This is a genomic window from Spirosoma daeguense (genome assembly GCF_054776875.1).
Map to the genome: position 1 here is coordinate 1 of NZ_BAAHBF010000003.1, position 115343 is coordinate 115343.

Annotated in this window: 74 protein-coding genes and 1 pseudogene (1 of these 75 running past the window's edge); 22 read left to right on the plus strand and 53 right to left on the minus strand. The window is 48.0% G+C overall.

Going from position 1 to position 115343, the window contains the following annotated elements:
• Both ACYVD4_RS09350 and ACYVD4_RS09355 read right to left on the minus strand, forming a co-directional pair.
• Nucleotides 1-521: pseudogene (locus tag ACYVD4_RS09350) on the minus strand (gliding motility-associated C-terminal domain-containing protein); the annotation flags it as partial.
• Nucleotides 522-680: 159 nt separating this feature from the next.
• On the minus strand, nt 681-2186 hold the full coding sequence (locus tag ACYVD4_RS09355) for a circularly permuted type 2 ATP-grasp protein (RefSeq protein WP_460944782.1): 1506 nt from the start codon (nt 2184-2186) through the stop codon (nt 681-683).
• A gap of 262 nt (nt 2187-2448) precedes the next feature.
• Between ACYVD4_RS09355 and ACYVD4_RS09360 the strand changes: the two genes are divergently transcribed.
• On the plus strand, nt 2449-3111 hold the full coding sequence (locus tag ACYVD4_RS09360) for a PepSY-like domain-containing protein (protein WP_460944784.1): 663 nt from the start codon (nt 2449-2451) through the stop codon (nt 3109-3111).
• Between the two features lie 157 nt (nt 3112-3268).
• Here the strand turns inward: ACYVD4_RS09360 and ACYVD4_RS09365 are convergent, their stop codons facing one another.
• Complete coding sequence (locus ACYVD4_RS09365) at nt 3269-4336, minus strand: Ldh family oxidoreductase (RefSeq protein ID WP_460944786.1); 1068 nt, start codon at nt 4334-4336, stop codon at nt 3269-3271.
• Between the two features lie 102 nt (nt 4337-4438).
• Here ACYVD4_RS09365 and ACYVD4_RS09370 point away from each other — a divergent pair, with 102 nt between their 5' ends.
• The gene (locus tag ACYVD4_RS09370) at nt 4439-6079 is read left to right on the plus strand and encodes a DUF4139 domain-containing protein (protein ID WP_460944788.1); all 1641 of its coding nucleotides are present in this window, start codon (nt 4439-4441) and stop codon (nt 6077-6079) included.
• Between the two features lie 200 nt (nt 6080-6279).
• The gene (locus ACYVD4_RS09375) at nt 6280-12480 is read left to right on the plus strand and encodes a putative Ig domain-containing protein (protein ID WP_460944790.1); all 6201 of its coding nucleotides are present in this window, start codon (nt 6280-6282) and stop codon (nt 12478-12480) included.
• Between the two features lie 79 nt (nt 12481-12559).
• On the opposite strand, the gene ACYVD4_RS09380 is transcribed toward ACYVD4_RS09375, so the two are convergent.
• The 3 genes from ACYVD4_RS09380 to ACYVD4_RS09390 all read right to left on the minus strand — a co-directional run bounded on the left by ACYVD4_RS09380 (nt 12560) and on the right by ACYVD4_RS09390 (nt 18726).
• Nucleotides 12560-13837, minus strand: coding sequence for an efflux RND transporter periplasmic adaptor subunit (locus ACYVD4_RS09380; RefSeq protein WP_460944792.1), 1278 nt, complete (start codon nt 13835-13837; stop codon nt 12560-12562).
• A 12-nt stretch (nt 13838-13849) separates the two neighbouring features.
• Nucleotides 13850-18286 (minus strand): CusA/CzcA family heavy metal efflux RND transporter, encoded by a 4437-nt coding sequence (locus tag ACYVD4_RS09385; protein WP_460944794.1) that lies wholly within the window; start codon nt 18284-18286, stop codon nt 13850-13852.
• 104 nt (nt 18287-18390) lie between these two features.
• On the minus strand, nt 18391-18726 hold the full coding sequence (locus tag ACYVD4_RS09390) for a hypothetical protein (protein ID WP_460944796.1): 336 nt from the start codon (nt 18724-18726) through the stop codon (nt 18391-18393).
• A gap of 179 nt (nt 18727-18905) precedes the next feature.
• On the opposite strand from ACYVD4_RS09390, the gene ACYVD4_RS09395 reads away from it, so the two are divergent.
• Nucleotides 18906-19445 carry a hypothetical protein gene (locus tag ACYVD4_RS09395; RefSeq protein WP_460944798.1) on the plus strand — a complete coding sequence of 180 codons (540 nt, stop codon included), beginning with the start codon at nt 18906-18908 and terminating at the stop codon, nt 19443-19445.
• 13 nt (nt 19446-19458) lie between these two features.
• On the opposite strand, the gene ACYVD4_RS09400 is transcribed toward ACYVD4_RS09395, so the two are convergent.
• Nucleotides 19459-20541 carry an acyltransferase family protein gene (locus ACYVD4_RS09400; RefSeq protein ID WP_460944800.1) on the minus strand — a complete coding sequence of 361 codons (1083 nt, stop codon included), beginning with the start codon at nt 20539-20541 and terminating at the stop codon, nt 19459-19461.
• Nucleotides 20542-20697: 156 nt separating this feature from the next.
• Between ACYVD4_RS09400 and ACYVD4_RS09405 the strand changes: the two genes are divergently transcribed.
• Nucleotides 20698-21456 carry a DoxX family protein gene (locus ACYVD4_RS09405; protein ID WP_460944801.1) on the plus strand — a complete coding sequence of 253 codons (759 nt, stop codon included), beginning with the start codon at nt 20698-20700 and terminating at the stop codon, nt 21454-21456.
• Between the two features lie 16 nt (nt 21457-21472).
• On the opposite strand, the gene ACYVD4_RS09410 is transcribed toward ACYVD4_RS09405, so the two are convergent.
• Complete coding sequence (locus tag ACYVD4_RS09410) at nt 21473-21859, minus strand: DUF1801 domain-containing protein (protein ID WP_460944803.1); 387 nt, start codon at nt 21857-21859, stop codon at nt 21473-21475.
• Between the two features lie 111 nt (nt 21860-21970).
• On the opposite strand from ACYVD4_RS09410, the gene ACYVD4_RS09415 reads away from it, so the two are divergent.
• Nucleotides 21971-23545 carry an FG-GAP repeat domain-containing protein gene (locus ACYVD4_RS09415; RefSeq protein WP_460944806.1) on the plus strand — a complete coding sequence of 525 codons (1575 nt, stop codon included), beginning with the start codon at nt 21971-21973 and terminating at the stop codon, nt 23543-23545.
• Between the two features lie 667 nt (nt 23546-24212).
• Here ACYVD4_RS09415 and ACYVD4_RS09420 read toward each other — a convergent pair.
• The gene (locus tag ACYVD4_RS09420) at nt 24213-24656 is read right to left on the minus strand and encodes a DMT family transporter (RefSeq protein ID WP_460944808.1); all 444 of its coding nucleotides are present in this window, start codon (nt 24654-24656) and stop codon (nt 24213-24215) included.
• A gap of 84 nt (nt 24657-24740) precedes the next feature.
• Here ACYVD4_RS09420 and rbsK point away from each other — a divergent pair, with 84 nt between their 5' ends.
• Both rbsK and ACYVD4_RS09430 read left to right on the plus strand, forming a co-directional pair.
• Nucleotides 24741-25643, plus strand: a complete 903-nt coding sequence (gene rbsK, locus ACYVD4_RS09425) for a ribokinase (RefSeq protein ID WP_460944810.1) — start codon at nt 24741-24743, stop codon at nt 25641-25643.
• An 11-nt stretch (nt 25644-25654) separates the two neighbouring features.
• Nucleotides 25655-26839, plus strand: a complete 1185-nt coding sequence (locus tag ACYVD4_RS09430) for a hypothetical protein (RefSeq protein WP_460944812.1) — start codon at nt 25655-25657, stop codon at nt 26837-26839.
• Nucleotides 26840-26920: 81 nt separating this feature from the next.
• Here ACYVD4_RS09430 and ACYVD4_RS09435 read toward each other — a convergent pair whose 3' ends face one another.
• Both ACYVD4_RS09435 and ACYVD4_RS09440 read right to left on the minus strand, forming a co-directional pair.
• The gene (locus tag ACYVD4_RS09435) at nt 26921-27448 is read right to left on the minus strand and encodes a DUF4352 domain-containing protein (protein WP_460944814.1); all 528 of its coding nucleotides are present in this window, start codon (nt 27446-27448) and stop codon (nt 26921-26923) included.
• Nucleotides 27449-27674: 226 nt separating this feature from the next.
• Nucleotides 27675-29105, minus strand: coding sequence for a glycoside hydrolase family 125 protein (locus ACYVD4_RS09440; protein WP_460944816.1), 1431 nt, complete (start codon nt 29103-29105; stop codon nt 27675-27677).
• Between the two features lie 300 nt (nt 29106-29405).
• Between ACYVD4_RS09440 and ACYVD4_RS09445 the strand changes: the two genes are divergently transcribed.
• Nucleotides 29406-32939, plus strand: coding sequence for a ThuA domain-containing protein (locus tag ACYVD4_RS09445; protein ID WP_460944818.1), 3534 nt, complete (start codon nt 29406-29408; stop codon nt 32937-32939).
• 136 nt (nt 32940-33075) lie between these two features.
• Here the strand turns inward: ACYVD4_RS09445 and ACYVD4_RS09450 are convergent, their stop codons facing one another.
• The 4 genes from ACYVD4_RS09450 to ACYVD4_RS09465 all read right to left on the minus strand — a co-directional run bounded on the left by ACYVD4_RS09450 (nt 33076) and on the right by ACYVD4_RS09465 (nt 37598).
• Nucleotides 33076-33984 carry a Nif3-like dinuclear metal center hexameric protein gene (locus tag ACYVD4_RS09450; RefSeq protein WP_460944820.1) on the minus strand — a complete coding sequence of 303 codons (909 nt, stop codon included), beginning with the start codon at nt 33982-33984 and terminating at the stop codon, nt 33076-33078.
• A 69-nt stretch (nt 33985-34053) separates the two neighbouring features.
• Nucleotides 34054-35205, minus strand: coding sequence for an AAA family ATPase (locus ACYVD4_RS09455; RefSeq protein WP_460944822.1), 1152 nt, complete (start codon nt 35203-35205; stop codon nt 34054-34056).
• A complete protein-coding gene (locus ACYVD4_RS09460; protein ID WP_460944824.1) occupies nt 35163-35861 on the minus strand; it encodes an RNA ligase family protein in 699 nt (232 codons plus the stop codon). The genes ACYVD4_RS09455 and ACYVD4_RS09460 overlap by 43 nt, the downstream gene beginning before the upstream one ends.
• A 195-nt stretch (nt 35862-36056) precedes the next feature.
• Complete coding sequence (locus ACYVD4_RS09465; protein ID WP_460944826.1) at nt 36057-37598, minus strand: YifB family Mg chelatase-like AAA ATPase; 1542 nt, start codon at nt 37596-37598, stop codon at nt 36057-36059.
• 224 nt (nt 37599-37822) lie between these two features.
• Here ACYVD4_RS09465 and ACYVD4_RS09470 point away from each other — a divergent pair, with 224 nt between their 5' ends.
• On the plus strand, nt 37823-39175 hold the full coding sequence (locus tag ACYVD4_RS09470; RefSeq protein WP_460944828.1) for a PrsW family glutamic-type intramembrane protease: 1353 nt from the start codon (nt 37823-37825) through the stop codon (nt 39173-39175).
• A gap of 153 nt (nt 39176-39328) precedes the next feature.
• Here the strand turns inward: ACYVD4_RS09470 and rsmH are convergent, their stop codons facing one another.
• Complete coding sequence (gene rsmH / locus ACYVD4_RS09475) at nt 39329-40234, minus strand: 16S rRNA (cytosine(1402)-N(4))-methyltransferase RsmH (RefSeq protein ID WP_460944830.1); 906 nt, start codon at nt 40232-40234, stop codon at nt 39329-39331.
• A 163-nt stretch (nt 40235-40397) separates the two neighbouring features.
• Between rsmH and ACYVD4_RS09480 the strand changes: the two genes are divergently transcribed.
• Nucleotides 40398-41654: a peroxiredoxin family protein gene (locus tag ACYVD4_RS09480; RefSeq protein ID WP_460944832.1), complete on the plus strand. Its 1257-nt coding sequence runs from the start codon at nt 40398-40400 to the stop codon at nt 41652-41654.
• An 84-nt stretch (nt 41655-41738) separates the two neighbouring features.
• Here the strand turns inward: ACYVD4_RS09480 and ACYVD4_RS09485 are convergent, their stop codons facing one another.
• The 3 genes from ACYVD4_RS09485 to ACYVD4_RS09495 form a co-directional block, all read right to left on the minus strand.
• Nucleotides 41739-42086 (minus strand): hypothetical protein, encoded by a 348-nt coding sequence (locus tag ACYVD4_RS09485; protein ID WP_460944834.1) that lies wholly within the window; start codon nt 42084-42086, stop codon nt 41739-41741.
• A gap of 88 nt (nt 42087-42174) precedes the next feature.
• On the minus strand, nt 42175-42972 hold the full coding sequence (locus ACYVD4_RS09490) for a PD-(D/E)XK nuclease-like domain-containing protein (protein ID WP_460944836.1): 798 nt from the start codon (nt 42970-42972) through the stop codon (nt 42175-42177).
• 85 nt (nt 42973-43057) lie between these two features.
• On the minus strand, nt 43058-43696 hold the full coding sequence (locus tag ACYVD4_RS09495; protein WP_460944838.1) for a hypothetical protein: 639 nt from the start codon (nt 43694-43696) through the stop codon (nt 43058-43060).
• 281 nt (nt 43697-43977) lie between these two features.
• On the opposite strand from ACYVD4_RS09495, the gene ACYVD4_RS09500 reads away from it, so the two are divergent.
• The 4 genes from ACYVD4_RS09500 to galU all read left to right on the plus strand — a co-directional run bounded on the left by ACYVD4_RS09500 (nt 43978) and on the right by galU (nt 47082).
• Nucleotides 43978-44364: a helix-turn-helix domain-containing protein gene (locus ACYVD4_RS09500; protein WP_460944841.1), complete on the plus strand. Its 387-nt coding sequence runs from the start codon at nt 43978-43980 to the stop codon at nt 44362-44364.
• A 116-nt stretch (nt 44365-44480) separates the two neighbouring features.
• Nucleotides 44481-44951 carry a hypothetical protein gene (locus ACYVD4_RS09505; protein WP_460944843.1) on the plus strand — a complete coding sequence of 157 codons (471 nt, stop codon included), beginning with the start codon at nt 44481-44483 and terminating at the stop codon, nt 44949-44951.
• Between the two features lie 160 nt (nt 44952-45111).
• Nucleotides 45112-46107, plus strand: coding sequence for a mevalonate kinase family protein (locus tag ACYVD4_RS09510; protein WP_460946198.1), 996 nt, complete (start codon nt 45112-45114; stop codon nt 46105-46107).
• Between the two features lie 105 nt (nt 46108-46212).
• A complete protein-coding gene (gene galU / locus ACYVD4_RS09515; RefSeq protein WP_460944845.1) occupies nt 46213-47082 on the plus strand; it encodes a UTP--glucose-1-phosphate uridylyltransferase GalU in 870 nt (289 codons plus the stop codon).
• Between the two features lie 86 nt (nt 47083-47168).
• On the opposite strand, the gene ACYVD4_RS09520 is transcribed toward galU, so the two are convergent.
• The 4 genes from ACYVD4_RS09520 to ACYVD4_RS09535 all read right to left on the minus strand — a co-directional run bounded on the left by ACYVD4_RS09520 (nt 47169) and on the right by ACYVD4_RS09535 (nt 59152).
• Complete coding sequence (locus ACYVD4_RS09520; RefSeq protein ID WP_460944847.1) at nt 47169-52355, minus strand: hypothetical protein; 5187 nt, start codon at nt 52353-52355, stop codon at nt 47169-47171.
• Nucleotides 52356-52448: 93 nt separating this feature from the next.
• Nucleotides 52449-55427 carry a sialate O-acetylesterase gene (locus ACYVD4_RS09525; protein ID WP_460944849.1) on the minus strand — a complete coding sequence of 993 codons (2979 nt, stop codon included), beginning with the start codon at nt 55425-55427 and terminating at the stop codon, nt 52449-52451.
• 313 nt (nt 55428-55740) lie between these two features.
• Nucleotides 55741-57516 carry an aspartate--tRNA ligase gene (aspS, locus tag ACYVD4_RS09530; protein ID WP_460944851.1) on the minus strand — a complete coding sequence of 592 codons (1776 nt, stop codon included), beginning with the start codon at nt 57514-57516 and terminating at the stop codon, nt 55741-55743.
• 166 nt (nt 57517-57682) lie between these two features.
• Nucleotides 57683-59152: an amidohydrolase gene (locus ACYVD4_RS09535; RefSeq protein WP_460944853.1), complete on the minus strand. Its 1470-nt coding sequence runs from the start codon at nt 59150-59152 to the stop codon at nt 57683-57685.
• Nucleotides 59153-59278: 126 nt separating this feature from the next.
• Between ACYVD4_RS09535 and ACYVD4_RS09540 the strand changes: the two genes are divergently transcribed.
• Nucleotides 59279-60241, plus strand: a complete 963-nt coding sequence (locus tag ACYVD4_RS09540; RefSeq protein WP_460944855.1) for an HNH endonuclease — start codon at nt 59279-59281, stop codon at nt 60239-60241.
• Between the two features lie 37 nt (nt 60242-60278).
• Here the strand turns inward: ACYVD4_RS09540 and ACYVD4_RS09545 are convergent, their stop codons facing one another.
• The 4 genes from ACYVD4_RS09545 to ACYVD4_RS09560 all read right to left on the minus strand — a co-directional run bounded on the left by ACYVD4_RS09545 (nt 60279) and on the right by ACYVD4_RS09560 (nt 64726).
• Nucleotides 60279-61373 (minus strand): hypothetical protein, encoded by a 1095-nt coding sequence (locus tag ACYVD4_RS09545; protein ID WP_460944857.1) that lies wholly within the window; start codon nt 61371-61373, stop codon nt 60279-60281.
• Nucleotides 61374-61385: 12 nt separating this feature from the next.
• Nucleotides 61386-61982, minus strand: coding sequence for a hypothetical protein (locus ACYVD4_RS09550; RefSeq protein ID WP_460944859.1), 597 nt, complete (start codon nt 61980-61982; stop codon nt 61386-61388).
• An 80-nt stretch (nt 61983-62062) separates the two neighbouring features.
• On the minus strand, nt 62063-62917 hold the full coding sequence (locus ACYVD4_RS09555; RefSeq protein WP_460944860.1) for a class I SAM-dependent methyltransferase: 855 nt from the start codon (nt 62915-62917) through the stop codon (nt 62063-62065).
• Between the two features lie 69 nt (nt 62918-62986).
• Nucleotides 62987-64726 (minus strand): FAD-binding protein, encoded by a 1740-nt coding sequence (locus tag ACYVD4_RS09560; protein WP_460944862.1) that lies wholly within the window; start codon nt 64724-64726, stop codon nt 62987-62989.
• 195 nt (nt 64727-64921) lie between these two features.
• Here ACYVD4_RS09560 and ACYVD4_RS09565 point away from each other — a divergent pair, with 195 nt between their 5' ends.
• Nucleotides 64922-65395, plus strand: coding sequence for a biopolymer transporter ExbD (locus tag ACYVD4_RS09565; protein ID WP_460944864.1), 474 nt, complete (start codon nt 64922-64924; stop codon nt 65393-65395).
• A gap of 46 nt (nt 65396-65441) precedes the next feature.
• Here ACYVD4_RS09565 and ACYVD4_RS09570 read toward each other — a convergent pair whose 3' ends face one another.
• Together ACYVD4_RS09570 and ACYVD4_RS09575 are read right to left on the minus strand one after the other, a co-directional pair.
• Nucleotides 65442-65789: a hypothetical protein gene (locus ACYVD4_RS09570; protein ID WP_460944866.1), complete on the minus strand. Its 348-nt coding sequence runs from the start codon at nt 65787-65789 to the stop codon at nt 65442-65444.
• Nucleotides 65790-65888: 99 nt separating this feature from the next.
• Nucleotides 65889-66938: a DUF4097 family beta strand repeat-containing protein gene (locus ACYVD4_RS09575; protein WP_460944868.1), complete on the minus strand. Its 1050-nt coding sequence runs from the start codon at nt 66936-66938 to the stop codon at nt 65889-65891.
• Between the two features lie 375 nt (nt 66939-67313).
• Here ACYVD4_RS09575 and ACYVD4_RS09580 point away from each other — a divergent pair, with 375 nt between their 5' ends.
• On the plus strand, nt 67314-69056 hold the full coding sequence (locus ACYVD4_RS09580) for a hypothetical protein (protein WP_460944870.1): 1743 nt from the start codon (nt 67314-67316) through the stop codon (nt 69054-69056).
• 293 nt (nt 69057-69349) lie between these two features.
• Here the strand turns inward: ACYVD4_RS09580 and ACYVD4_RS09585 are convergent, their stop codons facing one another.
• The 3 genes from ACYVD4_RS09585 to ACYVD4_RS09595 form a co-directional block, all read right to left on the minus strand.
• Nucleotides 69350-71755 carry an ABC transporter permease gene (locus ACYVD4_RS09585; protein WP_460944872.1) on the minus strand — a complete coding sequence of 802 codons (2406 nt, stop codon included), beginning with the start codon at nt 71753-71755 and terminating at the stop codon, nt 69350-69352.
• Nucleotides 71756-72092: 337 nt separating this feature from the next.
• Entirely contained in the window at nt 72093-72386 is a 294-nt protein-coding gene (locus ACYVD4_RS09590; RefSeq protein WP_460944874.1) for a hypothetical protein, read from the minus strand.
• A 140-nt stretch (nt 72387-72526) separates the two neighbouring features.
• The gene (locus ACYVD4_RS09595; RefSeq protein ID WP_460944876.1) at nt 72527-74905 is read right to left on the minus strand and encodes an ABC transporter permease; all 2379 of its coding nucleotides are present in this window, start codon (nt 74903-74905) and stop codon (nt 72527-72529) included.
• A gap of 272 nt (nt 74906-75177) precedes the next feature.
• Here ACYVD4_RS09595 and ACYVD4_RS09600 point away from each other — a divergent pair, with 272 nt between their 5' ends.
• The 3 genes from ACYVD4_RS09600 (at nt 75178) to ACYVD4_RS09610 (ending at nt 77240) form a co-directional block, all read left to right on the plus strand.
• Entirely contained in the window at nt 75178-75387 is a 210-nt protein-coding gene (locus ACYVD4_RS09600) for a hypothetical protein (protein ID WP_460944878.1), read from the plus strand.
• A gap of 313 nt (nt 75388-75700) precedes the next feature.
• A complete protein-coding gene (gene lgt / locus ACYVD4_RS09605) occupies nt 75701-76711 on the plus strand; it encodes a prolipoprotein diacylglyceryl transferase (protein ID WP_460944880.1) in 1011 nt (336 codons plus the stop codon).
• A 103-nt stretch (nt 76712-76814) separates the two neighbouring features.
• A complete protein-coding gene (locus ACYVD4_RS09610) occupies nt 76815-77240 on the plus strand; it encodes a toxin-antitoxin system YwqK family antitoxin (RefSeq protein ID WP_460944882.1) in 426 nt (141 codons plus the stop codon).
• Nucleotides 77241-77348: 108 nt separating this feature from the next.
• Here the strand turns inward: ACYVD4_RS09610 and ACYVD4_RS09615 are convergent, their stop codons facing one another.
• From ACYVD4_RS09615 to ACYVD4_RS09640, 6 genes are all read right to left on the minus strand, one after another.
• A complete protein-coding gene (locus ACYVD4_RS09615) occupies nt 77349-78527 on the minus strand; it encodes a serine hydrolase domain-containing protein (RefSeq protein WP_460944884.1) in 1179 nt (392 codons plus the stop codon).
• A gap of 173 nt (nt 78528-78700) precedes the next feature.
• Nucleotides 78701-79540: a DUF4097 family beta strand repeat-containing protein gene (locus tag ACYVD4_RS09620; protein ID WP_460944886.1), complete on the minus strand. Its 840-nt coding sequence runs from the start codon at nt 79538-79540 to the stop codon at nt 78701-78703.
• On the minus strand, nt 79540-80409 hold the full coding sequence (locus tag ACYVD4_RS09625; RefSeq protein ID WP_460944888.1) for a DUF4097 family beta strand repeat-containing protein: 870 nt from the start codon (nt 80407-80409) through the stop codon (nt 79540-79542). Before ACYVD4_RS09625 ends, ACYVD4_RS09620 begins: the two co-directional genes overlap by 1 nt.
• 35 nt (nt 80410-80444) lie before the next feature.
• Nucleotides 80445-81284 carry a HEAT repeat domain-containing protein gene (locus ACYVD4_RS09630; protein ID WP_460944890.1) on the minus strand — a complete coding sequence of 280 codons (840 nt, stop codon included), beginning with the start codon at nt 81282-81284 and terminating at the stop codon, nt 80445-80447.
• The gene (locus tag ACYVD4_RS09635) at nt 81259-81804 is read right to left on the minus strand and encodes an RNA polymerase sigma factor (RefSeq protein ID WP_460946200.1); all 546 of its coding nucleotides are present in this window, start codon (nt 81802-81804) and stop codon (nt 81259-81261) included. Before ACYVD4_RS09635 ends, ACYVD4_RS09630 begins: the two co-directional genes overlap by 26 nt.
• Before the next feature lie 238 nt (nt 81805-82042).
• The gene (locus ACYVD4_RS09640; RefSeq protein WP_460944892.1) at nt 82043-82615 is read right to left on the minus strand and encodes a hypothetical protein; all 573 of its coding nucleotides are present in this window, start codon (nt 82613-82615) and stop codon (nt 82043-82045) included.
• A 422-nt stretch (nt 82616-83037) separates the two neighbouring features.
• Between ACYVD4_RS09640 and ACYVD4_RS09645 the strand changes: the two genes are divergently transcribed.
• Nucleotides 83038-84630, plus strand: coding sequence for a hydrolase (locus ACYVD4_RS09645; RefSeq protein ID WP_460944894.1), 1593 nt, complete (start codon nt 83038-83040; stop codon nt 84628-84630).
• 64 nt (nt 84631-84694) lie between these two features.
• Here ACYVD4_RS09645 and ACYVD4_RS09650 read toward each other — a convergent pair whose 3' ends face one another.
• From ACYVD4_RS09650 to ACYVD4_RS09720, 15 genes are all read right to left on the minus strand, one after another.
• The gene (locus tag ACYVD4_RS09650; RefSeq protein WP_460944896.1) at nt 84695-87079 is read right to left on the minus strand and encodes an ABC transporter permease; all 2385 of its coding nucleotides are present in this window, start codon (nt 87077-87079) and stop codon (nt 84695-84697) included.
• A gap of 97 nt (nt 87080-87176) precedes the next feature.
• Nucleotides 87177-89528 (minus strand): ABC transporter permease, encoded by a 2352-nt coding sequence (locus ACYVD4_RS09655; protein WP_460944898.1) that lies wholly within the window; start codon nt 89526-89528, stop codon nt 87177-87179.
• Nucleotides 89529-89619: 91 nt separating this feature from the next.
• Nucleotides 89620-92091, minus strand: a complete 2472-nt coding sequence (locus ACYVD4_RS09660; RefSeq protein WP_460944900.1) for an ABC transporter permease — start codon at nt 92089-92091, stop codon at nt 89620-89622.
• A 74-nt stretch (nt 92092-92165) separates the two neighbouring features.
• Complete coding sequence (locus tag ACYVD4_RS09665) at nt 92166-94550, minus strand: ABC transporter permease (protein ID WP_460944901.1); 2385 nt, start codon at nt 94548-94550, stop codon at nt 92166-92168.
• A gap of 219 nt (nt 94551-94769) precedes the next feature.
• The gene (locus ACYVD4_RS09670) at nt 94770-97154 is read right to left on the minus strand and encodes an ABC transporter permease (RefSeq protein WP_460944904.1); all 2385 of its coding nucleotides are present in this window, start codon (nt 97152-97154) and stop codon (nt 94770-94772) included.
• 107 nt (nt 97155-97261) lie between these two features.
• Nucleotides 97262-97837, minus strand: coding sequence for a hypothetical protein (locus ACYVD4_RS09675; RefSeq protein WP_460944906.1), 576 nt, complete (start codon nt 97835-97837; stop codon nt 97262-97264).
• Between the two features lie 272 nt (nt 97838-98109).
• Nucleotides 98110-99300 (minus strand): formaldehyde dehydrogenase, glutathione-independent, encoded by a 1191-nt coding sequence (fdhA, locus tag ACYVD4_RS09680; RefSeq protein ID WP_460944908.1) that lies wholly within the window; start codon nt 99298-99300, stop codon nt 98110-98112.
• A 44-nt stretch (nt 99301-99344) separates the two neighbouring features.
• A complete protein-coding gene (locus tag ACYVD4_RS09685) occupies nt 99345-99746 on the minus strand; it encodes a GlcG/HbpS family heme-binding protein (RefSeq protein WP_460944910.1) in 402 nt (133 codons plus the stop codon).
• A 233-nt stretch (nt 99747-99979) separates the two neighbouring features.
• Nucleotides 99980-102346 carry an ABC transporter permease gene (locus tag ACYVD4_RS09690; protein ID WP_460944912.1) on the minus strand — a complete coding sequence of 789 codons (2367 nt, stop codon included), beginning with the start codon at nt 102344-102346 and terminating at the stop codon, nt 99980-99982.
• Nucleotides 102347-102429: 83 nt separating this feature from the next.
• Complete coding sequence (locus ACYVD4_RS09695) at nt 102430-102690, minus strand: hypothetical protein (RefSeq protein WP_460944914.1); 261 nt, start codon at nt 102688-102690, stop codon at nt 102430-102432.
• Between the two features lie 98 nt (nt 102691-102788).
• Nucleotides 102789-105212: an ABC transporter permease gene (locus ACYVD4_RS09700; protein ID WP_460944916.1), complete on the minus strand. Its 2424-nt coding sequence runs from the start codon at nt 105210-105212 to the stop codon at nt 102789-102791.
• A gap of 269 nt (nt 105213-105481) precedes the next feature.
• The gene (locus tag ACYVD4_RS09705) at nt 105482-107872 is read right to left on the minus strand and encodes an ABC transporter permease (protein WP_460944918.1); all 2391 of its coding nucleotides are present in this window, start codon (nt 107870-107872) and stop codon (nt 105482-105484) included.
• 60 nt (nt 107873-107932) lie between these two features.
• The gene (locus ACYVD4_RS09710; protein ID WP_460944920.1) at nt 107933-110383 is read right to left on the minus strand and encodes an ABC transporter permease; all 2451 of its coding nucleotides are present in this window, start codon (nt 110381-110383) and stop codon (nt 107933-107935) included.
• Between the two features lie 53 nt (nt 110384-110436).
• Complete coding sequence (locus tag ACYVD4_RS09715; RefSeq protein ID WP_460944922.1) at nt 110437-112860, minus strand: ABC transporter permease; 2424 nt, start codon at nt 112858-112860, stop codon at nt 110437-110439.
• 78 nt (nt 112861-112938) lie between these two features.
• On the minus strand, nt 112939-115343 hold the 3' portion of the coding sequence (locus tag ACYVD4_RS09720) for an ABC transporter permease (RefSeq protein ID WP_460944924.1). Its footprint extends 19 nt past the window's final position; the window shows 2405 of its 2424 coding nt (coding positions 20-2424); its start codon lies off the right edge, out of view; it ends in the stop codon at nt 112939-112941.

The window sequence follows — 115343 nt, forward strand, 5'->3', positions numbered from 1 at the left end:
TGGCAGAACTTCTGCCCCACCCGTCCCGAATCCAGTGGCGGGTTGAGCATCACGGGCGTCGAGTTGGTCAGCAGTGCCGGATTGATCAGGATCGTGGTCGAGACGTAGAACTGTATAAACTGTGAAGCATTAGGCGGTGGCAGGTTAATAGTCCCTTCGTTTCTGTTAGCAACCGATACCCCAATGGTATATACGCCCCCTCCGGGATAGGTGTGGATCACCCGGTAGACGTTGATGGAGGAGGTTCGGTTGTTGATATACGTTCGGGGCAACCGCCTGACTTCCTGCTGAGTGCCATCCCCAAAACAGATCGTGTAGGCTTCGGCCGCATCGGCGGCAGGCCTACCCCTTGGTGTTTCGTCGTAATAAGCCGTGAAGGTGATTTCGTAAGCCAGAGACGTGGTGGAAAGCCGTCGGGTGGTGATTTCACCCGCCCGTACGTGGGTGGCCTGGCTGACGGTGGGCCACAAGGCAGCCCCAAAAAACAGGCTCAAAAGCCCAATCGTGTACATGAACCGCATAAACGTATCGGATTTATTCTACAACGCTTTTGAGTGTAAAAGGTGTATAGAAAATAAGCCAATAAACGTTGTTTTGGGGTTTTTACTGTCAGATTCAATGGTTTTCCCCCATAAGCGTGGGTCATTGAACCTGACAGTCGAATTAGTAAATCGCGACGACTAATACAATACCCAGGTATCCTTACCGCCACCACCCTGTGAGGAGTTCACTACCAGCGAGCCTTTACGTAGTGCTACACGCGTGAGACCTCCCGGAATGACGTTGACACCATCGCCATAGAGAATGTACGGCCGGAGATCTACGTGACGCCCTTCGGCATGATCGCCAACCAGACAAGGTACCCGCGACAGGGAGATAGTTGGCTGAGCAATGTAGTTTCGTGGATTCTCCTGAATTTTCTGACGGAATAGTTCGTGTTCTTCCGGCGTAGCTTTCGGGCCAATTAACATGCCGTAGCCACCAGCTTCATTGGCTTCTTTTACAACCAGTTGCTCAATGTTTTCCAGTACGTAGCGGCAGTCTTCCTCTTCGCGGCAGATATACGTCCGTACATTCGGAATGATGGGCTCTTCATTCAGGTAATACTGAATGATACGTGGTACGTAGGCGTAAATAACTTTGTCATCGGCAACTCCTGTTCCCGGCGCATTTGCCAGTGCAACACGACCGCGTTTATAGACATCGAAAATGCCCGGAATGCCAATCATGGAATCTGGATTAAACGCGTGAGGGTCAAGGAACGTATCGTCGATACGTCGGTAAATCACATCGACAATCTGGAAGCCTTTGGTTGTTCGCATTTTCACGTAACCACCAGATACCACCAGATCACGAGCTTCAACCAGTTCAACACCCATCTGCTGAGCCAGATACGAATGTTCGAAATAAGCCGAATTGTAAATGCCGGGTGTCAGCACCACCACCGTTGGGTTAGGCCGGTCGGCAATGTATTCCAGCATCTGAAGCAGTCGGGTGGCGTAGTCCGATACAGGACGAACGCCTGTCTGAGCCAGTACTTCCGGAAATGTTTGCTTGATAAGTTCCCGGTTTTCGAGCATATACGATACCCCTGATGGACAACGGAGGTTATCTTCCAGCACCATAAACTGCCCATCGTCGCCCCGGATCAGGTCAGTACCTGTAATATGACACCAGATTCCTTTCGGCGGTCTGACGCCCAGACAAGGTGGTAAAAATGATTTACTGGATTCGATTAAATCGCGGGGTACTACGCCATCATTAAGAATGTTCTGCTCATTATAAACATCGTCCAGAAACATATTCAACGCTTTAATACGTTGGATAAGCCCTTCTTCAAGTCGATTCCATTCGGCAGATTCAATCACGCGTGGAATAATGTCGATGGGCATAATTCGCTCAGTACCTTCACCTTCCGAATATACGTTGAAGGTAATTCCCATACTCATCAGCGCCCGTTCGGCCGAATGTTGCCGACCAATAAGATCTTCGTGAGTGAGCTGTTCTACGCGTTCCTGAAAAGCGGCATAACCAGCCCTAACCTGTTTTTCTTCGGAGAACATCTCATCGAAAAAATTCTCCGTCTGATAGTCTTTAAACGAAAACTTAGGCAGAGACTGGCCCTGCGATTGGGTCATTCCATTAAGCGTTTGCGACTGTGATTGGCGGCTGTTTTGTTTTTTCATAAAATAATGTCTCGTAATATGAGAAAAGTGCCAAATAGAATCGCGCTAAAGATACCATCAAGCGAATAAAACATGGCAAAAATAACAATTTATACATACGACCCATGCTTTCGTTTCACATCGGTCGATACTTTTTTACATCATTTTGCGACAAACTGCAACGGTCTGCAATTCCTGTACGTAAGGTCAATATCGTCGGTAAACAGAGCCGATGGAAGTATACACCTTTTCCAATTTATTCAAAAATTGATCTATTAATCGTATGAAAACAGTGTTTTGGTTCAGTTGCATGATTGCATTGGTGGTGGGGTTGAATGCCTGTAACAAAACGGCGGTTGACCCGGATGACGATAGTGACGGAGCACGTGTGGCCAGCGTATCAGGCGATTCAACAAAAAAACCACGTAGCCTGACGGTTGTAGACGTAGCAAGTCTGCCTGCTACAGTTACGACGTACATCAGTACAAACTATGCTGGTGCAACCATAAAAGAAGCAGGCAAGGATAAAAATGGCGATTTTGTGGTATCGATTACGGTTGATGGTGGGGTTAAGCTACTACTCTTTAAAGCAGATGGTACGTTCGTAAAAGAAGCGGGTCGCAAATCGCGTCATGCGCCCGGTGATACAACAGGGCGGGGGAAACACGTAAAGGGCGATACGACAAAGACGCGGGGTGATTCAACCCGACATAACCGCCCCGGAACAGGTCGTGGCCCATCATCGACTACGGTAGCCACCACGAGCCTGCCTGCCGCCATTACTACGTATATTAATACAAATTATGCCGGAGCAACGATTGATAAAGCGGCTCAGGAAAAGAAAGATAGTGATTATATCGTGCTGATAATGACCGCCGATAAGAAGCGAGCCATTCTTGAATTCGCATCCGATGGTACGTTCAAACGAGCACGCACAGGAAAGTAAAAAGTAGCGATTGTTTATGGAGTAATGCAGAAAAAGACCCGTTTATGATGGGTCTTTTTTTTGATGGATAGTGAATAGTGAAAAAATAGTTTGTAAAACATTATCCATTATCCATTATCCATTATCCATTATCCATTATCCATTATCCATTATCTTACTAAAGCTTTACGCCAAAACGTTCGCCCAATTCTTCCAGACTTTTTATGACAGGCTCAACTACAGGAATGCCATTGGCGAGCCGTTCGGCTTCCATTGTTCGTTCTGGATCGCCGGGAATAAGCACTTGTTGTCCTTCAATGGCTTTTGCCTGCCGGAAACGCTGAATCCAATTGTCCATATGCGATTTGAATTCATCGGCTGGTCGGAAAGCGTCGATGCGCATAGCTCCGAAAAAGTGGCCGGTTCCAGCACCGACGCCTTCGTTGGCCTGCATAAATCCTGCCGTAGCGAATGGCGGAACCCAAGGCCCATAATTAGCTCCAGACAAAACTCCCGAAAAAATATCGACAATGGCTCCCAGTCCGTACCCTTTGTGCGAACCGTGCTCCCGGTCGGTGCCTAGTGGTACTAACGCACCGCCGTTACGTATCGCGTTGGCATCAACAGTTGGCTGGCCTTCGGAATCCTGTGCCCAACCGAGTGGAATATCCTGACCTTTCCGTTGGAGAATTTCGAGCTTACCGTAGGCCACGGCCGTTGATGCAAAATCGGCGAGAAACGTTGGCTCGGTTGCTGCCGGAATAGCTACGGCAATTGGATTGGTTCCCAGAAGTTTGTCGAGCGAAAAGGTAGGTGCAACCAGTGGAGCTGCATGGGTCATGGCCTGTCCGATCATATCGTGGTCGGCAGCCAACAACGCATGGTATCCAGCAATGCCGAAGTGATTGGAGTTACGAACGGCAACCCAGCCGGTTCCGGCAATACGTGCTTTTTCGATGGCAACCTGCATGGCCCAAGGTCCTACCACCAAACCCAAACCCCGGTCGCCATCGACAACGGCTGTTGACGGTGTTTCGTGGACAATACGCATCTGCGGTTTTGGGTTGATACGGCCGTTATCATACAGGCGAACGTAGCCTGGTAGTCGGGCAACACCATGTGAATCGACACCGCGTAAGTCGGCACTAACCAGTACGTCGGCGGCTAGGTGAGCATCGGCATCCGAACAGCCGATGGCACTAAAAATCTGCTCGGTAAACGAGCGAAGCTGGCTGGCATTAATCATAGCGCAAAGTTCAGCAAGCCGACGAATTATTCCTTGTTTTCCCGAAATAATTAAACGTTGGCGATACGTATGGAATCTATATCGCCAAATCATCCTGTTTCTATGAAAAAATTCCTGCTTATCACTTCACTATGGTTTTGGGCTCAACCTGCTTTTGCTCAGGTGATTATGCCTAATACTAGCGACGAACAACGTACTCAGGCTACGCTTCGGCAGGCTACGGTATTTCTATCCCGAGCCCAATTACTGGCTCATGCTACGGCTACGCTTGACGCTGGCACAACCCGGCTGATTATCGACAATGCTCCGGCTCAAACTGACCCGCAAAGCATTCAGATTACCGGAAAAGGAGATGCCATTATTCAGGGTGTTCAGTTTCGCACGAATTTTCTGACTAAGGCTCCAAAACCCGCTTCACTCCAGCGATTGGAAGATTCACTACGTATCAATCGGGAAACGTATGAAGGACTGATGTTACAGGAGGACGTATTGCAACAGGAAAAAAAGTTGATTCTGGCGAATCAGCAGATTGGCGGAAAAACCACCGGCACTACCGTGAAAGAAGTGGCTGAGATGGCTGCTTTCTATCGTGAACGACTCACGAAAATTGGGCAGGAGTTGCTTATTCTGAATCGGCGACTGGTAGAACAAAAAAAACGCGTAGAGCGGCTCGACGCACAGGTACAGGAGCAAAATGCAAAACGAGATCGGCCCGTGGGCGAAATTGAGGTGACCTTAACTACTAAAACAAAAACTACCGTTGAGCTGGATCTGAGCTACGTAGTGAGCAATGCAGGCTGGTCGCCTGTGTATGACGTGCGGGTGAGCAACACGAAAAATCCGGCATCGCTGGCGTGTAAAGCGCAAGTATATCAGAATACAGGTTTCGACTGGAAGAATATACACCTGACGCTCTCAACTGCTAATCCGGCATTACCCGGTTCCCAGCCACAACTGACCACCGATTATGTTGGATTTTACGAACCTCGGCCAATGCCGCGTGTCTCGTATGGGAAAAAAGTAATGGCTGAATCCACGGCCGTTCTGGAAGAAAAAATAATCACAAAAGCAGCTCCTACAGGTGGACGAGACGCTGATTTAGCGAACACAGCCAGCGTGACTGAAATCACCGAGCAGCCAACCAATATTAATTTTGAAATTGCGATCCCGTATACAATTCTGACGAATGGACGCCCGCATCTGGTAGATGTGCAAGTGGCAAGCGTGCCTGCTACGTATCGGTATGAACTGACGCCAAAGCTTGACAACGATGCGTTTCTGGTGGCGCAACTGACTGGCTGGGATAAACTGAATATGCTCAATGGCCCCGCCCGAATTTATTTCGAAGGTACGTTTGTGGGCGAATCGCAGGTGAATCTGACTGAGGTAAAAGACACGCTGATACTGTCGCTTGGCCGCGACAAACGTATCATTGCCAAACGCGAGCAGATTGAAGATCTTAACAGCCGGAAAACCATTGGCAGCAACCAGCGCGAAAATCATGCATATCGAATCAGCCTACGTAACACTCGTCAGGAGCCTGCTGAGCTGACCGTTTACGACCAGATTCCGGTCTCGACCGACAGTCGTATCGAAGTTGTTTTAACCGATGCCGGTGGCGCTGAATTAAATTCCGAAACTGGCAAACTAACGTATCGGCTAACACTCCAGCCCAACGAAAGTCGCACATTAACCTTTCGTTACGAACTCAAGTATCCTAAGGGTAAGACAATTGTGCAATAAGGTAACGTAGCGAATTTATCCCAGACAGCACGATGCTGTTTGGGATAAATTTATCCACTTTTGGTTTTCTTGTATCTGATATTTGTAACTGATTTATTGGATTTTCTTATTAATAATAAAATTTTTACAATCTATAATAATTTGTAAACCATTGTATTGTCTAAATTTAAACGCGATCTTAACTGTTAACCCCATAATTTATGAATAAACCGCTACAGAGTTCATTCGAGATAGTTTTTGTGCTACTTCTAGCCCTGTTTTCGGGTATAGTCAGGGGGCAAGCTGTATCTTTGACAACCTTGGGTAGTGCTTATACCCAGAATTTCGACACAATGTCGAATACGGATGGAAGTACCACCAATAACCTGACCATAACGGGTTGGTTCATGACTGAATCAGGCGGTGGGGCCAGAGATAATGAGCAATATGCAGTAGGTACAGGCAGTAGTAACTTTGGTGATACGTATAGCTTTGGTGCGAGTGGCAGCACAGAACGGGCGCTGGGTGGGTTACGTTCGGGTACCTTAATCCCCATATTTGGAGCGGCTTTTACGAATAACACAGGTGCTACAATCAATAGTCTACAAATTGCTTACAACGGGGAGCAGTGGCGATTAGGTACAGAAACAGCTGGCCGAATCGACCGCTTAAATTTTGAGTATAGTACAAATGCCACAGATCTAAACACAGGCACCTGGGCACCTATTGCGGATCTTGATTTTGTAGCCTCAGTAACGGCGGGAGTTGGGGCGAAAAATGGAAATGATGCTGCCAACAGAATAGCATTATCGACCACGATCAATAACCAGTCTATTGCTAACGGTGCTACGTTCTGGATTCGCTGGACTGATGTAGATGCATCAGGGGCCGATGATGGGCTAGCGGTAGATGATTTTAGCTTAACTCCTCAGGGTATTGTTTCTCCCAATCTGAGTATCAACGACGTATCGCTAAATGAAGGCAATGCGGGGACTACCAGTTTTAATTTTACCGTCAGCTTATCGGCCCCTGCCCCAGCGGGTGGTGTTACGTTCGATATTGCCACTGCTAATGGCACCGCAATAGCCCCCGGCGATTATACGGCCAAATCCTTAACCAGTCAGACCATTCCGGCTGGTTCATCTACCTATACATTTACGGTGCTTGTCAATGGTGAAACGTCTGTTGAGCCAAACGAAACATTCTTTGTAAACGTAACCAACGTAACAAATGCAGTTGTTACAGATGGGCAGGGGCAGGGTACTATTGTAAATGATGACGCAGCTCCTAATCTGACAATTAACGACGTAACGCTCATTGAAGGGAATGCAGGGACTACCAATTTTAATTTTACGGTGAGTTTATCGGCCCCCGCCCCGGCAGGTGGCGTTACATTTGATATTGCCACTGCAAATGGCACTGCAACAGCACCCGGTGATTATATAGCCAATTCGCTTACTAGTCAGACTATTCCGGCGGGAAGCTCGGTATATACTTTTTCGGTGCTTGTCAACGGCGATACGTCTGTTGAACCAGACGAGACTTTCTTTGTGAACGTAACCAACGTAACAAATGCAGTTGTTACGGATGGGCAGGGGCAGGGCACCATTTTAAATGATGACGCAGCTCCTAATCTGACGATTAATGACGTATCGCTCAATGAAGGTAATTCCGGTACTACTACGTTCAACTTTACCGCGAGTTTATCAGCACCAGCCCCGGCGGGCGGTGTTACGTTTAATATTCTTACAGCCGATGGAACGGCCATAGCACCCGGTGATTATACGTCTGCAGCGGGCACTGTGACTATCCCACAGGGTGTTTCAACTGGTAATTTTGCCGTGCTTGTCAACGGCGATACGTCTGTTGAACCAGACGAGACTTTCTTTGTGAACGTAACCAACGTAACAAATGCAGTTGTTACGGATGGGCAGGGGCAGGGTACCATTGTAAATGATGACGTTGCTCCTGTAATGTCTGCTACGTTGGCCGGAAGCAGTACCATTTGTGCAGGGCAATCGGCAACCCTGACCGCCACAATAACAAACGGGGCTAGTCCTTATGAGGTAACAATCAGTGATGGTACGTCAACGTCGGTTATTTCTGGATACGTTAGCGGAGCGGCTATTGTTGTGAGTCCCGGTGCAACCACTACGTATACCATCAGTGCGCTCATGGATGCCAATGGCAGATCGGCTAGTTCCGGCAATCTATCTGGAAATGCCGTGGTTACAATCGATGCGGTAACGGCCTCACTTAGCCCATCCGGATCAACAATCACCTGTAGTAATCCTTCGGTTTCATTAACCGCAACGGGCGGTACTAGTTATACGCTAAGCAATGGAGAAAGTAATAATACGGGTCTGTTTACGGTTAATAGCCCCGGAACATATACCGTAGTGGTTACCAATGCCAGTGGCTGTACGGCTAGCGCAACGGCATTTGTTGGCAGTAATAACTCGCCATTGCAAGCAACTCTTGAGGCTGATGGTTCACTAAGCTGTGCAAGTTCATCTGTAACCTTGTTTGCGATGCCTGCCGAGCAGTATCGTTATGAGTTTAGTGCTGGAGTTATACAGATGGGGAACGGCAACATGGCTGCGGTTACTGAAGCCGGTACTTACTCCGTAATAATTACCGCTTCCAATGGTTGTACGGCCACCGCGTCGGTAACGGTAGCGTATGAAGACTACACACCCATGATAAGCGTTACTCCGCAAAGTGCTACGTTGACTTGTAGTGAGCCCACGGTTACACTGGAAGCACTGGTTGAAGGACCAATTGTTTGGAGTACTGGCGAAACCACCCAAATGATCAGTGTTACGGCCGCAGGTGTTTACTCCGTAACTATATCGGATGGGGGCAGTTGCACAGCTAGCGCTTCAGCCGAAGTGTTTCAGGACAACTCCATTGCCACCGTTTCAATCAACCCAACCAGTGCTACGTTGAATTGTGGGAATCCATCCACTACCTTAACAGCCGTTGGTATGGGAACGTATCGGTGGAGTACGGGCGAAACCACGCAAGCCATCAGTGCTACGTCGGCGGGTACCTATTCCGTTACCTTAACTACAGGCAATGCCTGTACCGCTGTGGCATCAGCAGAGGTATTCCAGGATAATACGCCACCAGCCCTTTCGATCAATCCGCAAAGTGCTACGTTGACCTGCACGAATCCGAGTGCTACGTTAACGGCTAATGGAAATGGTACCTACGTATGGAGTACAGGGGCAATCAGCCAGACAATTAGCGTTACGTCGGCTACTATTTATTCGGTTACCTTAACCGCTGCTAATGGTTGCACGGCGACGGCAACGACAGAGATATTCCAGAATAATACGCCACCATCCATTTCAATCAATCCACAAAGTGCTACATTAAACTGCACTACAGCTTCGGTGAGTTTGAGTGCAATAGGTGCTGGAACATACTTGTGGAGTACGGGCGAAAAAACACAAACGATCAATGTTGCGTCGGGGGGGACGTATTCAGTTACGTTAACCACAGGGAATGGCTGTACGGCGGTGGCATCGGCAGGCGTGGTTCAGGATAACAGTGCGGCTACGGTGAGTATTAATCCAACCAACACTACGTTGACCTGTTCTAACCCATCTGCGACTTTAGCTGCCGTCGGTTCGGGAGCGTATCGGTGGAGTACGGGCGAAACCACGCAAACTATTTCGGTGAGTTCGGGCGGAACGTATTCGGTAACACTAACCGCTGGAAATGGCTGTACGGGTACAGCCTCGGTTACTATAACACAGAACAATTCGGCACCGTCGGTGAGCATCAGCCCATCAATCGGAACGCCGACTGGCGCTACGTTGAATTGTGGGAACTCCTCCATTACGTTAACAGCCGTCGGCACCGGAACGTATTTGTGGAATACGGGCGCCATCAGCCAAACGATTAATGTCACATCGGCCGGAACGTATTCAGTGGTTCTGACCGGAACGAACGGCTGCACAGCAACAGCTTCGTTGCAGGTCGTTCAGGACAACAGTGGCGCTACGGTCAGTATCAATCCGACCAGTGCTACGTTGAGTTGTAGTAATCCATCGGTGGTTTTATCGGCGGTTGGGCAGGGGTCGTATCTGTGGAACACCGGCGTTACGTCGTCTTCGATTTCGGTGAGTTCGGGCGGAACATATTCGGTAACGCTGACCGCAGGGAATGGCTGTAAAGCAACGGCATCCGTAGAAATAAGTCAGGATAATTCGGTACCTTCTGTCAATATTAGCGCTACGCCTTCTCTGACAATTGGCTCTGGAGAGAGCACTACTCTTACCGCATCGGGAGCTACTACGTATCTCTGGTCGACGGGAGTTACGTCTTCCTTTATTGTGGTAAATGCTGCTGGAATTTATTCAGTTACCGGCACTACAGGTAATTGTAAAGCACAGGCTTCGGCAACGGTTATTCAGGCCAATGTGCCGAGCGGTCCGTTTGCAATTACGGCGGTTACAACCAATGCCTGTACGCAGATTTCCAACAACCGCTACGTGATTAGTTTTACGCCCCAATATGGCGGACTCAATGGGCAACCCGTGAGTTTATCGGTCGTTAATGAGATGTTCCCGACTACGGCGCCGGGACCTCATACGTTGCAACTGTATAACGATAATCCGATCATTGTTCTCAAAGCGCAACAGGGCGGATCTTCACAAGAAGCTTCCTATACGTATAACTGGCTGGCCAACTGTCGGAGTCCGCAACCTAACACGCCACCGCGCGTTAATCAGCCGCTAACCGATCAGGTAGCCAAAGTGGGGCAGGAATTTGGTTACACGATTCCGCAGACAACTTTCACCGACAATGAGTCTCCACATACACTGGTGTTGAGTGTGGCGGGGCTGCCAGCCGGTTTGAGTTTCAGCCCACCAACGCAGATTGGGGGTGTGCCGAGCATGACGGGCGTGAGTACCGTGACGGTAACGGCGACTGATCCGCAGGGTTTGAGCGTGAGTGCCAGCTTTGTGCTGACTGTGGTAGAACCTTCGGCAACCAATACGCCCCCTGTTCTGGTAAACCCGATTGCGAATCAGGTAGCTATTCAGGAACAACCATTTGGACTGAACGTAGCGAATACGTTTACCGATGCTCAGACACCCAATGCACTGACTTTGACGGCTAGTGGCTTACCGACGGGGTTGAATCTGGTTGGTACGACCATAACCGGAACGCCTGCGTTGAGTGGTACATCGACCGTTACGTTAATGGCGACCGATCCGGGCGGGCTGACGGCCAGCACCCAGTTTGGACTTACGGTGCAACCGGCTTCGTCAACAATTGTTACGTCTTTCGCTATTACGGGAGTAAGCCCAGTGGCCTGTACGCAGATTTCTCACAATCGTTATGAAATCGGTTTTCAGTTGCAGTATAGTGGGCTCAACGGACAGCCCGTGAGTGTATCAGTCGTAAATGAGATGTTCCCGACTACGGCGCCGGGGCCATATTCATTGCAGCTTTATAACGATAACCCGACCATCATTGTCAAAGCCACGCAACAGGGAAGTGCAGGGGAGTCTTCATTTACCTACAACTGGCTAGCCAACTGTCAGAGTCCGCAAACCAACACGCCACCTCGTGTTAATCAGCCGCTAACCGATCAGGTAGCCAAAGTGGGGCAGGAATTTGGTTACACGATTCCGCAGACGACTTTCACCGACAATGAGTCTCCACATACACTGGTGTTAAGTGTGGCGGGTTTACCGGCTGGCTTAAGTTTCAGCCCACCAACGCAGATTGGGGGTGTGCCGAGCATGACGGGCGTGAGTACCGTAACAGTTACAGCGACTGATCCACAGGGGTTGAGTGTGAGTGCCAGTTTTGTACTCACGGTGAATCCTGCAAATGCGCCAAATCCCGGTCAGTTTAGCATAACTGGCGTGCAAACGATTAGTTGTGAGATAATTAACGCTGGCCTGAAGTTGGTTCGTTTCCAGCCTCAATACAGCAATGTGAATGGTCAGCCAATTCGTTTCTCGGTTGTAAATGAGCTTCTGCCGACTACTGCTTCCGGGCCTTACACGCTTCAGCTCTATACCGACAATCCGGTTATTACGGTAAAAGCTACGCAGGAAGGTACGCCAGGTGAGGCTAGTTTTAGTTATAACTGGCTGGCCGGTTGCAGCAATCCGGCGGGGCGTGAAGGGCTCAGCGATCAGCCTACATTAGAGGTTGTCGTACTTGGAAATCCGGTTATCGATGAGTATCTGGATCTGGAACTACGTAACGGGCAAGGGCAATCTGTGAATCTGACCGTAGTTAATGAGCAGGGACGTTCGGTTAGTCAGCTTAGCAAATTGTTACCGACCAATACCGAGCGATTACGTCTGCCACTTGGTAAGCATGTTGGGGTTTATTTATTGCAGATTACCAGTCCGGGCCATCGGCAAACGATCAAACTTCTGAAACAGTAGTGCCATAGTGTCCTACTAAAAATAAAGCCCTCCCTTAGTTCTTAGGGGAGGGCTTTATAGTGAAAAGACCAATACCGCCTTAGTGCGAATGGCCTTCTTCTTCACCGCCAGCCGCTTTCAATTGCGACAGTAGTGCGTAGGCACCTTTCACAACAACCTGCGTTTTTTTCCAGTCGATACGTTCAGGAAGGATAACCTGCGAATACCCGTTTTCGGTTATGCCCCGACGTACCGGAATCTGTTTGAACACCGTTCCATGCGTTTCAGCTTCACCGGCTTTATGATCGTGTTCGTCCTTCTCATGTCCAGCTTCCCCTTCTTCGTGTTCATGATGATCGGGCGCTTTTTCGGACGTAACAATAAAAATGTATTCTTTGCCTTCGTCCGATACAATTGCCTGTTCAGGTAAGGCCGTTACTCGACTGTCGCCCAAATCAAGACTGGCTTTCAGAAACGTATTGGGCGTCAGGCGCGCATCAGATTGATCAATCTTAGCCACTACCCGCACTGATCGGTCGGCGTCGATGGCGCGATTGATGAAACTGATACGTCCACTACGTTCCCGACCACTTTCGTTGTTGAGCAATAAACTCACGCGCTGCCCTTCTCGAAGCTTCGGTAAATCTTTCTCGAAAACAGTCAGTTCGGCGTATAATCCCTGACTGCTGGTGAGCCGAGCAATCACATCGGCAGGTTGCACGAACTGGCCAGCCGTAGCCGCTACGTCGGTAACTACACCCGATACGGGAGCCGTTACTACGTAGTGCGCGCTGTATTTCCCATCCAGCGCGGCCTGTGGCGACAATCCTACTAATTTGATACGTTGGCCCAGACCTGTTACGCGAGCCTGGATGGCCCGTAACTCAGCCGTTGTTTGCTGAAGTACTTTCAGTGCGCTAACGTTTTCGCGGCTTAGCTCCTGCTGACGTGCCAGTTCGGCCTGTAAGTATGTTAAACGGCTGTGACTTTCGGCATATTCCTGCTGCATCTGCAACAGTTCGGGGTTTTCGATACGAGCCAGTATCTGCCCTTTCTGCACCGGCTGGCCGGGCAGCAGCGGAATTGTGCGCACAAAACCGCCCTGCAAGGCCGTAATAACCACCTGACTCTGAGCCGGTACTGCCAATCGCCCGTTAACCTGCAAGACCTGACTTAAATTTCGGGATGCTACGTTACCCAGCTCTACGTCGGCAATTCGAAGCTGATCTTCAGATAGTTCAATCAGGTCAGTAGCTTCGTGCTCGTGCTCGTGTTCTGTTTCGGCTTTCTGCGCTGTCTCTTCCTTTTTACAGGCCGAGATAGCGCAGAATAATCCGAGAATGATAACCAATCGATATAAATTAAGCGTAGTAAACATCGGTTGTGCAGATTAAGGCAGACCAAGTAGTTGCTCCAGCGCAACCACCGCCTGATTGTATTGATTGATAGTGTCCAGATAATTGGTGCGGGTTTGATTGGCACGTGTCAATGCCTGACTGTATTCCAGATAATTGGCTTCGCCTGCCCGAAATGCTTTTTCGGCTCCGTCGGCCAGTCGCTGCGCTGTTGGTAAACCCGTTTGCTCGTAATACGTCAGGCTGGCCTGTTGCTTTCGAATGAGCTGAACAGCCGCCAAAAGTTCGCCCTGTAGATTTCGTTGGTTATAGGTCAGTGTTGCTTCGGCCAACTGCTGATTCATTCGCGCCGACTCGATGCGGGCGCGCTGTGCTTTCTGAAACACCGGAATACCAATGCCAAGCTGCACGCCCTGAAACCGTTTTCCGCCATTGAAATAGCGATCCTGTCCATCGATGTTTTGCGTTCCGATCAGCGACTGGTTGAAATAACCGACCGAATAATCGGGTCGAAGTTTTGCCTGTTCAACCGCAATCTGGCCTTCGGCGATGGTAATCTGTTGACGTAGTAAGGCCAGTATCGGATTCTGCGCCAAGGCCGAATCGGACAGAATCGGCAATTCCCGACGTGGCAACGTAGCGGTTGGTAAAGTAAACATAGCAGTAGTGTTCAGCAGGGTTTGTAGATTACTGACCGCAATTTCCCGATCGGCTCTCGTCTGAGCCAACTGATTTCGAACTTCTCCCAGCAGGTTATCGGCAGTAGCCACTTCCAGTGAGGTTCCTTCACCCGTACGTAATCGCACATCTGTTGCGCGTCGGAATGCACCCAAGAGACTATCCTGCGATGTTAGCAATTTCAGTCGCTCATTCAGGTAGGCCAGTTCCAGATATGCTCCTTTTACACGAGCGCGTAAGTCGTTCTGAATCAGTCGGGCTTGCAGTTCGCTTCCCTGAATATTGGCATCGGCCAGCCGTTCCAGACCACGAATCAACTTGCCGTTCGGAATACTTTGGGAGATGGTCAGGTTATTGTCCCAATTGAGGGAGTTATACTGGCCACTAATCAACGACACGTCGGTTCTGCCGATTTCGCGGGCGGTACGTCGGTTGGTCTGCTGAATGGCGATGTTCAGGCTATTGACCCGATTCGAGCCATTATTTGCCTGCGCCTGTGTCAGTGCCGATTCCAGCGTCAATGGTGTTTGCGCCGTTGCCGTCGACTTAGCAGCGATGAATAAACCAATTGGCAACAGCCAGCTTGCCAGATTACTCGTTATCGTTGGAGTGCGGCTTTCTTTTGATCGACCAAAATACGTTTCTTCCCACCAATATAGACAAGGTAAAACCAGCAACGTGAGCAACGTAGCAGAAACTAGTCCGCCAATCACAACGGTAGCCAGCGGACGCTGTACCTCGGCCCCTGCGGTTTGCGCTAATGCCATCGGCAGAAAACCCAATGAAGCCACTAACGCCGTCATCATTACCGGACGAAGGCGGGTGGCTGTACCTTCCAGAATAATTGTTCGTAAGTCCGTCTGACCGCTGGCTTTCAGGTGATTGAATTCGCCGATGAGCACAATGCCGTTGAGCACCGCTACGCCAAACAAGGCAATAAAACCAACCCCTGCCGAAATACTAAATGGCATATCGCGCAGCCAGAGCGCAAAAACGCCACCTATAGCCGCCAATGGGATAGCCGAAAAAATGAGCAGGCTTTGTCGTATCGACCCAAACGTAAAAAACAGCAGGGCAAAAATGAGCGCCAGTGCTACGGGAACTGCAATTGCCAGTCGATTCTTGGCTTCTTCCAGATTCTGGAACTGGCCGCCATACGTAACGTAGTAGCCCGGCGGTAACTTTATCTGCTCATCAAGCTTTTGCTGAAGCTCGTTCACTACGCTCTCTACGTCCCGCTCGCGCACGTTGAATGCTACGGTGATACGTCGCTGGGCATTTTCGCGCTGTATCTGATTCACACTGTTCTGAAATGAAACCTCGGCCAGTTGACTTAGCGGAATTGTTTGCCGCTCCGACGTAGTAATCAACAGATTCTGAACATCTTCGAGCCGTTGACGGCTTTGCGATTGGAGCCGCACGACCAGCTCATACCGCCGTTCGCCTTCGTAGACCATTCCCGCCGATGCGCCCGCAAACGCCGATTGCAAATAGCGATTGGCTTCTTCGACCGACAAACCAAAACGAGCCAGCGCATCGCGGTCGAACCGGACAACGATCTGTGGCAACCCTTTCACCTTCTCCACGTATAAATCCTGCGCTCCTTTTACGGAACTGACAACTTTGCCGATACGTGGTGCGTAAGTGGCCAATACGTTCAAATCTTCGCCGTAAAGCTTCACCGCTACGTCCTGTTTCACGCCGGTCATCAACTCACTGAACCGCATTTGAATGGGTTGTAGAAAACCGAACTCCACACCCGGAATCTGACTCAGTTTCGCCTGCATTTTCTCGATAAGTTCTTCCTGACTATCGGCCGATGTCCATTCGGCGCGGTCTTTCAGAATCACCATCATGTCGGTGGCTTCCAGCGGCATCGGGTCGGTCGGAATTTCACCGGCTCCGGTTTTGCTCACCACTTCGATTACTTCGGGGAAATTTTCCTTGAGCATTCGTCCGCCCTGTAAAGCCGCTTCAATCGATTCCGACAACGACGAACCGGTCATTACGCGCGTTTCAACGGCAAAATCACCTTCGTCGAGTTGCGGAATAAATTCACCACCCAATCGACTAAATACAAAAAGTGCCACGGCAAAAAGACCGACCGATACCCCAACGACTAAGCCTTTTCTAGTCAACGTCCAGCGAATAGTGGGGTCGTAGATTCGGTGGAAAAAGGCCATAATTTTATCCGAAATGGTTGGCTTGTTCACTACGTCGATTTTTTTGCTCAGAATCAATGCGGAGAGCATCGGCACATAAGTTAGCGACAGAATAAAGGCTCCGGCGATAGCAAAAACGACCGTTTGTGCCATTGGGCGAAACATCTTTCCTTCGATGCCCACCAGTGCCAGAATCGGCAGATACACAATCAGGATAATGATTTCGCCAAATGCCGCCGACGACCGAATGCGACTCGCCGATTGGTAAACCTCTTCGTCCATTTCGGACTGGGTGAATGATTGAATTGTTTTTTCATTCACTTTTTCAGCATCCACTGCGGCACTCTTTCGCTTTTGCAAATGGTGTAGTGTGGCTTCGACGATGATGACGGCTCCATCGACAATAAGGCCGAAATCAATGGCACCGAGGCTCATCAGATTGCCCGATACGCCAAACAGATTCATCATCGAAACGGCAAATAGCATCGATAGCGGAATCACCGACGCAACTACCAGCCCGGCCCGCCAGTTGCCCAGCAAAAGCACCAGCACAAAAACCACAATCAAAGCACCTTCGATCAGGTTTCGTTCAACGGTTCCGATGGCTCGGTTCACCAGTTTGGTACGGTCGAGAAAGGCGTGAATTTCGACACCTTCGGGCAGCGATTTTTTGATCTGTTCGATACGTTGCTTTACGTTACCAATCACTTCCGACGAATTGGCTCCTTTGAGCATCATCACAATAGCTCCTACTACTTCGCCTTCACCGTTCCGTGAACCTCCGTTCCGGGTCATTGCACCGTAGCGGACGGCATTTCCAAAACCAACCTCTGCTACGTCGCGAATCTGAACGGGAATACCTTCGTCGGTTTTACGAACAACAATTTTACCGATGTCGGCCAGTGAGCTTATCAGCCCTTCGGAACGGATAAAATACGCGTTTGGCCGACGGTCGATGTAGGCACCGCCCGCGTTTTGGTTGTTACGTTGGAGGGCCGTAAATAGATCGTCCATCGTTACGTTGGCGGCTCGAAGTCGCTGAGGATCAACGGCTACTTCGTATTGTTTCAGGTATCCGCCGAAACTGCTGACATCGGCCACGCCTTTCGTGCCCAGCAATTGTCTGCGTACAATCCAGTCCTGAATCGAACGTAGCTCGGTAGCCGAGTATCGTTTTTCGTAACCCGGTTTTGCCCGGATTAAATATTGATAGATCTCGCCCAGCCCCGTTGTTACCGGAGCTAGTTCGGGGTTCCCCGCTTCGGATGGAATCTGCGAGCGAACCTGTTGTAAACGTTCGAAAACCTGCTGACGAGCCACCAGCCCATCGACATCATCGTCGAACACAATGGTAATTACTGAGAGGCCAAAGCGCGAAATGGAACGAACTTCTTCCAGATCGGGCAGCGTTGCCATGGTTTGTTCAATCGGAAAACTAATCAGACGCTCTACGTCTGCTGCCGACAGAGCCGGACTTTGGGTGATAACCTGAACCTGGTTATTAGTAATATCGGGCAGGGCGTCGATGGGAAGGCGGGTCAGTGAGTAACCGCCCCAAATGATCAACGCAAGCGTAAACAACCCGATAACCAGCTTATTCTGAATAGAAAAATGGATAATGCGATCCAGCATAATCGAATCTGAACAAGTGAATGATAAATGGATGCTGCGCACGACCGAATAGCACACGCTTGTTTGAAAAAGCGCGTTGCTTCAATCATGAACATCAGAATTGTTCAGGCCCGAAGTTGGGGAGGCTGCCAGATGCCCAGCATTACGTCGAACTGGTTTGGCGAGCGATACGTAAAGATTTGCCGCTCAGGGGCTGATTCAGACGAATCGGCTGGCAGTAAATAGTTGAATGGTTGCGGAGTTGAAAAGCCCAGACACGTAGCGCAGTGGCAAAAGGGACTACAGGGGGCTTTATGACCTTGCTCATGGTCATGCTCGGCAGGCGGAGACGTTGATTCGGTGGTTGCGCTGTTTTCGTGAATATGGCAATCGGCATCCGGGCAGGGTAAGCCCGTCAGCAGCAACAGCCAAAGCGAAAACAGATAAATAAACAGTCTCATGGTTTAAAAATACAGGTAGGCCGAATGCAACAGGTAGTCAAAAAGTAAATAAGTTATCAGACGGCGTGATTTTCAGTGATTTATCCAAATTTTTACAAATAAAAGCTTGTCGTAGTTTCTTAATTTAGAGTCGCCTTTACTCATCTATTAATTGTATCACGTACCTGCTTCCTCAAACGATGAAAATACGTATCATTACTTTTCTCTTCTTGCTTTCCGCTACGTTCGCCCATGCGCAGGCTCCTGATTTTTCTGCCGAATGCAAAGCCCAGATGCAGAAACTGGCTTATCTGGCGGGTAATTGGAAAGGCGATGCTACGTATACGCGAGGGCCCGGAAAAACAGAAACGCTTGCGCAAACCGAACGTATCGAATGGCGGCTCAACGGGGTTGTTCTGGAAATTGAAGGTACAGGCCGAAATCAACAAACCAACGACGTAGCGTTCAATGCCTTTGCAATCGTGAACTATGACCCCATAGCGAAGAAGTTCAAGTTCAAATCGTACGTAAAAGAAGGGTTTACAACCGACGCTTATTTCGAGGTTTTAGCCGAAAATAAATTTGAGTGGGGTTTCGACGTACCGAACAATGGCGGCAAAACCAAGTATATCATCACGCTCGATCCAACCCAGAAAACCTGGTATGAAACCGGTGAATTCAGCCGCGATGGCAGCAAGTGGTTTAAGTTTATCGAGCTGAATCTGAAAAAACTCGATTAGTGCTACGTAGCAGTCAGGACCGTAACCGCTTTGTTAAATAGTTACGAATGGGTTTATCTAAAAGTATCAAAACCAGATAGGCGAATCCTATCAGCAGACAAACGCCTACGATTGTGATAATGGTCAGTTGGTGCGTTGTCGGTTTTTTTACTTCGATATAACTCAGCAACAGCCATAAAAACGGGTAATGCACCATATAAAGCGGATACGAAATCTCGCCAGAAAAATGGCAAATTCTCCGCAGTGCTGCTTCAGGACGAGCACCTGCTCCCACAGCAATCAGAAAAGGGAAATAGAAAATGACGACCAGCGAATCCACAAACCAGTTAACTGGTTTCGAGAATGGAATCAGGAAAGCGCCAAGCAATAATAGGCTGATTACCAGAAAGCCAAGGCGAGATTTAATGATCCACTTCGAGCGAAAAACGAGTATACCAGCCAGAAACGAATAAAAAGCCCGCAGACCACCCGCCGTCACATTATCGCCACCAAAGCCAACGCCCAGAAACGTAGATTGGCGGGCTTCGTTGACCAAAAGAATGGCAGCCAGAATGGTTAAAAGCCATACCCATTTCGTTGGTAATTTAATCAGAACGAATGCGTACAGAAGATTCGCGATATATTCCCAAAACAACGACCAGGTGGGCGGATTTAGATGAAACAGATTAAAATACCGCTCCCGCACCAAGGGGTAGGGAATCATCAGACAGGACGTAACGAACAGGAGTATAGTCTTGTCGGCATATTTTTGATGAAGCACACTGTATGGGTCAAAAATAAACGTTAACAAGCCAATCAGGGAGCCAACAATGACCAGCGGATGCAAGCGAATCAGCCTACGTTTTAAGAAACGGGCAATCCCGATTTTCTGAACTTTCTGATCATAGGCGTACGCGATGACAAATCCTGATAAACAGAAGAAAAAATCAACGGCCAGATAAGCGTGCGCAATGAAATTGTTGTGATAGTCGGGCGTAATGAACTCCATAAAATGGAAGATGACCACCGCTATGGCGGCAATTCCCCGAAGCCCGTCTAAAATTTCGAAATGGTGGTTGGTTGTCAGCGAAATCGTTACTGGTTTTACCTGACTCATTAGTATTTACCGAAACCGCAATATTACTACTTTACCGGGTGGAACGTAGCGGTATAAGCTCCGATTGACACACAAAATGAAGAACAGGAATCGGTCTGACAATTCGGGAAGAAATAAATACGGCCATTTACTTTTAAATACAAAGTACTTTTTATTATGTTTGTGTTTATTTGGACACTTATGCCACTATCGTCTACCCTCAACCGAATTCATGCTGAAGCAAAGCAGAATAAATGGCTTCGTTATTTTGCCGTTTTTAATCGGATAGCCCTAGCCGCTGGTTTTTTGCCATCGGGATACGTAAAAATTGCGGGGGAACGCTTCACCGCGTTATCGAACAATCATCCACTAGGGCATTATCTGGAAGCCCTCCACCACACCGGCTATTATTACACTTTCATTGGCGTAGCGCAGGTAACGGCGGCTATTTTGTTGTTGATACCCCAAACGGCAACGCTCGGCGCTTTACTTTACTTTCCGATTATCCTGAATATTAGCGTTCTAGTGCAGGCGACGCGCTTTGATGGCGGGATTATGGCTCCCCTGATGACACTCGCGAGTCTGTATCTTCTCTGCTGGAATTACGACCGGATCAAGTATATTTTCCCATTCAACCAGCCTCCGCTTCCTGATAATTTATACACTCAGAAAGCGTTGAACACTACGTTCCCGACGAAGTTTTTCGTGGGCGTACTGGCCACAGTCGTTACGGTAATCTTGCTGCTCCTGAATGTCTACCGAAACAGCATCATGCCCCGTAACATTTTGCCCGATTGCGAACTACAATGCCGAAACAGTCCGAACCCGGAAGCCTGCCATGAGTTCTGCGATTGTATTCACGTAAAGGGCCAGCCGCTCGACAGTTGCCTAAGTCAATATGATAAAGCGATGAAGAGTACGATTCACATAAAGTAATCTCTGCTACGTCCGTTCATAACGTAGCGCCAAGCCAATCCTGAACCAGTTTCGTTAATTTGTCTTTAGCCGTAACAATCGAATCCATATCTCTGAACGTAGCAACGGCCCGGTCGTTTGTTTTCCAGACCAGCAACCCATAATCTTCGGTCAATAGTTTTTCGTTACGTGGTTCCTGCACCTTTACGCCTTGATGAAAAATAAGCTGAATCTGTTTCGGCGGATGGATTTTCATCGTTATCCGATCGTCTGTACCTGCCGAATAGTTAGGGCCGTTCCACTTAATATTCTCGGTCAGTAAGTCATTCGCTTCGAGAATAATCAGCCGGAGTGCATCAATTTCCTTTCTGAACGGATGATTTAGTGGATCTAAAAACTGGGTAACCTGTTCGTTTTGTTTCATTTTTTGGTTTGCTTGTTCGTAAACGTAAAATCGTTGGCTGGGTAATCGATGCAAACAGGTACATTTTACGAAATTTTCGTATTATGATCGGGTCGACCTGTTTTTCTGTTTATGAAGCAACTTTTTCTCTTCTGTCTTTTTGTATATCTCTTCAGTTCATGTACGACAAAACAGCAGAAAGAGTCTACCGAATTTAAAGATATACCTGCTACGGGGCTTTCCGGGAAAGAGTTGGCGTTGGCGCATTGTAGCCGGTGCCATGCGTATGTTGCTCCCGAATTGATAGCCAAATCGAACTGGCGCGATGTGCTTCCGGCAATGGGACATCGGATGGGGATATACAGTAGCGGTTTCAGACCCGACAGTTTGTTCGATGCCGGACCAAGTGGCGCTATTGTCCGCGAAGCCAATATTTTCCCGGAAAACCCTGTGCTGGCAAAAGAAGACTGGCGTAAACTGGAACGCTTTTACCTTGAGAATGCGCCCGATACCATTTTACCTCCCATTCGCAAACGTAGCATTCCGCTTGGCCTGAAGCATTTCAAGTACAAAGAAGCATCGGTTGTGAACCGCCCGGCGTTGACGACTATGGTCAAAATTCTGCCCGATAATCAAGGTATCGTATTTGGCGATGGCAAGGCCAGACGTAATATGCTCACCTTTCTTACGCCCACACTTCAGGAGAAATACAGTATGCAACTGGCGTCGACACCGGTTCAGTTTTACGAAAAAGCGAATGAGCTATTTCTGACGACAATTGGACAAGGTGTTTTTCCGACCGATGCGCCAAACGGGAATCTGATACGTTTATCGAAAACCAACGTAGTACCTGGCTACAAACCCGAAAATATCGCTATTCCTGATTTACAAAGACCTGTTTTCATGGCTTACGGCGATTTAAATGCAGACGGTTTGGAAGACGTAGTAGCCTGTGAATTTGGCAATCAGACTGGTCAATTAGCCTGGTATGAAAACAACGGGAAAGGCGGTTATGCGAAACGGATTTTGCGGGCGAAACCGGGGGCCAGCACGGCCATTATTAAAGATGCCAACAACGATGGCTTACCCGATATTTACGTGCTCATGGCGCAGGGTGACGAAGGTGTTTTTCTCTACGAAAACAAGGGGAACGGCAAATTTCAGGAAAAACGATTACTCACTTTTCTACCCCTCAACGGCTCGCAATACATCGAACTGGCCGATTTTAACAAAGATGGTTTTGACGATATCGTCTATGTCTGTGGCGACAATGCCGACAAGACACCGATCTTAAAGAAATACCACGGTATTTATATTTTTCTGAATGATGGCAAATCCAACTTCAGACAAGCGTATTTCTATCAATTGAATGGCGCTTATAAAGCGATGATACGCGATTACGATCTGGATGGCGATCTGGATATAGCAGCTATTTCGTTTTTCCCCGATTATCTCCGCTATCCACACGAGAGCTTTATCTATCTGGAAAATAAAGGAAAATTAGAATTCGATGACTATTCATTTCCAGAAGCCGCCCGAGGAAGATGGATAGTCATGGACGCCAACGACATGGACGCCGACGGTGATATTGATCTCGTTTTAGGTTCGTTTGTTTATTTTCTACCGCAGGGCGATACGACGGGACTGGGCAAAAAGTGGCTGGAGAGCGGCCCTTCTGTCATTGTTCTGGAAAACACGATCCGCTAACTATCTAAAAATAAGGCATTATCTGGCTGGGGTTCTGAACTCGTTTAGTAGGAAACCAAAAAATCATTTTTACTACAACCGACTTTTTGGTTATAAAGGAATAGATTACTTCATAACCTCCTTTCTTAATGGGAATTATTTTTGAGGGAGTAGGGAGATAGGGCTTGTACTCTTCAACATTTCCAAGGCTCAACGTATCGGATAAAGGTTTTCCACTCAGTACAAACTTGGATGATGGGTACAAGGTAACGGTATATCGGTTCCGGGATGAGTCGACCAGTAAGGTTAATTGCTCTTCTTGAAAATGGATGAGCTTTCCAGATCTTGTAAAGGTGGGAAAGCTGGTCATAAGAGTTTGAGAAATTTTATTAATATTTTTTAGTGCATATAAACTATCCAGATTAACCGGTTGAGAGAAAAGCGAAGTAGAGCTTGTAAGAATAAAAAAGGCTCCAATAATCAGGCTAAAACGAAGCATGAAAGGATAGTACAAAATAGAAGTAAACGGCAAATACGGAATAAAATCCTGTCAAAATGGCTTACTTCAGATAGTTAGGTGGTCAGCCGTAACTTGCCAAAGGAACAACAAGCCTAACCACTGAGATGCGTAGCTTATTGATAGAAAGCTGGACTTTGAAGCTCATTTTAGGCTGTCCACTCAACAATATTAATTCCGTACAACAAAAAGTACCCCGGCAATAATTAGCATAATGCCCAATAATCGCCAGCCGTTGGCAGGGTGTAGGGTAAAACCCATCAACCCATAATGGTCGAGTATGAGGGCGGCAATTAACTGACCGGCAACACTTAAGCTGACCATATTAGCCGTACCAATTCGCTGTACACTCACAATAACCGTAATCATGTAAATCGCTCCCATCAGACCTCCCATCCACTTCCACCAGCTTACCTGCCGAATACTATCGACGGGTGGATTTGTTCCACCTGAAACCAGAAACAGAAATACCAGCACAATGAAGCCTGACCCGAACGAAATAGCCGCTGCCAGAATCGGATTTCCCATGGCCTGACGCAGATTAGCGTTTACTCCAGCCTGTACCGTAATGGCCAGACCAACCAGAAATGCAAGCAGCACATAGAGATAATTCATGGCTACAAAGGTAGACAGGGTACTCGGCTTGTCTTATACGATAAGCCGGATAAATTTGTATCCAATCTTAAAATCGTTCTGTTTATGGCAAGCCAGATTCTGGTTGTTGGAAGTTCGAATACCGATATGGTGGTGAAAGCCACCAAATTACCCGCTCCCGGCGAAACCGTATTAGGCGGTACATTTCTGATGAATCCGGGTGGAAAAGGTGCTAATCAGGCCGTAGGGGCCGCCCGATTGGGAGGTCGTGTTACGTTCGTTGCCAAGGTGGGCAATGATATTTTCGGGCAACAGGCCGTTGCTGGCTTTCGGGAAGAAGGTATCTTTACCGACTACGTAGTGGTCGACACAGAGAACCCATCGGGCGTTGCGTTGATTAACGTCGATGAAGCAGGCGAAAACAGTATTACGGTTGCCCCCGGTGCCAATGCAAATTTGCAACCTTCTGAAACAGAAGTAGCTTTATTGGCGGCTAAACCCGATACGTTGGCGTTGATTCAGCTCGAAATCCCCTTGCCAACCGTTGAATACGTAGTGAAACAAGCAGCCGAACGGGGCCTACGGGTTATTCTGAATCCGGCCCCGGCGCAGGCCCTTCCTGCCGATTTGTTGCCTCATTTATTTTTGATTACGCCGAACGAAACCGAAGCTGAATTACTCACCGGAATCCGTGTAACCGACGTAGCAACCGCCGAACAGGCCGCCAAGAAACTACAGGAATTAGGCGTTACCAACGTAGTGATTACGTTAGGGTCAAAAGGCGCTTACGTATACACCGATACGCAGCGCGAACTCGTTTCTGTTCCCCGCGTAACGGCTGTCGATTCGACGGCAGCGGGCGATTGTTTCAACGGGGCATTAGCCGTAGCACTGGCCGAAGAGAAATCGTTGGCTGAAGCCGTTTCCTTTGCCTGTAAAGCCGCTTCTATTTCCGTAACCCGTATGGGCGCACAATCATCAATGCCAAAACGGAATGAAATTCTATAATTGATTTCTTCATGACTTTCCGCTGGTTTTTATTTCTGTCTTTTATAACGCTGACGGCATCGGCGCAAAAACTTATTCCGCCCTTGATGCTACCCGACCCAGACGAAGCTCTGCAAACGTACCGGGCCAGTCTGGCGCAAATCCGGCAGGAACATACAAATCAGCACGAATTGCCTAACCTGAAATTTTTTACGTTCGGCATGGGTAATCGCCTGAAGCTCATTTACCGAAATGGTCGACTGCTCAATGCGCTGACGGGTAATATTGAAGAGCAATGGCGGGTAAAACATGAGGTTATTGTGCCTTCCGAATATGCTGTGCATTTGGAACTGGCTGATGGACAGATTATTCAGATTCGGGAAGATGAAACTGGCGTTTGGCTCTTACAACCTGATAAAAAACCGAAACTGATTCCCGGTACGCGAAGCCGGGTAGAGTTACCGCGTTTCGACGATAAACCATTTGGTCCGGTGCTACGTGTACTGCATCAGGAAATCCTGATTAACGTAGCAAATGGCCGTCCGATGCCAAATTTTCTGGTCTATTATAAACCGCATTACCGCGATGCCGCCATGATGACGATGGTACTTCGCGAAACGAATAATCTTCCACTGATTCGAGACTGGATTATGGCCATTCGCGACCCATTCGATCGGGCAAATCGCGGAGTAGCGGAAGCCGATAATCTGGGCCAGGTTTTGTTTTTAGTCGCACAAGTGTCCGATAAATCGCATCCGGCGGTGGCAATGGTACTGGATTCGGTGAAGCGCTTTCAGAAAGAGAACTATATCATTGGCAAAACCAATCAGGGAGAACATCCTGTTTTTCAGACGAAATGGTTGAAGTACGGCCTGAAACTGCTGGACATCGATGAGTCTTATGCGATTCCGAAACAATACGACAGTTATTCTTCGCTATTCTGGTGGGGATACAAAGATGAGTACGTAACCGGGAAGCCCATAGAGTCTGCCTTAATGACCAATCATCCATATTTAGCTTGGGCCGAAGACCATTTTTTCGGTCAGAAACGAGCACCATTTTCTAATCTCGATTACCCACTTAGTTGGGAACAGCAAGCCACCAATGCTCATTATCCGGGTATGACCGTGCTTGAACCTGCTCTGGTTAAAAAGAAAATCGCTCCATTGCATGCATGGCAGGCCGCCGAAATGTTTCTGCTGCTGAAAACAAAGTAATAAACAGTAGCATACAAAACTCCTACTATTTTACCTAAATCAGGAGGACTTAGAAGGGTATAAAGCCCATTATTCACACGTTTACAGTTCCGGGATCTCTCGTATCCGAACTTTCATAAGCGGTTTTTCACCTTCGGGTACAATAGCAACAAATGTATTACTGACGGTTTCGCCATTTCGAAGCATGTGCCCCGCCTGAATATAGGTAGTTGTGTTTACTTCTTTACCTTCCGAATTCTTGATACGTTGCTGATACGGCACCGTAAACGGACGCGCCATAATTTTGGCACTTTTTGAGGTTAGTCGTTTGCCCGTAGCGTTAACGCAGTCGAACGTAGCCAACTGGTTTAGATCTTCCTGACCTAATAAGGTTTGTTTGGGTAGAAATAACTTGGTGCAGTTACTCTTGTTGCTGACATAAATCGACAACTCATAACGCATAAACGTTTCGCCACTCATGTCGATACGTCGTTCATTGTTGATCTCGAAACCATAATCGAGGCCATTGAGTTGAACGGGTTGCCCTGCCTGAACATCGTGAGCCTGTTGAGCGAAAAGACGAAAAGGGATTATTGCCAGCAACAGGAAACTGGCTAACAATTGCTTCATACGAATCGATCGGTGGTTAAAACGGTAAAAATACAAATTACACCTAATGCCTAAACGGTTGCATCCAGTTTACGGTCGAAATTGTTGCTAGTAAACGATTCGTTTAAGGGTTTCGGTACGTTGGTAGGGTATTAAATGAATTTAACGACAGTTCCGAAATCAGTCGATTTCCGGAGTCAGAAGTTTACCACCCCCAACCGAGCGTCGGCCAGCCTCGATAAATGTCCTACACCACTTTCCCGAGCAAATGCGGCCGTTCGGCGGCTACTTTCAGCATCAGTTCACCGAATAACGTATTGGCCCAGGCAAACCACTTGCGCGTAAATTTCGTCGGATCATCCTTATCGAACGACTCGTGCATGAAACCGGTATCGGCATGGGTTTTCTTCAATTGACGCAACTGGGCCAGAATTTCATCGTCGCTGGTCGATGTGAGTGCCCGCATAATCAGGCTCATTGGCCAAATGTTGTTCACGAGCGTATGCGGACTGCCAATACCTTCGGCGGCTTTCCCTTTGAAAAAATACGGGTTATCGGCACTGAGGATAAATTTGCGGGTATTCCGATAAATTGGGTCGGTGAGAGAACAAGCTCCTAAATAAGGGAGAGCCAGCAAATTTGGTACGTTGGCGTCGTCCTGAAGCAGGTGATTACCGTATCCATCCACTTCCAGCGCATACATTTTTCCATGGGTCGGGTGCGTGTATACCGCGTATTTTTTCAGTGCATTTTCTACCTCATCCGACAGTGCCCGACAGTCTTTTGCAAAAGCGGTTTCCTTCGGATAGAATTGCTCGACCATAGTAGCCAGTTGCCGGAACGACACAACCGCAAACCAGTTCGACGGTACGTAGAACGGAAATATCGTAGCATCATCCGAGGGTCGAAACGTACTGACAATTAGCCCGATTGGTTTTACCGGATTGCTGTACCCATCTCCCGGAACCGTATCGGTCGACCACGACGTACTACGGCTGAATCGGTATGGCCCCCGGTTCGTTTTCCGTTGTTGTTCCCGGCAGGTTTTCAGCGACAGTTTCATGGCTTCGAGCCAATCGGCGTCGAATGGAGCTTTGTCGCCGGTCGTTTTCCAGTAATGATACGCCAGCCGGATTGGGTAGCAAACCGAATCCAGTTCCCATTTCCGCTCGTGCAGGCCGGGTTTCATATCGGTTACGTCTTTTTTCCATTCACCCTCTTTCGTGGCATCGGCGTAGAAAGCGTTGGCATAAGGATCGCGACGAATACAAAGCGCCTGCCTGCGAATGACACCTTCAATGAGCTGTCGGAGTTTCTGATCCTGCTTAATGAGTGGCAAATACGGCCAAACCTGCGCCGTGCTATCCCGAAGCCACATGGCATCGATATCACCGGTAATCACAAACGTATCGGGTTTGCCGCCGTCGGTGAACTGAACCGTAGTGTCGAGGGTATTCGGGAAACAGTTTTCGAAGAGCCATGCCAGTTCGGGATCACGAATGGTTTTGTGCATTCGTTCGATGGTCTGGTCAACGGCTGCACTAACAAAGTTACGTTTGCCAACGGGTGTACGAACAACTGGAAAACTGGAAGATGCTATCGCCCAGGAAGGCGTATTGGCGAGTAAAAGACCTGCACTGGCAGCAGTAGACTGGCGGATAAAATAACGGCGATTCATAGAGAGTCGGGTAGAACCCAGAACAACGGTGTCATGCTGGGATTCATTTTCTAATTCCTGACAGTGTTTGGTAGCGAGCGTGTTACGTTGCTAACCGCTGTCATACTGGTTAAAAATAGGTCGGAAGTACGTGAAAAAGCCCTGATTTTGCAACCACGTAACGGTCTTAGGTTATCGTTCCTGCGAAGATGTAGCGGGTAGTTTACGGCTGAAATGCGCTTATTAACTCACGGCTGAAATGCACGTAACGTAGTGCATGTGTGGGCGCTTTCTACTGACCGACAACCTCTTTATTTACGCATGTTTGACTTACCAAACTCTTTTAAGATAAACCTTCGTTCGTTGCTTGCCGTTGGGTTTGTGGCAGGTTTGTACGCCTGTGCAAGTTCGCCGAAAACCGTCACGCAGACGTCGATGGCATCAACAACCGATTTGGCTTCTACTACGTCGGTAGCAGCAACTGCTCCGTCAAAACCCGCAATGCCCGCCCGCATTCTCGTTTTTTCGAAAACGAAAGGATGGAAACACACGTCGATTCCGGCCGGGATTGCGGCCCTTCAAAAAATTGGACAGGAAAATAGCATCCGTGTCGATACGTCCAAAAATGCCGATTATTTCAACGATGATAGTTTGAAACATTATCAGGCTGTTGTGTTTTTGAGTACCACAGGCAACGTATTGAATCAGACGCAACAGGCTGCTTTTGAGCGATATATTCAGGCGGGTGGCGGTTATATGGGCATTCATGCGGCTGCCGATACCGAATACGACTGGCCCTGGTATAACAAACTTGTCGGCGGTTATTTCTCCAGTCACCCCAGCCAGCCCAACGTGCGCAAAGCAATGGTCGATGTAACAAACAAAAAACACATCTCAACCGAACACTTGCCCGACCATTGGGAACGTACCGACGAATGGTACAATTACCGCTCACTCTATTCGGGCCTGACGGTACTGGCTAATCTGGACGAGAATACATACGATGGCGGCACCAACGGCAGCAATCACCCGATTGCTTGGTATCATGAGTTCGATGGCGGTCGTTCGTTTTATACGGGTGGCGGTCATACCGACGAAAGTTTCACCGAACCGCTGTTTGTGAAGCATATGCTGGGTGGCCTGAAATGGGTGATGGGCGATGGTAAAGCGCTGGATTATACCAAATCGTATGCGGTAGTAATGCCCGAAGAAAATCGCTTTGTGAAAACGGTGCTGGTCAACGATCTGAACGAACCCATGGAGGTAGCCGTCGCCAACGATGGTCGTGTTTTCTTCACCGAACGTAGCGGTAACTTATCGGTCTACGACACACGTAGCAATAAAACCAGTCTCGTGCATCGGTTCGACGTACCGACCAAAGTAGGGCATGGCGTTCAGGGGATTACACTCGATCCCAACTTTGCTACCAACCACTGGCTCTATATTTATTACTCCCCTCAGTTCGAAAAAGACCCTTTCTATAACCTGTCGCGCTTCGTTATAAAAGACGATAACACGCTCGACGTAGCGTCTGAAAAAATCATTCTAAAAGTACCAAGTATCGACGCGCCCGGTTCGCACCACGGCGGTTCATTAGCGTTCGATAAAGAAGGAAATCTGTATCTCTCGACCGGCGATCATACGAACCCGTTTCCCTCGAACGGTTATGCGCCCATCGATGCACGTTCGGATCAATTAGCGGCCGATGCGCGCGCTACAGCCGCCAATACGAACGATTTGCGGGGGAAAATACTACGTATCCGCCCTCAGGCTGATGGTACGTATACTATTCCTGATGGTAATCTTTTCCCGAAAGGCACGGCGCAGACGCTTCCCGAAATTTACACGATGGGCTTGCGGAATCCGTATCGTATTGCGCTTAATTCGAAATCGTCGGTGTTGTATTGGGGTGAAATTGGCCCTGATGCGGGGAAAGACAGTACGTTGGGGCCGCGTGGTTATGATGAGTTTAATCAGGCGAAGAAAGCCGGAAATTTCGGCTGGCCGCTTTTCATTGGCAACAGTCAGCCGTATGCCGCTAACGACTTCGCTACCAAAGTAATTGGACAACGTTTCGATCCGAAAGATCCGGTCAATGATTCACCCAAAAGCAGTGGGCTTCAGCATTTGCCGCCAACTAATTCGGCGATGATCTGGTATCCGTATGCGGCTTCGAAAGAATTTATGGAGTTAGGTCAGGGCGGACGTAGCGCGATGGCTGGCGAATTTTACAGCTTTGACAAAAACTCCCCTTCGAAAACCAAATTTCCGGAATACTTCGACGGCGCACTGTTCATCTTCGACTGGATGCGTAACTGGGTCATGGCGGTTCGGGTCGACAAAAACGACAATTACATACGTAATGAGCCATTTATGGCCGCCAATGGCGATTTCCGGCGACCTATCGATCTGGCCTTTAGCAAAGATGGCGTGATGTATATGCTCGAATACGGTTCCGTGTATGGTGCCGATAACGACGACGCTCGGCTGGTGAAAATTGAATATAATACGGGCAATCGCGCTCCGGTGGCACGGGCGCAGGTTATCGATTCGGCAGCAACGGCGCTACGTAATTCCCGCGCTTATCTGACTTCCGACGGACGTAACGCACCCGTTATTCACGAAGCTGTTGGTCAGGCTCCGCTACGGGTTCAGTTCGGCGGTCGCGGTACGGATTTAGACGATGACGAGATAACGTATCAGTGGCTGTTCGATGGCAAAACGGTTGGTTCAACAAAACCCAATGCTACGTATACCTACACACAACCGGGTGTTTATAACGCCATTCTGAAAGTGACCGACAAAACCGGGCTGGTTGGCATGGATACCATTCAGGTGAAAGTAGGAAACGCCAAACCCGACGTAGCGATCACCTCAACAGGTAATAAATCGTTTTACTGGCCCAATAAACAATTTACGTATGCGGTAAAAGTGACCGATAAGGAAGATAAAAAAATTGACCCAAAACGGATTAAAGTCGTTTATGAATACAGCGCACAGCCGGGTGCAACGCCCACTACGTCTCCCCAGCAGGGGCACCAGGACGTAGCGATGATTGGGAATGGCTCACTGGGTAAAAATCTGATTGCCAGCAGCGACTGTAAAGCCTGTCACACCATCGACAAGCCATCTGTAGGGCCAACGTTTCTGGCCGTAGCGAATCGGTATAAAGGTCAGCCCGGCACGGTGGAGCGCCTGGCCCGGAAGATCATCGAAGGCGGGGGTGGTGTCTGGAGTAAAGACCATTTGATGAGTGCGCACCCGCAAATTCCAGTGCCAGACGCGCAGGAAATGGTGAAATACATCTTCTCGCTGACCGATGCGCGCAAGCAGAAATCGGTGCCGCTGCAAGGTTCACTGGCTCTGAACGAACACAAAGCTGAAGAAGCGCGTGGCCAGTATACACTCGTGGCATCTTATACCGATAATGGTGCTAAAAATGCGGGGCCATTGACAGGAATGGACGTAGTAACACTACGTAACGCTACAATAAAAACCATCAATGCCGACGCCTACGTAGGTTTTCCCCGTTTCGGCCCTCGCCTGAACGCGGGTAGTCACAAAGCCTACGTATTGATTAAAGACGTTGACCTAACTAACATCAAATCGCTGACGTATGACTATTCATCGATGAGCAAAGACGGCGAAATTGAAGTCCGGCTTGATTCCTATGCCGCTCCCGTTGTCAGCCGAATAGCCTATAAAGCCACTGGTGACTGGAAAACGACGAACGAAGTAACGGGCCAGTTCGACAAACCCATTACCGGCAAGCACGATGTATACGTAGTGGTTATCAAACGCAATAAACCCAACGACGGCATCATCCAGTTGAATAGTATCCGGTTTAATGAATAAGGAAGGCTCCGACAGGCTCCGGCTGTCGGATATGTTTCTCAAAACCGAATGAAGACCATTCGGTTTTGAGAAACCTCATTACGTCAGATGAAAGCATCTGACGCCACAGGGACAAAATAGATAGTAGACGAGAGCTTTACTCATACTGAAACGGATTGCCCGACGGAATATACGCTACGTTGATGCCCGGCAATTGAGGTTTCAGCCACGAAACCAGCCACTCCATTCCACCGGCTTCGCTCATAATGTGCCCCAACACCACCAGCGATAACTTCTGACCCTGCTTACGCGCATCACGAACGTATTCGGGGGTTTCCCATTCGCTGATTTCACCACACAAAACCACATCGGGTTTAATACGCTCGATAGCCATAATCTGATTTCGCCCGCCCGGTGCACCCGGCAATAGTAATACTCGTTGACAGCTCTGTTTCATATCGCCAACGATACGTACCTGTGTGATACCCAGTTTGGCTTTGAGGTGTGAAACAAGCTGCGCCAACGTAGTGGTAGGCACGGTGAGGATATGTGCATCCTTCTCATCCGCATATTTTTCCCAGCCCAACGTTGTTAGCATTCCTTTCTGAATCCCATCGGGTCGGTGGGAGTGCCAGTAATCATGAAAGCGCCAGACCGCAATGTTGTGTTTCGCCAGTAATTCCTGCTTTTTCTGGAAAACTGAATCTTTGGCCAGCCACTCCGTTTCGTCGAGGTGATTGTAGAACGTTGGCTCATGAACAATAATAAAGTTTGCTCCGGCAGCAATGGTTTTTTCGATCACTTCCACTGTGGCAAACATACTCGATACGATACCCGTAACCTGCTGCGACTCCGTTCCCGATTTCAACGTATCGACCGTTTTCGGAAAAGGCGCATTTGGTATCGATTTCAGAATCAGACCCATTACCTGCCCGACAGTCATAGGTGGTTGACTGGCTGCAAATAAGGTTGCCTGATTCAGAAACGGAACATTGAGAAGCATCGACGTACCAACCGCCTTTGTAGCGGTGGTTAAGAACTTTCGTCTTCCGGGGAGGGTAGTCATGGTTATTTTGGGATTTACCGGACTATACTACGTAAATTTTACGAGTTACTATAGTCCGGTAAACAAACGTTATTGATCGACGGCGAACACTACTTCATGGGCTTCCCAAAGGGCTGGTACATCCAGTTTTTCGAGCATTCGACTAACAGCCGGTTCGGGAACGGGGTATTTCCGGTTGGCATTCCGTTCGGCGCGAATACCGTTTGGAACCTCCACATAAACCACCTTTACCCACGCCCGATACGTCACGAATAAGTCGATCAGTTGAGCGCGCAGATTTTGCGTGATGTTGGTCGCATTCCAGACAAACGGCTGCTGACTGCGCAAATACGACCGTGCCTGTTCTTTCGCCATCTGCACCACCCGACTGGTACCTCTTCTGTCTGTTGGGTCAATACCGAGTTGGCGCCGGAAGCCGTCCAGACTGACAACCGGCCAGTCGCGGTAGTTCGCCAGAATATGAAAATCCTTGCCTACACCCGGTAAACCACTCAGCAAGACTACGGTTGTTTTCGTGTCATCGAATAAGGGGAAATCGGGTGCTACGTCGTCGCGCCGGAAATACTGAAAACGGGTCAGATTCGATGCACATGGATACGGTTTGCCGAAACAGTCCTGCTCGCGACACAACTCCTCGAACAAATCGATCCGGTATAGTAACTCAGCCTGATCGGCGCAGATACGGCCCAAAACGTCGGCGCGGGCCAACAACGCCAGCCAGGCCGTATTTACGTCGAGACTGGTCTTCAGCAAGGTTTGACGAGGATTTTCTTTTTCAAAAATCCAAAGCGGCAACCCGTGGTGACGCACGAGTTTAGCCACCGCTTCACGCTCGAAAAACGGTGTCGGTATGGTGTCGTATAACAGCAGCCGGGCGGTACGTTCTCCCTTCTTGGCATGCCCTTTCGATGTAATACGTCCGTCATCTTCCAGTACAGTAGTCGAGCGTTTTTCAACATCGTGCAAAAGCGCAGCCGCCCATAGAATAGACTGTTCACTGGCCGACAAAGCCTGAAAACCCGGTAAAGAAATGAGCGACTCCAGCACCATGCGGGTGTGCGTTGCTACGTCGCCTTCGGCATGGTGAACAGGGTCTTGCGGAACGCCAACCATATCGCGGACAAAATCGAACTGACGTAGTAGGCTAGGCCAGTCTGTGCGGTCGGTTAGTTGCCAGTTCATACGGCCCTCCTTTCCCGCGCCAACGGAGCGCGTTTCCATGTACGTGTCCAATGCTCATTTGTCTGGACGTGCCCTTTGCGTACATATTTAAAAACCCGGTGCGTAAACTCATCCACCGTATATGAATCCGCATCGCGCGAAACCACGCCTTCCATCGTGCAGGGTGCGCCTGTGACCGCATCGACCGAGCCAAATCGACCGGGTTGATCGACAAACGAACAGACCGCAGCTTCAATAGCGGTTGCTGACAACGTAGTGGTTGTCTTTCCCAATTCGGGTACGGTTGGGAAGTCGAGCAGGTGGGCATAAAACTGTGTTTCCTCCCACGATAACCAGACGTCATGCTCCCGTATGGCAAAGACAAAGAAATGATCTTCGAGTCGTTCGTAACGGATGGAATGAATGGCAAAAAGATTTTCGCCGAAGATTTCCAGATTGCCCAGATCATGCCGAATTTGCTCCCACCGTTGCCGAATGGTGCTGGTCCAGGGCGACGTAGTGGGTGCTACGTGTGAGCGAGCAAAAACGCCATTGCGACTCAGGCAGTTGTTTTCGCCGTCTAGTTTTTCGGTATGAATCAGTACGTTGATACGTAGTAAATCCGATGCAAAGTCATGATTGATCCGGTCGTCGCTGGTCGTTCCGGGCGAAAACGGGTAATGGTACGTTCGCCCATATTTGGTTGATAAAGCCATTTTTCAGAAATAATAGGTAATACTATAGACACAAGGACTTCGGGGAGAAGTCTCTTCAGAAATGAGCGGTGTCGATACGTATTACATGGCTTTTCAAACGAATTTGCGTGCGGTTTGTGAATTTGCACGGTGGCAAAATTAGTAAAACGACTGGTGTTCAGCTAATTTTAAATCAGGGAATTTCTCAGCCCTTTATTAACCCGCCCAGTTTTCGCGGTCGAGGCTACGGTATTGAATAGCTTCGGCTATATGTTCGATTTTAATCTCGTCGCTGGCGGCTAAATCGGCGATGGTTCGGGCCACTTTCAGAATCCGGTCGTAGGCCCTTGCCGACAGTCCAAGCCGTACCATTGCCGTTTTGAGCAGGGCTTTTCCGGCATCATTGATAGCACAAACTTCTTTCACCATCTGTGAGGGCATCATGGCGTTGCTATAAATACCCGGCTGATCGGCGAAGCGTGCGGTTTGGACTTCCCGCGCTCGAATAACCCGTTCGCGAATCACTTCGCTTGATTCCGAAGGCCGATTCGAGGTCATTTGATCGAATGAAACGGGTGTTACTTCTACGTGTAAATCAATACGATCGAGTAACGGGCCACTGATTTTGGCGAGGTATTTCTGAACAACCCCCGGTCCGCAGACGCATTCTTTTTCAGGATGATTGTAGTAACCACAGGGGCAAGGATTCATGCTGGCGATGAGCATAAAACTGGCTGGAAATTCGACCGCCCATTTGGCACGCGAAATGCTTACTTTCCGATCTTCGAGCGGTTGCCGCATCACCTCCAGCGCCGACCGTTTAAATTCGGGCAACTCATCCAGAAACAATACGCCATTGTGTGCTAATGAAATCTCGCCCGGTTGCGGAAAACTGCCTCCACCAACCAGAGCCGCATCGGAAATGGTGTGGTGTGGTGCGCGATACGGTCGGGTTGCCATCAGATTGGCTTTGGTGCCCAGTTTCCCCGCTACCGAATGAATTTTTGTGGTTTCGAGCGCTTCCTGCAAAGTGAGTGGCGGCAAAATGCTCGGTAATCGCTTGGCGAGCATCGTTTTACCTGCTCCCGGCGGTCCAATCATGATTACGTTGTGACCACCAGCCGCTGCAATTTCCATTGCTCGTTTAATGTTTTCCTGCCCCTGCACATGCGAAAAATCGGCCTCGTAAGCGTTGATCTGCGTCATAAACAAATCGCGCGTGTCGCTCACCAACGGTACGATCTCTTTTTTGCCTTCGAAAAACTCAATGGCATCCTGCATGTTGGTCACACCAATTACATCCAGATTATTCACAATGGCTGCTTCCTGTGCATTTTCGGTTGGCAGAACAAAGCCTTTGTAGCCTTGTTTACGTGCTTCAATAGCAATAGGCAACACCCCTTTTATGGGACGTAACGTACCGTCGAGGGCCAGCTCGCCCATGATAACGTAGTCACCCAGATTGCGTTGCGTCGAGATTTGTTCGGAAGCCTGTAATACACAGAGTGCAATCGGTAAATCATAGGCCGAACCTTCTTTCCGAATATCGGCTGGAGCCAGATTGACAACCACTTTCTGACGGGGCATTCGGTAGCCAAAGAATTTGAGCGATGCTTCTACCCGTTGTTCACTTTCTTTCACGGCACTATCGGGCAAACCAACCATATGAAAATGAAGTCCTTGTGCCACAGCAACTTCAATGGTAATAATACTGGCATTTACGCCATATACGGCAGCCCCAAAGGTTTTGGCTAACATAAACTAGGTACGAATAATAGAAATCAGGAGTAAAACTATGTAAGAAGAACGAGGTTATATCAAGAGGGCAATTATTAGTAGCTATTTGTCAAATATACAAGTTGTAATTCTTTTTGTCGTCTTATTGATTGATATAGTCCACTTGTGGGCTATACGCTAATTAAACTTGATTATGCTATAGGTTCTGTTTCTATTTTAGGCGGAAAATAAAACGTTGCTCTACAATGACCTCTTTTCTGAATCGACAGCCTGTATTTGAGTGCATTAGCGGTCCCGACGAAGGTCGAACGGCTATCCTGCTTCCTGACACGCGGCTGATTCTCGGCCGAAATCCGCAAGCCAACGTACCACTGGCGGATGCGCAAACCGCCGACCAGCATCTGTCCATTTTATTCGACGGACGTAGTGTTTATTTTCAGACAATCGACGGTCAAACCGTTACGTTAAACGGACGAGACGTAACAACGGGCGAGCTGAACCCAGCGGCTGATTTACGTATCGGTACTTCGCACTGGCGCGTTATTGCCAGAGATAATTCGTCGGGGCCAAGCCCATTTGCCAACATCGATTTTTCGAATCATGTCAACCGGATTTCAACGCTCACCGGTGTCGATACGTTAGACAGTGATTTTAGTCTGAAAACCATTTTCGGTAAAGCCGGCGAAAAACGTACGGACGAAGACATCGAAAATGCGTTTACGGTGGGTACTCGGCAGACTACACCCGTTGTGGGTACTATTGCGTCGAACTGGCCGCAACCCTGGCTCTTTTTACGCTTTGGCGGCAGCGCATTATTGCTCTTTGTTGCTCTGTTTGTTGCTGTTGTGCAGTTCGATAACAAACTGCTGATTCCGGGGCTTCTCTTTGTCGGTTCGTTTGCAGTGCCGTTTGCCAGTCTGATTTTTTTCTGGGAAATGAATGCACCGCAGAACGTATCGTTATACCAGACAATAAAACTGCTGTTTTTGGGTGGCATGGTCTCGCTGTTTATTTCGCTGTTTTTCTTCAGCAACACGGCCTTTTTGAGTACGTTTCTGGGTGCATCGAGCGCAGGTATTGTCGAAGAGTCGGGTAAACTGCTGGCAGTGCTGGCCCTGATGCGAAATAAAAATCAATACCACTGGATTCTTAACGGGCTCCTGTTTGGAGCCGCCGTCGGAACAGGTTTTGCCGCGTTTGAGTCGTCGGGGTATGCGTTTATGGTGTTGTTGCAGGGCGGATTCGGACAGGCGGTCAGCAATATTTTCTTACGGGGAGTTCTGGCTCCGTTCAGTCACGTTGCCTGGACGGCTATTACGGCAGCTGCCATCTGGCGCGTAAAAGGCGAGAAACCATTCGACTGGGATATGCTCAAAGACCAGCGTTTTCTACGGACGTTTATCGCCGTTGTGTTGCTTCACATGATTTGGAATGCGCCATTTGCTTTCCCAATTATCCCTTACATTCTGTTCATTCCGACGAAGCAACTGGTATTGGGCATCATTGTCTGGATTATGGCCTTGGGTACCATTCAAAGCGGCCTGAAACAGATAAAAAATGCACAGCAAGCCGTTCTGCAACCCGCGCCGACTGAGTAAAACGTTTAAAGCCGAAGACGCGAAGATGCTGAAAACTAATTTTTTGCAGCTTAAAAACCCCTAAATCCCCTGAAGGGGACTTTGCTCGCACTCAAACAAAGTCCCCTTCAGGGGATTTAGGGGTTTTTAGGCTTACCCTGTAGAGGTAAACAACTATATTTTCTCGGCGATACGTAGCTTGGCGCTTCGGGCGCGTGGATTTCGGGCAATTTCGTCGGGCGTAGCTTCAATCGGTTTGCGCGTAACGGAACGTAGCGGTTTCAGATCGTTACCAAACAAATCTTTCTCGACCTCGCCCTGAAATTTGCCTTTGTTGATGAAATTTTTCACCAGCCGATCTTCGAGCGAATGATACGACATGACCACCAGTCGGCCGCCGGGTTTCAGGATGTCGGGAACCTGCTCCAGAAATTCTTCCAGCACCTGCAATTCTTCGTTTACTTCGATACGTAGTGCCTGAAAAACCTGCGCGAAGTATTTGTTTTCCTTGCCACGCGGTGCCTGTCGTTGCAAAGCTGCTTTTAACTCGTTAACGGTTTTAATTGGCCGATTCGAACGAGCCGACACAAGCGCAGCGGCTGCGGTTCGAGCGTTGGTAATTTCGCCATACATGCCCAGAATCCGGTGGAGTTCGCTTTCAGGATATTCATTGACAATCTGTCGTGCGGTTCGATCGGCGTTCTGGTTCATGCGCATATCGAGATCGGCGTCGAAGCGGGTCGAAAATCCACGTTCGGGCGTATCGATCTGGTGCGATGAAATGCCCAGATCGGCCAGAATTCCGTCGACCTGCTCGGCTTTGTACAAACGCAGATACCGTTTAATGTTTCGGAAGTTAGCCGCCACAAATGTCAGCCGCGAATCACCGATAGCCTGTGCATTGGCTTTGGCATCGGCATCCTGATCGAAGCCAAACACGCGCCCGTCTTCTAACTGGTTGAGAATGGTGCGAGTATGTCCGCCACCACCAAACGTAACGTCGACGTAAATACCGCCGGGTTGTAGATTTAGCCCATCGATACAGGCTTGTAATAAAACGGGTTCGTGGTAATCGCTCATTCAGAAACTAACCAGCTTTTATGGTCGTTAAATTGAACAGAATATGAATGGATAATGAATAATGCAAAATGCCGGACAATCCTGCATCAAGTTTGCTATTAACTAGTTCACTCTTCATTTTTCATTATCCATTAAAAATACAGCCTGCATTGTGAATCGAACTATGAAAAAACTCCTTCCTCTGATTGCCTTTCCGTTGCTGATATGGCCAACGGTTTCGTCCTGCCAGTCAACATCGGCTACAGTCAAGCCCGGTACGTATCGGGCCGTTCTGAAAACACCGGGTGGTGACCTTCCTTTCGGCCTTGACATTCAACCCGCCACGGGCGATGCAAAATCCTATACCGTGTTTGTTTTGAACGGAAAAGAACGCCTTCCGATGGACGTAGCTACCATTCAGGGCGACTCGCTTCGGATTCCAATGGCATTGTTTGAGTCGGAGTTGGTTGCAAAGATAGAGGGTAATACGCTCCGGGGTGTATTTCGGAGAAAACGAGTTGCGCAATCGTCGCAAACGCTGCCGTTTGAAGCAAAATTTGGTCAGACATATCGGTTCACTGACGACCAGAAACCAACAGCTATCAACGTAACAGGCAAGTGGGCCACCGATTTTGGAAGCAAAACCGGAAAAGTGGATACCGTAAATGCGGTTGGCGTTTTCGAACAGAAAGGCAATCTGTTATCCGGTACGTTCCTGACACCAACCGGCGACTATCGATACCTCGACGGGAACGTAGTGGGCGACAGCCTGTTTCTGTCCTGCTTCGATGGTTCGCACATTTATTTGTTCAAAGCGAAACATAACGCTGCCACAAAAACGCTGGTTGGTGGGCTGTGGGCCGGTATTGCTGGTTATGAACCGTGGGCGGCTCGTTTTGAGCCAACCGCCGAACTGCCCGATCCGGCAAAACTGACCTATCTGAAACCCGGCTCCAAAACGTTGACGGCCTCATTTCCAGAGCCGAATGGTAACGTAGTGGCGCTTACAGATTCGCGATTTAAAGGAAAGGTAACGATTGTGCAGATTCTGGGAAGCTGGTGCCCGAACTGTATGGACGAAACTAATTTCCTGAGTCCATGGTACAAAAAGAATAAGCCGCGAGGGGTTGAAATTCTAGGACTAGCTTTTGAGCGGTCGGCTGATATGGCGGTGTCGGGACCAAAAATTGACCGGATGAAACAGCGCTTTAAAATCGACTACCCTGTTACGTTGGCGGGTACAAACGACAAAGTGCAAGCGTCAAAAGCATTACCCGATCTGAATGCGGTCGTGGCCTTCCCCACGACAATTTTCATTGATAAAAAAGGTCTGGTTCGCCATATACACACAGGCTTCTCCGGCCCCGGCACGGGTAAATATTACGAGCAGTACGTCGATGAATTTAACCGACTGGTTGATAAGATGCTGGCAGAGAAATAATGTTAATGAAAAATGGATAATGTAGAATGAATAATGGAGCTACAATTCGTCATTATTCATTCTACATTATCCATTTTTCATTAATTACTCCAGCCACATTACTTTCTCGTAGGCCAATTCATAATCCATTTCTTCGAGCGGGATCAGCTCGGTGAGTTGGCCGTTTTCGTCGGTTCGGATAGCATTCCAGCGACCCGATGCGTCACGTAGCAGAATTCGATAGCCGTACATCGGGTGCAACGTAGCGCCGTCGGTCCGATGATCCCAGCCCGTTTGTAGTTCGATGGCAAAACCGATTCTGTTCAATACTTCCGGCAGTTGATCCGCCAGATTGTCAATGCCATCTAATTCCTCAATCCACAGTACCAGACCGTCGGTGCCCCAGTCAAAATGAAGGGGAGTGGGGGTGAGGGTGATAATTGAAGCGTTCATAACATTGTTGTTTTAAAAGTTAAGCAAAGGGCAGAGGGCGCGGGGTAAACTCTACCCTTTGCCCAAAACGCTCAGCCCTTTGCTGTCATTACGCACTCATACTCCACGCAGGTGCCGTATTAAGGGCATTTTCCTGCTCTTCACGCCATTTACGGAGCCAGAAACGATACTTCTTCCGTCCGTAGTCAATAAAGCCCGGAATCGACGTAGCATCGACGGCAAACAGCCGATGCGGTCGTTGTTTCATAATGCCAATAAACACAAACCGAAACTGACGGGTCGATTCCCATTCCTGATTGTCGGCATTCTGCAAACTGTCGATATAAAAAGCGGCCTGACGATCATAGTCGTAGGTATAACACGACTCCAGAAACTGAGCCTGGGTTCGGGCCGATGTTGTTTTTACGTCAATGATCAGCGCGTTCCGACGTTTCGGGCTGGTATAGACCATATCAAGGCGCGCTTTGCAGGGAACACCCGTAGCAGAATCGGTTGACAAAACGATACGTTCCCGCTCCGACAACCGAAGATAACGCTTGCAGAAGGCATCCTGCCGAATGGTGCGCATTAACGTCTGAAGCTTCTCAGCCTGTTCCGGAGCCAGCCCATCAGGGCCAATCTGGTCTGAGGTATCGATCATATCGGGCAGAAGTTGCTGAATTACAGCACCTACCGACTCAGGCTCAAGCAGATGCTGGTGAAAAGCACGGCCAAACACTTTTGTTTTTTCGGCAATAAACCGTGCTGATGGCACTGACCAGTAACCCAGATGTTCTTCTTTTAGGCGGGTCAGGTCAGAATTCGATACACGCGGTAAAGCCCGGTATTCATCGCCAAGGGTGAGCAGTGGCTGAATTGATTTTGTATAGACGGGTGCAGTTAGCATAACAAAACGATTTTTTTATATGAAACAACGTAACGCATCGCCAACGTAGCAGCGATGCGTTACGTACCTATCTGAAATTCAGTGTTTAGCCTGCTGGTAACAGTTCAGGATCTTCTATGGCATGAGCAAACGGATTGTAGTAGTTCATGGCCGTTTTGATGTTGGCAATATCGGTGAGCGTTTCCTGCCGAAATATTTTTACATCCTGCGCAAACTGCTTAAGCTCTACGGTTTTCTCCACATCTCCAATTTTATACGAGAACGTAGCAATGTAATACACACCTTTGGGCTGCACCTTCGTGTTTTCTTTTTTCTCCGCAACAGCCGTCATCACTACGTCAGATAGCGTCTGATCGTCGTAATAAAGCGGTTCGATGAGCCGGAAAATATTATCGACCGAATAGCCGTGGAACAGAATTGCCGACACACAGTTTTTGTCATCGATAAAAAAGATTTCCGCCCAGTTTTTGGTGCCCATGTTCAGTATGTTATCCGTGAAGATGCGCCAGGCAATTGGCTGAAAGGTGAGGGTGCGACCAAGCTTCTCGGTTCCGTTGATGTTGAACACGCCTTCTTTCGCATCGAACCGGTATTGACGGGGGTGACCTTCCAAATATTTGTACTTATTGACGACTTCTCCGGTCAATTCGTGAATCTTTTGATAAGGTTTAAGCGCATCATCGCTTTGAATTGTCGAAAGTTGGTTTTTGTTTTGTGTGTTCATTAGTATTTGTTGTTTACTGTTCAAGCAGGGGGCCCATGTTGCGGTCCCTTTTGCCTTTTTACAGGGTTGTGTTTACTGACTTAAAATTACACAAATTCGTGTAAAAAACAAGCCCATTTTCTAAGTTTGTAGCTCTATTTTTACTCATATTTGTGTAATTTAGGTGTGATCAAGGTGTAAAGCCTGTATAACAGCTAGTTTTGGCACCCGTCAGACAGCCTTCCACTATTTTTGCAATTCCTGCAAATTTTTGCAGCAACCTTTGCAAATTTTTTTTCGCCATGACCATTCATCATCGACTTCAGGAATTAATTGACGCGCTTGACGTTAGTGTGCTTGAATTTGCCCGGAAATTGGGCGAGCATAGGGGCGAAAAAGTGTATCATATTCTACACGGACGGCTGAAGCCAAGGTACGATACCATCGAAAAAATTCTGATCGCTTATCCGCAGGTGAATGCCGACTGGCTGCTACGTGGCGAAGGGTTAATGTTCAAGATTCTGGACTCTCCGTCGGCCGCCATCACGTCGGAAGAGCGGCTACGAAATGTTGAATACCTGCTCTTTCAGCTTAACGAGCGGATGGCTGTGCTTCAGGCTACAAACGACCAGCTACTGGCCGAATTAAAGGATTGGCAAAACGGTAGGGAAGAAAAACGTAGCAAATGAATCGCAATTGCTGAGATTTATTCAGTGAAGACCGCTGGTTGTTTCTGAATGTGAGGCCTTTTTCTAAAAACAACCCATATCCGTTTTGAGTTATAGACTGAAAAACTCCAAACGTTATGGCAACTACATCACCATTCGATCCAGATAAAGTAGATCCTGAATTTTATTCAAAAGACCCTAACCAGCACGGTGATACCGACTTTGGTCGTGAATCAGGCGGAGTTGGTAACAATTCATTCGCTGGTGGCACTTCAGGTATGGACATGGAAACCGAAAATCGGGACATGACCTACGAATCGCGCGAGGCAAATAAAGACAAAGGACGTGTCGGCGAACCACACGGTGCAAGTTTAGGCGGAACCCAGCAGTGGGATGTTGACGCTGATGCAATTTCTGACGTGCCGAAAGGGCAACTGATGAGCGATGAAGCGGCTTCCAAGCTAAAAGAAGTAGCGGAAAATCCTTCAGATGATGCACTTCTGCACCGCGCCGACGCTACGTATCTTGAAGAAGGTGATAACCCCAATGAGGGCTATGACCCGCACAACGTGGGTTATGAAGGCAAAGACAAGGAAAGCCCTAAGTAAGTGCAGGCATGTTTTATAGAATCGGAAAAGCGGTCGGGCAAATAACCCGACCGCTTTTTATTTGCCCGGAGAATAATCTTCCGTATTTCTTCCTGCTATTTCTTTTGTAAACTTGCCTTTTATTTCAGTTAATCCGGCAGATTATCACTGCCTATGTATTGTGCTCATCGAAACTCGTGCCTATGCTCGGGCGGGCCTGCTCGGTAACCCGTCTGACGGATTTTTTGGTAAAACCATTGCTATCTCTGTCCGCAACTTTGGGGCGTCCATTACGTTGTATCCATCGCCAGAGCTGAATGTCGAACCTCAGGCGCAGGATACAAACATGTTCCGGAGTTTGTACCACCTGCGCGACTCTGTTAGTACTCTCGGCTATCATGGCGGGGTGCCGCTTCTGAAAGCTGCTATTAAGAAGTTTGCCGAATACTGTGAAGCCGAGCATATTCGGTTACCTAATCAAAACTTTTCGATACGTTACCGAACCTCGATTCCGCGTCAGGTCGGCTTGTCTGGCTCTAGTGCCATCATTGTTGCTACGTTCCGGGCGTTAATGCAGTTTTATAACGTTGAGATACCGCAAGCCATTTTACCTAATCTGGTACTGGCAACCGAAACCGAAGAGTTGGGTATCACGGCTGGCTTGCAGGATCGGGTAATTCAGTGTTACGAAGGCTGTGTGTACATGAATTTCGACCGAGCCATTATGGACAAACAGGGGCATGGCGATTATGAACCTATTGACCCGCGTTTGTTGCCAAAACTTTATATCGCTTACAATACCGAACTTGGAAAGCAGTCGGGGCGGGTGCATAGCGATGTTCGGGCGCGCTGGCTTCAGGGCGAACCACTGGTTGTTGACACGATGAGCGCCATTGCCGACGTAGCACGACAGGGTCAGGAAGCCATTCAGCAGCAGGATATTTCTCTTTTAAACGAACTCGTAAATCGCAATTTCGATTTGCGGTCTCAGATATTTACTATCAGCGAACGTAACCGCAGCCTTATCGAAGCGGCCCGCGCCTGTGGAGCATCAGCTTCATTCACCGGCTCAGGTGGCTCTATTATCGGCATCTACCGCGATGACGCCATGCTGAACCGACTCTTCGTCGAACTTCGAAAAATAAACGCCCGCGTTATAAAGCCATACGTAGTATAAATTAGCGAAAGAGTGAATGAGCGAATGAGTGAATAGCTGACGCATTCAGTAAAACCAGCCGGTAGGCTTCGCTCGTTCATTCTTTCGCTCTTTCGCTCTTTAATCATGATTAAAAAAGCCATCATCCCTGCCGCCGGACTTGGAACCCGGTTTTTGCCCGCCACAAAGGCCCAACCTAAAGAAATGCTGCCGATTATTGATCGGCCAACGATTCAATACGTAGTACAGGAAGCTGTTGATTCGGGTATCGAAGATATTTTAATTATCACGGGTAAAGGAAAGCGTGCCATCGAAGATCACTTCGACCGGAACTACGAGCTTGAAACCCGTCTGGAGGAGAAAGAAGACCAGCTTTTACTGGACGAAATGCGTCGGCTGTCTGATATGGCCAATCTGCACTACGTTCGTCAGCGCGAACTGAACGGGTTGGGTGATGCTATTCGCTACGCTCGCCATCACGTTGGCAATGAGCCGTTTGCTGTTCTTCTAGGCGATACCATTATGGACGCCGTAATTCCGGTAACCCAGCAACTGATTGATACGCACGATCAGTACGGCTGTTCAGTCATTGCGGTAGAAGAGGTGCCTCACGATAAAGTAAATCGCTACGGTATTGTTGGCGGCCAATCGCTGAGCGACCGTATTTTATTACTGGATACGCTGGTTGAGAAACCGTCTATCAGTGAAGCCCCGTCGAATCTGGCTATTGCCGGGCGTTATATACTAACTCCCGACATCTTCTCGATGCTTGAACAAACGCCCGTTGGCAAAAACAATGAGATTCAGCTTACCGATGCGATGCTGTTGCTGCTCAAGCGCGAAAACCTGTACGCACACCGCATCGAAGGAAAGCGCCACGACATCGGCAACAAGCTGGATTTCCTGAAAACAACCGTCGAATTCGCGCTCAAACGCCCTGAGTTTGCTGACAAATTCCGGGTATTTCTGGAAGAAATTCTGAAGGAAGGCAAATAAGATTCGACGTATAAAAGAAAGGCCGAAGAATGCAGGGGAGACTGCTTCTTCGGCCTTTCTGCGGTTTATGGGTAGTAGACTGTAGACTAGGGAACTCTCACCAGAATAGCCGCTTCATCATCTTCGCCGTTCTGGTACCCATTGCCGGGTGTTGAATCTGAATCTGCTACGTCACTATCAAGGATTTGTGCCTGAATCGTTCCGCTTCCAGCAAGTTGCCATTTTAGCGAAACTGTAGTGGATTTTCTGGCTTCGAGCGCGTTGATGTACATTTTGTAGGTCTGGCTATTAACCTGAATCCATCCTGATTGACTTTGCGGACTGAACGTACCGTTGGGCAACACAACCTGCACTACTATCGAAGCGGCTGATGCTCCACCTCGGTTCATAACTGTGATCGACGTAGTAACTAATTCGGCAGTTGTGGCGGTAAGCTTGTCGGCTTTCATCGATAAACTTAGATCGGCCGTGTTGATGTCAGTTAGGGGTTGATTGCCGGACACAACGGGTAAAGGAACCTGATTTTGGTTTGCAGAAGCTATCAGTCCGCCATCCAACGTAGTACGTACTTCCAGAGTTGCGGCATCATCCTGTCCATCGCCCGTACCCGAATTTGGCTGGCTATCAGGGTCAGGTGTTTGGCTCGACGTGACTTGCGCCGACGTAGCAAAGGTGCCCGGCTGCGTAGGACTTGCGTTAAAGCTGATGGCCGATTTTGCATTGGCGTTGATGGTTCCCAGATTGGCACTGACCGTTCCGTTGGCAAAACTTACGCCCGGTGAGCTGGAACCCACGTACGATAACCCGGCGGGTAAAATACTGGTAAGTTGGACTCCCTGCGCATTGGTAGGCCCTGCATTTGTTGCGGCCAGCGTGTAGGTAATAACATCGCCAACGTTAGAAATTTTACTGCTTACTGCCATACCAAGCGATACGTCGGCACTTCCCGAACCTACCGTTACGTTGGCCTGACCCGACGTAGCACCCAGACCGCAGGAATTTGCTACGTTAGCGAGCTGATACGTAGTAGTGGCGGTTGGCGATACCGAAATCAGATGCGGGTTCTGATACGTAGCGGTCACCGATTGTCCGTTAGTCAGCGTAAACGCCCACGGAGCTGGCCCCGTAAACGCAACCGGCAACTGCGCCGACTGCCCCGCGCTCACCAACGCATTTCCACTCAACGTAGCCGTAGTAGGCTCCCCAATTTTCACTTCAACCGGATCAGACTCTGCCTGACAGGAGCCTTCCTGCGAAACGACTGAATATAGACCTGATTGGGTTGCGTAAAATATGTAACTGGTTACGTTTGGGATAACAATACCGTTACGTTTCCATTGTATAGTTCCACTATAACCGGAGACGTTTAACTGGGCACTATTATTAGTGCACAGTTGGGCAAATTGTTTTGGTGCTGATAGTACAGGTTTCGCTATTTTGTTGCCAAAATTTACGTACACTTCTTTTGAAAGCCCTGTACAACTGCCATTTGTAACACGTACAGAATAAGCACCTGATTGATTGGCATAATAATAACTATTACTGTTGGTGATTGCTGCTCCATTTCTATACCACTGATATTGGTAATTACTCAAATAGACATCAGAAGCATCCAGATAAAGTGATGAACAGGCGTCGGCTGTTGATCTATTAAACTTTATTTTTGCCTGAAGAGCATTGCTGAATGTGAATGAAACCGGCTGAGATATTGCTGAGCAAGAACCTGTTATTAATCTTACCGTGTAACTTCCTGATTCAGTAGCTCCATAGCTACCATTTGTTGCGCCAGGAATATCTACCCCGTCTTTCTGCCATTGAATGCTTCCGCCCCTATAATTAGCATTTAATACCCGGACTTCACCGGGACAAGCAGATGTGCTATTATAAGAATGGTAAATACTAGCCTTTATTGGTTCTTCTCTCAATACAACTGAATTGCTGAATGTCTGGCAATTACCCTGCTTTAGTAAAAAGTAGTAAGTGCCCGCTTGATAGGCATAATAGGATTGGTTTGATGGACTAAGTGTAGTAAGAGCAGTTCCATTACGATACCACTGGATTGAGTACCGGCCATTTGAATTATCAATACCCATAGAAATAGAAATACCATAGCCCGAATTAGCACAGATTAGGGAATCACTGGCAATGGCACGTGCATAGAGAGACTGACCAAACTGAATATTCACGGAGGAGGATGTTGTACTACACGTCCCATCGACCACACGAAATGAATAATTACCTGTCTGGCTGGTTGTATAGGTATAGTTCGTAGCTGCACTAATATCTATATTATCTCGCTTCCATTGAAAACTGGCTGTCTCTCCAATATATCCGCTATTTAATGTTATAGGGCTATCCGAACATTGGGGTGTTGACGGGCCTGATAAAAAGGTACTTATGTAAGAATGTATAGCCAAGTTGTAGGGTTGACTGGATGCAATTGTACAACCGGCTTGTTTAACTGTAACCGAATAATTTCCGGCTTGAGAGGCTATATAAGTTGAAGATACTATTCCGCTTATTGGGCTTCCATTCAAAGACCATTGATACGAATCGGCACCCGAAGTTGATGAATTATTGTAGGTCAGTAAGGAAGTGGTTAATCGAGCCGAACTGCCTGTGCAAATAGAGTTACCAGAGCTACCGATACGATCATAAATTCGAACGGTTGTTAAGTTTCCAATCGACAGTGCATCACTTACCAAACTCTCAACTTCCGGATTTGTAGAAATGATTTTTACTCGATAGTTCGTGCCGTGAGGCAGCGCGTTATAGGTACTCGGTAACGTAGCAGAAACAGGACTGGTTGTGCCACTGCCAATTTTTAGCGCATTGGTGAAATTGCCGTTGGCATCCGAAAGCCAGACATCGAATTTATTACCGTTTCCGAAACCCGGCCCCGACGTAGTGAACGATACATTGAATGTATTTCCTGCACAAAGCGTAGCGTTTGATACGCCCGTTAACGCAACGCTTGGCAGGGTGTAAGGAATAGCAAACGCATCGCTTGTGAACAGACCACGGCCAAACGTAGCAGCCGCTATACGCCCATCGCTACGTCGGTATTTGAGCATATTCACCCGGAAGTTTCCTAAACCGCTGCTTGTCGGTTCCCAGCCAGGGTTCGAAGCGGTAATGTTGGTTGTTGACCATACGCCGAGTTCGGTTGCCAGCAATACCTGTAGTCGATTCTGCGGATTGAAAAGAGCGTAGCGTACAGGAATATCAGGAAGCCCATACCCAGTCTCGTCTTTGCTAATCCAGAGGTTGCCGTTTGTAGCCGTATACCAGACCGATTTAACGCCGTAGTTAGAATACGTAACAAGCAACTCGTTATCATCTACACCCACATCGATGCATGACACCGAGCCATTTTGCAGATACGTATTATTACTGAGTGATGTTACGGTAGGCGTTGGCTGGTTGAGGTTAGTTACCTTGTAGATCAGGCCATTAAACGTACCGATAAACAGTGATTGCTTATCAGGGCTGAGTTTGAAAACAGAAGCAGTACCAATGCCCGGAATCGATAAATCGGTTGTGGTTACGGTGCCGCCGATGCCACTAAATTTGCGGATTTGAGATCCATTATTGTACCGATATGCATAAAGCGTTTTGGATTGGCTATCATAATCAGCAGGGTTGTTAGACGTACCACCCCCTGACCAACCAATATAAGTTGAGCCACTTCCATTATAACGATAATAATCACCGAAATAAGAAGATATAATCTGAATAGTGGGGTCTTCTTCATCAATAAAAACGACCCCCGCATCAAAGTTACTGTTAGCAATAACGCTACCTGCCGACAGATTAGGGTTGGGTACTTTTACTGTTCCGGCGCTTGCTGTACCGCCTATCAGGTAAGCATTACCCGCTGTTGCCTTCATCGCTACTGAATAAAAACTACTGGTCCGGTAGCCCGTATTTCGGTCGATAACCGTTGGAGCTGTTGTGTTATTATCGCCCCAGTTTGCCGACCAGTTAACTCCCTGATTGCTACTAAAAATAGCACCCATTCCATTGGGCTGCATCAGGAGAAGGTGCTGATAAGGCGTATAGTTTGAGGCTAATAGTGTCGAACTCCAGGTACTTCCGCCATTGGTAGAGCGATACCAGTTCGTACCGCCCGCGTAAACGGCATTCGGGTTTGTCGGATTTACGGCCAATGCCAGACCGTAGCTCCCATTGCCATTCGTGAAAAAAGTGGTTGAGGTATACATCGGTACGGCCATGTCAGTCCACGTAGCGCCACCGTTTACGCTTTTCTTGAACCAGCGCAAATCCTGCCCATAATTGGTGGAGTTATAAGCGTATGATGCTCCGTAAAGCACCTGACTGGCTCCTGCGGTTGAAAGAGCTAGTGCTAATTCAGTACGTCCACCACCAGACGCTCCCGGTGGTGTAATTTCTGTCCAGGTTGTGCCAGTAGCATCGTTTGATTTGAAAACGCGGCTCGGGTTGAATCCTGCGTACAGAATACCATCAGCCCCAATTTCCAGATCCGTTACGTTGTCGTTGGAATAATTACCGGAAATGCCACCCACGCCAATCAACTGCCCCGGAGCCAGTGCATAACTCCAGCTCGTGCCGCCATCGGCTGATTGTGCTACGCCATATCTTGTGGCAACAAACACTTTTCCGGTACTACTAACGACAATCCGTTGGATGTATGCTAATGCCTGAGCCACACCCGGAAACGTACCGCCCGGAATCGTGCTGCTTAGGCGAGTCCACGTAGTGCCGCCGTTGGTCGTTTTCCAGATACCACCACCTTGTATACCATCATACGTATCGCCCGTACCGGCATACATCACCTGTGGATTTGATGGGTCGGCGGCAAGGGCTGTGATTACTATGTTCTCCCAGCCATCACTAACGGGCGTCCACGTAGCATTGGCATCGGTGATGTCGTTGGTATACCATAACCCGCCAATTATACTTCCCGCCCAGACTTTCTTACGAGCCGGATCATTCAAATCGAACAGCAGCGCACGAGTTTTGCCACCGATGTTGCTGGGACCACGTTCCTGCCACGTTACGTTCGGGATGACACTGTTCGTTTGCGCAGCAGGGCGTTTTTGCAATTGCTTGCGGGCGGCTTCGAGCCGTTCATAGGGAATTGTATCGAGTGCGGGATCAATTAACCGCCGACGCTCATCTTCGGCAATTCGTTGGAGAGTGTCAATGGGTTGATTTTGAGCGGAAATCAGGGAGGTATGGATACACAAAAGAAAGCCGACTATCAGCCGACAGCAGGTAGAAAAGGGCATAGAAGATAAGCTACGGATAGTACTTTATTTACTTCGCAAGGTACAAAATCCGGCTTACTTTTTAACCGTTTATTAATGATTGATGAAACATAATTAATGCACACGTATCGTTGCGCTCGTTTCGTCATCTTCGCCGTTCTGATAACCGTTGCCGGGCGTTGAGTCAGTATCGGATGGTGTTGCTCCTGCTATTTGGGCACGTAGCGTACCTGTGCTTGCTGGTTGAATCGATAAGGCCAGTGCAATACGTTGTCCGGCTGGTACAGAGCCAATTGTTCCGGTCACTGTTTGTCCGTTTACCGTTAAACCCGTCGAATTGGTGAGTTGCCATCCCGTTGGCAGCAACGCCTGCACTGTTACGTTACTGGCGTTGGCTCCGCCCCGATTGGTAACCAGCATATAAACCAGAACCGGGTTGTTGTTACTTGTTGTGATCCGGTCGGTAACGCAGCTTAAACTAAGGTCGGCCTTAGCTGGGTCGGTAGGTGGTTGATTCGTCTGGACGGGGGGGAGGGGTGTTTGACTGGGGTTAGGCGAAGCTGCAAAATAACCACCAGATCTGAGTGTGCGCATATCGATTGCAACGGCATCGTCCTGCCCATCGCCCGTACCAGAGTTGGGTTGGCTGTCGGGGTCAAGCTGGTTGCTGGCGGTGACCTGCGCTGCTGTCGAAAAAGTACCTTCTTGGGTAGCTTTAATCCGAAACAGGAAAGGAACCTGTGTGTTGGCAGCTATAGTGCCCGCATTAATAGTAATTGTACCACCCGCCGACGTAACGCTGGAGGAGGGTGTATCGACAAACTCTACGCCATTGGGGAGCACACTCTGAATCGCTACGTTGCCAGCCGCTAATGGACCTCTGTTTGCCAGGGTAAGGACAACAACAACAGGCTGTTGTGGGTATGGTGCGCGTGTATACAACGACATAGCCAGTGATAAATCGGCGCCAGTACAACTAGAAAGCGATTGACTGGGGGCACTCGCTACCGATGGATTTGAGGCTACTATCCTAATTCGGTAATTTGTTCCTGGCGAGAGTGAAGTTGGGAGTGTCGCTGTTATTGGGCTAGCCGTACCCGAACCAATTGTCGTTTCGTTGGTAAATGAACCATTTCCATCCGAAAGTCGAACCGAGAACGTATTACCAGAATTAACCGTACCTTCTGTTACGTCGAAGGAGACACTAACTGGCCCACTGATACAACTTATTGGTAAATTCGTAATTGTGAGCACGGGTGGAATTGGCCCAATGGGTTCCATAGCATAATACAGGATATTTCGTCGCCCCAAAAAAACAAGGTCATACCATAAACCTGGCCCTGAGTCGCCCTGCCGACGTACCGAAAAGCGATACCGGCCATTGGGTTCTACTCCGCCAACACCTCCCGCTATGGGCGGATAATTTCGGATGTATTTGAAATCAGCGAATTCAATATAATCGGGCGATTGTGAACTGTCAGGTGCTACGTTCCAGCCTGAATCGCTGAAACCACCGCCGTCGATACGTTGGATGCGAACCTCAACAGGGGCAGTGGCCTGTACCATGGCATAAAAACCATGACTTTCTGTCTCATAACGATACCCAAACCGACGAATAGCCGGGTCGGCAGTACCACCGCTAACAGGTAATTGCAAAACAGGCGGTAATGGGCTAGGATTGGCCGATTGTTGTACCGTAAACGGTTCGCTAAGGGTGCCTACTGTAACGGGATTGGTCGAAACGGTTCGGAATCGGTACTGGCCGTCGGGGAGATTGGATGGTAACGTAACCAGAATCGGGTTAGCGGTTGTTGGAGCCGATTCGTGGACCATCTGCCCATCGGTGGCCCGAAGAATTTGCGCAATGAATTGATTATTAGCTTCCTGAGGAACGCTACGTAGCGAAGCCGCCGTAATAACTTCCCCCGGTCTACGAACTAAAGGAAGCGTATACCCGCTGGTAATCAGCGATGATTCTTCGTTTGGCGTATAAGGAGGAACCGACTGAAAAAACGTATTCGCCAGTTTCTGATCCCAGCGATTGATAAATTCAGTCAGCCCGCTGCCTGACATGTGTATATCATCAGGGCGACTTTGCTGACCAACAATATCGTCGGTAGATGGCCCCTCATAGACATTCGGCAAATTTGCAATGAGCTGCTCCTGTGCCGAAATAATACCCGGGCTGGTTTGCCCAAGAATATAGCTGGCCCGCGACATTACCCACGGTAACACATTGCCATTGAGTTGTTGGCGACTTTTCTGAATAACGTAGGCCAGATTGTAATAATAGGCCGCATTGGATGTAGACGAATAGGTATCGGTTTCTCCCTGATGCCACAGAACCGCCCGCGCTCCCGTGCGTGCTACGTAGTGAAGGAGAACCGTACCAAGCCGCCGATAGACCGACGAACCCGGTGTGGTGCCAATAGTACCCGCTGCTGATTGCTGCCATTGAACACTCGACGTACTGCCCAGCGATGCCCCCAAAAACATGACCGGTACGTTCAGGCGTTGCACTAGTTTGTCGCCCAGCATACCCCACAAGTGCGGAGGCTGGCTAGGCCCGACGGCACTTCCGTAACTGACATTACTAAAACGTAGGGGAAGTAATTGGTCGCTGATGCTATCCAGTTGAATATCAATCGCCGATACCCGATCCTCAGTTGCACCTTGAACCCGCTGAAATCCACCGTAATGATTTGATTGACCGGCTACCACGAAAACTTCGCCCACACCCACCCGGTTTACGGACGTATTACCAACTACAGCCGAACCTGCTTTGGCACGTACATCCAGACGGTAAGAACCGGCTGTGGCTACGATAGTGCCGCGAAAAGCTGACGAGTTTGGCGAAATAGATAGAGAAGTCCAGGCTGTTACGTCTCCCTGTCCGGATGCCATCGGAACCACACGTGCTTCTACCAACGTAGTGCCTGCTGGAGCCATTCCGGTTACCAGAATACTCGCCCGATTGGACAGATTTCGCTGAAAAACCATCCGGGCAACAGGACTACTAACCACGAGCTGAGCTTCGGAGACGAAAGGATAAAGCCAGAAAAAAAACGACAGGAATCGTAAATAGTTAGTCATTGGCACGAACGGTATTGGCAGAAACCTAGCTTATCAAAAACCTGACTGATCAGGTAGTGAAAATTCTTTACAAATGTACTTATGGTAATCACTCTTCATTATCAATATCAGCTTTAAACAGGCTTAATGCAACTGACAATACCTGCTTTTCTACATAATGGTAAATTACTGGCTGATTAAAACTGCTCATTTTTTTAGTGAATGGTATTTGCGTTTTAGTCTGTAATAGCTGAATTTTGTTACTAAATTGAAACAGGGGCATCCTTATAAAGGTATGCCCCTGTTATTTTTAATACGAAACTGAGCCGAAAATCTACCGAGCTTCAACCGTTGTTTTGATTTTCAATTCGTCCATCTGCGCCTGACTGATAACCGACGGCGAATCGATCATTACGTCGCGACCTGAGTTGTTTTTCGGGAATGCGATGAAATCGCGAATCGAATCAACACCGCCGAAGATGGAGCATAACCGGTCGAAGCCGAAAGCAATACCACCATGTGGCGGAGCACCGTATTCAAAGGCATCCATCAGGAAGCCGAACTGAGCCTTCGCTTCTTCGTCGGAGAAACCCAGAATACTGAACATACGGGCCTGTAGCTCACGGTTGAAAATCCGGATTGATCCGCCACCAACTTCCGTACCGTTGATAACCATATCGTAGGCGTTGGCCCGTACGGCACCAAGGTCGGTTTCGAGCAGCGGAATATCTTCAGGTTTGGGCGACGTAAACGGATGGTGCATGGCAAACCAGCGTTGTTCGTCTTCGCCATATTCGAGCAGTGGGAAATCGAGTACCCACAACGAACTGAATACGTTCGGGTCGCGAAGACCAAGACGGCTACCCATTTCCAGACGTAATTCGTTCAATTGCTTGCGCGCTTTAGCAGCATCTCCCGAAATAATGAGCATCAGATCGCCGGGTTTCGCGCCAAACTGAACCGCCCACTTCTGTAAATCTTCTTCCGAATAGAACTTATCGACTGATGATTTTAAGGTGCCGTCTTCGTTATACCGAACGTAGATCAGCCCTTTCGCGCCAATCTGCGGACGTTTCACCCAGTCGGTTAATTCATCGAGTTGTTTGCGTGTGTAATGTGCGCAGCCCGGTGCGTTGATGCCAACCACTAGCTCTGCCGAATCGAATACGCCGAAGCCTTTGCCCGACGTCATATCGATGGTATCGAACGTACCTTTCAGTTCCGCAAACTTCATTTCGAAGCGCGTATCAGGCTTATCGGAACCGTAGAACCGCATCGCATCGGCATACGTCATACGCGGTACTTCGGCCAGATCGATACCTTTCACCGCTTTGAACAGGTGACGTATCAAACCTTCGAACATGTTCAGGATGTCTTCCTGCTCCACAAACGACATTTCACAGTCGATCTGGGTAAACTCAGGTTGACGGTCGGCGCGTAAATCTTCATCACGGAAACACTTGACAATCTGATAGTATCGGTCAAAACCCGACACCATTAGCAATTGCTTAAACGTCTGTGGCGATTGGGGGAGGGCGTAAAATTCACCCGGATTCATGCGGCTTGGTACGACAAAATCACGCGCACCTTCGGGTGTCGATTTAATCAGAACCGGCGTTTCAACCTCAATAAAATCCTGCCCGTCCATATAGAGCCGTGTTTGCTGCGCCATCCGGTGACGTAGCTCCAGATTCCGCCGAACGGGATTCCGGCGTAGGTCGAGATAACGGTACTTTAGGCGCAGGTCGTCGCCCCCATCAGTGTCGTCGTCGATCAGAAAAGGAGGGAGTTTTGCCGCATTTAAAATTTCCAGTGCTGTGACTTTCAATTCAATATCACCCGTTGGCAGGTTCGGATTTTTCGACTTCCGTTCGATAACCGTACCTGTTGCTTTCAGGACAAACTCACGGCCCAGCGAGCGGGCGATGGCGAATAATTCAGGGGCTGTCTGTCCGTCTTCAAGCAAAAGCTGGGTAATGCCATAACGGTCGCGCAGGTCGATCCAGAGTACTCCACCTTTATCGCGAATGGTTTGTACCCAACCCGTCAACGTAGCAGTTGTGTTGGCATTAGTAAGGCGGAGTTCTCCGCAAGTGTGCGTACGAAGCATGTGTTAAGAGTGAAAGATTGCGTGATTGGCCGACTGCGTGATTGAATAGCTAATTCCAATTCAATCACGCAGTCAGTCAATCACGCAATCATTAAGATTTGCCGCAAAGGTAGGTACTTTATGGGAACTGGGCATTCGCTCTTTCACTCTTTCATGCTTTCGCTCTTTACTTTCTATAGTCCAGCGCTGGTTTTCGGTTGCCGAGCAGGGCTTCGTATTTAAAATCGGCTCCGCGTTTTTGATTCCATTCGGCGGTAGCTTTTTCGATGAGCGACGGGGTTTTGTATAGATCAAGAGCCGTTAGCGCGAGTGCTTTGGCCGCGACAAGCATCCCTTTCTGCCCGATGCTCATGCCACTGGCGGCCGTCGATTGCCAGCTATGTGCCGATGAACCCGGTACCCACGTAGCGGTCGACAAACCGACGGTCGGTACTACCCAGCTCACATCGCCTACGTCGGTCGAGGCACTGCTGGTGGTTGTTTCGGAAGCCGTGCGGAAATCTTTGATTTCGGCCGCACTTTCAATCGGTACTTTTGGCCCGTTGAACGTAGTACTGATTTTCTGAGCAAATGCAGTCTCTTCGGGTGTGTAATTGATGCCGCCTACCGTTTGCAGATTCTGGTGCATCACTTCAGCAAGCGTTACGTTGGGCAGGAGATTGTAAACACCCCCAAGCACTTCCCATTCAACCTGAGTGCCCGTTCCTTTGGCGGCACCTTCGGCCGCATTTTCAATCCGTTTCCAGACACTTTGCAGGATTTCGCGGTCTTTATGCCGAGCGTAGTAATACACTTCGGCAAAGGCTGGTACTACGTTAGGAGCCTCACCGCCTTTGGTGATTACGTAGTGAATCCGCGTATCGGACGGAATGTGTTCACGCATCATATTCACCATGTAATTCATAGCCTCAACGCCGTCGAGTGCCGACCGACCGCGTTCGGGTGAAGCCGCTGCGTGGGCCGCAATCCCCTTAAACCGGAACTTGGCGTTTTTATTCGCCAGCGACGTACTGGCATCGGCGGCATTCGTGGCTCCGGGATGCCAGTGCAACACTACGTCGACATCCTTGAACAAGCCTTCCCTAACCATATACACTTTTCCTGAACCACCTTCTTCAGCCGGGCAACCGTAGATGCGTACCGTACCCGAATGTCCTGACTTCTTCAGCCAGTCTTTCACCTCAACCGCAGCCGCTACCGATGCCGTCCCAAACAGATTATGACCGCAACCATGTCCGCCTTTCTGTCCTTGAATGGGTGTAAACACAGGCTTTGCTTCAGTAGCCAGACCGGGCAGTGCGTCATACTCGCCCAGAATGCCGATGACGGGTTTACCGGAACCATAGGTAGCAACAAAAGCCGTTGGAATACCCGCTACGCCTGTCTGAACGTCGAAACCTTCTTTTTTGAGTTGTTCTACCAGCAGGGCTGCGCTTTTCTCTTCCATATAGCCCAGCTCGGCAAAATCCCAGATTTGCTTCGAAATACCCGCGTATTCCGGAAAGCGCTTATCCAGATCAACAATGATGGTTTTCTTGTCTGAGTCTACGGCTGGTGCCGCCGACTTTTTCGCTTTTGGCTGGGCAAACGTAAGTAAAGGCAGTAAAAGTGCTGCGGTCAGGAATTGTGTTCTCATAGGTAGGCTTTCAGACTGGTTGTATTTGGAGAAATAGCTTGTAAGCCGATAAAAATACGGCAAAAAGCTAATAAGGCCAATTATGTTGGCAGAGTGATATCTTTGTTGCTAATAATATAATCTGTCATGCTTCCTCACTTTGAAGAAAATTTATTGTCTGTTTACACAAAGAAATTAATCAAACTAAAACAGGGAGGAACGCCATTCGGCAAAGCCCCACACAAGCCAGTTCTGTTGATTACATTTCTCGAATTAATAGACAAACAAATCATCACCGAAAATCGGGTAACTATTACACCTGAGCTGGTTGCTACGTTCAAGGAAAATTTTTCACTGCTGGTTAAAACGGCGCACAAAGACGATTTTACACAACCCTTTTACTACCTGCAAAGTGAAGGATTCTGGTTTCTAAAAAGCAAAACAGGCAGCTTTATTGATACGTACATACGTAGCGTTCAAATCCTTAGTGAACGATTAGAATATGGCTATTTTGCTGATGATTTTTATAGGCTGATTGCTAATGTATCTGCCCGGTTATCACTACGCAATACGTTGCTAGGCCGCTATTTTGCAGACACAAAAACCGATTTTCTACGGGTGAAAAGTGGTGGAGCGAGCTATTTGAATAGTCTGGAATCGTATTTACTGAATGAGAAAGAAGTACCTTATGCAACAACTCTTCCTGTCGAAGATGAAGAAATACGGTTTGTGCGTGGCGGTTTATTCAAGAAATTAATTCCCAAAGTCTATGACTTTACCTGCGCCATCTCAGGCATGAAAGTCATCTCTGTTGATGGCGCATCGCTTGTAGAGGCCTGTCATATCGTGCCCATCAGTGTTTCGGGAGACGATAAAGTCACAAATGGAATCGCGCTTTGCCCGAACCTGCATACCGCTTTTGATCGGGGCATGATTGGCGTAGATGAACAGTTGAATGTAGTTGTATCCCCTCTATTGGCCGATAACGTAGCAAGTCCCTACAATCTGAAACAGTTTCACGGAAAACCATTACGTTTACCCTTCGGTGAAATACATTATCCGAAAATGGAAAGCTTCAGATGGCACATGCGAGAGCGATTTAAGCAATAAAATTTACTTGATACACAAATAAGTATCGCTTTAATTTTCAATAATCATACACGTGCTCAATGGTTACGTGTTCCGCTTCTACGTAGCGGATGGTCTCGTCTAACTGACCGACGGTAGTTACCAATGCTACCCGCTTCTGACCGGGTTTTGTAACAATAGGCTGGGTGAATACGACTCGAAAACCGGGTAAATTCGGTTGCCAGTTTTCGGGTGATAAGATGGTCATGAGTAGGGCGGAGTTGTTACCCGCAATTTCGCGGAACGTAACGCCTTGCCGAACCAGAGCCGATGCGGCCGGATGAAAAGCTTCGTAACGGGGGAGAAGCAGCAGTGCAGAACTGTCGGGGTACGTCTGTAGAAGTTTGGTTTTTTCGGGTAGAACGGCAGGTGCTTTGTCGACGATAACGGCGGTCGTGAGCAGGGCTTCGTCGTAAGCGGCTTTGGTGCCGAGTTTGATCAGATAACCGTAGCCCGCTTTTACCAGCAATTCAGTCAGTAGCATGTACTTACGCTCGCACTTGCGGATGAAGTGTGGCCCCCAGAACGTTGTTTCGCTGAAAAGCCGGGGAATGCGGGACATAAAATCGAACTCATACCAGGGCAATTCCCGAATAAAATCGACGTAATCCTGCGTAAACTGCGCGTTGAACTTGTCTTCGTCGGTCACTACGTTGCCATTAGGCGGATCGGTCAATCGGCCGACAACCGTTTCGTAAAGAGCTTTTAAAGCGTACTCGACTGTTGTGCTCACGCCAATTACCCAAATCATGACGTGATACCCCGTATTGAACGGAAACGCTTCCCGAATTTGTGCGTACATGATCCGGTAACTCTGCCAGAGCTGCCGCACGTGACCCATATAAGGAAACGTAGTGGTTGTATGTCGATGTGCGTAATCGGCAATTTCGGCAGGGCTGTGCACCAGAAACCATTCGGGATACGTCAGAAACGTCTGGTCGGCGGGGCGAATATGCTCGGCTGGCGTCACTGGTTTGGCATTACTCACCAGCCAGTCTTTCGGCACCACACAACCGTCTCCGGCGGCAATGGTCAGGTTATTCCGTTTTCCCCGGAAAAACAGAACGATGGCGAGCACGACCATAATAACCGTCAGAATCGGAAGTCGGAGCATGGTGAGTATCGGTTAATAAGTCCAGTTTAGATTGGCTGTTTGAAACACAATCTGACGAGTGCCCTGCCCCGCAAATTCAGCATCAACAACCATTGTTCGAGCCATTTTTAGTTGCTTGATCAGCGATTTTTCCGAGTCGAAAAAGATAACGTTGGCACTCCCGTTTTCGGCCGCTGAAAAACCATACGTAACAGCCGGTTTTTTATCGAAACGTATACGCGCTTTGCCGCCCTGAAAACTTCGGTTAAACTGCCCTTTCGATACCTGTATGTATACGTGGATATCGTTTTCGCGTTTCCGAATCGTTAGCGTAGCGACAGAACCGCCTTCGTAGGGAAATTCAAATTCAAGTAGTTTCGGCGACGTAATCGACGCTTTATAAACGTTACGTCCTTCGTTATCCTTTGTTTCTGAGTATTGCCACGTAGTATTTCCCGCTACGTTACCTTTGGAGGAAACCTGTGTTTTTGCTACGTTACGAAGAGGCTGAACGGCACTAGTATCCGACGAAACATTCATCGATTTGGTAATGGCTGATTGCTCTTTCGTCTTTTTATCAGAACAAGCAAAAATGATGAATATGCCTGTTAGAAAAATCAGATACCTCATGGACGATGAACGGATAATTTGATTTGTTTTTTGGCTCGTCCGCGATTGTATCGCGGACGAGCATTAGAGCATTGGGTTGTTCATTTCTTCGTAAACAAAACCATTGTATTATCCGACGGATCGTTGGTCTGTAGAAGCCGTTTGCCGCCATCAGTAAATCCGGCTTTGGTGATATGGTTGCTCCAATCGTCGATAGGCTTAAAATCCTTGTAATCTTTCTGGTCGGTTTCCCAGTCGATGTTCAGACCCAGATTGAAAACGGTATGCACCAGCGAAACGAACGTAGCCATGTCGGAGGTTTTTACGTCGTGATCGCGCAGGATAAACCAGCCGCCGGGACGTAGTATCCGATGAATGGAGGCCAGAAAACCCGGAAGCTTTTCGGGGCGGGTGTGGTGCAGGCCAATCAGGCAGGTGACCAGATCGACACTGGCATCGGGAATCTCGCTGGGGCTAATCGGGTCAAAATCGTGCGATTCAATAAACGTACCAAATTTGGTCAACTGACCGCGTTCCATGATATCGGCAGGGCCGTAGGTCGGTGCTACGTCGTTGATCAGGTAAATAGGTCCGCTTACCGTCAGGTGTTTGCGTAAATCGCTGATATACCGTCCGGTTGAGCCAATTTCGACGTAGCCATTGACCTGTGCGCCAACGGGTAACAACTCCAGCATCTGCCGGGTCATTTCTTTCTTCTGAACCTTGAGCGCCGGTAGTGCGTACGTCAGCTCCGACAGAAATGGCTTGATGCTTGATAACCGATTCTGAATGGTTTTATAAATCCGTTCGTCCGATGTTTCGGTTTTTGTAACCTCGCCAATCAGATGGTGGAATTTATCTTCCGGATACAAATGGAAAACAACCTGCAAAAAGCGATAAAACGCATCGCGGGGCTTCGTTTTGTCGAAAACAGCGTGAAATTCAGAAGTTGCCATGTGGTTGTGGGGTTATTGTTATACGTAGAGACAAGGCATGCCTTGTCTCTACAATTAGAATGATGATGATTACGATGACAAATAATACGTGTCCCAGAATACGTTGTGAAACCGGAAATTCGGGTCCAGTTTTCGCTTCAGGGCAAACAGTTTCGTCGCGTTTGGGTAAGCCTGATGAAACTGCTCTACTGTAGCATGGGCCTGATAAGGCAGATAATACGCTCCACCTACCGAAATAACCGCATCGATCAGTTCACGGGTCCATATAGCAACCTCGTTTTTAGCGACGTTGTTTGTGCGCTGCTTGTAATACACCACAAACGCAAAGACTTCTTCGCGCGCCCAGGCCAGATATGAACCTGAGTCGGCATGGGCGTGCCGGACCGATACGTTGATCACATTAACCCGATAGCGGTTGAAAATCTCGCTCATTTTTTGGGCAAATTCTTCGAAATGGCGGACGGGTACAAAATACTCTTGCAATACGTAAGTGCGGTTTGTGCGCGAGCGAGGTTCAAGTTCCGCTACGTCGTAACCCGCTTCGTAATTACGCCAGTGAATGGGTTTCGCTCGATACAGAATCGGGTCGACTATGTGTTCGCGACGCCATTTGCCGAGAATGGTTTCCGTGAAAGCCCACATGAAATAACGCTCCAGCGGATACGATTCGCGAAGCGGCATCAGGCGGGTTTTTACAGTTGGTTCTTTATCTGTCTTCACCCACGTAACAGCCCGCATGTTTTTGAATGCTGGCGGATACATATCGCCATTATGAAAAACGGCTCCGGTATTATCGCGAATGGTGTCGAAGAAATAGGGGCGATAATCGGAATAGTGCAGCTTGTGATACTGACGTTCAACAGCTACGTTATCTTCAAGGTCAAGTTCCGCCGATACGATGATTCCCAGACCGTTATAGCCACCGATGGCACCAAAGAAAATGTCCGGATTTTCGGTACGGCTGGCTTTTACCAACGAGCCATCAGCCAGAATAAGTTCTATCGACCGAACGGCCAGAATCAGCGGCCCGTGACCCATGTAACGCCCGTGCACATTCACGCTCAACGAACCGCCAACGGTGAAGTTAGCGTAGGTTTGCATGATTTTGATACTCAGGTCGTTTGGGTCAACATAGCGTTGAATATCGCACCAGCGAATACCTGTTTGTACGGTAATGGTTTTGGCCTCTTTCGAGAAGTTGAGCACCTGATTCAGCCCGCGCATGTCGATATGCAGACTATCGGCACTTGCCGTTTGTCCGCCCATACTGAAACGCCCACCACCAACCGAAACAGGCCCAGTTGTAGTACGAATTTTCTCCTGTAACTCAGCTACTGACGCAGGGCGAAATACGTTAGCAACAACCACAGGATTGAGGTGTGTTACGTCGTTGATGATACGTTCTGCTGTGCTACGTCCCGGCGCGGGCTGTCCGTTATCGTTTTTGAGGTAATCGGCGGCTTCGTTCGGAACAGGGCCAAACAGATTTTTCTGCTTATCGCCCCGCCGGAAACCTAGCAGATAAATGAGCCAGATTGCGCCCAGCACCGGAATCAGAACGATCAGTAGCCAATAGCCCGAGTGATTGGAATCGTGTAGCCGTTTGGTCGACGTAGCGGTGAGCGACCCCAGCAGGAGCGGATACAGAACATACGTAGCACCTTCGCCAAGGCCATCGTACAGGAGCGTGTGAAGCACATAGAACGTACTCCAGATAAATACCGAAACCAGCCAGTACGTCGACCGTTGAATACGACCGTGGATGGTGAATAGCAGGTAACTAAGTGGCAGTTTGTCTTTCAGACGCATAGGTCTGGCAAATATAGATGGAAACCCGTCAGTTGCTTGATTTACAAGAATTCACCTTACTGAAAGGCAACGTAGCAGGCCCTGACAGACTCCGGCTGTTAGAGTTATATAGCTACAACCGACAGCCAGAGCCTGTCGGGGCCTTTATGGAATTAAGGTATTGCCAACATCAACTGGTAAAACCGCCAAGATGTTATGAAGAGACGCCCGACTTACATACCGCTACGTATCGATTTTACGCCCTTTGTGTCAATCGCGTTATTGCTGATTGTGTTTTTTATGTGGCTAAAATTAGTGACTAAGCCGAACATGATGTTCATGAATGCTCCCGAAAGATATGGCTGCTTTGAGGAGGAACGTCCGTTTATTGATGCCAGTATTTTGCTGTTGAAAAATAACCGTATTGGCTTCCTAACGCCGGATATAATTGATGCAACCTTTATAGAAACCGATTTTTCAGCGAATGGAATCAGAAAGCATTTAATGGCTACAACATTAAATCACAAGCATGGAGCTTTTGTTGTGATTACGCCTACTAACTGGTCTACGTATAAAAATCTGGTCGATATTCTCGATGAACTACGGATTGTCGGTCACATGCGGTATGTGCTTAATACGTCGTTATCGGATAAAGAACTGGAACTATCCAGCGGGCAATATGAACACTAGAAAGCCAACAACAACACGTATCCTGATTCGTCAATGAACGTAGTGTTCAACGACTCTTACTACGATCAAGCACGCGCTTGAGTCGGCCGCCAATAAAACTGCCAACGAAGGCCAGAATCATAGAGCCGTAAAGACTGAAAATCTCGATTTCACCGTCAACGTTATTGGTCGGGTGTTCGAGAAAAAAGGTGTAGACAATCCAGATAGTTGCGGCCTGAACTACCGCCAGAAACCAGCCTTTGTGTGGTTCCAGAATACCCACCGCTGTTGCCAGCAACGTAGCAACCAGAAAGGGTAGGTGGGCGGCTATCGCGATTTTGATGCAGTATAACAAAAGCGCACATCCCAGAAGGGTAAGCGCTACGTTCAGAATTAATCGACGGTCGAAAAACATTTGATAATGTAGAATGAAAAATGTAGAATGAATAATGGATAATGTAGTTGGTCAGTTCAGCCAATCATTATCCATTATTCATTCTACATTTTTCATTCACTACTGGTTCACGTAGACGCTGCCGCTGCTAGCCGATAGCGTAACGGGAATACCGCCACCATTCAATGTGCCTTTGATGCGGTTTTTGTCGGTGTCGCCACTGAAGTTATTCAGCGGAATTTTAATGCTGTTACCACTCAGGTTAAGCGTAAGTCCTTGATCGAGAGGCATTCTTACGCGGATGCTGCCCGCGCTGGTGCTCAACCGAACGTATTGACCTAACTTGGTTAACGTAACGTCGACACCACCCGCACTGGTGCTGGCATCGATGCTACCTGCTACGTTCGCCAGTCGAACCGAACCGCCCGACGTACCCGCTTTAATATCGCCAGCGATGTCTTCGCCATGTACACTTCCGCCACTGGTTTGTGCATCGACATTGCCTTTGAGTTCGGTGAGCCGAATGCTTCCGCCCGATGTGTGGAAACGCATCGAACCTGACGATGATTTGGCTTCAATTGAACCGCCTGAGGTTTGTAGATCAAGGTGACCCGAAGCGCCAGCAACACAGCGGTCAAGATGGATGCTTCCGCCCGATGTCTGTCCGTTTACATCGCCTTTGATATCGCTCATGTGCAGGCTGCCGCCACTCGTACGGAACTTCTGATTGCCGGTCAGTGTGCTCAGGTGAATGCTGCCGCCCGATGTGCGGAGGTCGGTTGTTACGTTGCGTGGGGTGTAGAATTTGAAACCAATGCTCAGCGATTTCTTCCAGTTGTCGTTGCCTTTACGTTTGGCAATGGCCACAATCGTTCCGCCTTCCTGTGTAATCGAAATGTCATAATCTCTAAGCCGTTCTTCAATTTCTTCCTTGTCGAGTCGGTCGTTCCAATTGTTGGCCCGCACATACATTTCCACTTTGGCATTCATATCAGTACCGCCTTCGATGGTCAGGCTACCGCCCGATGTTTCGGCCCGTACGGCGTTGATGTTTCCCGAAAAGGTTTTGACCTGGTACGGTTTATCACGGTCGTCGTTGTTATTGGCAAGAGCTGTAAAGGAAAAAGTTGCTGCTCCTAATAGTGTTAGAAAGAATTGGTTCCGTTTCATACGATTGTCTTTGATAGATGGCTGAAAGATGCAGTTCGCCTACTGAAGGTTGCACGAGGTTTAATGGTTTCTGTCTTTACCGGATCGTTAATTACCTTCTGCTTTACTACTACAAGTGCCATGCTAGAAGATAAATAGCTTAATAATCAATAAGTTATTAAGTTTGTAGGAGAGGGCCTTGTCCGCCAGCGGACAGAAAACGTTCGCTAACGGACAGGAATTCTGAACGAATTACTACTGGTTGTGACGGGGGTGAAGAGAAGACATTACAAGTTGCGAGACTGTTCAGCTATACCAGCGGATCAATGCCCACAGACCGAGATTTCGTTTGATTACGAATATTAGAAGACGTAGCATCTATTCTTTCCTAAACACATGACACGTAACAGACTATACTCACAACGACGGATCGGTTGGATGCTGATCGTGTCAGGGATAATGACGGCTTGCCAGCCTCAACAGAAAGCCACTGATAATTTGCTGACGTCTCAGGTTATCTGTAGGACTGCACCAACGGATAAAGCCTGGTATAGCTCAGGTCAGAAAGCGGCCCTATTCGATAGTCTGGGGAATATCCATTTTCCCGTCACCACCAGAAGCAAGGAAGCTCAACGCTATTTCGATCAGGGACTCATGCTGTCCGTTGGTTTCAATCATGCCGAAGCTGCCCGTTCGTTTTATGAAGCGACCCGTTTAGATTCGACTTGCGCGATGGCGTATTGGGGTTTCAGCTACGTACTGGGGCCAAATTACAACGCAGGTATGGAACCCGATAATTACGAACGGGCGTATGCCGCCATTCAGCGGGCAACACAACTGCTGGCAAACTGCACCGATAAAGAAAAAGCTTTAATTAACGCCTTAGCAACGCGATATTCTGCCAAACCCGTCGATGACCGCAAGTTGTATGACGTAGCGTATTCAAACGCGATGAAGAACGTTTATGAACGATTCCCCAATGATGCGAATATTGCGGCCCTCTACGCCGAGTCGATCATGGATTTGCACCCCTGGGATTTATGGGAAAAAGATGGACGACCGAAGGCCTGGACCCCCGAAATCGTTGCTACGTTGGAAAAACTTCTGGTTCAATATCCGGAACACATCGCCCTGCATCATCTTTATATTCACGCGGTTGAAGCGTCTCAGACACCGGAGCGTGGACTGAAGAGCGCGGCTATCTTGGGTAAGGTTGCTCCAAACGCCAGCCATCTGGTACATATGCCTTCGCATATTTACATCCGCACGGGCAATTATCACGAAGGCTCATTGAGCAATCAGCAGGCTGTGAAAATAGATAGCCTGTATCTGATGGGCACTAATGCGCAGGGGGCCTTTCCGTTGAGTTACTTCCCTCATAATTACCACCTGTTAATAGCGACGGCCACGCTCGAAGGTAATTACAAGTGGGCAATGACTTCGGCCCGGAAAATGGCCGACAATACCCATAAAAAATTGATGGCTGACCCTGCCTGGAGCGTACTTCAACATTATTACACCATTCCTTACCACGTAGCGATTAAGTTTGCCCGGTGGGATGAGCTTCTTCGTATGGCTGAGGCCGATACTATTCAGTTGAAGTACCCAACGGCGATTCGCCACTACGCTCGTGGTATGGCGTTAGTCGGCAAAAATCAGTTGACGCAGGCTAAACAGGAACTACGGAAGCTCGAAACGCTGGCGAATGATCCCGATATTTTGAAATTGACCATTTGGGGTATAAATCCGATGCACGCAATTCTGGAAATAGCCCGCCGTGTACTGAAAGCTGAAATCCTGGCAGGTGAAGGTAAGTTTGATTCCAGCGCTCAACTGTTGCGGGAAACGGTGGCTTTAGAAGATGCCCTGAACTATAACGAGCCGCCCGATTGGTTTTTTTCAGTACGTCATAACTTAGGTGCCGTATTGCTGAAATCGAAACGATACGCTGAGGCAGAAGCTGTATTTAGTAAAGACTTAAATGTATTTCCGCGTAATGGCTGGGCGTTGTCTGGCCTGCATAGGGCACAGGTTTTTCAGGGATATACCGAAAAGGCAAAGCAAACGCAGACCTCATTGGCGGAAGCCCGAAAGTGGGCCGATGAAGACGTGAAAACGACCCTGATGAGTGGCTTGTAAGGCGACCGAAAAAAGGATGGATAAAAGCTGTGTTACTTACTTGTAATCTCAACGCGCCGATTTTTGCTACGTTCGCCCTCCGTCGAATTGCCTGTAATTGGCTGCTTTCTGCCGAAACGTTCCGTCGTGAACTGAAGATAATTTCCTTTTTAAAGGGTATTTGTATTGATTGATGAGGCAGTCCCAGACAGCAGGATTCTGTCTGGGACTGCCTCATCGATCAGTTCAGGTATTACGTAGCAAACAGCCTGCACGTATGTAGGGTACGTGAGTCGTTTGCTACGTTTTTTCGTTTATTCGGCGCGAATACTTTTGGCTGGATTGGCTAAAGCGGCCCGAACCGACACGCGCCCAACGGTCAGCAACGTAATGCCCGAAACCAGTGCGAGCGTCAGGGCGAAGACCCACCAGCCGAAATCAATCCGGTAGGCATATCCACGGAGCCAGCCATTCATCAGAAACCAGCCTGCCGGAGCCGCCAGTACGAAACCAATACCAAGCAGCCACGTAAATTCACGTCCGAAGAGCCAGAGAAGTTGCTGAATACTAGCGCCAAGCACTTTCCGGACGCCAATTTCTTTCTGCCGGGCTTCTGCCATAAACAGAACCAGCCCGTACAGGCCCAAACAGCCAATCAGAATCGCGACCAGCGAGAAAACCTGTGCGAGTGACAATAGAATACGTTCGGTAACGTAGAAACTGTTCAGTAATTCGTCGACGAACGTAGTGTTGAAAACGTGTTCTGGGAAAAGCTCCGTCCAGACTTGTTCAATCGAACGTAGCGTGGACGACGTATTAGCTGGATTGATACGTAGTGCGGCTATGTCGTTCTCTTTGTGCAGGTTGAGTAAGGCCAGCGGCTGGAGTCCGGTACGTAGTTCGCCCATGTAAAAATCGTTGACGACGCCCACAATGATTTTGTCGGAACCCCAGATATTGAGTCGTTTCCCCAGCACACTATTGGCCGATGGTACACCCAGCTGCTTCACCATCGTTTCGTTTACCAGTACTTCGTTATTCGTTGTGTCGTTATTGCGGAAATTCCGTCCGGCAAGCAGGTTGATATTAAAAACCGACAGGTAATTCGCATCGCCAACTTTCACTCTGGCCTGAAATTTTTCGGGTTGGGTATGCGTATCGAACGTAAACGGAAAGGGTGGACGATGGCGAGCGGCTGGTGGTTCAACACCTAATGCTACTTGCTCAACATCAGGAAGTTGCAGGAGCCGGGAACGTAACGTTTGTTGTTTGATCGGGTTGTCGGTCGGGACAGGAATTATCAGGATGGAAGCCGTTTGGAAACCGAGGTTTGCTTGTCGCATGTGCCGTATCTGCGCCATCATCACAATCACCCCGATACAGAAGAATTGTGTGATAAAAAATTGCGTAATAACCAGCCCACGACGTACGCGAATGCCACCGACCTGTTGCGTAGTCATGCGTCCGTGAAGAGCGGCTACGGGTTTGAAACGGGCCAATACCAGCGACGGATAAAAGCCAGCCAGAAAAATAACTCCCACTATCAATCCACCAAACCAGACGAGCGACCGGGGTAAAAACAGGTCGAGAATCGACAGATCGGCGTTGAGCATGTGCAGGGCGTTGTTGAGCGCAGGCAAGCCAAGCTGGGCAAGTAACATGGCTATGAACACAGCCGTTAACGTAAGGAGAGCCGTTTCGGTCATAAACTGAAGCACAAGTTGCCAGTGCGTACTGCCAATGGCTTTCCGAACACCAACTTCTTTAGCGCGCTTCAAGGCATGTGCCGTTGCTACGTTGATAAAATTGATGCAGGCACCCACAACCAGAAACAATCCTACGCCAATGAGCACGTAAAGAATCATGTAAGGCGATTCGCCACCGTATTGCGAATTATGGCTGAGATCGCTCAGAGGCAATACGTGAAAGTCGAGGGCTTTGGCTTTCTCCGTCCGCAGGTATTTCTGGCGAATGCCGGGTAGTACGTTGGTCAGTTGCGAAAGGGGCGTGCCCTCGCGCAACGTAACGAATGACACCGTTGTTACGTTCTCCCAAGATTGCATAGCCTGCTGTCCATTTTCGCCCGATAATGTGGGTATGGTGCTGTACGAAATCAAAAACTCGTAACGAAGCTTGGTATTAGAAGGTGGGTTTTTTATAACTCCTGCTACAGTCAGATCAGCCTGATTATCATAACGTAGCACTCGTCCAACGGCATCGGACGTACCAAAATATTTCTGGGCATATCGTTCCGAAAGTACTACAGTGTTGGGCGCTGAAAGGGCTGTTTTCGGATTTCCATCAATCCACGCTACGTCGAAAACGTCGAAAAACTGGGGTTCGGTAAAGCAGAGCGTGCGCGATTCGTCAAACTTTTTGCTAAAACCACCTTTTCCATTCGGTACGGCGACCACTCGTCCGAAAATATTCTCCAGCCGAACCGCACTTTCGACAAACGGATATGTACTACGTAGCACATCGGCTAATGGGCGTGGCGTAGCGTCGGTTGGCATAACATTCTCATGCCTAATATCGGTTACGAGCCAGTATGTACGTTTCGCTTTTTCATGGTATTGATCGAAACTGAATAAATAGCTGACCAGCAGAAAAATTACGATACCACAGGCCAAACCTATCGCTAGTCCGGCCGCACTAATAGCGTTTACCCGGCGATATCGCCAGAGGTTTCGTAGCGCAATTTTGACGTAATTCTGAAACATGATAGTAAGGTAGGATATGAATTTATGTCAAATATATAAATTTCTTATATATAAGAAATGATTTAGCTCTCTGATAAAATAGGTGGCACTCAGCCGCGAAAAATTCGCAGACCTAGAATCAATTAATAAGCTTAGTAAAATACGTAGGACTTACCACCCCTAGCCCCTGCTAAAACAGGAGGAGAACGTGCAGAAGTGACCCATTGATGGAACCCCCTCCTGTTTTAGCAGGGGCTAGGGGTGGTAAATCGCTATGTGAATTTCCCTATTTCAATAAACCATAAAAGGCTCCCACACCAGGTGCAGGAGCCTCTCAAAATTGTTGTAAATGAGTTCGTTAATGCGACATCAACAATTTGCGTTGTTTGGCTAGATCTTCCTTTTTGACAAACGTGATAGGCACAAATTCATCGGTTGGGGAGCCGATGTAATACAGTGTCCAGTCCTGATCATAACTGGCAAGCATATGCCGAATGCACTCGACCCGGTCGAAAGTGGGTACTATGCAATCGCTCCAGTAGAATAACTCAACGCGGTAATGAAGCGCCTGCTTCTGGCCGTTGATGGTTACGTCGACTTCGATTTCCTGCTTACCCGGCATCGAAGGAATGGGAATGGCGATGTATGACATAGGAGTTAAAAAGTTGTAGAGTTATACGGTTATAAAGTTTTAGGGTAGTTGTACGGTTATAAAGTTTAAGAGTTGTAGAGTTATTTATTGATGCGCCAGCCAACCCTACAACTTTATAACTCTACAACTTCACAACACATTTATCCCTCCGCTCGCAGGCTTTCCGTTGGGTTGGTCTGTGCCGTTCGATACGTTCGCCAGCCGATGGTAAGTCCGCCAAGTAGCAACATCGTTCCGAAACAAAGAAGCAACATACCGACACCCACTGAAATGTGATAAGCGAATGTCATCAGAAAGAAGCTCGTAGCCAGATAACCTAACGGAAGTGCAATGGCGCCGGAAATTAGCAGTAACTTCAGGAAATCCCATGATAACAGCCAGACAATCTGGTTGATGCGTGCTCCCATCACTTTACGTACACCAACCTCCTTAGTACGTAGTTGGGTGGTGTATGTAACCATACCGAGTAAACCCAGACAGGCAATGGAAACGGCCAGACCGAGCAGAAGACCCATAAACGAAATGTCATCGGTGTGACCGTGCCGGTTGCTGAGAAAATCGTCGTACCACACACCCGCGAACGGTTCGTATGGATTGAGTTGTTTCCAGATCTGAGCAATGTCGGCTTTAATGGCTTCGGGATTGCCGGTGGCTACTTTTACGTTCAGATACCGAAAATGATCGGGCTGATAACGTAGCATAAGCGGACGTAATTTCCAGACCAACGTAGTGAATCGGAAGTCTTTCACCACACCCGCTACCTGTACGTCGGTACTGTCGTTTAGCCAGAGCGTTTGTCCGACGGCGGCACTCGGTTCGCCCAGATGAAACGCCCGAACGGCCTCCTCGTTGATCAATACCTGACGCGATGCAGAGTCGGAAACCGACGCTGGCATATTCTGACCAGCCAGCAATGTAAGGCCAACGGTTGATAATAAATTTGCATCAGTGGCAAAGACATCCGTAACGGTCGAATCACCACCAGTTCGTTGCCGATGAACCATTTGCCAGTCGCCACCGTGATCGCCGAAAAGTGCCGCAGTTGCTGACACGCGTTCCACACCCGCCAACTGATTCAGCTTAGCCGTAAGTCGATTGGATGGAAATCCATTCAGAGGAATCGTCAGAATGTTTTCCCGCTGGAAACCATAATCGGCTGTTCCCATATAATGCTGCTGACGAGCCATGCCGAGCAGGGCAATCATAGCAAATAACGAAATGGAAAACTGGATCACAATGAGTGATTTACGTAGCGTAATGCCCCGAAAGACACGAATCCCTGTCTGACTACGTAGCACCTGCGCTGGTTGAAAACCCGACAGAACACGCGCGGGTAACAGCCCTGCCAACAGGCCCGTTGCAATACTGAACGTAATGAAAACAAGCCATACCCGAATATCCTGCTCCCACTCCACTCCACCAATCAGCCACTGCTGCACAAATGGCATAGGTTTCACTAATTGAAGCATGCCATACGCCAACAAAAGTCCCAGTATCGACAGGAAAGCCGATTCGGCCATAAACTGCCCCATCAACTGCCAACGTAGCGCGCCCGAAACTTTCCGGATTCCCACTTCACGTGCACGGCTTAACGACCGGGCCAGTGTCAGATTGATGTAGTTGAACGTAGCGAGCAACAGCGTTAGCAGACCAACACACATTTCGGTAATAAGCTTGCCGATAGTGGGTTCATACGTACCAAACATTAATTCCTCACGTGCAGGAGCGAGTTGTGACAGTGATTGACTACGTAACGTATAGCCTTTCTCGTTCGCAAACCGGATGCCTTTTGTGACACGTGCCACCAGCGACGGTAAAATGCCATCCAGCGTTTCGGCGGGAGTGCCCGGTTTAAGCAGTACGTAGGTGTATCCCTGTGTGTATTGTTTCCAGTTGGTTTGTGAGCGTTCCCAATCAGCGCCAGAAAGCGTTGCTATCGACACCAGCATATCGAAACTGAGGTGCGTTTTAGCTGAAGGTTCTGCCAGAACACCGGAAACGGTCAACGCGCCAAGCTGTGCATGGTCGATACGTTTGCCAACGGGATTAGCGGTGCCAAAAAAACGTTCGGCAGTTTCTTGCGTCAGCACTACGTTCTGTGGAGCAATAGCCGCTTGTCCTTTAGCTAGTTTAAACCCGAAAATCTGGAAAAAACCGGGATCGACCGTGCTGAAAATCATCGGCAACTGCTTCCGGTTGGCTGTAAATTCGCCATTGTTTCGAATAATTCGGGTGGCCTCCTGCACAAAAGGGTATTGCTTTTTCAATACGTCTGTCAACGGCATTGGCGACGTAGCGTAACTGATTTCATCGTTTGCTTTGGTCGTTACGTCGGTCAGGATACGGTACGTTCGGTCGGGATGCGGATGAAAGGAATCGTACTCGAACGCGCCTTTTATACCAATCATAGCCAGCAGGCATACCAACATGCCCGAAGCCAACCCAAATACGTTGATGAACGAAAACAGCTTGTGTTTCCAGAGGTTGCGGAGGGCCGTATTGATAAAGTTGCGCAGCATAAAAATTGAAGCAAGGGTTTAGGATAAATTTACCCCGCTCAAATACTATACCAGTGCTTGTATAATTCTGATATACAGACATTTATAAACGAAATCTGAACGTAATACGTCCGAAACCGGACGTATTACGTTCAGATGCGGACAAGGTTAATAGCCAAGTATTTGTGACAAAATAAAGTGTGAAAATTCAGCCAATTCTCATTCTGTTTTAACTGATCAGCAAAAAGGTATATCTTGTCGCTGAGCGATTTTTGAAATACCTTAGAAAAATTATGAAGAACCATTTTTCAAAAAATCAAAAATATTCACGACAGCAGATGATTCATCAAGCTATTGGAAAGCAAGTAATGGCTGAGCACGAATTAGAGCGTGCACAAGCTGTAGGCTGGCGGAAGTACTGGATCCAATGGAAAATCAGTATGATTACTAAGATTAGATACAGAGGAATATTCTTTCTAGGAGCAGCAACTGAAGCACCCTGATTAACATCAGATTAGACAAGACAGGATAGTGTAAAGCCCCTTTTCTTTCCATAAGCCTACAACAGAAGAAATCCAGAATTGGGAGAAATTAATTAGTATTCAATTACCTGACTAAACCAGTATTATATAGCGTAAATCGAAAACACATTCAAATAGATAGTTCTCTTATGTTTCTTTGTGGTTATCCTATTTTACTGCAACGGTACACTCGTCCAAGGCTACTATGTGTGATTGAAAAATTCAGTACGGTAAATACTGGTAGTCTTTATAGATGATTGGAAAATAATATTTTGCTACTTATTCGCAAGAAACTATGCTTCAGTATATTATTTGGAATGTTGACCCCGAAATCTTTTGCATTGGGTCTTGGCCAGTGAGATGGTATGGCCTGCTGTTCGCTGGCGGCTTTCTGATTGGCGTTCAGATTATGACGTACATGTTCAAGGTTGAAAAGAAGCCTCTTTCTGACATTGACTCATTGCTGATCACGATGGTGGTTTCAACTATTCTGGGGGCGAGAATAGGGCATTTTCTGTTTTATGAGCCATACATGTTCATCCAGAATCCGTTGCGAATCATCACACCTCCTTTCGATGGGCTGGCCAGTCATGGAGGCATAGTAGGGATTTGTATTGGTTTGTGGATATACTCGCGACGTGCATCAAGCAAGACAACCGGTCAAACGTTTTTGTGGGTAACCGACCGCATCTGTATCATAGCCGCCCTTGCCGGAGCTTTCATCCGGTTTGGTAACTTGATGAACTCGGAAATCTTCGGAAAGCCGACAGATGTACCTTGGGCTTTTGTTTTTCTTCGCGACCATGAGTTTAGTCAAGTACCCCGACATCCAACTCAGTTGTATGAATCCTTATCCTGTCTGCTATTATTCGCTTTGCTATTCTGGTACTGGATAACGTACCGAAAGCAATCAGCACCGGGTACGATCTTGGGTATATCTTTAGTTTGGGTATTTACCCTACGCTTCGTCTGGGAATTTTTTAAAGAAAATCAGGTTGGTTTTGAAGATAGTATGAGCCTTAATATGGGCCAATTATTGAGCATCCCGGCCATTTTGCTGGGGTTGATTTTGCTGTTAAGAAACTTCATCAGACCCGCTTCCCTGATTCCCGTAGCTCTGGTTATTCAATCGTCAAGTCTTTGTTATCAATGTGATCATCAGTCTGCCTTGCCCACTTCCAGCAAGCCCAATTCTGATCAATGTGAAGAGTTAATTTCGGATAAGCGACCTCTCGAAATAAGACATGTTCAAGACCGCATAGTTGAGGGAAAAAAGCAGCTTTCGATATGGAGTTGTATAGTCTAATGTCTCTTATACAATAGTTTATTGTGGAAAAATAAACTCTAGCTCATCAATGCTAAAGTGTGAACAACTAAATATTGTAAGAGTAATGTGTAGAATAAAATCAATGATTAATTTATTGATAGTTCTGTTAATATTATCTTGTACAAATCCAGTTGAAAAACCAAAGCACTACAAAACCACCCTAGTTAAGTGGACAAAGGCTGGTAAGGTCAGAGCAAAAGGGATTTTGACGAATGAAAAAAAACAGGGTTTATGGAACGAGTTCACAAATGATGGGGGCTTAGCAACTCAATGTGAATATCTGAATGATACTCTAAATGGTAAGTGCTTAGGATACTGGAAGAGTGGTAAGCTTATGATTGATGGGTTTTATAAAAACGGTCTAAAAGAAGGTGATTGGCTTATATATTACGAGAATGGTAAAGTCATGCAAAAGGGAACATATAAGGAAAATAGACAAGTAGGTTCTTGGGCGTACTTCTATGAAAGTGGAAGTCTAGAAAAGAAGAAAATCTATCCACCGAAATAGTATTTAAGTCATAAAAGGATTCAAAATATAAACATTTACTTTTTTAGAAATTTCACATAAATTATCTGTCAAGCCTGAACTAGAAAAGCGCAAGTTGATGACTATCTGCTAGTTAGGTAGTAGCACAGCTCGTTCATCTAATACTCTGGCGATCTGGTTGCTCAGTGACGTAACACGGGAAGCAGTCTTACGGTCGCATTCATTGGTGAGTATCACAAGGCCCAGATTGAGTTCGGGGTAATTGACGCATAAGCTGCTGAAACCGGGAATGTTGCCATCCTGCCAGATTACTCGGTTGTTATTTGATTGAAGCATTTGCCAGTTCAGTCCGGCCGAATACGTAGTACCGTTGCTCCAGGTGGGTTGATGGGTAAGCTTTACCGATTGACTTTGTTCTGCTACGTTCCATTGCACGTATTTCAGCATATCATCGACTGTCGATTTCAGCGCACCGGCGGCCTGTAAATCGTCAGGGTTTGTGAGCGTCTCTGCACCGCAAGAGTTGTAGCCTTTAGCGTAGCGTTTCTGGGTGATGGGTGTCAAGGAAATCGAAGTATTATTCATGTCCAGTGGCTGCGTAATCTTCTGGTGAACAAGATCTTCGAAGGATAGATTATACACGTTTTCCAGAATATAACCCAGTAGTTGCGCGCCGGTATTTGAATAGCGGAAGCGATGGCCCGGTATGGTATCCAGCTTAATCTGGCGTAAATCAGAATAGAAATCGTTGCGGGCGTTAAATGGTACGTGCTGCATTGATACCGCCGATGCTGATGTGTTGGCGTTTGTGAACCTTTCTGAATGACTGGGCATTAGAAACGGCAGGCCAGACCGGTGATTGAGCAGTTGAAATAGTCGAATCGGTTGACCGGCATATTCCAGATTTGGATAATCGCCCGGCAGGTATTTCCGAATATCGTCGTCCAGCTTCATCCGTTTTTCAACAACAGCCTGTGCCAGCAACGCTCCCGTAAAGGTTTTTGTGATCGACGCAATCGGATAAAGTGTCTGGCTGGTAGGTAGTTGAGCCTTTTCTTTTTCAACAGTGCCGTAGTTGTATACCCACGTCTGGCCGTTTCGAACGATGCCAAGCGAAAGTCCAACGGCCTGCGGTTTTGCCATGAACTGCTGAATAGCCTGATCGACCAGCGAGTCGACCAGAGTGTTCAGCGGATTGTCGGTCAGAAACCGTTCTGGGCGTGGAGGAAGTTTGGTGAGCGGTTTCGGATGAGCCGGCTCAAGCAACGTAGTGATAAAAAGCAGCGCAATTGTTAGCCAGGCATTCATAGGTAGTCATTGGTTGAGGTTGTATCAAACAGGAACTTCAATTTGCCGGTGATCATTGTACTGATGAACCCCACGGCAGCGGCCGACCGTCCTAAATCCCTCCCCCGTAGGGAGACGGTCGGCCGCTGCCGTGGCGTATAACACTCAGATGCAGTTTTGCACCATTACGTTGCTTACTTCGCTTTGCGGACGTAAATATTGCCGTTCATGTTCTTCATCATGATTTCGCGGCCACCTCCGTTCACTTTTCCCTGCACCCATTCATCGATAGAGACGCGATACATACCGTTCTGATTGCTCTTGTTAACCTTCGACGCGCTTTTATCAACGTCCATGTCAAAATCGGTAAACATATCGCCCCGGTCCGATTTGAGTTTCAGGTTCATTTTGGCCGACGCCGGAAACGTTACATCCACATTCCCGTTGAGGGTTGAGAACGCCATTGGCGTATCTGTATTTACACTTTTGAACGTAGCAATAACACCACCGTTTACCGTATTGGCCACCGCCGATCCGCCGATGTTGGTCAGCTCAATCGATCCGTTTACGTTGTTTACCTCAATCTCACCCGTTACGTTATCGACCACAATCTGGCCGTGGTTAATCGTGCCGATACGTAGCGAAAATTGTTGGGGAACCTTGATATTCAGATCGATGGATTGATGCACCGAGTTGGTTTCGATATTAATGGTATTGCTTTTCTCGCGGGCGCTGATGTCGAGTGGATTGCCGGGCGAAATGCGCTTCATCCCATTCGAATTTTTGTCGTCGTTTTCTTCGCGTTTGCTACGTCGGTTGCTGGGCGTTGATGCTACGTCGATGATAACATCTTTGCCACTATAGCCCGTAACACGGATTGAGCCGTTGATCAGATTTGCCCGTAACGTACCGGGTTTGCCCGGATCACTGAGCGGAACCACTAACTGCTCTTTCACTTCGTTCTGGGCAAATAATGAACCCGTAGTGAGCAGGCTTATAACCAGTATTTTAGCTGTCAGATTATACATTTTCATCAGGATTGTTTTTTAATGTAAATACTACCGTTGAAGGTTTCGAATTTGAACGTTTTGCCGCCTTTACCGATGCGAACGGCGGTGTTTTTATTGAGTTTGTACACAGTACCATTTTCCGTTTTTTTCTCCGTTTTGGTAGGCGCCTGTGGCAATGGTTCGGCGTCAGGAAAGTCGGTATAGAAACTTCCCTGAAAGGTCTTGAATTGCAGATCGGCCGATAAATTGTTCGGATACGTGACCCGAATATTGCCGTTGAGCGTATAATAAGACGAATTTTCGGGCGGATTTGCTACGTAGTCGATATCAACATTGCCGTTTATGGTGTGTGCGTCGGTCGTACCTTTAATGTTGTTGAGGGCAATGGCTCCGTTCACGTTACGTGCCTTCAGATTCCCGTCCATATTTTTCACCGTTACGTCGCCCCGGTTCACGGTCGACACGATCAGGTTCATCCAGCTTGGCACTTTCACCGTATAATTGAGCGTAAAATCATACTCAACCTCCCGGTTCCGGTTCCAGTTGTTACGTTTGTAAATGTTAGGGCGCGTGTCGAAAGGTTCTTCAAGGTAGGCTACAACGCTGTCGCCTTTCTGTTCTAGCTGAAGCACGAGTTCCTTTTTGCCGAATTCAAGATCCTGCTCACTTTTTGCCGTCATCGATTTGTCAATTTCGAACAGCACTTTATCGCCGGAATAACCTTCTACCTTAACAAAGCCGTTAAGGTTATAAATGGCTACTACGCTGTTAGTTGCCGATTTTTTGACGGTAAATTCCTTCCGAATTTGCTCTTTAAATTGTTGAGCAGTCACTGGCGATTGGGCACAAGACAAGGCCATCCCCGCCAGAAGGGAGATTAGTAATAGTCGCATAGGTGATTGGGGTTTTACGTGTTGTTTACTGAAAATCAGGATAATTCCCGAATGGTTTGTTCAAGTTTACCTTTCACAAGGTGGTTGGTATTGTTGTCGTGGAGCAATTGCCGGAGGGGTTTGATGGAGCGTTTTTCCTGCAATTTCACCATTACGTCGGCCAGTGCCGATTGCATCAGTGGCGATTCCTGTTTCGCAATCGACTGCACCAATCCTTCGCGCACATTCGGGTTGTCGGCCAGTTTGGCCAGTGCTTCCAGCGTTACCAGCCGGACGTTTACATTAGCATCGTTGTTTAATGTTGTCAGCAGGGCGTCAACAACTTTATCGTCGACCTGATTGATTTCTTCGGTATAACTCACTGCCCGAAGCCGCTCCGAAGCCGCCGGATTTTCGAGCCCCGACAGGAGCATCATCTGCCGCATTTCCTGAACCTGCGTCGACAACGTATCAATCTGCTGTTGCTGAAACGCTACGTTTGTGCTGGAGTGCTGGAGCCAGTAACCGGCCATAATCCCCACACCCACAAGAGCAACGCTATAAGCCAATCGTACCGCATATTTTGGTGTCAGAAACTCCTGTAATTTCGCCCATAACGTATCGGCAAACGATTCTGATGACTTCTCCGAAATCGTTTCTTTATACGTATCGAGCATCGCCTGAAAACGTACCTGCGCCATCGGACTCGGTTCAGGCGTAGAAACCTGCCCCATCATCTGCCAAAGCTGCCGAACCGAAGCGGCTTCCGCCTGACAGACCAGACATTGGGCAAGGTGCGCGTCCATGATGGCTCGCTCGGCATCAGGTAACTGATTGCTGAGCCATTCGGTCAATTGCTCTTGCGTCTGGTCACAGTTTATAGGCAGTTTTTCCATTTTCGATAGTCAGGTATATTTTCTTCAGTTCATTCATGGCCCGGTGCACCCGCACTTTTATCGCTCCTTCGGTCGTGTTTAGCACACGGGCAATCTCTTCGTACTTCAACTCCTGATAGCGGCTCAGTACCAGCACTTCACGGTTGTCGGCGCTTAGTTTGGCCATTGCCCGTTGCAACGTATCGAGTTCCTGACTTTTCTGGAGTTGTTCATCGGCAGTGGGCCCTCCGCCAATTTTCTCTGCTACGTCGGCCAGATCGTATTGTTGCGACGAACGTTTGTTTTGCTTGCTGTGATCGACCAGTACGTTGCGGGCCAGGTGATACATCCAGCTTCTGAACTCACCTTCGCCGGTAAACGTATGCCGATATTTCAACATGCGGTAAAAAACCGTCTGCACCATATCTTCGCTGGCTTCGCGCTGGTTGGTCATGTGAAACAGGAAGCCGAACAGCGGTCGGTTATAACGCTCGAATAGCAAGCCCATCGTATCGATACGACCAGCTTTTACCTGCAACATAAGTGCGTTGTCTGTCAGAGCGTTCAAGCGAAAAAGAGAATAGGTTTGGTGGTTTTTGGACTGGAAACTGCGCAACCTGAACAAGGTTACAGAAAAAAGTGAAATATTTTTTGCCACAGAGACACACCAAGGGTTTCTCTGTGGCAAAAAACAAAAAGCCGCCCGAATTGAGCAGCTTTTGTAGGGTATTAGGAAATTACAGTGTAAACCTACTACTTAATTTATAGTCGTTTGGAGGCTATTGATTGCCTACTTTAATGCCAAAACTACGTTCCGTTTCCTTGATGATGGCCTGCTTTTCGCGCTCACTTTTACCCGTTACGTTGGCTGTACGCTCAATAACCAGTTCTTCGCCATCTTTCTCGAATGTATACTGCATCCAGAGACGACCGTTTTCCTTATCCTCCTGAACACGTACCGACAACGGTGCTACCTCGCTTGGAGCCAGCGTAGACGTAGTGGTTGCGTTACTGTTGAAATCGTAGGCGCGTGTGCTGTAGCTGGCGGGTTCTGGAGATGTTTTCTTCTTTGCCCAGTTTTCGGCTGTGTTATCCGTACAGGCCACCATTGCCTGCGTAGCTGTAGCTTGTTCCAGCGAATCGATAATGCGATACTCAAGTGCTTTAACGGCACTGGCTTCCATATTCGCTACGTTGAACGAGCCATTAAAATGAACCGAACGATCAGCGTCTTCAATATCGACACGAATACGTAGCTGCCGACCATCGGTCGAAACATGCTTGCTTGACGACCGTTGGGCTATTGCACCAAAGCTAACTGCGATGAGTAATACGGTAAATAGCGTTTTCATGAATCGGCGGAAAAGGTAAGACTAAGTTAAGTAGAATTACTCCTATCTATCTTCGTGCCAATCATGCAAATTTCTGTATATGAGTTTGTTGTGTATATATGAAGAAATCGGATGTCCGAAAACGGACAAATTCTGTACGGCAGTGGACAAACGATTCTCCGCTACATGATTCAGGATTTTTGCCTGATTCGGATAACCGTTAACTAGATAGAAAGCTCAACTGGCCTTGCAACAACGGAAATAGCTTTATCTTGATAAATAAAGAGTACGAAATCAGTTGAATAAAGTATAGTACCGTTGTGTAAATATTGTTGAATTTAATACATAATTGTTTAATATAATCGTAATCTGTAAAGTAAAGTGACCTTGGCTGAAATCAATAGTTTTGTTCGTTCTGTTTTATCCCAAACTATTCTAATCGTATGCTTAAATTCAGTAATTCGAACGTAGTGTATGTTGCCTGCCTGATCGCCAGTCTGGTCGTGGGCTGTAATTCGGTTGATAATTTATCGCCCGACGTAAACGATTTCTCGGCTCGTGGCTCGGCTAAACTTCAGGCCATCTCGTTGACGGAAGGTTTTGAGGTAGGTTCAACTAGCCCTAAAACCGCTTATGACGTAGCACCGACGGGTTCTTCGAGTGGCGACAACGTAACGTTACAGGCAAAATCCTGGAATATATTCGATGGCCTGATCGGGAATCTGAGCGCCGATAAGCGGGCTGGTTCGTGGTCGGCGCGGCTTCGGAATACGGGTAAACTAACGATGCTGTTCGACGCTACGTCGGGAGCCAGCACCGTAACGGTGAAACATGCTACGTATGGTACCGACCCGGCCAGCACCTGGGGGTTGTGGTATTCAGGAAACGGTGGCACTAGCTGGACGCAATCGGGTTCGACCATTACAACAACCGCAACGCTTCAGACGCAGACGTTCACGCTGAACGTAACAGGCAACGTTCGGCTGGAAATTCGCAAACTGTCGGGCGGTTCGAACCGGATCAACATCGACGATATAGTTATTAACGACAACGGCGGTACGAATCCTCCGGTAACGGGTAAAAAATTCCTGTTCGATGCGACCAAACGCGAAAATGCGGGTAGCGCCGACTGGCAAATCGACGCCGACGGAACCGAGAGTGTTCCTACATACACAGGTGGTACGACCACCGAACTGAAAGCACAGCGTTTTCCTACGCCAGCCGCTTCCGGCATTACGGCCAGTACACCTGAAACGTACTGGAGAGGGGGAATTTCGGCGTGGGCGGTTGAACTAGTGAAGCGTGGAAATCAGGTTGAAACCCTGCCAAACGGAACGGCCATTACGTATGGAAATAGTTCTAATGTGCAGGATTTGAGCAACTACGATGTTTTTGTTGTGGTTGAGCCAAACCGGTTGTTTTCGGCTACAGAAAAAACGGCTATTATGAATTTTGTATCGAATGGGGGTGGTCTGATGATGATTGCTGACCATACAGCTCCATCACTTACGGGTACTGATCCAAATGGGTACACGCCTTCTGACCGGGATGGCGATGGCTACGATTCGCCCCGCGTCTGGAATGACCTGATGTCGAACAATGGTATCAACAACAACAAGCCATTCGGATTTATGGTCGATTTAATTGATATCGATGAGCAGCCAACCACTAAAGTCTATACGGGTTCGAACACGAATGCGCAGAAAGTGCTAAACGGCGTGGCGGGTACGGCTTCGAAACTGGCGTTCTATGCGGGGGCATCTGCTACGTTGTATCCGACCAATAACGCCAACGTGCAGGGTCTGTTCTGGCGCATGAGCAGCAGCGTAGGCAATACGACGGGCGTTATGGCCTTGCTATCGACTTATGGTAACGGACGTATCGTTTTCATTGGCGATAGCTCTCCCGCCGATGATGGAACGGGCGATCCGAACGATAATCTGTTTAACGGATGGTCTGGCGATGCGCCTTCGGGTTATACGTCGCACCCCGCGTTGCACATGAACGCGTCGCTCTGGCTGGCGAAGATTCAGTAAGCGTTTTTTAGGTTGTAGGATTGTTGTATTTGTAGAGACAAGGCATGCCTTGTCTCTACGTGTATTATTCAGAACGTAGCGATTTCACCGGATTTGTCAGCGCGGCTCTGGCACTCTGGAAACTGATGGTGAGAAGGGCAATACCAATGGCGAATAGTCCTGCCAATGCGAAGAGCCACCACGCCATGTCAATTCTGTAGGCGTATTCCTGAAGCCAGAGGTTCATACAGTAATAGCCAATAGGAATGGCGATCAGCATGGCCGCCAGAATCAGCTTCATGAAGTCTTTCGATAATAAGGCCAGTAGACTGAGTACTGACGCTCCCAGCACTTTACGGATTCCGATTTCCTTGATACGCATTTCGGCGGTGAACGTAGCGAGTCCAAACAAACCAAGGCACGAAATCAGGACGGCAATAACGGCAAACGAATTGAACAACGTAGCAGTCCGGGCTTCCGTTTTGTAAAGCCGATCAAAGGTTTCATCCAGAAATTTGTAGTTGACTGGGCGACTCGGAATCATGTCGGCCCATACAGCCTGAACCGCATTCAGTGCTTCGGATTCTTTGCCGGGTACAATTTTCAGATAAATGCCACTGTGCCAGCCCGGTTGGCTAAACATTACCAGCGGACCAATTTTTTCGTGCAGACTTTTGTAATGAAAATCCCGCACAACGCCCATAACGACGCCTTTATTCCCCTGAAAATGAAACCGCTGACCAATTACAGGCTTACGCAGGTTGAATTTCCGGACGGCGGCTTCGTTGAGCACTACGTTTTGCTCATCGGCAGTATTGTTCTTTTGGAACCAACGTCCCTGCGCCATTTTGAGCTTGAATACGTTCAGATAATCCGACTCTACCGAAATCTGTGCAACCGTAGGCTGGAAATCCGCCGGGCGGCCATCCCAATCGAGGCTACCACTGTGCGCACTATTGATTTCGACAATATTCTGGCCGGCAACGGTGGCATCAGCAATGCTGGACTGTTCTAACAGTCTACTTTTCAACACCATCGGATCAACCTTCGGCTGAACACCCCACGGAATGGTCAGTGCCACGATATGGTCGCGATCATAGCCAAGTTTGGTTGTTCGGATAAAGCGGATCTGCTGATAAACCACCAACGTAGCAATCAGGAAAATAATCGAAATCGTAAACTGAACGACGACCAGACTTTTCCGAAAAAAGCTATTACCTGAACCTAATACGTTGAACCCACGAATGGCGCGAATGGGCTGGAATGAGGACAGTAATAATGCCGGATAAATCCCGGTCAGGATGATTGCCAAAAGCGTAGTTCCTCCTAACACGAGCCAGAGCGATGAATTGCTCAGACCTAGCGTAAACGTCTTATTAGTCAGGTTGTTGAAAATCGGCATAAGTCCATAAACCAGCAAAATAGCTACACCCAGCGCCGTCAGACACATCAACGACGATTCGAGCATAAACTGCCCAAATAGTTGCGATGTACCCGCGCCAATTAACTTCTTCACGCCAACTTCTTTGGCCCGGATACTGGCACGCGCCGTTGTCAGATTCACGTAGTTGATGCAGGCCATCAGCAGAATGGCGAGCGCCATCCCCAGAAAAATGTAAACGGTACGTCGGTCGCCCTGTTCGTTGTCCTGCCGACCAAGCGTGTCGAAATGAACCTCCGCTAATGGTTCCAGTTCGAGCGTAACGCCGGTGTCGGCTTTGCCCGTTTCTTCATCCCGTTTGGATTGCTGGATAATGTGGGTGATTTTCTTCTGTAGCTGCTGGATATTAGCATCAGGACGTAGCACCACATAGGTTTCGCAGTTGAAATTACCCCATTTGTTGTCGTTTTTGGCCGTTTGCGGATTGGCCAGATGAGCCGACATTGGCAGCAGACAATCGAATTGAAAGCTAGAATTGACAGGATTGTCTTTCAAAACGGCGCGTACTACGTAGTCGAGCGTATCAATACGTACCAATTGACCCACTGCTTTGGCTGATCCAAATAATTGAGCTGCCCGCGATTCAGTTAAGGCCAGACTGCGCATGTTGCGGTTAAAACCAGTCAGACTACCGTCGACAAGCGTATAATCGAAAATCGTAAACCAGTTGTCGTCGACGCTGGCGGCTTTGGGCAAGGTGACTAACTGTTCCCCGATTTTCATTGTCAAACCGTTCCAGAATGGTTTTGCAACCCGCGCTATCTGTTCGATTTCGGGGAGCTGCTGAATTTGCTCCATGAGCGGAAGCGGTGTGGTAGACCAGTGCCAGGTTTCTTCTTTACTGACCTGAAAATGAGTAATAATGGCTCGGGTACGTTCTGATTTTGCATGATACGTATCGAAACTCAGTTCGTTCTGAACCCACAACAGAATGAATACGGCTGCGGCCATGCCAACCGCCAGACCTGTTACGTTCAGTAGGCCAAATAGTTTGGTTTTCAGTAGATTACGTATAGCAAATCGAAGCATGATAGGAGAGGGTTTATGGTAACGGATATAGGGCTTGGGGCATAGGGCTTGGGAAATGTTTTTTACCCCATGCGCCTAGCCCTAAGCTCCCTGCCATTTATTCACTACGTAGCGATTTCACCGGATTCGCCAGTGCGGCTTTTATGCTCTGGAAGCTTAACGTTACAAACGCAATGACGATGGAAACCAGCCCCGCCAATCCGAACATCCACCATTCCAGCTTGACTCGATAGGCAAAGTCCTGAAGCCAGCGATTAGCAGCCCAGTAGATTAATGGACTGGCAATCAGGATGGCCAATAAAACCAGTTTCAGAAAATCTTTCGACAGCAACGTAACGATACTGCTCACCGACGCACCCAGCACTTTCCGCACGCCAATCTCTTTGGTTCGCCGTTCGGTTGTGAACGTAACAAGACCGAATAAACCCAGGCAGGAAACGAGGATAGTTAATCCGGCAAATCCATTGAATACCGAAATCATCAATCGGTCTTTCCGATACTGATCGGCAAATGAATCGTCCAGAAAGGTGTACTCAAACGGGTAAGCCGGATAGTGTCGTTGCCAGATCGTTTTTACAACATCCAGATCTGCCGGTTTGATACGTAGCATCACATTGTTGATGGGCGACGTATTGTAAATCATCACCACCGGCTCTACCGGATTGTGCAACGATCTGTAATTGAAGTTCTTTACTACGCCCACCACTACGCCCTTGTGCTCGAAACCATCGATGGCCTGACCAACGCCTTCTTTCCAGCCCGCGAGTTTCATAAACGCTTCGTTGACCAGAAAGCCACCTTTCAAATCCGCTTTTGTGTGGGACGATAAATTCCGGCCAGCTTTCAGTTTAATATTCAGCAATGGCAGGAACGTATCATCGATGAACATGTAATTGCTCATTACCTCCCGGTTTTTACCACGCGATTGAATCTTTGTAGAAGCCATTACCATTGGCCCATTTGCCAGACCAGACCCAAGCGTAACCGCACCCACTTCGCTACGTTCCCGCAGGCTGTTGGCCATGGCTGTTGCTCCAGCTCGTGCCGTAGAATCGTCGGGTAAGTAAATGCTAAGAATCTGCTCTCGCGTAAACCCAAGGTCGTAGGTCTGCATGTAATCCATCTGCCGGTGAATGACCAGTACGCCAGCAATCATCGCAACAGACAGAGCAAACTGAAAAACGATGATCGATTTTCGGAGCCAGGGCGTCTGACCATAGCCGCTCAACCGACCTTTTAGCACCGCAATCGGTTGATAGCCTGATAGAACGAAAGCCGGGTATAAGCCACCTAGCAACGTAACGATCAGCCAGAAACCAATGGCTAGCGTCACTGATTCCTGCCACGATAGCTGGATCTGAATCGTAAGTAATTCATTGAAAAACGGAATGGCTAGTTGGGTTATCGTAACAGCGAACAGCAATGCCAGACCACTTACCAGAAGCGATTCGAACAGAAACTGGCGAACTAATTGTATTCGTTGTGCCCCATTTGCTTTGCGAATACCCACTTCTTTGGCGCGTTCGGTGGCTTTGGCGGTTAGCAGATTGATGTAGTTGAGCAAGGCAATGACCAGAACAAAAGCGGCCAGAAACGCAAATAAGTAGCTGTATTGCTTATTTCCCTTCGGCGTGTCTTCGATCTTGCCCTGACTGTAATGAACATCACGTAGTAACTCCGTTGGAAAGGTTATGGAATACCCGTCTGCCCCCATTTTCTTTAGTTCAGGATCGGCATATTTAGCAGCAAGCATATTCAGTTTTTTCTCGAAAGCCGGCAGGTTAGGCTCATTTTTAAAGAGAACAAACGTATAAGCCGGAAAATCATCGGCGAGCCAGTCCTTACTCGGCGATATTTTTTGGGAGAGCAATGCTTTAATGGGCAAATCCGAATTGCTGGGAGGATTTGCAATAACGCCCGTAATCTGATACGTTTCCTTGTTGATTTCAATAGACTTGCCCAGTATGTCGGTTCGGCTGAAATAGGCATTCGCAAATCGCTCGGTAACGACCGCACTGTTAGGATTGAGTAGTGCTTTAGCCGGATTTCCTGCCAGAAATTTGAAGGAGAAAACCGAAAAAACGTCGTTGTCCGCGTAATACACGTCGGGTTCACTAATCAGTTTGGTAGGCGTACGAACGGTTGCAGCGGTAATCCGAAAGCGAACAGCGTTTTCTACTTCCGGATAATCCCGTTTCAGTACTTCGGCCAGCAGCATTGGGACCGAAGCAATAGCAATTGGTGCCTCTGGGGTTTTCAGGTTGGTCGATACCCGAACGATTCGGTCGGCGTTGGGATGATACGTATCAAACGTAAACTCGTGATTTACATACAGTACCATAATCAGACAAGCGGCCAGCCCAATAGCCAGTCCGCCTACATTCAATCCGGTGTAAAGTTTGTTTCGCCAGAGATTTCTGACGGCAATTTTGAGATAGTTGAGCAACATAAGGGTAGAGGTTTAGGGTAAGGGGCACAGGGCTTAGGGCTTAGGGATGGGAACTGCTTTTCACCCTATGCTCCAAGCACTCTGCCCTTTGCTATTCACTACGTAACGATTTTACGGGATTGGTTAAGGCTGCTTTTACGCTTTGGAAACTGACTGTTAGAAGGGCGATGGCAACGGCAATGAAACCAGCCAGGGCAAATAACCACCAGTCGAGGGATACTTTATATTCAAAATTCTGCAACCACTGATTCATGAACCACCACGCAACCGGCAATGCAATGACAATGGCAACCAGAACCAGTTTGAGGAAATCTTTGGAGAGCAACGTAACGATACTTCCCACCGATGCGCCCAACACTTTCCGAACTCCGATTTCTTTGGTACGTTGTTCTGTTGTGAAAGCCGCCAGCCCGAACAGACCCAGACAGGCAATGAAAATCGCCAGGCCCGAAGCCGCCACAAAGACCTTTCCGTATTGCTGTTCGCTCTGATATTGTTTGTTGTAGTTTTCGTCGGCAAAATAAAACTCGAACGGATTGCCGGGATAACTGGCTTTGTAGATACGTTCTAGTTCGGCAATCTTGTCTTGAACCTGTTCCGGGCCTGTAGTTCGTGTAACAAGCTGTACGGTCAGATCACTAACCGACCGGCGGGGCATAAATATGACCGGCTCAATGGCTTGTTTCAGACCCTGATGGTGGTAATTTTTTACAACACCAACGATTTCATACGGTTTGCCCCAGTTGATAAATTGACCGACCGCTTTCTCAGCTGAAGAAAAGCCCAATTGTTGAGCACCCTTTTCATTGACCATCAGTTTGCCACTTTTCTCCCAGCCCAGCTCCGCTTCATTGACCGTGAAGTTTCTTCCGGCAGCTAGTCCGATTTCATAGGTTTTCAGAAACCGGTCGTCAATGATGCCCATCGAATAATTTTTCTTATCATCGCCAGAACGTGGGTTTTGTTTGGTAATACCATCGGCCGAGAAGTTGTAAAAATTGCCCGGTACAATACCTGTCTGGCAGAAGCTTTTTACGTATGGCAATCGATTAAGTTCATCCTCAAGGGCAGCCGTTCCCAGCTTGAACGAGTCATTCTGATTTACCTGTGGGCCTTTAATGACCATCCGTTGCGTTAACTGAACCCCCAAGTCTTTATTCTGCATATACTGCAACTGGCGGTAGAGTACCAACGTAGCAACAATCAACGCCACAGACGTACTAAACTGGGCTACCACCAGCGTCTTACGCAACCAGCCTCCTTTTCCCGCTCCTGACGAAGAGCCATACCCTTTTAGCGTCTGTATAGGTTGAAAGGAGCTTAGCGCAAACGCTACGTAGCCGCCCGAAGCCAGTGCGCCAATAAGCAATAAACACAGGCCTAACAACCAGAAACCATTGACATTCAGCACGTCCAATGATAAATTTTTCTGAACGAACGTATTAAAAACATCCTGAAGCGAAGCAACCAATAGTAGCCCCAAACCAAAACCAACAACATTCAGTAGGAGCGACTCGCCCAGAAACTGGCTGATGAGCTGGCCCTGTCCGGCACCAATCACTTTTCTGACTCCCACTTCTTTGGCGCGTTTCAAAGCCCCCGCTGTTGAAAGGTTGATATAATTGAACCACGCAATCAGCAAAACCAGCGCGGCTATTCCACTGAGCAGATAAACAAACCCCAAACTTCCGCTGGTCCGATAGACATCGCTCAGCGAAGTTGCCAGATGGAGCGTAGAGGCTGGCTGTAATAGATACCGATTTTCCTCGTTCGGGTTACGCTGTTTAGCCAGGGTATTGATTTTTGTTTCAAGACTCTTGTAATCAGCCTGAATGCCGGACGTCTTACCGAGTTGCAAAAACGTTGTGAGGTACGTGCCGTAAAAACTGTCAAGGCGAGCCCAGTCGTTGCCGTTAAGGTTGGCTGAATTGGCTAGTGTTTGCAGGGAAAAAATGGCATCGAACAACAAATCCGAATTCTGAGGCATGTCGGCATATACCGCCGTAACAGTATATAGTGTTTTGCCGAATTGATTGTCGAGCGTTAATACGTTACCGATGGGGTTCTGGCTACCAAAGTACTTACGAGCCTGCGATTGTGACAAGGCTACGGTATTGGGCTGCCTAAGTGCTGTTGCGGCCGACCCCCACACAACCGGAAAACTGAAGAGCGTAAAGAAACTGGCGTCGGCATAAGCCAACCGACTTTCTCGGAATGACTGTTTCGAAGCCAAGGCCTTACTGTCCTTAAAACTGACGATTCCATTGGCCGAGTGTTCGGCAATCCGGCAATAGTTGCGTACTTCCGAAAACGTTTCTTTAACAAGAGGGCCTACCGGTGGAGACATATCGACCCAGATATCGTCATTGCGCGATTGCGTGAGCAGTCGATATAGCGTAGGCAGGTTTTTATGAAACGTATTGACACTACGTTCGTAAGCAACGTATTCCAGAATGAGAACAAAGGCCGCAATGCCTAACGCCAGTCCTATAATATTAATCAGCGAGAATACCCGGTTTTTTCGGAGATTCCGGATGGCGATTTTGATGTAGTTGATCAGCATGGGGTAGAGGGGAAAGGGGCATAGGGCAGGGGGCAGGGGGGAACAGCATTTTACCCCCTGCCCCCTGCCCTATGCTATTCACTACGTAGTGATTTTACGGGATTGGCCAGGGCGGCTTTTACACTTTGGAAACTGACGGTCAGCAGAGCAATGACAATGGCAATCAACCCCGCCACTGCGAACAGCCACCACGTAACAGGTAGTTTGTAGGCGAAATCCTGCAACCACTGGTTCATAGCGTACCAGGCGAGGGGTGTAGCGATAACGATGGCGATGAGCACCAGCTTGAGGAAATCTTTGGAGAGCAACGTAACAATACTGCCCACCGACGCGCCCAGCACTTTCCGCACGCCAATCTCTTTGGTACGTTGTTCGGCAGCAAACGCAGCTAGTCCGAACAGACCCAGACAGGCAATCAAGACGGCCAGAATGGTGAAAGTCAGCAGAACTTCGCCCTGTTTTTGCTCGGCCTTGTATTGCTTCGAAAAGTTTTCGTCCAGAAAATGAAAGTCAAGGGTACTGCCGGGGTCGAAGGTGCGATAAACCGATTGAATATAAGCCAGTGCTTCGGTTGTTTTACCCGGCTGAATCCGAACGTACAGGTTGTCTTTATCGGCTGGAGCTGGAATTTGCAGCACCAGAGGCTCAATTTTATGCTGAAGTGAATACGTATGAAAATCCTTCACTACGCCCACTACACGCGCTTCGGCGGTGTTTTTTTCGTTGTCGATGTAGTAGCGGACCCGTTTGCCAACAGCATCTTTCCAGCCAAGTTGCTGCATCAGTGTTTCGTTGATTAGCACCGCGTTTTGCTGATCACTTTTGAACGATTCGGAGAAATTTCGACCACTTGCTAGCTTGATTTGCATGGTGTTGAGGAAATCTGAATCAACCGAAAACTTCTGCACCACCTGCGTGCTGGACGAAATGGCACCATTCTGTTCGAAAAACATGCCATTACCGCCAATATTATTATTTCCGATTGGATTACTGGCTCCTGATACGCCCTCAATTATCGGATTACGACGTAGCGCTTCTTTGAGCGCATCGACCCGCTGACGGACATCTTCGTTGTTGATATGGAACGTAAGAACCTGGTCTTTGTTGAAGCCTAAGTCCTTGTTCATCACGAACTTCATTTGCCGATACACCATCACCGAACAGGCAATTAGCGCCACAGTAGCCACAAACTGAAACACCACCAGTCCCTGTTTGAATACAACACTGCCCAACTGATTACCTAACTGACCACGTAGTGCGGTCACCGGGCGGAACCCAGACATCCGAAGAGCGGGATAAAGTCCGCTTAACGTACCAATCGATACGGAAAGAACCGCAACGATCAGCAACGTATTGGCAAAGCCGCCCATTGTCAATGACTTATCGGCCATCTGATTGAAGTAAGGCAAGGCCATTGCAGCAAGTACAGCACTAGCCAAACCGGCCAGCAACGTCATCAGTATCGACTCGGTCAGAAATTGCCCAATAAGCTGTTTCCGGAAGGAACCGATAGCTTTCCGAACGCCCACTTCGCGGGTGCGTTTGAGCGAGCGGACGGTGTATAAATTCACATAATTGATGCAGGCAATCAATAGAATCAGCGCAGCCACTGCCGCAAAAATAGACACTGTACTGGCATTGCCGTTTGCGCTAAGTTCGTAATCGAGATGGGAGTGGAGATGAATCGATGTAAGTGGCTGGAGTTCCATCCGGTAGTCGACATTACCCATCTCTCTTTTGATGTATTTCGGGAAAAAACCGGGCAGTTTAGCTTCCAGATTTTTATAGTTACTGCCTTCTGTTAGAAGTAAATACGTAAACAGTTCGAAATTCTGCCAGCCGTTTGTATAATTTTCCGGCAAGGAACGTAGCGCCCTGAATTGCAGGTGCGAATTGGTCGGTACGTCTTCAATAACACCTGTTACGGTATTCGGAAAGTGATTGCTGAATTCCACCACTTTACCCAACGCTTTGCGGGCGTCGCCAAACAGATTCTCGGCTACGCTTTTGGTAAGCACAATGCTTTGAGGTTTACGTAGGGCCGATGACGGATCGCCGTATAAAAACGGGAATGTAAAAACATCAAACACCGATGGGTCGGAGAAAAAGATGTCGTTCACTTCCATTTTTTTCTCGCCAAACGTAATGACGCCACCACCTTCTGGATTAAGCCGAACCGTTTTCTCCACTTCAGGATAATCGGCTTTCAGGGCCGCAGCATACGGGGCGGAGGTGGGAGCGAGTTTGAGATTACCGCCCGGCCACTGTGCGTAATGAACAACTCGAACAATGCGGTCGGCGTTGGCGTGGAAACGGTCGTAACTGGTTTCATCGAGCACGTAGAGCACCATGAGCCAGACGGCGGCCATGCCAATACCTAACCCAATTACATTAAGACCACTAAAAAGCTTATTCTTCCAGAATGTCCGAACGGTAATTTTTATGTGATTACGTAGCATAGCCGACAACGGGTTGAGGTTAAGAAAGGAAAGCGTGTACCCAAGGTACGTAGCGTTTCTGCTGAAGTACTGCCCAAATGCTATACCAAATAAATAACGTATTGATTATCAATGAGAAATGATATTGTTAGTGAAAAACATGTCCGCAAACGGACGTACCAGCCGACCATTTGCGGACAATGTCTGAACCGAAGCGTCGGGCCGACGCTTCGGTTCAGATTACTCACTACGTAGCGATTTCACCGGATTGACCAGTGCGGCTTTTACGCTTTGATAAACAACTGTGCTCCAGCAGATAAAGAGCGTGAGCAGGCAGGCCGCTACGAAGACCCAGATGCCGATGTCGGTTTTGTACGGAAAGTTTTCCAGCCATTTATACATCGAATACCAGGCAATCGGAATGGCGATGGGGAATGAAAATAAAACCAGTTTGGTGAAATCTTTCGACAGCAACAGCACTACACTCGATACCGACGCGCCCAACACTTTCCGAACACCAATTTCCTTCACTCGTTGCTCGGTAGTGAATGTAGCGAGTCCGAATAAACCCAGACAGGCAATCAGAATTGTTAAGGCAGAGAAGGCCGTAAAAATACCACCCCGACGCTCGTCGTCCTGGTACGCCGATTCAAAATCCTGATCTAAAAATTTGTATTCAAACAGGCGATCCGGATACGTTTCTCGCCATTTCTGACCGATAAATGCCACCGTTTTGTCGACATCTTTTGGCTGTACTTTGATGTGAATAACCTGATTGAAAGGTCGATACAACATAATCATCGGCTCAATTGGGCTATACAGCGACTGTTGGTGGAAATCTTTGACCACACCCACTACTTTTGCGGTTGGCGGCCCCTGTTGATTTCCCTGCGGCAGACTTCCTAAAATAACCTTTTTGCCCAACGGTTCTTTCCAGCCCATTCGCTCAACAACGGCCCGATTGATGAGTACGCTGTTATTGGTATCAGCAGGAATTTCGTCCGAAAAATCACGACCACTCATCAGCTTCATTCCCATCGTTTTGAGGTAATCGTGATCGATTCCCATCGGTTTGAAACCCATTTCCTTCATACCATCGTTGGCTTCAACCGTGAAAATGATCCGTCCGCCGATATTACTGGTGGGCGAAGAAGCCGTTGATACACTTCGGATGTTGGCATTCGATAAGAGTGCCGTTCGCAACGAATTATACTGCGCCCGTGGCTGTCGGTTCTGATAGTTGATCGTTAGCACCTGCTCCTGATTGTAGCCCAGGTCATGATTTCGCATGAAATTGAGCTGTTTATACACAATCCAGGTGCAGATAAGCATCGTTAGCGAAATGGTAAATTGCGATACGACCAGTGCTTTGCGGAAAAAACTACCCCCTTTCACATTAAACGAGCCTTTAAGCACAGCCGCCGGTTCGAATGAGGATAGATAAAGCGCCGGGTAACTGCCGCTGATGAATCCCGTAAAGACAATAATGCCTAAAACAATCAGTAAAAACTCTGGTCGAAACAATTCTACGTACCGAATTTCTTTCCCCGAAACTGTATTGAAGAACGGTAATAGGGCAAGCACCAGTACAAGGCTTGCACCCAGGGCGAGTACGGTCATTAGTACGGATTCGGTCAGAAACTGAGCCATTAATCTGCTACGTAGCGAACCCATTACTTTTCGAAGGCCGACTTCCTTGGCTCGTTTGGCCGATCGGGCCGTGGCCAGATTCATGTAATTTATACTGGCCAGCAGCAACATAAAAAAGGCTACGGCACTGAAGGTATACACATAACCAATATTTCCATTCGATTCACCTTCGAGGTTTGAGTAAAGATGAATTCGGGTTAAAGGCTGTATTTCATACGTTATTTTGATGCCCATTTTCTTGAAAATTGGGCCAATATATTTGTCGTAAACCTCCGGAAATTTGCTTTCCAGAATCTTGGTGTCGAAGTTTTCCGGAAGAACTAAATAGCTGTAGATATAAAAACCGCCCCACCCATTAGCCTGTCGTTCATTACTACCCATCGACAGTAGGGCATTGAACGTAAAATGAGAGTTTTTCGGTACGTCTTCCATGACGCCCGTTACTTTATAAAAAGTTGTATCGTTGGTTTGTAACGACTTCCCAAGCGCGCTGCCCGAACCGAAAAATTTCTGTGCAATCTTCTGGGTCAGAACAACGTTGCCGGGCTGATTTAAGGCTGTTTTTGGGTCGCCTTCGATGAATTTATAGCTAAATACGTCGAACACCGTCGAATCAGCTGAGTATATATCTTCTTCATAAAATCGATTCTCACCCTGCCGAAACATCATCCGACCATAGGGGAAAAAGCGAACGTAGTTTTTTACGAAAGGGTAATCCTGTTTTAGCTGTTTAACCAGTGGAGGTTGTGTGCTACTCCAGCGGTTCACTTTATCAGGCTCGGTAATGTGCGAAACAATCCGGTAAATCTGGCTGGCATTTTTATGATACTGGTCATAACGTAGCTCATCTGTTACGTAGAGCAGCAACAGCAAACCGCAGGTTACGCCTATAGTTAGGCCAAGGATGTTAATAAGGCTATAAAACCTGTCTTTCAGTAGGTTTCGCCAGGCAATTTTAAGGTAGTTTAGGAGCATAAGGGGTAGGGTAAGGGTAAAGGGGGATAGAACATAGGGCTAGGGGCATAGGGCATGGAGATTTGATATTTCTCAACTCCACGCCCTATGCCCCTAGCCCCAGTCCGTTACTTCGAACGTTTTGGCACGCCAATCGACTTTTCAATATCGTCGATCATGCGCTGCCGTTCTTCCTGCGATTTATCTTTAGCGTCGAGCGTTCGCTCGTACGTTACATTATCACCATCTTTTTCGAACCGATAACGTAGGTAGAGTTTGCCCGATTCTGAATTGTATTTTACTTCTTTTGTGTATGGAGTTTTACCTCCAACCGCAGTTGTTTCTACATTACTATCGTTGTTGGTGGCAACTACAATTGGCCCATCACCATCAATAGTTATCGTTTCGCTATGCATACGGGGAGCGCGCGGGGCACGTGGCGCTCTTGGCGCACGAGGAGCATGAGGCATTGCTACGTTGACATTAAGCGAATCCAGAATTCGTTCACGTAGTGCTGTTCGTTCTTCCTTCGATAAATCGGCTACGTCGAATGTGCGGTCATAATCAACGTCTTTTCCATTAACCGTGCCATTGACCCGAATCGACAGTGTTTTACCATCGTCGTTGATGTTACGGCTGATTGAACTCTGGGCAACGGCAACGGTGCTGGCTAGTACAAAGGAGATCAGAATAAGTGATTTCATGTTGTGAATTGTGTTTACTGAGTTGAAGAAAGGAGACGTAGCAAAACGAGTTATCTATTCGTTAATCATCAGCCAACGTCCGATTTCTTTACTTGTTTTTACGTACTGGATAAAGATTATATCGAATGTAAAACGTTGCATCGAACTTTCGAAAATATTGCTATCTGTCTGATTTTGATATTGCTTAAACGGTATGTATTAACTAAAAAACCCACTGACTGGCATAAATGCTCATCAGTGGGTTTCACTACGTAGTGAAAATAGGATTGCGCTTAGTTCGGAATCATACCGTGTGGGTCAATCACAAATTTCTTGGCGGCTCCTTTATCGAAATCCTGATAGCCTTTTGGCGCGTTTGCCAGACTGATTACTTCAACGTTTACTGCTTTGGCAATCTGAATTTTGTCGTACAAAATAGCATTCATCAACTGCCGATGGTATTTCATGACTGGGCATTGGCCCGTATAAAACGAATGCGATTTTGCCCAGCCTAGCCCAATCCGAATGTTCAGACTGCCTTCCTTGGCTGCGTCGGTTCGCGCACCCGGATCGCCTGTTACGTATAGGCCGGGAATACCAATGGCACCACCTGCGCGGGTAATACTCATGGCTGCATTCAGAACCGTAGCAGGATGTTCGGTGCCTGCTTCCGAACCGTGTCCGCGTGCTTCAAAACCAACGCAGTCAACCGCCGAATCAACTTCAGGTTCGCCGATAATAGCCGCAATCTGATCGGCGAGGGGAGTATCACTTCGAAGGTCAATTACTTCACAACCGAAACTTTTGGCCTGTTCAAGCCTCTCCGGAATCATGTCGCCAACAATAACCACGGCTGCGCCCAGCAAGTGACAGGATGCCGCACTGGCCAGACCAACAGGCCCAGCTCCTGCAATGTAAACAATCGAACCGGGACCAACACCGGCCGAAACAGCTCCATGATAGCCAGTCGGAAATATGTCGGACAGTAGCGTCAGGTCGCGGATTTTGGCCATCGCCTGATCTTTATCCGGAAATTTCAACAGATTGAAATCCGCATAAGGAACCATTACGTATTCGGCCTGACCGCCAACCCATCCGCCCATATCAACGTATCCATACGCAGCGCCGGGTCTGGATGGGTTGACATTCAGGCAGATACCCGTTTGCCCAACTTTGCAGTTTCGGCAACGTCCGCAGGCAATATTAAACGGTACAGATACCAGATCACCTACTTTAATAAATTCAACATCGCGCCCGGCTTCAATAACCAGCCCTGTAATTTCGTGCCCCAGCACCAATCCTGCCGGTGCCGTTGTCCGACCACGTACCATGTGTTGATCGCTTCCGCAAATGTTCGTTGACACGATTTGCAGAATAACGCCATGATGACACTGACGGTCGCCCAGTGCCAGTTTGGGATACTCAATGGATTGTACTTCAACTACACCGGGTTCGATGTAGGCTACGCCATGATTATGACACATACGATTTAGAGGTTATAAGAGTAAGGATATCAATTTACTACGTATCAATTCAACGCATCAACGCCCGCCTGCGCTACGGTGTGGTCATTCTCGACCGTGCTACCCGATACGCCAATAGCGCCAATGATCTCGCCATCAGCACCTTTTATCGGAATACCACCCGGAAACGTAATTAGGCCGCCGTTGGAGTGTTCAATATTATAAAGTGAGCCACCCGGTTGCGAGAGCTTTCCGATTTCGCCGGTTGGCATATCGAAAAAGCGGGCTGTTCGGGCTTTTTTCTGGGCAATATCCAGCGAACCCAGCCAGGCGCCATCCATACGGGCAAACGCTGTAAGGTTAGCCCCTGCATCAACTACCGCAATGTTCATCAATGTTCCAATCTCACTCGCTTTCGATTTGGCAGCCTGCACCGCTTTTTCAGCCTGTTCTAGGGTGATATTCATAACACGATTTGATATAAGTATGACTAGTAAGAATAAATGTTTGTTGAGCGGAGAGAATGGAAGAGCTTTACTTTGTTATATACTACCAATAAATACTACAATTGTTTGTAGCTTTTTATGGATGTACCCGTTTTACGCTGATTTTTGATAGAATTATAGATCTAGTAAATTGTAAAAGGGATGTCAGCCTAAGTCTAACATCCCTTTTACGTTTAGGCAACTGCTAGGTCGGCCTATTCACTCCGTAGTGATTTAACCGGGTTCATCAGCGCGGCTTTGATGCTCTGAAAGCTCACTGTGAGCAGCGCAATACCGACCGCCAGCAAACCCGATAGTCCGAACATCCACCAGTCTAGTTCAATTTTGTAGGCAAATCCCTGTAGCCATCTCGACGTAGTATACCAGGCCACGGGCGTAGCCAGTACAATAGCAATAGCGACCAGCTTGAGAAAATCTTTGGAAAGTAACGTAACGATGCTACTTACCGACGCGCCCAACACTTTCCGGATACCGATTTCTTTGGTACGTTGCTCAGCGGTGAAAGCCGCTAAACCAAACAAACCCAGACAGGCAATGAAAATGGCGAGCCCGGCAAACGCATTTGTCAGCGTACCAACGATGCTTTCACTTCGGTAAATTGCTTGGTAATCAGTATCAAGAAAAGAATATGTAAACGGATATTTGGGGTTAAACTTCCGATAAAGAGTTTCCACACTGGCTAATGCCTCCTTTGTTTGGCCGGGTTGGGTTCGAATCAGAATATGGTCGTAATTCCAGTTTTCGGCCAGCCGAATAACAAGTGGCCGTACGGCTACGTGCAGCGAATTGAAATGATAATCGTCAAGAAGACCAACAATTTTACCGGCTGTGTTTCCAAATTTCAGTGGTTGCCCAATAGGATCTTTATAACCGATTCGTTTTGCAGCTGCCTGATTGATGAGATAATTCGCCGAATCAGTACCGAAACTTCTTGAAAAATCGCGCCCGCGCAGAAGCTTGATTTTCATCGTTTTAACGAAGTCATACCCCACCCATGTATTGTTGAACTGAATAGCCGATGTAGGATCTTTACCAACCCAATGTACGCCGTCGGTGGTGTTGCCGTTCTGGAGTGGATTGGTCTGGATGTGGGTTATCGACTGAATGCCGGGCTGTTGAAGCAATTCCTGCTTGAAAGTTTGGAAGTTCTGAGCGATGGCTCCCTCACCTTGAATCCTAATCAGGTTTTCGCGGTCGTAACCCAGATTTTTGGTCTGGATGTATTGAAGTTGACGATATACGACGATAGTGCCTACTAACAATAACATAGTCAACACGAACTGAAAAACGACCAGTCCACGCCGAAACATTTGCGTGCCACTGCTGAAACGTAGCGTACCTTTCAGAACACGTATCGGACTGAGTGACGACAGAAACAGGGCTGGGTAACTACCGGCCAAACCACTCGTTATTAATAGTAAGTTAACGAGTAATACCCAGAATAAGGGTTCATTCAGTGGTAAAAGCAAATTCTTGCCGGTCAACTGATTGAAGACTGGCAATAGCGTCTGAACCAGCAAAACGGCCGCACAAAGCCCGAGTAACGTAACAAAAAAAGCTTCGCCCATAAACTGCCCAATCAACGACGACCGATTGGCACCCACCACTTTCCGAACCCCAACTTCCCGCGCTCGTTTGAACGACCGGGCTGTTGCCAGATTCATGAAATTAATCGTCGCAATCAGTAAAAGAAAGGCGGCTACTATGGCAAACAATCGAACGTAGTCGATACGTCCACCGTCGCGATGACCGTCTTTAAAAGTAGAATATAGATACGCTTCGGTTTCGGGTTGCAGAAACAACTGAATGTTGAAATGCGGGCTAATGTCCTTGTTACGTCCCTTCAGAAACGTCAGCAGTTTGGCGTTGACCGTAGCTGGATTAGCGTCGGGGCGAAGTTGAATTCGGGTGCCAGGACCGCCGTTTTCCCACTTCTGGAGCCAGGGTTCCCGTTTCAAATACGTAGCCCAGTTGAGCAGAAATTCGTATTTGTCGGGCGCATTTTCGGGAAAATCTTCGAATACAGCCGTTACCTGATAATCAACGTAATTATCCATCCGAACTGATTTGCCTAAAGCTTTTTGATACGTACCAAAGAGCGTATTGGCCAGTTTTCTGGACAATGCCACACTAGTCGGCCCGTTGAGCGCTGTTTTCTGCCCCGCCAGCAACGGCATATCATACATGGCAAACCAGTCGCTGCCAACAAAATTGCCGAACTGTTTCACTACGTTGTTACCGACTGTAAATAAATGTTGTTCTTGAGATGAAAAGCCAGCCGCGTATACCACTTCTGGAATCACCCGTTTGAGTTCATCGGCCAGAATACCGGGCGTATCTTCGTCAGTAACGATACGTCCGTCGGCAATTTCGTGTTCCATCACCCGGTAGAGGTAAGGTGCCTGAACGTACTGTTTTCCGATAGCTAACTCATCCTGAATCCAAAGCGTAATGAGCAGACTCGACGCAAGGCCAAGTGCCAGCCCCAGTACGTTGATGGCAGAAAATGTTTTGTTATGAATGAAATTCCGCCAGGCGATTTTGAGATGATTCGTTAGCATTGGGGCAAAGGGTTTAGGGCTTGGGGTTTAGGGTGAAGGATTTAGTAACCTCCCTATGCCCCAAGCCCTTTGCCAAAAGCAATTTACATTGTAGTCACATCGCGTAGAAACTGTGCATTCACAGTCGGAAACACAAGCTGGTCGGTCAATAAAATCGGATTGACCGGGATACAGTGCCGAATAATCCGAAGCCGCTTGTTAATATCCCGTAGCTCTCTTCGGTATTTTTCGTAGCTGGTCGGGTCGTTTGTTTTAAGCGATAAATCGGCCAGATAATGTTGGTTGATAGCGTCGCGTCTGACGCACATCTGCTGGTAAATCTGTTGAAGGGTTTCAGGTTTCATGTGAGTATTTGTGTTTGATAAGATGGTAAGGGGCACAGGGCAAGGGGTATAGGGCTCAAGAATTTATTATCCCATCGCCCCGAACCCTTTGTTCTACGCTATTCACTACGTAACGACTTTATTGGGTTTACTAGGGCCGCTTTTATCGACTGGAAGCTGACGGTCAATAGGGCCACAACAATTGTTAACAGGCCAGCCAGAGAGAACATCCACCACGTAATATCGATTTTGTACGCAAACTTATCGAGCCATCCGCTCATAACGTACCAGGCAATGGGTGAGGCAAAAACCAGCGCAATTAGAACCAGTTTGATAAAATCCACGGAGAATAAACTGAATATGCTGCCGACCGATGCGCCCAGTACTTTTCGGATACCAATCTCCTTTGTGCGGGCTTCGGCCATGTATGCCACTACACCAAACAAGCCCAAACAGCCAATAGCAATGGCAATGCCTGCCAATAATTGGAATAACTTGAACATCCGCTCTTCACTGGCGTAAAACTTGGCAACAGTATCATCAACAAACGTGTATTTAAACAGATGATTGGGGAATGTAGCCGTCCAGGCACGTTCTACCTCGCTCATCAATGGCCGAACATTCGACAATGTGGCGGCCTGTTTGGTCAGTTTAATACTCGCTATATGATAAGCGTCGCTATGGCTGGTCAGAATACAAGGGGCCGTTTTGCGGTGCAGCGAATACGTATGAAAATCTTTCACCACGCCCACAATCGGTACGCGAACTTTGTTACCACCAATAGCAATAAGCTGACCGATAATATGTTGCGGATGTTGAAAGTTGAATCGTTTTATAAACGCTTCATTAACAATTACTTCTCGAGTAGTGTCGGCCGGATAATACATACGTCCTGCCAATAGTTTAAGGCCATAAGTATCCACATAAGCCGTATCTGCCGGACGCATCACCGCACTAAAGTCGGCATCTTTATCGGAGTTGCCGAACTGAAAACTCGTGCTCCAGTTGCCATTCGCCGAAGGCGACGACATGCTGTAGCTGATGGATTCAATTTCGGGGAGGCTGCTCAGTTTTGCTTTCAGGTTGTCGAGCTGGCCGGGTTTCTTTTCGGGGATGGGTACTGTAAAGATGGCGTCTTTCGTAAAACCCAAATCAGCCGCACGAAAATGCTCCATCTGATTATAAGCGATGATCGTTCCGATAATCAGTACCTGCGAAATGGCAAACTGTAAGATAATCAAGCCCTGACGTAGCGAAAACTGCCGGTTTTTGGAAAAACGAAGCTTACCTTTCAACGCAAGGGCGGGCTGATAACCCGAGAGAATCAGGGCAGGATAAAAACCCGCCAACAACGTAGTGAGCAAGGCCAGTATTACCAGAAAGCCTAGCACCATTGGGTCGCCGAGAAACAGCGTTTGCAGTTTTACGTTCAATAGATCAGCAACATAAGGCAATGAGGTTTGTGCCAGCAACAGCGCCAGAATCACCGAAACCGTGGTCAGTAAAGCGGTTTCGCCCAGAAACTGACGTACTAACTGCCCTCGTGAACTACCCAATACTTTCCGAACGCCCACTTCCTTAGCGCGACGTAGTGCCTGCGCTGTTGCCAGATTAACAAAATTTACACAGGCCGTGATAAGCAGAAAAAGCCCGATGAGCGACATGGCCCAGATCATTTCTTTACCAACCGTCCGGTGGCTGTAATTCATCATGCGAGCGGCAAAATGAACGTTTTCCAGCGGCTGCAACTCATACGTTTCCTGGCTGGCTTCTTCTGCCGATTTGTATTTTTTTGTGAAGGGTATAAGCTGCGCTACGAGTTCGGTGGCCGTCTGTTTTGGCAGAAGTTTGATATATAATTGCGTACCACTATAGGTCGAATGCCAGTCGTCCCAGTTTGTGTTTGGGCCGTATTCTTTGAGCGATGCGAACGAAATCAGCATACCAAACGGAAAATCGGTGGTGAGTGGTGGGTCGGCAACCAAGCCCGTTATAACGCAATTCATGCGATTGTCGAAACGTAGCGTTTTGCCCATCGGATTCGAATTACCGAAATACTTTTTGGCCATAGTTTCGGTCAGTACAACGGAATTCGGATTCTGAACCGACGTAGCAGGACTGCCTTTAATCCACTGATAGTTAAACAGGTTGAAATAAGCCGGTTCAACAAAAGCAATGGCTCCATCATCTTCCTGAAACTTACGGATTTCACCCGTCGACGTAGTAACTACGGCGTGGCTAATATCCTGAATCAGTGTTACGTTGTTCTTCAACTCCGGAAAATCGGTACGTAGCGCCGTAATGGTCGGCATCGGCATTCCCGTATCGTACCCGTCAATCTGTGGAGTTTTTACATGATTAACCAGCCGAAATAAACGGTCTGCGTCACGGTGATGCCGGTCGAAACTCAGTTCATAGCGAATCGCCAGAAAGAGTAACAGGCAGCATGCCAGACTCAATGTTAAACCAATGATGTTGAGCGAAGAATAGCTCCAGTTTCGTCGGAGGTTTCGGAGGGCTGTTTTGAGGAGATTAGTTATCATTCGTAGAGGAGTTCATTAGCAATAGCTAATGGGCGCAACTACTATGCCACGTCAGGAAAACGGCCTTTTGAGCTAGTTATGGCCTATTTTTTGGGTATGAGTGTCCGAAACCGTACAGCTATTGTCCGCTTGTGTAGAAGGGTTATGGGCGGGGGGGCATAGGGGTTGGGGCGGGGATGGCATGGCTTGCAAGCAAATCCCACCGTATCTTCAATTCCTTGCCATCCCCGCTATTCTCCACTCCCCCTGCCATACCCCTTAGCCCCAAGCTATTCACTACGTAGTGATTTTACCGGATTGACCAATGATGCTTTAATACTCTGAAAACTGACCGTGAACAAAGCAATCAGTATCGCTAAAAATCCTGCCAGGGCAAACATCCACCATGCCAAATCAATCTTGTAAGCGAACTCCTGCAACCATTTTTTCATAGCGTACCAGGAGATGGGAATAGCGACGACAATGGCGATCAGTACCAGCTTGAGAAAATCTTTGGAAAGCAACGTAATTATGCTCGCGACCGAAGCACCCAGCACTTTCCGTACGCCAATTTCTTTGGTACGTTGCTCGGCGGTGAACGTAGCAAGACCAAACAGACCCAGACAGGCAATGAAGATAGCCAATCCCGAAAAAGCCAGAAACAGATTTCCTTTACGTTCATCGGAACGGTATTGTTCGGCAAACGTCTGATCCAGAAACGTGTACTCAAACGGCTGAGTCGGATTCACCTGTTTATACACACTGCCTACGTAAGCGAGCGCATCCGGTACGTGCCGGGCAGCTATTCGAACGAGAAGCTTATCGCCCCGATCTTTATGGAAAACTAACAGCAACGGTTCAATTTTGTTTCGGAGCGAACGCAGGTGGAAATCGTGGATGACGCCTGCAATGGGTATACGCTTCGTGTCGAACTCAACCAGACCTGCCGTGCGATTTTTCCAGCCTAATCGCTTGAGCATGGCTTCGTTGACAAGCACTGCCCCGGTCGAATCGCTGGCGAGATCTGCCGAGAAGTTTCGCCCGTCTTTTACGTCAATCTGTAAGACATTGAGGAAATCCTGATCGACCGAGAAATTTTCGGTGTTAATCGGCTGCTCTTTGCCACCTGCGTAAAAGCTGAATGTAGACTTATCGTTCAGTTCACCACCAATTGACCCATCGGTCAGGCTGGCTCCTTTTATGATGGCGTTTTGTAAAAGTTTCTCTTTAAGCGTCTTAACGGATTGTTGAGCTGCCGGAGCTTTAAGCGAGAGCACAAGTACCTGTTCCTGATTGAATCCAAGTTGGGTTTTTCGCATGTACTGCAATTGCCAGTAAACAACAACAGTGCCTACAATCATTACAATAGAAATAGTGAACTGTAAGACCACCAAAGATTTACGTAGCAATACGCCTTTGCTGCTGGCTGAGAATCGCCCTTTTAAAACGGTTACCGGATCGAAACGCGAAAGTACGAATGCCGGATAAAGCCCGCCAGCCAGACCCACCAGCAAGCTAAAACCCATTAGTAGGCCGAGTGTCTGAGTGCTCCAGAGGTCAATCGTCAGTGTTTTGGCCGATATGTAATTAAATAGTGGAAGTAGGGCAGGCAACAGAAGTAGACTGACAACCAAAGCCAGTAATGCCAACAGAATTGACTCAGATAAAAATTGCCCAACCAACTGACTACGTAGCGAACCAACGGCTTTGCGAACCCCAACTTCACGACCTCGCCCGATAGAGCGCGCTGTGGCCAGATTGATATAATTAACAATAGCAATTAGTAAAATAAAGAGACCGATAGCTGAAAATGTGTATATATAGGCCATGCTACCTACATTTTCCTCGCCTAGCAAGTGGCTTGAGTAGAGGTGCATAGCCGACAGTGGCTGCAATGTAATATCGAACGTAACGCCCTTCCCAACCTCATCGCCAATAGCCCGGGCAACGTACTTTTTGTAGAAATCGGGCATTTTATGAGCTAGCTTCTGAGAATCACTATTGGGGTGAAGCAGCAGGTATGTAACTGAACCAAAATTGTCCCATTTATCGAGTTGGATGCCATTGAGTTGAGTATTACTGTAAGGCAGAATGGCGTCGAATTTGAGATGATGATTAGCTGGGGAATTCTGAATTACGCCCGCCACAGTAATCGCGTGTTCATCTTTTATTTTGATTACTTTACCCACCAACCCATCTGTATGGCCAAACAACGTCATAGCCAGTTTCTGAGTCAGAATAATGCTGTTCGGTTTCAACAACGCTGGGCTTGGTTTCCCATCAATGAACGAATAGTCGAAAAACGAAAACAGCGTTGAATCGGCGTAGATGACGTTCTTAACGTAGTGTGCTTTCTCGCCAATCCGAAACAGAATCTCATGGCCGGGCTTGATCCGTAACACATTACCAACTTCGGGATATTCCTGTTTGAGCGCCGGTCCCATCGGTGCCGAGCCAACGCCCATATTCAGTTCATTATCACCCCATTTAATATGCAGATTCAGCCGATAAATGTTGGATGCATTTTTATGGTATCGGTCGAACATCAGCTCGTCATACACATAAAGCCCCAGCAGAATAGCTCCAATCATGCCACTGACCAACCCCAACAATGTAAGGGCGCTATACACTTTGTTGCGAATCAGGTTTCGCCAGGCTATTTTAAGGTAGTTGAGTAGCATAGAGGTGATAATTATTACGTTACGTAGAGACAAGGTAGGCCTTGTCTCTACAATCTACATTTATTCCGAACGTAGCGATTTTACCGGGTTCATCATTGCGGCTTTGATACTTTGGAAACTGACAGTCAACAAGGCGATACTCATTGCCAGCAGACCGGCCAAGGCAAACATCCACCATTCTATGTCAATCTTGTAGGCAAATTTCAGGAGCCATTGATGCATAACATACCACGCAATTGGCGAACTGATTATCAGGGCGATCAGCACCAGTTTGACAAAATCCATCGAAAACAGGCCGAAAATGTGTGCCGTTGTTGCACCCAATACTTTCCGAACGCCCACTTCTTTGGTCCGGGTTTCGGCCATAAACGCTACTACGCCATAGAGTCCCAAACAACCAATAAACAGGGCAATAGCGGCCAGTAAGCGGAAAAGTGCATAGCTCTTTTCTTCGCTTTTATAAAAATTAGCCAGCGTATCGTCCATAAACTCGTAGCTGAAAACAAACTCAGGGAAGGTTTCTGTCCAGGCGGTTTCCACCTGTTTAAGTATGTTGCCAATGGCCTCGGTACCACCTTTTTGTGTAGATAATTTAAGTCCCATACTGTGGTAATTAGAACGCATGGTTGTCAGAACACTCGGCTCTACATGGTCGCGCAACGAGAATAGATTGAAATCTTTTACGACCCCCACAATTGGTCTTTTCACCTCGGAACCCGCTATGGCCATCAGTTTGCCAATAACCTGTTCTGGCTTTTGAAAGCCCAGCCGTTTCATGAACGTTTCGTTGATGACCAGCTCGCGTGCCGTATCGGCTGGTTGATACATCCGTCCCGCTAGTAGTTTTAAACCGTAGGTATGAGCATAGGACGTATCACCCGGTCGCATTAAAATGCCAAAGTCGTAGGCATTTTCGTCTGTTCCGAATTGAAAACCGGTTGTCCAGTTAAGCGTCGACGATGGCGTTGTCATGGCAAAGCTAACGGACTGAATGCCCGGTACGTTACGAAGTTTGGCCCGTAAGTTTTCGAGCTGGCCCGGTTCGTTTCCGGGAATTTTAACGGTTAAAACGGCATCGCTCGTAAATCCAAGATCGACAGAACGGAAATAATCCATCTGGTAATAAGCAATGATGGTACCGATAATCAGGAGCTGCGATATAGCAAACTGCCCGATAATCAGCCCTCTACGTAGCGTCAGATAACGTCCCGACTGGCTGGCTTGAATTTTTGCTTTCAGAGCCACAATGGGCTGATATCCCGACAACACCAGCGCCGGATAAAAGCCAGCCAATAAGGTCGTTACCACCCCCAACAAAATCAAAAAAGTCAGCATAATCGGACTGAAGAGTGTTACGGCACCCGGTATGATGTTCAGTAAATCGCTCACGTAAGGCAATGATCCTTGCGCCACTAGCAATGCTAGCACAACGGCGATGGCCGTTAAAAAGCCCGTTTCGCCCATGAACTGACGTAGCAACTGGCCCCTCGAACTGCCCAGCACTTTCCGAACGCCCACCTCTCTAGCCCGACGAATGGCCTGTGCCGTAGCCAGATTGACAAAATTGATGCAGGCCGTTCCTAGAATAAACAGCCCGATCAGTACCATAGCCCAAATCATTTCGACACTGATGCTACGTTGCGAAAAATTGGACGTATTAGTTGCGAAATGAATATCAGTTAGGGGTTGCAGTACGTAACGTAGCGTTTTGGCAGTTTCGGGCGTATGGTATTTTTTGACAAAATCGTCCAGTCGACGTTCCATCAGCAACGCTGACGTTTCAGCACCCGCTGTAGTTGGAGGCAGTAACATATAAATTTGCGCACCGCCATAACTCGACCCCCAATCATCTACAGGCGACGTATTGCCGAATTCCACCACCGAAGCGTGGGTCAGAAAAACATCGAAAGGCAGGCTACTGGTGGCAGGAGGAGCCTGCACTACGCCCGTTACCACAAAATCCATCTGATTATCAATCCGAATCGTTTGCCCCATCGGGTTTGCATCGCCGAAGTATTTACGCGCCATTCGGTCGGTAAGTACTACTGTATTCGGATTCACTAACGCCGTTTGTGCACTGCCTTTTTGCCAGCCATAATCGAACAGGTTGAAATACTCAGGTTCGGCAAACGTAATGACGCCATCGGGCTCCTGAAACCGTTTCTTTTCCGTATTTCCTTTTCCACCCACAGCCACCACCGCCGACCGCATCCGACTCACCATTGTAAGCTTATGTTTTAGATCAGGGAAATCGTTCCGAAGAGCAGCCAATGCCGGAAAGGTAATGCCGGTATTCGGTTTGCTGTCCGGACTGGTTCTGTCCGCTCCAAGCATACGGTAAATACGTGCGGCATTAGCGTTGTGCCGATCAAAACTCAGCTCATACCGAATGGCAACGAACAAAAACAAACAACAGGCAAGCCCCAACGTTAGTCCCAGTATGTTAATGATCGAGTAACTCCAGTTGCGCTTCAGCGCCCGGATGGCGGTAGTGATGTAGTTTGTGAGCATAGAGGTGATGATTGTTACGTTACGTATAGACAAGGCATGCCTTGTCTATACAATCATTCCGAACGTAGTGATTTTATTGGATTCATTAAGGCTGTAGCAATCGTTTTGCTTCCGATTGATATCAGTACCAGCAGCAAGACTAACAGGGCCGGCGCTGCGAAAAGCCACCAACTTAATTCGATACGGGTCGCGTAATTGGCCAGCCAGTTTTTGACGACTACGTACGTAATCGGAAGGCCAATTAGGATGGATATTAATACTGTTCGAATAAAATCTTTCGAGAGCAAAACCATCAGGTTTGTGGTGCTGGCACCAATAACTTTTCGGATTCCGATTTCCTTCGTTCGTTTGGAAACGGTAAACGTAGCGAGGCCGAATAACCCCAGGCAGGAGATCAGAATAGCGAAACCAGTTAAGGCACCGAATACCTGCTGAAACCGATCATCGGCTTTGTATTGTTTGTCGTACTCACTATCCATGAAAAAATAGCTAAACGGTGAATGGGGGAAATTAGCCTCATAAACTTTCTTCAACGTAGCGAGCTGCTCGCTTGCATTTCCTTCCGAAAACTTCACACTGGCGAACGATTCGAATGAGGGCGAATACATGTGAATAATAGGTATGTGAGCCGCCTTTGGGGATTCGTAGTGGTAATTTTTGACAACACCTCTAATGGTCGCCTGATGTCCCCAGAGGTCGACCCGCTTGCCGATAGCTTCTTCGGGTGTCGGAATTCCCCAAAGTCGGATAGTTTCTTCGTTAACAATAAGTTGTCTATTCGTCGTATCTGAAAAACCCGGCCGGGTGGTAGCGTCGAAGTTTTTTCCTGCCAATAATTGGAGGCCCATCAGGTCGATGAATGACGTGTCTATTCTGGTCAGGTAATAGTTGTAGTTTGTTTTCTTGGCAGCATCTGACAAATTAATGCCTGTTGTTGTTGCCATTTGATCAGATCCCAGCCCCGGTACTGTACCGGAAAGCGATACCGCTTTTATCTGAGCCTGATCAAGTAGCATTTGGCGAAACGCACCGTAGTCCTTTCGGGCGTTGTTCCCTGCTGGAGCTTTCACTACTAGCGTATGGTCGATATTTACTCCCAATTTTTGCTCACGAAGAAAGCCCACTTGTCGGTAAACGACGAACGTTTGCACGAGCAGAATAAGGGTAATCGCGAATTGGAAAACGACGAGTGATTTACGTAGAACAGTGCCTTTGGTTGAGCGCGAGAAATTACCTTTGAGTACCTTAACCGGATCAAATGAAGATAGTACGAAAGCTGGATAAAATCCTGATAGGCAAACGCTTATTAGTAAAAATACCCCAACGCTTTCCCAGAAAAATGCATCCTCGAATACGGTAAAACCTTCGGGAAGACCCGCCACCTGAACAAATACAGAACGCATGACCGCTACCATCCCCACCGCAAACAACCCGGAAACACTATTGATCAGCAAGGTTTCTATGAAAATCTGCGTTCTTATCTGCCCCTGCGTGGAGCCAACGACCTTTCTCATGCCAATTTCACGCGCTCGGTCGAGAGCTTTGGAAGTGGTTAGATTAACATAATTGACAAAGGCGCTAACAAGTACCAGAAACGCTACTGCCAGCAGAAAATACACCGATTGAGCTTCGCCATTGGGCTCGGTTTCAAAGGTTTTATGAGAATAGAGGTGAATGTCAGCGATTTTCTGGCCGATTACCCGTTCGTTGGTTATTTTCTTTTCCTTGAGCAATCGGTTGCTAAAGGAAACCAGCGATTTGGTAAACCCTTCGTAGCTGGTATTTTCGGCCAGTTGAATATAGGTGTATGTATTATTGCTATTCCAACTTTCTTCCTGTTCGCCAAAATCCGACATCATTGTCGGGTAGGAGAGAAGCATATCAAATTTTAGGTGTGTATTGACCGGGCTATCCGGCACTACGCCCACGATCTCCAATAGTATGCTGTCTTCTGGTCGGGAAATTTTCAGATTTTTACCCAGTACATCTAACGTCTTAAAATAGGTCAAGGCCATCGTCTTAGTCAGAACAACCTGCCGTGGTTTGGTAAAAATATCTTTCCGGCTACCCCGGATGAGTGGGTAGCTGAATAGCGAGAAAAAGGATGAGTCTACGGCCAGCGGTTTATTTACTGTATGATACGTATCACCAAGTTGAATGGTCAGTTTTTTGCCGAAAGGTCTGGCACGGGTGTAATTGGCGACTTCATTCATTTCCCGTTTGGCTTTGGGACCAATCGGATGATACGTTTCTGCATCCTGTGCGTCTACCGTTCCACCGTTCATATAGTCCATAGTAAGCCGCACAAGACGATCAGCCTGTGGATATGCGTTTTCGTAACTTAACTCGAACCGCACGTACTGGATAATGAGCAGTGCTACAGCCAAACCCGAAGCTAGACCCACTACGTTGATGAGCGAAAACGTAGTGTCTTTCCTGATCGTTCGCAGTGCGATTTTGAGATAGTTCGTCAGCATAGAGCAAAGAGGTTAGGGCATAGGGGAATGGCGGGGATTGCAGGGATGGTTTTCTACGTCCCAGCTATCCCTGCTGTTTTATTCCGAACGTAGTGATTTTACGGGGTCTGTCAGTGCGGCTTTGATACTTTGGAAACTCACCGTGAGCAGGGCGATACCAACGGCCAATACACCTGCCAGTACGAGCATCCACCACGAAATGTCGATCTTGTAGGCAAACTCCTGAAGCCATTTATCCATCGTCCACCACGCTATTGGTGTTGCCAGCACAATAGAAACCGCCACCAGTTTAAGGAAATCTTTCGACAGCAACGTAACGATGCTAGTGACCGACGCACCCAGCACTTTCCGAACGCCGATCTCTTTGGTACGTTGCTCGGCGGTGAACGTAGCAAGGCCAAACAAACCCAGACAGGCCACAAAAATGGTTAATCCGGCAAAGAGTCCCAGAATACGTCCGGTTTTCTGCTCGGCCAGATACGTATCGTTAAACCGCTGATCGAGAAACGAATAAGTGAACGGAGCATCGGTGGTTAGTTTCTTCCATTCTTTTTCCAGCGAAGCCAGCAATCCGGTCATGTCGGTGGTTTTGGCCTTCAAAATCACCGTACTACTACTCCGACCCAGAACCATCATCAATGGCGAAATTGACTCGTGCATCGACCGGAAATGGAAATCTTTCACCACGCCAACGACCCGATACATTTTTTTCGTGCCGTCGTTATCGGAATGACCGATAGTGTGCCCAATCGCTTTGTTGCCCCAGCCCAGAGTTTTGGCAGCCGTTTCATTTAAAATCACCCCCGACGAATCGGTGCCGTAGGCTTTAGAGAAATTGCGGCCAGCCGCCAGTTGCATTCCTAGTGTCGGAATGTATTCATAATCAACGTCGTATCGGATTCCCTTCACAAACTTGGTCGGGTTGTTTTCCGGGAATACCATGAAGTTATTGTTATAGCTTGGCCCCGCTGGCAGGTAGCCCGACGTACTAACGCTCACCACGCGAGGGTTCTGCATGATCTGATTGCGGAAAACATCTTCTTTCTGAGCGAGCTGCCACGTATCGGGCAAGATCAGCACCTGCTCTTTCGAATAGCCTAATTTCTTGTTCTGGATGTAGCTCAATTGCCGATAAACAACCGTAGTGCCAATCATCAGGATGATGGAAATCGAAAACTGAACCACCACTAATCCGCTACGTAGTCCGATGCTTTTGCGATCGCCCGTGAATTTGTTGCCTTTCAATACAGAAATGGGCTTGAACGACGACAGGAAAAAAGCAGGGTAACTTCCGGCCAGAATACCGACCAGCAAGCCCAGCAATAGGAGTGCCGGAACCAGCCAGGCCGTGTCAACAATATTCAGTGTCAAGGTTTTACCTGCCAGTTCATTGAAGGATGGCAAGGCCAGAAAAACGATGCCCAGTGCCAACACAAGAGCAATGGTGGTCAGTAATAACGATTCGATCAGAAACTGATAAGTCAGGCTTTGACGTACCGAACCCAGCACTTTCCGAATACCTACTTCTTTGGCCCGTTTCGAGGCTCCTGCGGTGCTCAGGTTCATGAAATTGATGCAGGCAATCAGCAACATAAACAGGGCAATAGCCCCAAAAATGTAGACGTACTGAACATCACCGTTTGGAGCCAATTCGGCTGTTATATTCGAGTGTAAGTGAATATCGGTTAAGGGTTGCAGCCGGAAGCCAACATCGTTTCCTTTCTGGCGGAACGTAGTCATGTTCATCCCAAACGCCTGCTGAATTTGCGGCCCCATGTATTTGGTTGTCATCTGCGGCAGTTTGGCTTCCAGTTGTTTTGGGTCGTAGCCCTTAGCCAACACCAGATACGTAAAGAAACCCGACTGCATCCACGACGGCGATTTGGCCTCAGAAACGCCCGCCATCGACATAAACATATCGAAGTGGAAATGCGAATTTGTAGGTACTTTCTCAATAACACCGGTTACCCGAAACGGAGCATTCCAGCTTTTTATGAGTAAGGATTTGCCAATCGGATTTTCAGAACCGAAGAATTTTTTGGCCATTTCCTGCGTAATAACGGCTGTATTAGGCTGTATCAACGCCGTTTTAGCATCACCCTGAATAAGTGGCAGAGTGAACATCTGGAAGAAATTAGAATCGACATAAGCCAGTTGATCGTCCCGAAACGTTTTAGTGCCTACCGTAATCGTAGGTGTTCCAACGGGTTGTAGCCGCGTAGCTGCTTCAACTTCAGGATAATCTGTTTTCAGTGTTTGCGCAACAGGTGGCATTATGTGGGCTTCATTGATTTCGCCACCGTCCATAACAGCGTGAAAAACAACCCGCACCATCCGGCTAGCTTTATCATTGTAGCGGTCGTAGCTGAGTTCGTCGAGCAGAAAAAGACTGATCAGCAAGCACGTAGCAATACCGAGAGCAAGCCCAACAATGTTAATGGCCGAAAAGGCTTTGTTACGTAGCAGATTCCGCCAGGCGATTT

Excerpts from the sequence above, each read along its gene's own strand:
- ACYVD4_RS09355 (WP_460944782.1), bottom strand. The coding sequence starts at position 2,186 with ATGAAAAAACAAAACAGCCGCCAATCACAGTCGCAAACGCTTAATGGA.
- ACYVD4_RS09360 (WP_460944784.1), top strand. The coding sequence starts at position 2,449 with ATGAAAACAGTGTTTTGGTTCAGTTGCATGATTGCATTGGTGGTGGGG.
- ACYVD4_RS09365 (WP_460944786.1), bottom strand. The coding sequence starts at position 4,336 with ATGATTAATGCCAGCCAGCTTCGCTCGTTTACCGAGCAGATTTTTAGT.
- ACYVD4_RS09370 (WP_460944788.1), top strand. The coding sequence starts at position 4,439 with ATGAAAAAATTCCTGCTTATCACTTCACTATGGTTTTGGGCTCAACCT.
- ACYVD4_RS09375 (WP_460944790.1), top strand. The coding sequence starts at position 6,280 with ATGAATAAACCGCTACAGAGTTCATTCGAGATAGTTTTTGTGCTACTT.
- ACYVD4_RS09380 (WP_460944792.1), bottom strand. The coding sequence starts at position 13,837 with ATGTTTACTACGCTTAATTTATATCGATTGGTTATCATTCTCGGATTA.
- ACYVD4_RS09385 (WP_460944794.1), bottom strand. The coding sequence starts at position 18,286 with ATGCTGGATCGCATTATCCATTTTTCTATTCAGAATAAGCTGGTTATC.
- ACYVD4_RS09390 (WP_460944796.1), bottom strand. The coding sequence starts at position 18,726 with ATGAGACTGTTTATTTATCTGTTTTCGCTTTGGCTGTTGCTGCTGACG.
- ACYVD4_RS09395 (WP_460944798.1), top strand. The coding sequence starts at position 18,906 with ATGAAAATACGTATCATTACTTTTCTCTTCTTGCTTTCCGCTACGTTC.
- ACYVD4_RS09400 (WP_460944800.1), bottom strand. The coding sequence starts at position 20,541 with ATGAGTCAGGTAAAACCAGTAACGATTTCGCTGACAACCAACCACCAT.
- ACYVD4_RS09405 (WP_460944801.1), top strand. The coding sequence starts at position 20,698 with ATGTTTGTGTTTATTTGGACACTTATGCCACTATCGTCTACCCTCAAC.
- ACYVD4_RS09410 (WP_460944803.1), bottom strand. The coding sequence starts at position 21,859 with ATGAAACAAAACGAACAGGTTACCCAGTTTTTAGATCCACTAAATCAT.
- ACYVD4_RS09415 (WP_460944806.1), top strand. The coding sequence starts at position 21,971 with ATGAAGCAACTTTTTCTCTTCTGTCTTTTTGTATATCTCTTCAGTTCA.
- ACYVD4_RS09420 (WP_460944808.1), bottom strand. The coding sequence starts at position 24,656 with ATGAATTATCTCTATGTGCTGCTTGCATTTCTGGTTGGTCTGGCCATT.
- rbsK (WP_460944810.1), top strand. The coding sequence starts at position 24,741 with ATGGCAAGCCAGATTCTGGTTGTTGGAAGTTCGAATACCGATATGGTG.
- ACYVD4_RS09430 (WP_460944812.1), top strand. The coding sequence starts at position 25,655 with ATGACTTTCCGCTGGTTTTTATTTCTGTCTTTTATAACGCTGACGGCA.
- ACYVD4_RS09435 (WP_460944814.1), bottom strand. The coding sequence starts at position 27,448 with ATGAAGCAATTGTTAGCCAGTTTCCTGTTGCTGGCAATAATCCCTTTT.
- ACYVD4_RS09440 (WP_460944816.1), bottom strand. The coding sequence starts at position 29,105 with ATGAATCGCCGTTATTTTATCCGCCAGTCTACTGCTGCCAGTGCAGGT.
- ACYVD4_RS09445 (WP_460944818.1), top strand. The coding sequence starts at position 29,406 with ATGTTTGACTTACCAAACTCTTTTAAGATAAACCTTCGTTCGTTGCTT.
- ACYVD4_RS09450 (WP_460944820.1), bottom strand. The coding sequence starts at position 33,984 with ATGACTACCCTCCCCGGAAGACGAAAGTTCTTAACCACCGCTACAAAG.
- ACYVD4_RS09455 (WP_460944822.1), bottom strand. The coding sequence starts at position 35,205 with ATGGAAACGCGCTCCGTTGGCGCGGGAAAGGAGGGCCGTATGAACTGG.
- ACYVD4_RS09460 (WP_460944824.1), bottom strand. The coding sequence starts at position 35,861 with ATGGCTTTATCAACCAAATATGGGCGAACGTACCATTACCCGTTTTCG.
- ACYVD4_RS09465 (WP_460944826.1), bottom strand. The coding sequence starts at position 37,598 with ATGTTAGCCAAAACCTTTGGGGCTGCCGTATATGGCGTAAATGCCAGT.
- ACYVD4_RS09470 (WP_460944828.1), top strand. The coding sequence starts at position 37,823 with ATGACCTCTTTTCTGAATCGACAGCCTGTATTTGAGTGCATTAGCGGT.
- rsmH (WP_460944830.1), bottom strand. The coding sequence starts at position 40,234 with ATGAGCGATTACCACGAACCCGTTTTATTACAAGCCTGTATCGATGGG.
- ACYVD4_RS09480 (WP_460944832.1), top strand. The coding sequence starts at position 40,398 with ATGAAAAAACTCCTTCCTCTGATTGCCTTTCCGTTGCTGATATGGCCA.
- ACYVD4_RS09485 (WP_460944834.1), bottom strand. The coding sequence starts at position 42,086 with ATGAACGCTTCAATTATCACCCTCACCCCCACTCCCCTTCATTTTGAC.
- ACYVD4_RS09490 (WP_460944836.1), bottom strand. The coding sequence starts at position 42,972 with ATGCTAACTGCACCCGTCTATACAAAATCAATTCAGCCACTGCTCACC.
- ACYVD4_RS09495 (WP_460944838.1), bottom strand. The coding sequence starts at position 43,696 with ATGAACACACAAAACAAAAACCAACTTTCGACAATTCAAAGCGATGAT.
- ACYVD4_RS09500 (WP_460944841.1), top strand. The coding sequence starts at position 43,978 with ATGACCATTCATCATCGACTTCAGGAATTAATTGACGCGCTTGACGTT.
- ACYVD4_RS09505 (WP_460944843.1), top strand. The coding sequence starts at position 44,481 with ATGGCAACTACATCACCATTCGATCCAGATAAAGTAGATCCTGAATTT.
- galU (WP_460944845.1), top strand. The coding sequence starts at position 46,213 with ATGATTAAAAAAGCCATCATCCCTGCCGCCGGACTTGGAACCCGGTTT.
- ACYVD4_RS09520 (WP_460944847.1), bottom strand. The coding sequence starts at position 52,355 with ATGCCCTTTTCTACCTGCTGTCGGCTGATAGTCGGCTTTCTTTTGTGT.
- ACYVD4_RS09525 (WP_460944849.1), bottom strand. The coding sequence starts at position 55,427 with ATGACTAACTATTTACGATTCCTGTCGTTTTTTTTCTGGCTTTATCCT.
- aspS (WP_460944851.1), bottom strand. The coding sequence starts at position 57,516 with ATGCTTCGTACGCACACTTGCGGAGAACTCCGCCTTACTAATGCCAAC.
- ACYVD4_RS09535 (WP_460944853.1), bottom strand. The coding sequence starts at position 59,152 with ATGAGAACACAATTCCTGACCGCAGCACTTTTACTGCCTTTACTTACG.
- ACYVD4_RS09540 (WP_460944855.1), top strand. The coding sequence starts at position 59,279 with ATGCTTCCTCACTTTGAAGAAAATTTATTGTCTGTTTACACAAAGAAA.
- ACYVD4_RS09545 (WP_460944857.1), bottom strand. The coding sequence starts at position 61,373 with ATGCTCCGACTTCCGATTCTGACGGTTATTATGGTCGTGCTCGCCATC.
- ACYVD4_RS09550 (WP_460944859.1), bottom strand. The coding sequence starts at position 61,982 with ATGAGGTATCTGATTTTTCTAACAGGCATATTCATCATTTTTGCTTGT.
- ACYVD4_RS09555 (WP_460944860.1), bottom strand. The coding sequence starts at position 62,917 with ATGGCAACTTCTGAATTTCACGCTGTTTTCGACAAAACGAAGCCCCGC.
- ACYVD4_RS09560 (WP_460944862.1), bottom strand. The coding sequence starts at position 64,726 with ATGCGTCTGAAAGACAAACTGCCACTTAGTTACCTGCTATTCACCATC.
- ACYVD4_RS09565 (WP_460944864.1), top strand. The coding sequence starts at position 64,922 with ATGAAGAGACGCCCGACTTACATACCGCTACGTATCGATTTTACGCCC.
- ACYVD4_RS09570 (WP_460944866.1), bottom strand. The coding sequence starts at position 65,789 with ATGTTTTTCGACCGTCGATTAATTCTGAACGTAGCGCTTACCCTTCTG.
- ACYVD4_RS09575 (WP_460944868.1), bottom strand. The coding sequence starts at position 66,938 with ATGAAACGGAACCAATTCTTTCTAACACTATTAGGAGCAGCAACTTTT.
- ACYVD4_RS09580 (WP_460944870.1), top strand. The coding sequence starts at position 67,314 with ATGACACGTAACAGACTATACTCACAACGACGGATCGGTTGGATGCTG.
- ACYVD4_RS09585 (WP_460944872.1), bottom strand. The coding sequence starts at position 71,755 with ATGTTTCAGAATTACGTCAAAATTGCGCTACGAAACCTCTGGCGATAT.
- ACYVD4_RS09590 (WP_460944874.1), bottom strand. The coding sequence starts at position 72,386 with ATGTCATACATCGCCATTCCCATTCCTTCGATGCCGGGTAAGCAGGAA.
- ACYVD4_RS09595 (WP_460944876.1), bottom strand. The coding sequence starts at position 74,905 with ATGCTGCGCAACTTTATCAATACGGCCCTCCGCAACCTCTGGAAACAC.
- ACYVD4_RS09600 (WP_460944878.1), top strand. The coding sequence starts at position 75,178 with ATGAAGAACCATTTTTCAAAAAATCAAAAATATTCACGACAGCAGATG.
- lgt (WP_460944880.1), top strand. The coding sequence starts at position 75,701 with ATGCTTCAGTATATTATTTGGAATGTTGACCCCGAAATCTTTTGCATT.
- ACYVD4_RS09610 (WP_460944882.1), top strand. The coding sequence starts at position 76,815 with ATGATTAATTTATTGATAGTTCTGTTAATATTATCTTGTACAAATCCA.
- ACYVD4_RS09615 (WP_460944884.1), bottom strand. The coding sequence starts at position 78,527 with ATGAATGCCTGGCTAACAATTGCGCTGCTTTTTATCACTACGTTGCTT.
- ACYVD4_RS09620 (WP_460944886.1), bottom strand. The coding sequence starts at position 79,540 with ATGAAAATGTATAATCTGACAGCTAAAATACTGGTTATAAGCCTGCTC.
- ACYVD4_RS09625 (WP_460944888.1), bottom strand. The coding sequence starts at position 80,409 with ATGCGACTATTACTAATCTCCCTTCTGGCGGGGATGGCCTTGTCTTGT.
- ACYVD4_RS09630 (WP_460944890.1), bottom strand. The coding sequence starts at position 81,284 with ATGGAAAAACTGCCTATAAACTGTGACCAGACGCAAGAGCAATTGACC.
- ACYVD4_RS09635 (WP_460946200.1), bottom strand. The coding sequence starts at position 81,804 with ATGTTGCAGGTAAAAGCTGGTCGTATCGATACGATGGGCTTGCTATTC.
- ACYVD4_RS09640 (WP_460944892.1), bottom strand. The coding sequence starts at position 82,615 with ATGAAAACGCTATTTACCGTATTACTCATCGCAGTTAGCTTTGGTGCA.
- ACYVD4_RS09645 (WP_460944894.1), top strand. The coding sequence starts at position 83,038 with ATGCTTAAATTCAGTAATTCGAACGTAGTGTATGTTGCCTGCCTGATC.
- ACYVD4_RS09650 (WP_460944896.1), bottom strand. The coding sequence starts at position 87,079 with ATGCTTCGATTTGCTATACGTAATCTACTGAAAACCAAACTATTTGGC.
- ACYVD4_RS09655 (WP_460944898.1), bottom strand. The coding sequence starts at position 89,528 with ATGTTGCTCAACTATCTCAAAATTGCCGTCAGAAATCTCTGGCGAAAC.
- ACYVD4_RS09660 (WP_460944900.1), bottom strand. The coding sequence starts at position 92,091 with ATGCTGATCAACTACATCAAAATCGCCATCCGGAATCTCCGAAAAAAC.
- ACYVD4_RS09665 (WP_460944901.1), bottom strand. The coding sequence starts at position 94,550 with ATGCTACGTAATCACATAAAAATTACCGTTCGGACATTCTGGAAGAAT.
- ACYVD4_RS09670 (WP_460944904.1), bottom strand. The coding sequence starts at position 97,154 with ATGCTCCTAAACTACCTTAAAATTGCCTGGCGAAACCTACTGAAAGAC.
- ACYVD4_RS09675 (WP_460944906.1), bottom strand. The coding sequence starts at position 97,837 with ATGAAATCACTTATTCTGATCTCCTTTGTACTAGCCAGCACCGTTGCC.
- fdhA (WP_460944908.1), bottom strand. The coding sequence starts at position 99,300 with ATGTGTCATAATCATGGCGTAGCCTACATCGAACCCGGTGTAGTTGAA.
- ACYVD4_RS09685 (WP_460944910.1), bottom strand. The coding sequence starts at position 99,746 with ATGAATATCACCCTAGAACAGGCTGAAAAAGCGGTGCAGGCTGCCAAA.
- ACYVD4_RS09690 (WP_460944912.1), bottom strand. The coding sequence starts at position 102,346 with ATGCTAACGAATCATCTCAAAATCGCCTGGCGGAATTTCATTCATAAC.
- ACYVD4_RS09695 (WP_460944914.1), bottom strand. The coding sequence starts at position 102,690 with ATGAAACCTGAAACCCTTCAACAGATTTACCAGCAGATGTGCGTCAGA.
- ACYVD4_RS09700 (WP_460944916.1), bottom strand. The coding sequence starts at position 105,212 with ATGATAACTAATCTCCTCAAAACAGCCCTCCGAAACCTCCGACGAAAC.
- ACYVD4_RS09705 (WP_460944918.1), bottom strand. The coding sequence starts at position 107,872 with ATGCTACTCAACTACCTTAAAATAGCCTGGCGAAACCTGATTCGCAAC.
- ACYVD4_RS09710 (WP_460944920.1), bottom strand. The coding sequence starts at position 110,383 with ATGCTCACAAACTACATCACTACCGCCATCCGGGCGCTGAAGCGCAAC.
- ACYVD4_RS09715 (WP_460944922.1), bottom strand. The coding sequence starts at position 112,860 with ATGCTGACGAACTATCTCAAAATCGCACTGCGAACGATCAGGAAAGAC.